Genomic DNA, 115,343 nt, shown 5'->3' with positions numbered 1-115,343 from the left:
AAACGTGTGTTTCTGCGGCTGTTATCTAATGTTATTTCACTGAGTAATTTAAGTTCGTAGTGATCTTTATTCCACTTTTATTACGTGTAAACAATAACTTAAGGATAACGCAATATGCACCTATCAAAAAGGAATGCAGCAAAAAGAGTCTTTACGCTAAGTACCCTTAGCGCATCGTGCTTGATGGCATTCAATAGCTACGCGGCTGTTGACTGTTCAACGTTAAGTGCTTGGGAATCAACGACAGTTTACAATTCTGGAGACCAGGTTGAATACCTAGGAAATGCTTATCAAGCAAACCACTGGACTCAAGCCAATGACCCTGCTCAGACGGCAAGCGAATGGGGACCATGGAAAGAGATTGGCAGTTGTGATGCGACGGGTGGTAATGAACTTCCTAGCGCCACGATTACTTCTCCTACAGCGACAGATACAATTGCGGAAGGCGATGTCGTTCCTCTATCTGCAGATGCGTCAGACATTGATGGAACTGTCACCAAAGTTGAGTTTTTACTGAATGATGCTGTCATCGCTCAGAGCAAATCTGCGCCATATGCTGCCGTTTGGACTGCAATCCAAGGTAACCATAAAATCACGGCTGTCGCTTACGACGATAAAGGTGCGCAGAGTGTTTCGAGTGATGTAAATATTACGGTTACGTCGCTTAATCCAGACAACATTGCGCCAACCGTTGACCTTACTCTGTCTGCACCTTCAGTGGAGTTAGGAAGCGTAGTGACTCTAAGCGCAATGGCTGACGACAGCGATGGAAGCGTCGAGAAAGTAGATTTCTACGTAGCGGGTACGCTAGTTGGCACTGTCGCAACTGCGCCTTACACGCTCGATTACACAACAACTCAATCAGGTAACCTAGCTGTCTACGCGGAGGCGACCGATAACTTAGGCGCGTCAACCAATTCTGCTTCAACTTCTCTTCAAGTAAACAGCGCGCCAACCGTTGCTACATGTCGACCGGATGGTCTTTATCAAACACAAGGCGTTGACGTTCCTTACTGTACGACTTACGACGAAGAAGGCCGTGAATTGATGGGAGCGGATCACCCTCGACGCGTGATTGGTTACTTCACAAGTTGGCGTGCAGGGGATGACCCTCAAGCGGCTTATTTGGTGAAAGACATTCCGTGGGAGCAACTAACTCATATTAACTATGCGTTTGTGGGTATTGGTTTGGACGGTAAGGTCAACCTAGGCGACGTTAACGATCCAAATAACGCTGCAACAGGCAAAGAGTGGGCTGGTGTAGACATCGACCCAACCCTAGGTTTCAAAGGACACTTTGGTGCATTGGCAACATACAAAGAACGCTACGGTGTTAAGACGTTGATTTCTATCGGTGGTTGGGCTGAAACCGGTGGTCACTTTGGCGCTGATGGAAACCGAGTTGCCGATGGTGGTTTCTACACAATGACCACAAATGATGATGGTTCTATTAACCATGCGGGTATCGAGAAATTTGCGGCATCTGCCGTAGAGATGATGCGTACCTATAAATTCGATGGTCTTGATATTGACTACGAATACCCAACCTCAATGGCAGGGGCTGGTAATCCGTATGATAAGGCGTTTATGGAGCCACGTCGTCCGTATCTATGGGCATCATACCAAGAGTTAATGAAAGTACTTCGTGAAAAACTTGATGCAGCTTCAGCTCAAGATGGCATTCACTACATGCTAACCATTGCGGCTCCGTCATCAGGTTACTTGCTACGTGGTATGGAGACATTTGATGTTACTAAGTATCTCGATTACGTAAACATCATGTCTTACGACTTGCACGGTGCTTGGAATGATCATGTTGGTCACAATGCGGCTCTGTTTGATACAGGTGAAGATTCAGAGTTAGCACAGTGGAACGTATACGGCACTGCAGCGTATGGTGGTATTGGTTACCTGAATACCGATTGGGCTTATCACTACTTCCGCGGTTCAATGCCAGCAGGGCGCATTAACATAGGTGTTCCTTACTATACTCGCGGTTGGCAAGGTGTCACCGGCGGAACAAATGGTCTATGGGGCCGCGCAGCGCTTCCTGATCAAACCCAGTGTGCAGAAGGTACAGGTGAGGGCGAAAAGAACAACTGTGGTAACGGTGCTATGGGCATCGACAATATGTGGCATGACCTAGACCCTAACGGTAACGAAATGGGCGCGGGTTCAGGGCCAATGTGGCACGCGAAAAACCTTGAAAATGGTATTTGGGGTAGCTACAGCGACGCCTATAAGCTAGATCCTGTGAATGATCCGACGGATCGACTCGTTGGTACGTATCAGCGTAACTATGACAGTGTGGCGGTAGCGCCATGGCTATGGAACGCAGAGAAGAGCGTATTCCTATCGACAGAAGATGAAGCCTCTGTCAGCGTCAAAGCGGATTACGTTATCGACAAAGAGATTGGCGGTATCATGTTCTGGGAACTAGCAGGTGACTATAACTGTTATGAACTCGATGCTAATGGTCAGCGCACTAATGTCGATGTCAGCGAACAGTCTTGTAAATCAGGTACTGGTGAATACCATATGGGTAATACCATGACGAAAGCTATCTACGATAAGTTTAAGTCTGCAACCCCTTATGGCAATAAGATCGCGACAGGTGCAATCCCGTCCGAAGCTGTTGATATCTCCGTTTCAATCGGCGGTTTTAAAGTTGGCGATCAAAACTATCCAATTAACCCGAAAGTGACGTTCACTAACAACAGTGGTCAAGCGATCCCAGGTGGTACAGAATTCCAGTTTGATATTCCTGTTTCAGCCCCTGACAACGCAAAAGATCAGTCAGGTGGTGGCCTCAAAGTTATCGCTTCTGGTCATACAAAAGCAAACAACATTGGTGGGCTAGAAGGGCCAATGCACCGCGTTGCGTTCAGCTTACCAAGTTGGAAAGATCTACCTGCTGGTGGCACTTACGAGTTAGACATGGTGTATTACCTACCAATCTCTGGTCCTGCTAACTACACGGTGAATATTAATGGAGTAGATTACGCATTTAAGTTCGAACAACCAGACTTACCTTTAGCGGATTTATCAGCAGGTAATGGCGGTGGTACAGGTGGTAACGGAGGAGACACTGGCGGAAACACAGGCTCTGGAACCGTTACAGCCTGGGAACCAGGTGTTACTCAAGCAACAAACGGTGACACATACAGCTATAACGGCAAATGTTTCGTTGCTAAGAACAACCCAGGCACTTGGGAGTCTCCGACGCAATCAAACTGGTTCTGGGATGAAGTTCCTTGTCCACAGTAGTTAAAATGATAGTCAAACACTAATAAAAAGGCCTTGGGAATATCCAAGGCCTTTTTCTATTTATTCTGATGACGCTTAAGCAATTGAGTCATTTTCAGTCATCGACAGGATAGAGACTTTATCGCGTCCTAAAGATTTTGATTCATAGAGTGCAATATCAGCGCGTTTATAGGTTTCATCTTGGTGCGAACAAATTTCGGTAAGCCCGGCACTGACAGTGATGTTTAAGTCGCTTTCGATATTAACCGCTACGCGAATTCGGTTTAAGACCATTTCGGCTTCTCTAAGATCGGTATGAGGCAGAATAAGTGCAAACTCTTCGCCACCGATTCGAGCTACAAGATCGGTCTCTCTTAACTGCTTCTCTAGAGACTTCGCGACTTGCCTAATAACGGCGTCTCCCTTGTCGTGACCATATCGATCATTGACTCGTTTAAAGTGGTCAATGTCTATTAGTGCCAGCACTGAAACTGCGTGGTTTTTATAGCGTTTAGCTCGAGCTGAGTGGGCCTGCATTTCGGAATCGAATTTGCGACGATTCCAAAGTGACGTCATGGAATCTTTTTCACTTAAAGCGCGTAGGCGATTTTCGAGCTCTTTACGGTGAGAAATATCAACGAATGACGCAACATAAAACTGAATCGTATCGCTATTGTGTTTTACTGTTTGGATACGTAGTATCTGAGTGATAAGTGAGCCATCTCTGCGTTTATTGATGACTTCACCTTCCCATAGACCGGTATTTTCTAGCTGCTTCCACATCTTTAAGTAGAACTCTTGTGAGTGCTTACCGGATGAAAATAGTGAAGGCTTATGTCCTTTGACGTCTGCTAATTCGAAACCACTGACGCGAGTAAATTCTTCATTAACTTGGATAATTCGATTATTCCTATCGGTAATGATCATTGCCGACATGCCGTTCATCGCAGCACGAGCAATTTTACTGTCTAGACTGTTTTTCTCGTGGTTATAGTTCCATGTAACGAAGGTAAAGGTTAGTAGGAATAATATGATCAGAATAAAAGTTGCTTGCTGATATAGCACCTTTTTTTCATCTTGCGTGAACGCATTTGCTTCAGAAAAATCTGTTTTGAGAAAAAGAATCATATTGCTGATTTTATCAACGTTATCTATCTGAGTTTTAGTGTAAGAAAGCCAACCGTCCTGATCTTTTACTGTTCCTGAGTCACTTTGTTGAATGCTAGTCCAAAGCGCTGGGTATTGCTTGGCTATGTTCATTTCCTGATTTTCGTAGACCAAATGCCCCATAATGTCGCTGCCTTTTGGCGTCATTAAGTAATAGCCTTCTTGAGTGGCTATTTTCGGTAAATTGACAGCGCGATTCTTATAAGCAAGTTTGTTGTATATTCTGACGATATCTAAATTGGCAACAAAATAGCCCAAGCGTTCACCATCAAATGAAATAGGGTAGATGACTCGATAGGTAGGTGTTAACGGGTAGACCAGATCACCATTTTCTTGTTCTAAATCGATGCCAAACGTACCGACCTCGCGGTCTCCTAAGTTTCTAGCGTACTCAAAATAGTCTCTATCACTCTTATTTTGTAAATGCTCTGCTTCAACAAGCTCGATGAAGTTGTTACCACTATTAATACGAACAACCTCATTACCATCGATATCAATGAACCTAAGTTGCGAGTAATACCCTTGAGTGCGTGCAATAAGTACCCAGAAATCCTGCAGGGCTTCCAAATTGTCTTCTGATGGGTTGGTCACAGCTTGCAACAGTATGTTGTTGTGAGAAAGGTAGCGTAATGACGCAGACATTTTGTCTAACGAAGACTGTAACTCAACCTTTGAATACTCGAGTTTATTGCGGCTCTGCTGCTCAATATTGGATTCGGTTTTAAGTTCAATTAAGGAGAGTTGATTGAAAAAGTATAAAAAGGGCACGAACGCCAATACGCTAAATACGGCGATAGATTGAAGAACAAATTTGGAACTGCGTTGGCGCATTATATCGATGTAAACTTCAAATTAATCAGTAGCCGACGACTATACAGGTATTTTATACCATTTACTGTGAGCCTTGTTGAGTATATAGCTATTGAGTATGTCATCTCCTATGTACACATAGCAATCTGTTGCTATGTGTGTAAACGGATAAAAAAAGCACCTGCAGTAGGTGCTTTTATCTTGGGGGTTATGAATTACAGTGCTGATGCAGCCACTTCATTCGTTTTTGCCTTACTTTTAAGGAATGCGTAGCTGAAGCCTGTTACCGCCGTGCCGGCTGCAATAGCAACTAGATACATGAAGACAGGGGTAATTGCATTTGGAATTAGCAATACAAACAAGCCGCCGTGAGGTGCCATAAGTTTTGCGCCAAACAACATAGACAGTGCACCTGTTAACGCGCCGCCCGCCATACATGCAGGAATTACGCGCATAGGATCTTTAGCTGCGAATGGGATAGCACCTTCAGAGATGAAGCATAGGCCTAGAACAAATGATGCTTTACCTGCTTCTTGCTCACTTTTCTCAAACTTGCTCTTTGCAATGAATGTCGCTAGACCCATACCAAGGGCAGGAACCATACCCGCAGCCATGATTGCAGCCATCGGTGCGTAAGTTTGCGATGCCAATAGGCCAACACCAAACGCGTATGCCGCTTTGTTTACAGGGCCACCTAAGTCAAAACACATCATTGCGCCAAGCAATAGACCTAAAAGAACAGCGCTGTCAGAACCCATGTTGTTTAAGAAGTCTGTCAATGCGTTCATTACGCCAGATACAGGGCCACCAACAATATAGATCATCACTAAACCAGTGAATAGCGTGGCAACAAAAGGAATGATCAGGATTGGTTTCAGCGCTTCCATTGATTGCGGTAGCGACACTTTATCCGCTAGGAACTTCGCGGCATAACCCGCAATAAAGCCTGCTGCGATACCACCTAAGAAACCTGCACCAGTAGAACTTGCAAGCATACCGCCGACTAAGCCAGGAGCAAGACCCGGGCGGTCAGCAATTGAGAATGCAATGTAACCAGCAAGAACCGGAATCATCAGTGCGAACGCAGAACCACCACCAATCGTCATGAGCGCTGCCGCTAATGTGCCTTCTTCTTTAAAGGCTTCAATGCCGAACACGAAAGAGAGGGCGATGATCAGGCCGCCAGCAACTACGACGGGTAGCATGTGAGAAACACCGGTCATTAGATGTTTATACGCACCTTTCTTTTCATCCGTGTTATTTGAAGCTGTTGCGCCACTGTGTTTATATTCAGTAGCTTTAGAGAAAGCATTGTCCATCTCTTCAGATGTTTTTTTAAGTGCCGGACCCGTTTTGGTGCGATACATTAGCTTTCCATCAAAGCGGTCAAGGGGCACTTCAATATCTGCTGCAATGATCACAAGATCTGCATCAGCGATTTCTTGGTCAGTCAGCTGGTTTTTAGCGCCAACTGAACCGCGGGTTTCAACTTTAATTTGATGACCGCGTTTCTTGCCTTCTTCTTCAAGTGCTTCTGCAGCCATGAACGTGTGTGCTACCCCTGTAGGGCAGGCGGTAATCGCGACAATTTTCTTCTGTTCGCTAGTGCCTTGAGCTTGAGTCGACTCAATTTGCACTTCTGATTTTTGTAGCAGGTTGGCATGTTCAACTGCGTGTTGTAAAAAGGCCTTTGAATCAGCCGCTACTTTTTCTATTGAAGCCGCATACACTTTTTTACCGACGAAACGACTAGTATCGATCGTTTTGTCTGCCGCAATAATAACAACATCGGCTTGGTCGATCTCTTCAGCACTAAGGACTGCAGAGTCCATGACTGATGATTGACACTCAATTTTCGCGTCCCAGCTTAGTGATTTAGCCGCTTGTTCTAATAGACCTGCAGCTAAGATGCTATTGGCTACGCCACTAGGGCACGCAGTAATGATTGCTAATTTCATAATGGTAACCTTTGTTCCTTAGTTCTCGATATGAGTTGTTGCTAAGTCAAGTGCTTGAACTTGTGTCTTGCTCTTGATCTCATCCAGCTCTTGTTGGCTGGTTAAGCCCACGCCAACTTGACTAACAGCAAGCGCTGATAGTGCAGTGGCGAAGCGAATTAATGATTCTTTTGGTAACGCTTGCATGTGGCCCCAGCAAAGCCCTGCAACTAATGTGTCTCCCGCACCAACAGTACTCACGACTTTCATTTTCGGTGGCTGAGCTGAAATCCATTCGCCTTCATGAAGCCACATGACGCCATCTTTACCCATCGATACGACGATGTTATCGATACCTTTGCTGCTTAAGCTTTGCGCTGCTGATTTACACTCGTCTGCCGTTGAAAGTTTGGTGCCGATGAAGTCACTAAGTTCTTCGTCATTGGGTTTAATTAGCCATGGCTGTGCATCGATGCCCGCACGCAGCGCAGCTTTGCTACTATCAAACAGCACTTTCTTGCCGCGTTTACGTAACTCGGAAATCCAAGACGCACACAGCTCAGGAGATACGCCCCCCGGAAGGCTACCTGCAAAGACAAAAAACTCATGATCTTCAGCCAGTGCGTACAAAGTCTCTTCAAAGCGTGCAATATCATTCTGTGACACGGTCACGCCAGGGAAGTTGATATCCGTTACTTGTTCATTCTTCTCGACCAGTTTGACATTGATGCGCGTCGCACCTGCAACTTCGACAAAACGGTCCGTTACACCAATCTGGGCAAATAACTGATGGAATAGCTCTGGGTTTTCTTTTCCCAAAAAGCCAGTGACCGTAACATTTGCACCTAACTCACTGAGTACCTTTGCAACATTGACGCCTTTACCCGCTGCGTGGAGATTACTCGAAGAAACCAAATTAACTGCACCAGCGCGTAACATCTCGATAGAGCCTGTTAAATCGAGTGCCGGATTGAGTGTTACTGTCACAACTTTATTTGTTTTAGTCATGAGATACCCTTAGCTTTCGCCTAAGCCAGATGCGATGGCAACACCGATCGACTCAAGTGCCATTGCAGCATCTTCGCCATCAGCACTGAACTGAAGTTGATGCCCATGTTTGACACCCAATGCGATTACTTTCATCAAGCTTTTTGCGTTCACTTCTTTGCCATCACCATCTAGGTTGGCAACACGGATATTGGATTCGAATTTCTTCGCTTCTGCTACCAGCATTGCGCCTGGTCTAGCGTGTAAACCATGAGCGTTCTTAATCGTAAATACCGCAGTCTTTTCGTCATTTTCTTTGGTTGTCGAGCTTACTGTTTCACCGTTTAACAGAGCAATAACTTGCTCTGTTGATGCGTTAATTAGAGTTTCTTGTTTGTTCTCAAAAACGATTGATGACAGGTTTTGCAGAATTGAACTGTGCGAGCTATTACACGCAGCAAATGCAATCAAAGCACGAACAGGTGTGTCTTGTAGTGAACAATCATTAGCGGTAGAGACAAATGAAACGCCTGTACGAGTTACATCTTTGTCACTGCCTACTAGCCATAACCCTTTGCCTAGATGAGTCGGTGTTTTAGCGACGATATCAGCGACAAAAGCGCTACCAGCACAGCCTGTGTTTTTTAGTAATCCAGATGCTACTGCGCTCATTTGAACCATATCGCTTGCTGGAAAGTTGAGTTGAACAAGCGAAGCATCAAGTTCGGCTTCAAGTTGCGTTTCACCAAGTAGTAGGGCGGCGATTTCATTCTCATACTTAGCTGTTTTAAGCGCTTGTTCTACACCGTCCGCAGACAAAACTTTGGTCAATTGTTTCAAAATACCTAGGTGCTCGTCTGACTTAGCCGCAATACCGATTGCAACGTAAACGATATTACCGTTACCCCAGTCAACACCATTAGGGTAGTGATGAACTGCCACACCCGTTTGTTTAACTAAAGGTCTCGTTTCAATTGTCCCGTGAGGAATGGCAATGCCGTTGCCTAAAAAAGTCGAGTTTTGCTTTTCGCGATTCAGCATTCCTTCTACATAGCCTTCATCGACCAGTTCGTTAGTGGTAAGGCTACGCGCAACGTTACGAATTGCGTCGTATTTGTCATTTGCAGCTTGTGCAAGCGTAATATCGCTAGTGGACAACTTAAGCATGGTGGCTTCTCCAGCTTTGTAAAAACATACTAATTACACGGTCAGTAATCAGCTTCGAACTCATTTACTGAACATAACTGAATCGATTCAGCAAAAAGGAAATAAATTAAGGATTCAGCAATCACCTAAACAACAGGGTTCCTGTCGGGCGGAAAGAAGAAACAAATAGGTGATTCTTGTCACTCTATTAGTCTTGCTGAATCCTTTCAGCTTTTATACTGAATCGTTTCAGCTTATAATTCAACTTCGTCAAAGATCGTAAGTGGCGGATTATGATCCAGCGCACAATAAAGAGGTTTGTGATATGACACTCGATGAAATAGCCCAATTAGCGGGGGTTTCAAAAACTACAGCGAGTTACGTGATTAATGGTAAAGCGCAAAAATACCGTATAAGTGAAAAGACTCAGCGCAAGGTAATGGCCGTAGTAGAAGAGCACAATTACCGTCCGGATCTTGCCGCAAGCACACTGAGAGCAGGGCATAGCCGTTCCTTTGGGCTAATCATTCCCGATTTAGAAAACACCAGTTACGCACGCTTAGCCAAACTACTAGAGCAAAACTCACGTTCAGCCGGTTATCAAATATTGATTGCCTGTTCTGATGATGATCCGGAAACGGAGAAAAATGTGGTGCGTGCATTGGTCAGTCGCAAAGTGGATGCTTTATTCGTAGCAAGCGTGATCCCAGAGGCAAGCGACTATTACGTAAACCTTCAAAATAGTGGTACTCCAGTGATTGCTCTCGACCGTCCTTTAGATGATGAGCACTTTTGCTGCGTTATCAGTGAAGATTTTGGTGGTGCATTTGAACTGACTTCATCCGTTATAAGTGACAATGTCACATCAATTGGACTTATTGGTGCATTGCCAGAGCTAAACATCTCAAAGGAGCGTGAACTTGGCTTCGCTTCTGCTGCAAAGAACCGCGCAATTACGTCAATAATCGGCTATGGCGATCACTTTAACCGCAGTGAAGGCAAGCGCGTACTCGATCAATGGGTGGCAAATGATACCGTTCCTGATGCTATTGTCACCACCTCTTACACGCTACTAGAAGGGGTGCTTGATGTGCTTCTGGAACGCCCTGAGCTGGCTGGAAAAATAAAAATTGCCACGTTCGGTGATAATCGCCTGCTAGATTTTCTGCCGATGAAAATCAACTCATTGCCTCAGCAGTTTGAGCTTATCGCCGACAGTGCAATGGCGCTCGCGCTCAATGCGGCGTCGAAACGATACCAAACGGGCGTTGAGCTTATCCCACGAAAAATCGTCGTTCGTTAATTCAACCTAATAACAATAAGGCCCTGACTAATGCTAGTCAGGGCCTTATTCTATTTAGGTAAGCTATATGGCTTATGTATCGCGGTCATATATCGGCAAAACTTGTCCTCCCAATATATGCGAACGTGTCCAATCTTTCGATAAGGGGGCTACTCGACTATGAGCAGCCGAAATGGTTTAGTATTGGAAACGAACTGACATAGTAACTTGAGGGCCGTATAAACCGTTGTTACGAGTTTCTGCAGAAAGCGATAGTTGCTCTGTCGAATGGAATCGAACACCTGCGTGGAAAACAGAAGAGTCGTCGTTACGACCAAGTCGCCCCGTAGCTTCTACTTGATTCGTCAGCCAAGCTCTTAAACCAATGTTGAATTCTGCTTGAGTATTGCTGTCTCCACCGGCTTCTTCCGTAAGCTTCACTTGGTGGATAAGTAGCTGACCATATACGTCTACAAATTGGTTTACTGGGCCATTAAAACCAATACCGCCCGCTAAGTCGTAATCGCTGTCAAACTGGCTGTCTACACGTACGATGAAGTGGGAGTTATCGGTAAAGAGTGTACTAAATTCTACCCCAGTCATTTCTGGACCAATGGCGGTACGCACTTCAAGGTAGTTGTAGTTAAAATTGTTTGCTTGAACATTTCCGCTGATGCCTGCGATCGCTAAGGCACTGGCCAAGATAATTTTTTTCAAAAGTAGTCTCCGACTAACATTAAAATGTAGTTATAAAAATGGCTTGCAATAAGCAAGCCAATAATAACTTAATCGAAAGACTAATTCAGGCGATTTATAATACTTGGATACGATCTACTTCAATTTCCGGTGTGTTTCCGCCTTCGTATTCACCAAATAGACGTACGTTAGTCGTATGATCAATAGGTTGAGTCATGTGAATATCGTCGTCTAGTTCAACTTGAATCTCGCCTTTACCGTCGGAAAAGATAAACGTATCGCCTTTTAATTGACGCACAAGTACACCTTCAACCACGACGTTCTTCTCAGTAAACATGCTTGTATCTTTAAGTAATGAATCTACTGTTACCACTTCAACAGGCCCCGTATATTGGATCGCTGATTGATGGTTTCTGTCGTCGTCTTTTGCCATCGCCAATGTTGGAGCTAGGATGATGGTTGCAGCAGTCGCTAAAATTACTTTTTTCATTGAGGTTCCCTCTGTTTTATTCGGTAGTGTTTGTTTCGATGGAGCTATTAAAACAGAGTGAAGTTGAATCGATACTGAGCACAAGGTTCATATTCGATTCATCTTGTTGAGTCATTGCTATAAAAGCCGCTATTATGGCAAGCAGAACAAATGTTTATTGAGTTTGAAACGGAATGCAGTCGACGTTAAAAGCATTAATGGTGCAGGGCACTACTTCTGATGCTGGAAAAAGTGTGTTAGTGGCAGGATTATGCCGTGTGTTAGCGCGAAAGGGGGTAAATGTCGCCCCCTTTAAACCACAAAATATGGCGCTCAATAGTGCAGTCACGGCGGATGGTGGTGAAATAGGCCGAGCTCAAGCCGTTCAAGCTCTAGCGTGCGACATTGAGTCAAGTGTTCACATGAATCCAGTGTTGCTTAAACCCCATACAGACATGGGCGCGCAAGTAATCTTTCAAGGAAAGGCGACTACAACCGTAGATGCTATTGGCTACCAATCGTATAAGAAAGTCGCTCTTCCTGTCGTTATGGAATCTTTTTCGATCTTACAGCAGCAATATGACACGGTATTGATTGAAGGAGCAGGGAGCCCAGCAGAAATAAACCTGCGCGAAAATGATATCGCCAACATGGGATTTGCTGAAGAGGCTGATGTTCCCGTGATAATCGTGGCAGATATCGACCGAGGCGGCGTATTTGCCCATCTGTACGGTACCTTAGCACTTCTATCGGAAAGTGAGCAACAGCGCGTGAAAGGCTTCGTTATAAATCGTTTTAGGGGCGATATATCACTTTTACAACCGGGACTCGATTGGCTAGAAGAAAAAACAGGCAAGCCTGTTATTGGCGTCCTACCATACCTTCATGGTTTTGATCTCGAAGCTGAGGATGCGATTAACGCGGAGCAGCTTAACGGCGAAGAGACCAAGCTAAGGGTTGCGGTTCCTGTATTTCCAAGAATCAGTAATCACACTGATTTTGATTCACTGCGAGTTAATCCAGATATCGATTTGCAGTATGTCGGTAATGGTGAACGCATCAAAAATGTCGATTTAATCATACTCCCGGGTTCTAAAGCGGTCCGAAGCGATTTGGACTATCTTCGCAGTCAACAATGGGATCAAGATATTCAGCGTCACTTGCGCTACGGCGGTAAAGTTATGGGCATCTGTGGTGGATATCAAATGTTGGGGCAGGCGATTCATGATCCACAGGGAATTGAAGGCGACGCCGGCTCAACGACCGGACTTGGCTATTTGGAAGCGGAAACCGAACTCAAACCTAATAAAACACTGACTACTGTCACAGGTCAACTTAATCTAAATGGCTCAGATATCCCGGTTCGCGGCTATGAAATCCATGCAGGTATCACCGAGGTGAAATCAAAGGCGCCTGTTTATTTGCAGTCTGGACAAGCGGACGGGGCAATTAGTGACTGCAATCAAGTGTTTGGTACCTACTTACATGGTATCTTCGACGTTCCCGCTGCGGTTAATGATATTTGCCGCTGGGCAGGCGCTGATAACATCGCTCAGATTGATCATCAAACCAATCAACAACAAGCCATTGACCGCATAGCAGATGCAATTGAAAGCCATCTCAAACTCGATGTTCTTTGGCCACAGTTAAAAGACTAAATGAAAATAACCAAATTTCGCCATATTATTGGTACGGCAGCGCTGCTATTTTGCGCATCATTATCTGCGCAAGAGCAACTTCGAATTTATGCAGCGTCATCGATGACAAATGCTGTTAATGAATTGGTCGATGTTTATGAAAGCAGTAACAAGGTAAAAGTGACCACTGTATATGGTGGTACCTCTTCGTTAGCTAGACAGGTAGAGCAAGGTGCGCCGGTTGATGTGTTTATCGCTGCAAATACGAAATGGATGAATTACTTGGTCGACAAAGACCTCATCTCAGGTGACAACGTCACTAACATAGCAACCAATGAGCTTGTTGTTATCGCACCCGAAGCACTAGAGCTTGATGTTACTAGCGAGAATTCTTGGTCATCGGCATTAAACGGCCAACGTTTGGCAATTGGACAGACTAATGCGGTTCCAGCCGGTATTTATGCAAAGCAATCACTAGAGTCACTGAATGTTTGGTCACAGCTTAAGCATCAGTTAGCCCCAACAAAGAACGTTAGGATTGCATTAACGCTAGTTGAGCGTAAAGAAACGCCACTTGGTATCGTTTACCAGACAGATGCCTTATCCAGTTCCAATGTCCAAGTTGTCGCTAGCCTTCCTGAAACAAGCCATGACGCCATTATTTACCCAATGGCCATGATGAACAGTGAACCAACAACGGTGGACTTTACCCAATTTGTTCATTCCAAAGCGGGGCAAGAGATACTGAAAAAGTACGGATTTAATCAAGGTACGCAATAACCAATGGAAATATTGACCGAGTACGAATATCAAGCAGTGATACTTAGCTTAAAGGTAGCCTTTTATGCGATTGTTTGGCTTATCCCCTTAGGAGTAGGATTAGCTTGGCTGTTGGCTCGTAAGGAGTTTTACGGAAAAAGCTTCATCGATAGCTTGATTCATTTGCCTCTCGTGCTTCCTCCTGTCGTTGTCGGCTATTTGTTACTTATTTCAATGGGACGCCAAGGGTTTCTTGGTGAATGGCTTTACCAATACTTCGGGGTTGTATTCTCATTCAGTTGGAAAGGAGCGGTATTAGCCTGCATTGTGGTGGCATTGCCGTTAATGGTGCGCTCAATTCGCTTGAGCTTAGAGTCGGTTGATACAAAGTTAGAGCAAGCCGCGGCGACCCTTGGCGCATCTCCCATTAAGATCTTTTTCACGATTACGTTACCATTGACTGTGCCGGGAATTATCACTGGTACCATGCTGGCTTTTGCCCGTAGTCTAGGCGAATTTGGTGCAACTATTAGCTTTGTCTCTAACATCCCTGGTGAGACTCAGACAATTCCACTCGCAATGTACAACTTTATTGAAACACCGGGCTCTGAAGCAGAAGCGATGCGCCTTTGTATTATCTCGATCGTGATCGCTTTAGCTTCTTTGATTGCTTCCGAACAATTGAGTCGTGTTACGGCTCGTCGTTTAGGAGGAGCTAAATGAGTCACTTAACCATTCAATATCAACAGCGCCTCGGTGAGCTTGATTTTGATATTGACCTTCAACTTCCAGAGAAAGGAATCACTGCCGTATTTGGTCGCTCAGGAGCAGGCAAAACGTCGTTAATCAACGTCATCGCCGGATTAAGCAAACCGAGTTCTGGCCTGATCCAAATAAACAACGCCACGCTTTATGATTCTGAGCGAAAGGTCGATATCCCAACGTTTAAGCGTAACGTCGGATACGTATTTCAAGATGCACGGTTATTTCCTCATTACAAGGTTAAACGCAATTTGACCTACGGGGTGAAAGTTCACGATGAGCAGCATTTCGAGCAAATTACCGACTTATTGGCCTTAAAGCCACTCCTTGAACGCTATCCAAATCAGTTATCTGGCGGGGAAAAGCAACGCGTTGCCATTGGCCGAGCGCTACTGTCTAAGCCCGACATTCTTTTAATGGATGAACCGTTAGCTTCTTTGGACTTGCCGCGTAAGAGAGAAGTGATGCCATTTCTTGAACAACTGGCGCTGCAGGTCGAAATCCCCATTGTTTATGTGTCTCATAGCTTAAATGAGGTTCTAAGACTGGCTGACCATTTAGTTATCATTGAAAAAGGTAAAGTGGCGATAGCAGGGCCTATAGAGCAAGTATGGGCATCGAAAGCTATGCGCCCTTGGCAATCTTTTTCTGAGCAAAGTACGCTGTTTGAAGGCAAACTGATTCGTCATAACGAAGAGTATGCTCTATCTCAAATAGAGTTAGCCAAAAACATTACGCTTTGGGTACAAAAAATTGATGGTGATATTGATTCCTCAGTGCGACTACAAGTTAGGGCCAACGACGTATCATTGATGTTAGAAGAGCCAAAGCAGACGTCTATACGAAACATTCTTAAGGGTACGATTAGCCAAATAGAGACTCAATCTCATGGCCATGAAAGACAGAGCGTTTCAGTACAAATAGAACTGGCTGACAGCTGTCATTTGAATGCCACAGTGACAGCTTGGGCGAAAGATGAATTGCAACTCACACCGGGTATGAGCGTTTATGTTCAGATCAAAGGGGTGAGTGTCACCCAGAAAGATATTGTGTTATCCCATTAAAAAACGCCGCATATAGCGGCGTTTTCTTTATTTGCATCAGATTACTTAGCAAATACGTCCGTGAAGTCACGCTTAAGAATTGGGTCGCGTCGTGCTTTTTTAATTTGTTTCACCATGTCTTTAACACAGTTATGTAAAACTTGGTCAAGCAGCTGAGCGCGGTACTCTTCTTTTTGCTCTTCAGTCATGTCTTGTGGAAGATTCAGTGTTGGGAACTCTTCCATCACATTTAAGCCTGCAAAAGCTTGGCTTACTGAGATAAGTGCGTGAAATTGTTCGAAGTTGTCTAGAACGTTTTGAGCGCTATTTGGTAGCTCGTTCCAAGCTTCACGAACAGCTTCTTCGGAAACATCATGGATTGACGTCACCATGTAGTGCATTGCTTCTGGTACTCCGTCAAACTCAATAACTTGACGCAGTTCTGCAGAAACTTCTGCCAAATCTACTTTCGGTTGTTCTGATTGATTAACGTCAGACATGTTTATCTTCTCTTGTATGTGTATATGACGGCGTTATCGTAAAAAATTGGCGCCAAATGTCAACCTTGGATGGAGGATTATGTAATTGTGTAGTATTTTTAGTCTAAGCACGTGATTTCTTATTAGTTTTAATCAAATGCCTATTTCTTATTTGTAACTCTTTTTATCAAACCTTGGAGCAATTAGAGTGGATGTACGCGGTTCTTCTATGAAGATACTCCTGGTTGATGATGTTCAAATGGAACGTATTCAACTGGCAATTCGATTAAAGCAGCTTGGGCACACCGTTGAAATGGCCGATTCTGGCCGTCGGGCGCTTGAGCTCTATCGTGATTTTGAGCCTGAGTTAATACTACTCGATGTCTCAATGCCAGATATGAATGGTTTTGAAGTTTCTACGCAAATTCGTAAGCAATACCCAGAGTGGGTGCCGATTATTTTCTTAAGTAGTCACGATGAACCTTCGATGATCGCTAATGCAATCGAAGCAGGGGGCGATGATTACTTAATAAAACCCGTCAACAAGATTGTACTTAATTCCAAATTAATCGCGATGCAAAGAATTGCTTTCATGCGTCGAGAGCTTAAGCAAAAGTCAGCAGCACTGGCCAAAGCCAACCAAGAGCTTGAACAACTCGCACAAGAGGACGGCTTAACTAAGGTTAAAAACCGCCGATTTGTCGATCAAAAGTTACAAGAGATGATTCTGCTTCACGGGCGTCATGAATTGCCACTCAGTGTGATACTCCTCGATGTGGATAAATTTAAGCTGTTTAACGACAATTATGGCCACATTGAAGGGGACAAGTGCTTAATTTTATTAGCTGAGCTCTTAACCAATTTATTTGTGCGAAGTGGTGAAGTCGTTGGCCGATACGGCGGCGAAGAATTTGTGATTATTCTCGGCTATACCGATCAGGAAAAAGCGATCAAAGATGCTTCGCGTATACAGTCTGCGTTAACTGAAGCGAATATCCCTCACGAGTACAGCGAAGTGGCTGATATGGTGACAGTGTCACAAGGTGTATTCACAACTATCCCAAGTGGCAAAGAGAGCATTGAACAAATTTATGAGCTTGTCGATAAGCAGCTCTACCAAGCGAAACAGGCTGGCCGGAACCAATATATTAGCGTTCACCAATAGTCATCAGTGATTGTTTTGAAGCCAATTTTCAAGTAACTTACTCTAATTGCGAATGAATTTGGAATATTGATTAGATGGTAACGTTTAAATCTTGCCGTTATCTAGGCTTGTCGTTAGCGTGCTTTTCACCGATTGCTTTAGCCAAAGGCAACCCTCACTTCCAAGACTACTTAGAACAGGCTTTTTCCGCAGCCATTGTTTTGACTGACAGTGATGTATTCACTGTTGGGGTTCATGACTTTGACCCAAATGATTGGTTTAATCTCGATAATGAAGATATCGGCTCTCAAGAGTCGGTTCAGTTGCGCCAGCAAATCGCGGTCTCAACACTCCCATTTACGATAGACCTAAGCGATGAGAATGCGGTTCACAAGCATCAAATATTCACTCGTTTTTCAATTCTTGGTTCACGCCAGGACTTTGAGATAAGGCCATCCGACGCGGAAGACTTCCAACACGAGATCATCCTCGGGGCATTTACCGCTTATCGCTTCCGTTACCAGCTATCAGAACATTGGGCTCTGACACCAGGTATCGGTATGCACCTGCAGTATTTCAATAATAATCACGAGTATCGAAGTGACTTTTCTAACGAGAATGTAAAACCCGCTTTAGACAAGGTCATTTTCAATACTGACGCGTGGGCAGCATCTATTGAGCCTCACGCCGAGCTTAGATACGACAAACCGACAAATTGGGGTAGTTGGAATGTCACGTCTTCATACCATTACTTCTATGGCAAAGGGTGGGGTGAAGCCAACTACGGTGACGTAGGCAACCCTGAGGGCTGGTATATGGCCAACGGAATCGAAGCTTACTATAACGTCAGTAAATTAGGCCGTTCTGTGCAGTCGGTCTACAGTAGCTTTAGACGTATCGACATTGGTGGAGACACCAGTACACCGCTGGGTACACCGTATTACTATGAGGGTTCGATAGGATGGTTAATGACGCCGCCGTTTGAGTCTGACTGGATTGATAATGTGGGTATCGGACTGAATATTAACTACGGCAGTAATCTAAAAGGGGGCAGTATCGTCTTGTTCTTTAACCAAGTCGATTAAGCAATACAAACTTTATTGCGACCTGCTTTCTTCGCTTTGTACAGGGCATCATCGGCAGACTTCATTACTTCAGAAACCTTTGATGTCTCACTACTATCCGCTACCCCAATACTGATGGTGACATTCACAGTATCGCTGGCCTTTTTAGCACCACGTTTCTTACTCCCTTGCTTGTCGTCTTTAGGGCGGGCATCTTGGTTTCGTAGCACCATATCGTAATTTTCGATTGATGCACGTAGTAGCTCTAAGTGATCTTGCGCTTCATCGGCATACTTTCCTTTAAAGAGCACAGTGAACTCTTCACCGCCGTAACGGTAAATTCTTGCACGCCCGCCAATGTGCGACATCTTCGATGCAACAAGCTTAAGAACTTCATCGCCAGTATCGTGCCCGTATGTATCGTTAAACGATTTGAAATGGTCAATATCGAGCATAGCAATCGTATAACGGCGGCCTAAGTGCTTTAGATCAGATTCAAGAGCAAGACGGCCCGGAATCTCGGTTAGAGAGTCAGTAAAAGCAAGCTCATAACTGGCGGATAGCAAATAAACCAACAGCAACACACCAGCCAGTGAGAACATAGTGCTGGATATGTGAGGAATGTGGAAAAAGACAAACGTTGTTGATGCGAGAAGGGTAGCCGAGTAGATAACCACATCGACGATACGATTTTTGCTCAACACGCAGATCGCGAACAGCAATACCATAGCCAGAGAGTAAACCACTAAGATAAACGGCAGCTTAGAGACTTCAGGCAGAACAAATAGGAAGGTTTCATCGATATTATCAAAGCCGCCATCATAAAAGTGGCTGAGAATGAGGTAACACCAAAACACAAACAGTGACAGTGTAACTAAGTAGATGCCAAATGAGCGCGAAAACAGTGTCGAATCTCGATAAGTAAAGACAAAAAGCAGTGCAATCGGCAGAAGCGCCGCAAGAAGTGACAGTTCTAATATCGTCGTACCTGAAGAGAGCGGTGACTGTAATCGATTTTGAATGACCCAATACGAAAGTGCTAGTGCACAAGCAACCATAGCTATCCGGCTCTGCTTAAATGCATTGGCCAACACAATGGTAATGGCGAATAGAACGAAGGGAAGCTTTGAAACAATCCCCAAATTAGACTGAGTCAACAGAATCACGTTGTTCATGCCAAAAGCAATAAACGTCAACAGTAGAAGAGGTAACGCAACACGGAACCAATTAGTTGTGACGATGGAAAACGACATGAAACCTAGCCTAAGACGAATGAATTATTGATTGAATGCTTGTTAAGAATACTTTTATTTGATGAATTTCCAAGCTTTTTACTAAACTTATCTATGAAAAGTGCGGGCATGGATAAATTGCGGACAAAAGTTGATGATAGAGTGTGCAATCTATAGTATCAATTGAACGTTTTAACCATACTGTATAATCAGCGCATTATCTTAGAAGGAGCTAAGCCATATGCAAATAAGTGTAGATGTGCATAACTATATGGAAACTCTCGTAGGGCAAGTACTCGCTAAGCCGGAATTTGTCGATCACTTCGATCATGAGCAACTTGCCGATCTCGCTTGTCTAGCACTCAGCCAACTTCGCCCAGTGTATATACGGCATGATATCGATTTTTTATCCGCGTTACCTGAAGAACGCTTAGTTACGTTGAAAACTTATTCTCAGGTGGCAGTAGACGCTGCAGTAGGCATGATAGTCGATGATCGCCGCAAGCAACGTAAGGATGAAGTTCCCGTTATCTTTAGTAAACAAAGATTTGATGATGACATTGAGCTAGAATGGTTTGAAAAACCAATCTTGAAGAAAGAAAAGTAAATTCGAGGAGTCGTTAGTGGGACTGTTTTCACGCTTGTTTGGGGGCTCGAAAGAGCAACCGAAAGTTGAAGTTGAGCCGGTGGAATACAAAGGCTATCTAATCTATCAAGAAGCTTTGTCAGAAGGCGGGCAGTATCGAATCGCAGGGCGCATTACAAAACAATTTGGCGATGAAACAAAAACACATCGCTTTATTCGTTCAGACGTACTTCCCAGCGAAAGCGATGCAAATGAGTTTATGCTCAAAAAAGCGCAAATGTTCGTTGATCAAATGGGTGACAATATTTTTCAATAGATCCGTACCAATTTGATAAACATCATAAATTTAAGAGCCATTAGTCGTTATGCTGATGGCTCTTTTGTTTATGTAATGAACGTAATTCTTTGTTTTTATGATGAATTATTGCTCCTGGTTAGACCTCTTACAACTTATGTAATTCGTTGTTGAAAAACTAATTAAACAGCATGCAGACTCATTACCAATGGTTATATGTAATGATATTTTGTGTTTTTCTTACAAAATGCTTGAAGTATCTCTAACCGTTGGATAAAAACAGAACAATCATTGTTGCGAATAGTCAAGGAATAGCTAATGCAAATTGGTGTGCCAAAAGAAATACTCGCCGGAGAAACGCGAGTGGCTGCGTCGCCAAAATCGGTTGAGCAGTTATTAAAATTAGGCTTCGACGTTGTCGTCGAAACAGGAGCTGGGGAACTAGCGAGTTTCGACAACTCAGCATTTGAAGCGTCGGGGGCAAAGATTGTTACGACTGAAGAAGTCTGGCAATCCGATCTTATCTTAAAAGTGAATGCACCTTTGTATTCTGAAGAGAGCAATGAAATCGCTCTGCTTAAAGAAGGTGCGAGTCTTATCAGCTTCATCTGGCCAGCCCAAAACCCAGAGTTAATGGAGCAGCTTTCTAGTAAGAACATTAACGTCATGGCGATGGACGCTGTGCCGCGTATTTCGCGTGCGCAAGCTCTAGATGCATTATCATCAATGGCGAACATCGCGGGTTACCGTGCGGTCGTTGAAGCGGCTCATGAGTTCGGTCGATTCTTTACAGGTCAAATTACGGCTGCAGGTAAAGTGCCACCAGCGAAAGTACTCGTTGCGGGTGCTGGTGTTGCCGGTCTTGCTGCTATCGGTGCGGCGGGTAGCCTAGGCGCTATCGTGCGCGCATTCGACGTACGTCCTGAAGTAAAAGAGCAAGTTCAATCGATGGGCGCAGAATTCTTAGAAGTCGACTTCAAAGAAGATTCTGGCTCTGGTGACGGCTACGCGAAAGAGATGTCTGATGAATTCAACAAAAAAGCGGCTGAGCTATACGCACAGCAAGCAGAAGATGTTGATATCATCATCACCACCGCGCTTATTCCAGGCCGACCTGCTCCTAAGCTAATTACCAAAGAAATGGTAGATAGTATGAAAGCGGGCAGCGTGATTGTTGACCTTGCGGCCGCCAATGGTGGTAACTGTGAATACACAGTCGCAGATCAAGTCATCACAACAGCCAATGGCGTTAAGATTGTTGGTTACACCGACATGGTTGGTCGCTTACCGACTCAGTCTTCTCAGCTATACGCGACGAACATTGTTAACCTGCTAAAACTGCTAGCCAAAGAAAAAGATGGCAACATCAACATCGACTTTGAAGATGTCGTTCTACGCGGCGTAACAGTCGTTAAAGAAGGTGAGGTTACTTGGCCAGCACCACCAATCCAAGTATCAGCTCAACCAGAGCAAAAGCCTGCAGCGCAACCAGTTAAACCTGAGCCAAAACTTGAAGAGCCTGTATCTCCAGTCAAGAAGATCGCAGCTCTTGCCATCGGTCTAAGTGCTTTCGGTTGGGTAGCGTCTGTTGCTCCTGCTGCGTTCTTATCGCACTTCACCGTATTCGTACTTGCGTGTGTTGTAGGCTACTACGTCGTTTGGAACGTAACGCATGCATTGCATACACCTCTAATGTCGGTAACGAACGCTATCTCAGGCATCATCGTCGTAGGTGCATTACTGCAAATAGGACAAGGGAATGGGGTTGTATCGTTCTTATCTTTCATCGCCGTGCTTATAGCAAGTATCAACATTTTCGGTGGTTTCACCGTGACCAAGCGTATGCTTGAAATGTTCCGTAAAGACTAAGGAGTAACAGGGAATGTCTGCAGGATTAGTACAAGCAGCTTATATTGTTGCTGCATTATTCTTTATTTTGAGCTTGGCAGGATTGTCTAAGCAAGAGTCAGCAAGATCGGGTAACTACTACGGTATTGCTGGTATGACTATCGCGTTGATCGCAACGATCTTTGGCCCAGAGTCAGAAGGACTTGTTTGGATCATCATCGCTATGGTGATCGGTGGTGGTATCGGTATCCATTATGCTAAGAAAGTTGAAATGACAGAAATGCCAGAGCTTGTGGCGATTCTACACAGCTTTGTTGGTATGGCAGCGGTACTTGTTGGTTACAACAGCTACATTGACGCGCCAGTTATTGCTTCTTTGAACCCTCAAGAAGCGCACGCGGCACACGTGATTCACTTAGTGGAAGTATTCCTAGGCGTATTCATTGGTGCGGTAACATTTACAGGTTCTGTTGTTGCATTTGGTAAGCTACGTGGCGTGATCTCATCATCACCACTAAACCTTCCTCATAAACATAAGCTGAACCTTGCGGCTATCGTCGTTTCAACGCTACTAATGATCTACTTCGTCAAAGCTGACGGTAGCATGTTCGCGCTTATCGTAATGACGCTTATCGCCTTTGCATTTGGCTACCACTTGGTTGCTTCAATCGGTGGTGCGGATATGCCGGTGGTTGTATCAATGCTTAACTCATACTCTGGTTGGGCAGCAGCTGCAGCAGGTTTCATGCTAGCAAACGACCTACTGATCGTTACAGGTGCATTAGTCGGCTCTTCAGGTGCGATTCTGTCTTACATTATGTGTAAGGCGATGAACCGCTCGTTCGTTAGCGTAATCGCAGGTGGCTTTGGTCAAGAAGTGATTATTTCTGATGACGTAGAGCATGGTGAGCACCGCGAAACATTCGCTGAAGATGTTGCTGACATGCTGAAAGGTTCAAAATCTGTAATCATCACTCCGGGATACGGCATGGCAGTAGCGCAAGCTCAGTACCCAGTACATGAAATTACAGAGAAGCTGCGCGCACAAGGCATTGACGTTCGCTTTGGTATTCACCCAGTTGCGGGCCGTCTACCTGGTCACATGAACGTACTACTTGCTGAAGCAAAAGTCCCTTACGATATCGTACTAGAAATGGACGAAATCAATGATGACTTTGGCGAAACGGATACGGTTCTTGTTATCGGTGCCAACGACACGGTAAACCCAGCGGCGCTTGAAGATCCAAACAGCCCAATCGCAGGTATGCCGGTGCTTGAAGTTTGGAATGCGAAAAACGTTATCGTCTTTAAGCGTTCAATGAATACTGGCTACGCTGGCGTTCAAAACCCGCTGTTCTTTAAAGAAAACACGCATATGCTATTTGGCGATGCGAAAGAGAGCGTAGACGCGATTTCTAAAGCGCTATAACGCAGCCTTCCTAACTAAGAAGCCAGCTATAACAGCTGGCTTCTTTTCATTTATCGGTATTATTTCTGACATTGATATCACATTTCAGTTTTATCTTTTTGCGATAATGTTTTACTCTAAATCTAACTCACTGATTTATTGAATTTTTACATTGATTAAAACGACGATTAAAACACTGTCAATTTCGTTGGTACTGCTAAGTGGTAACGCATATTCAGAGTCATTACCCGAGCGTATTGACCAATTCGTCGAGCTTTTTGATCAAGAAAAAGCGACTGCATCTTATGATATCCGCAGTCTACAAACAGATTACCCGACGCGCCTACTGACCCCTGAGTCCATGTTGCCTCAGACTTCTGCGTATCCTTTGAAAGATATCCAGAGGCTTTATCAACTCGCCAAGAACTGTACTGGTAAATTACCCCTAAGCCCACTAATTACAGAACCGCTGGTATATACACGCGCAATGTGTAAGGGTAATAGGCTGACAAACAAGTGGTTCACGCGTAGTGCATTAATACACCCAGGCGGGGGGACTTATGCGAGTCGCTATGTTGACGTTTATCCAGATAGAAAAGATGAACTTCAGCAATACATGCATATTAAAGAACGTTCATTAGCGCCAGATTCTACCTTGCTAGGGCGTTTACAGCGCATGGATGAAGACGCGATCATCGCGCTGATTTCTGGCTCAAGCATGTTCATTGAACGTAATGAGCTTTGGTTGAGACAAAGCGACAACTACTTAATTTTCCCAGAGTATATCTGGAGACGAAATGTCGAAACGGCAGGGCTGTCGTTTACTCTTCGTGAGGAGTCGAGCAGCTGTTTCGTGCGTCGAGGCAACCTTTGTTGGGATGCTAAAGATCATTCCGATCTACTACGCATGAGCATGGTCGCTCTTGTTATCGCTAACATTTTATTGGTGCTTGGTTGGTCAGTGTACCGTTGGAACACCAAGCGACAAGAGATGAAAAGTCGCATGCTCATCTTGCAAATTCTTACGCATGAGCTTCGAACGCCAATTGCGAGCTTATCGTTAACGGTAGAAGGCTTTAGACGCGAGTTTGAGCAGCTACCTGAAACGGTTTATGATGAGTTTCGACGTTTATGTGAAGACTCTAGACGCTTAAGGCAATTAGCTGAAGCGAGTAAAGACTACTTGCAATCAGACAATAAGCCGCTAGCAACTGATTGGGTTCCATCAGTTAAAGAGTGGCTTGAGTTTAAAATTGAAGAAGAATTTAATAGTAATATCGAAGTCGTTATCAATGAAGATATCGCGGCCAAACTTAATGTATATTGGTTAGGTACGTGTATAGACAATTTAATACGTAATGCTGTTAAGTACGGCGTTGCGCCTGTGGTGCTTGATGTCACCACATCTAAGCAAAAGATTACGGTTAAAGTGATTGACCAAGGTGAGCTGTCTTCAAAAGATTGGCGTCAGCTCAGAAAACCTTTTGTAAGTAAAAGCGGCCTTGGCTTAGGCTTAACCATCGTTGAATCAATGGTCGGACGAATGGGCGGTAAAATGTCATTAGTTGGTCCACCGACAACGTTTATTTTGGAGATACCCTGTGAAACAGACACTGCTTCTTGTTGAAGACGACAAAAACTTAGCTGATGGACTTCTAGTAAGTTTGGAGCAAGCGGGATACGAATGCTTCCACTCAGAAACCATCGCTGATGTTGCTCAGTACTGGGACAAGGCAGACTTAGTGATTCTTGACCGTCAGTTACCTGATGGTGATTCAGTGACACACTTACCTGAATGGAAGAACATCAAAGAAGTGCCTGTCATTCTACTAACGGCTTTAGTTACCGTTAAAGACAAAGTTATGGGCTTAGACGCTGGTGCGAATGATTACCTAACCAAACCTTTTGCTGAAGCAGAACTATTTGCTCGTATTCGTGCACAACTTCGTGCGCCAGAAGGCGATGCCGCTGATGACAGCAAAGTAATCACTGAACACCTAGTTATTGATAAAGCAACTCGTGAAGTTCAGTACAAAGACGAAGCGATCACGCTAACTCGTACTGAGTTCGATCTGCTGCTATTCCTAGCAAGCAACCTTGGACGAGTATTCACACGTGACGAGCTACTTGACCACGTTTGGGGCTACAACCACTTCCCAACAACACGTACTGTAGATACACACGTACTACAGCTGCGTCAGAAGTTACCTGGCCTAGAGATCGAAACACTTCGTGGCGTTGGCTACAAAATGAAAGCTTAATGGTTAGAACAGCAACATTGATCGGTGCACTGGTATTAAGTGCACCTCTTTCAGCCGCGCAAATACCTTGGTTTGAAAGTAACTCGCCTTTAACACAAGCGCACAAGCATCTGCTTGATGGCGACTTGCCTGGTATGTTCACCTCATTAGTCGAAGTTTGGCAACTTGAGAAGAACGAAAGCATTGTTCCACACCTCAACGACCTATTTTTGCAATCTCTTGAAGTGGACTGCGGAAAAGGGCTAGACAACAAGTCACTCCCAGATTGGATCAATACCGTTTTGGTTCGTCGCACAGAAATTCAAAGCCCAGGCAGAGACTCTTACCGCGCAATCGTTGAGGTAGGGTCAAGCAAGGAGTTAAAAGAGATTTCTCTCACGCGTTGGGTATCAAAAGTACTCTCCACTGATACAACGGTTACAGAAACGCCAAACGAAGACGACGGTAAATTCACTCGTTACGTCAAACGCTACAACTTAAACAGTCGCGTTAAAATGGGGCTTTACCGTATCGACATTACTGCTGCTGATGAAACATCATGGAGCTCATGGCTATTACTTGGTGAGCCAAAGGCAAAAGTGTCTGTACGCTGGAACTCAAAAGCGCAGTGGAAAGTAGAAAAGAACGCATTACTCAATCGACACTGTCCATTACCTAAGTTAGAAACGGCCGTTTATGACTATGTGGATGGGACTTATAGCCAAGTGTGGGGAGAGAGCTACGACTCCGACTATCCGACCGCTTTAGGTAACGTGCCAATTGAGCCAGGACGATATGTTCTTGCTGTATCAATGAAACATCAACGCTGGCAAGGGCCAATTATTGTAGAGCAATCCCAAATAATTAGTAAAACGTATGATGTTTCAGTGGATGAATAGCTCAAGTTAATTCACAATATGTCGATATAAACACATGGAATAGAAAAAGTTTATACCGATATGGAAAATAAATTAAAGCTCTTATCGTTGTCTATTATGTTTGCTGCTTCATCCGCGTCCGCAGCAAACTATGCAATTGAAGCCCGTGGCGATGCAATGGGTGGTGTTGGCGTTGTTTCAGCAAACTTTCTGACCGCTCCTTTTTATAACCCAGCACTGACTGCTATTTACCGTCGTAATGACGATGTTGGCATGATCACACCAAGCTTCGGTTTATCATATAGCGATGAGCATATGATGGTTGATGATCTCGATAAGGCTGCAGGCCTAATTGATCAGGCGATCGCTGGCGACTATTCAAATGTCGCTGAACTTGAAGGCACCCTAGATGCACTAAGTGGCGATATCGCCAAGCTAGAGTTTGGTGGTGTTGTCGCGTTTGCTATTCCGAACCGCTATGTTGCTGCAAACGTCTTTGGCAAAGCCTACGCAGAATCTTTCGCCCAAACTGATATTTATGATGGCGCTAACAGCGGAATTGATCCGGCTTTAAACCCAGCAATCAACGCTGAGTTAAGTGCGGTCAACGCTGTAGGTGTAGGGGTAACTGAAGTAGGTATTTCACTAGCAAAATACCAGACATTTCTTGGCCAACACATTTCATTTGGTATTACACCTAAGATACAACGTATCTATACCTACGTTTACTCAGCGAACCTAAACAATTACGATATTAAAGATGTACGCGATAATGGCACTGGCGAAACCATGTTCAATATGGACGCAGGTTTCTTATGGTTCCATGGACCATTACGCGTTGGCTTCTCTGCTACCAATCTTATCTCTCGTGATATACAAACCATTGAACTTGCGGGTTCAACTGTTACATCAAGTATCGATGGTTCACAAAGCCGCACATTTGATCCTGTATCTTATGCATACCAAATGCGTCCACTTTACACAGTCGGTGTTGGCCTAGTTGCCGACTACGCAACTATAAGTGTTGATTACGATCTTAATGAAGAAGAGCGCTACACCAATTTTGATGACAACACTCAAATGCTTCGCGTCGGTGGTGAAATCGACATTATGCGTCAGTTAAAGCTGCGCGCAGGTTGGAAACGTAACCTAGCTTATGATGATCTAGACGATACCGTAACAGCAGGTATTGGTTTATCGCCGTTGAATCTGTTCCAGTTAGATATCGGTGCGAGCTACACCAATGAAAACTCTATGGGTGCTTACGTAAACTTCTTAACCAGTTACTAAGCAACGGGGTAGGTGATACTAGCCTAATCGTGCAATTCGTAATATAGTCGGCTCCTAAATGTTAGGAGCCTTTTTTATGTTTGACGATTTACCGCCACTCTCACACGAAGAACAACAGAAAGCCGTAGAGCGAATCCAGCAGCTCATGGCAGAGGGCATGAGTACAGCCCAAGCAATCAAAGTTGTTGCTGAGCAGATTAGGGCAGAAGCTGCAAAACAATAACTGACCACACATCATTAAAAAGAGCAGGGCACTGCTCTTTTTTTATGCCTAAATTTTAATACGCACTATAACAGAACAAAATATCGCTCTTAGGTGACACACTCCAACCGCTACCTTCCTAACACCTCTCATAACCAATGAAACATCCATTTGTAATAAAACTGAAAGTCAGATCAAACAAACCGGCAATCACCACAAAGAAACTAATTATCAATAACTTACAAAAGCACAAAACACTTCCCATAACGCCCTTAAAAGTTACTTTGTAATTAAATTACACATCTGTAAGTTTCCGGTGTAAGCACTTACTGTCAGCCAGTGTAATACTCTGCGTGGTTATGGCGTAACTAAACTGGATCGTTTAACAGACGTGTAATTAGAAACTAAGAAGTGTAAAATAAAAAAAGCCCACATATCCATGTGGGCAAATGAATCGTCAAAAAATAATCATATAAGTGTTAATCAAAGTTTTCGTTGGGCTTCAATCGAAAACTCATGTTAACTTTATCACCCCCCCGCGACACTGTAATAGCAAGAAGATGCTAGAAAACAGCGACTCTGCGCAAAGAGGGTGAAATGTTGAAGAATCGAAATCTAGAGGCTGAATTAAACAAACTTAAGCGCAACGTGAGTAACTATCTTTCGACACTAAGTAACTTACAGCAATAAAAAAGGTTGGTAACAACAATCTTACGAGCTTATTCATAGCGATTTTTATCTTTCATAAATTTAACGGCCTGTGATTCGTATCTTGGTTTAACTGCATTCGTAACCTGAACATGGTGGGAGTGATGTGCTAACCTATTGATTATTCGTTTTCATAATCCAGGGTTAGGAATAGACATGGTTACTAATAAGTGCAAAACACTGGCACTTGCAGCCTTAGTTTTCGCTGCGCCAATCTCGGTATCTGCTCAAACTCAAGCTGTATTGGCTGAATCCATCGCGCTACCGACATTGAGCGTCTTAAGCGGTAAACAGCTGAAGTTATCTTTGGCGGGTGTAGAGTGTGGTCAAAATGAATATTTCACTGATAAAGCTAACGTCAGCATTCTAGCGAATGGAACACCACTCGAGTTTTCCCGTACGTGTCATGATTCAGTCTTAGCATTTGTGCCAATTAACCGTAGTGAAAACGATCTATTTGTTGAGATCTTATTAAAAGGTCGAAACCTGAATTTGCGTTACATGGCGGGGGCTAGGTCATATGCGTATAACGATTGGCAATTAGCGCCGGTTAAAGAAGCGCTGAGATAGGTGACAGTGTCACCACGCTACCATCATAGTCGGGCTAGGTTTATAGAGCATATGATATTGCATAGCTAACTTTAATTCTTCACTTTTAAATTCACGGCTTTCATAAAACAACTCCGCACTTTTCAAATTTAATCGGATCGAGGGGTTTCTGATCCGTTGGCTTTATCGATCGTGACATTTTCAATCATGTCTGGAGCAAAACGTTCGGTAAAACCGGCAATAAACGCAAAAACCATTAATGCCATTGAGTTATTGTTGAATGTAGCAAGTGCAAGCTCAGACTCTGCAAGCATGATCGTAAAAATACCGAAAGTAATACCCACCCATATTCTTGATAGAGCATCGACAACTAAACCTCTAGAACTCGTAAGCGGGTCAAGAGCAATACTATTATTGCGTTGTAAGACAGATACGAAGCTACCGGCCAATGCAGCAAAGGAAGCATGAAAATATGTTTGTGGTATTTCAACAAGGGAAAATACGATGGTAATGAACAAAACCATAAAGCATGCGGATGACGCTGTATAAAATAGAAATTTAGCTCTTAGGTTTGCTAAGATTTGATTATTCAAAAATTTATATACGTCTTCGAAAAAACTATCTACGTCTTTTATTGTTAACTGTAGAGTGTCTGAGTGATGTAAAGCAAACACCTTTGTAAATGCTTCTGATATATGGTCAGCAGAAAGCTTGTGTTCTTTTGAAGGGAGAAGCTGAACACAATAATTATATAAAGACCTTGCTCTATATAGGGCGTGCGATATTTCAGGAGTGATGGCAATACCTTCTGCTGTGTGGACAGAAAGGTAACCTTGTGCATCTCTAGTTACCAAAAAATCAGAGTCTTTAACCAACACTGTTATATCTGCTTGATTTGCGCCTTGAATTTTTTCCTTAATGTCATCAAATATTTTACTAAGCTCGTCTTTTGTTAAATGTTCTGCTTGGAACCCTATTATAAACGCTTGTTCCAACGCTAGAATGTGCGAATAGCGTTCTGAAGGTATTATAATTGTATGGGTTAAAGGCTCAATTAATTTATATCTAGTTTGAGCGTACTCTTGAATAGCAGTATAAGCTACATTAGATTTCCAAAATAATCCGCCATTTTCTGTCTTTGCAATGATGTAGTTTTCGGATGAAGCAGCAACATATTGTATTGTTTGACCAGCTATTTCGTCACCAGGTTTATATTCGTTAAATTGCTTATACTCGTATTGATGAAAATTGGGGGGGCTGACAACATTATCTTCGTCGTTAATCGCCGTATTCATTTTTGACTACCTTCAATAAGAACATGTGCACATAGTAGCACTTAATGGGTAGTATTCGAAAGAGGCAACTAATCGCTCAATTCGTTTATCACAATGTCTTAAATAACTTTGATTATCAGTCATAGTCAGTAACATCATTCAAACCAATCATGGTGAGAGCCGTCTTCACCTAAGCAGTCTCGGCGATAACGAGGTTGATAGATTCGAGGTTTTCGCTTGGAATGTGGAACCCAAAGACCATCAGCGATCATCCATTGACGTAGAGTCTCTTTAGATACAGCGAGATTGTGTTGTTCTGAGAGTTTCTCGAGAGCGAGCGTTGGTGAGAAATCAGAATAGTACTTGTGAATGATCTTTAGTATTTCAGCTTTAAAATCTTCAGAGTAACACCGGTTGCTAGGACGACCACGAGCAGCGTGTGCGAGACTTTGAGCTCCTAAAGTGGAGAATCGATTGAGTAAGCGCCGGATATGACGAACAGACACATTTACATCAACTTGACGTAAACGCTTTTCACGGACGTCAGACAGAACCTTAAATCGATAAATATCTTTTTCACTCATCGTAATCAACATCGGTTAAAGCCTCAAAAGCAAACAATATTGTTAATCTTAAGAGGACATTTTAAAGTGGCTAAAACCGGACATTACTAAATTGCACCTACACCATTTACTACGCATTATGTATATTATGTTAAATATAATGCCGAATTAAAAGAGCACAACGAAGTGCTCTGATTCTACTAACCTGCTTTGCGCTCTATATGCTGTCTCATTCAACATAATCGCATTTTACATAAAATACCTAATAACTAGTTTGATAATCAGAGATTAGCAAACCTGTTCTTAGGGTTAGCCACCGGCTAATTTTACTGTGTGGCCTTTCTTTTCAAGGTGCGCTTTGATCTTGTCACGTGCGTCGCCCTGAATTTCAATTGTGCCATCTTTTACTGAGCCACCACAGCCACAAACTTTTTTAAGCTCTGCTGCCAGCAGCTTTAAAGGTGCGTCATCCAAATCTAAACCAGTTACGATAGAAACGCCTTTACCTTTGCGTCCTTTCGTTTGGCGAATGATACGAACGATTCCGTCGCCTTTTTCACGCTGTGGCTTTTCTTCTTCAGGCTTGATTCGACCTATATCAGTACTATATACAAGAGTCATAAGTGTTATTTCTTCTGTTGCTGTTCGGCTTTTTGCTTAGCCAGCAAGTATGCCTCTATATGCTTCTGTATAGCAAGTTTTCCGCCCTTAATTAGACGACCGTTGAAGAAACAGTACCAACTGTTCACGTCACCGGTGTCATTTTTGAGCGTATAACCGTTAAAGTTTTCCTGTACAGGGCTTCCTGTTGGCGTTTTCTTTTCAGCCAACGAGCTAAACTCTTTAGGGTCGATGATGGTAGCCGTATCGCAGAACCAATCGATACTCTTTTTCACAGCAGCCATGCTGCCTGACAGCACATGGTTCTTGATTTGAACTTGCCAAACTTCCGTTGAATTTCCAGCAGTTTTGAGGACAAAGCCTCTGTAAGTAGCAGCAGCCATAATGATTATTATCGTTGTAGTAGATTAGTTTAATAATAATTGTAAATTGCTCATTATCAAGTATATTTATCATAACTTTATTGGTTATAGTGCGTATAAATGAAGAAAATCGTTCGCGTCATCACATGCAAAGACGAAAGAAATCAATTTGCTGCTACATTTTCCAATCCTATCGAATTGGAAGATATCAACTCTCTAACGGATAATTCCTACTCTCATAACTCACTGTTAGCTATGAGAAAAGATTGGAATCTGTTCACTGAGTTTTGTCAAAGCAAGCATGTACGCCCTATTCCTGCCTCTTCGACCGCTGTTCGTTTATTTTTGGAACGCGAAGCTCAGAAAAGAAAATACGCGACCATTAAGCGTTACGGGGTAACTATTGGTTTAATCCATAGAATTCTGGGGATTGCCGACCCTACTAGCACCCAAGCTATTCAAACCCTTATGGCGCGGCTAAGGCTTGAGAAAAAACACGATGCAACCTCAGTTCAACCTTTTACTATCAAGCATTTAAAGATGTTTACTCAACGCTTTGAATCTTCCACTAAGTTAAAAGACAAGCGAGACCTCGCGATCTACTACATCATGTTCGAGTGCATGTTGAAACGTGGAGAGCTTAAAGTGCTATCCCATCAAGATGTCATCGGTGATCGCGCCGCCAAACAACTTTCCGTAGGCTCTGCAACCTACTCATTATCTGAATCTGCTAGCCTTTTCTTGGCCAAATGGATTGAGTCGAAAGCCTATTCCTCTGGGCCTCTTTTTACAGCCATCGATAAGCACGGTGTTACGAGTAATAGCCCATTAGATGACTCTTCTATCTTTCGTATATTACGTAACGCGAGTAGCAAGCTTGGCTTAGATGTTCAGTTTTCCGGTCAATCACTACGAGTTGGTGCAGTTGAGAACCTTGCTAAACAGGGAAAAAAAGTAAGGGAGATCCAGCAATTAGGTCGCTGGCAAAGTGCTGCTATGCCTTATCACTATCTCGGTAATAAGGCACAGGCAGAAGAAGAAAAGATTGTCTTTAAATCAATTAAGCCTTGGACTTAAATTGATGTTTTTACACAGTTAGCGAGGAATTCAGCAAAACTGTGTCCGTTGTTCTCAAGCATTTTAGGGAACATCGAAATCGGCGTCATTCCTGGGAACGTATTCACTTCATTCAAGTAGATCTCACCGCTAGGCGTCAAGAAGAAATCGATTCGAGATAAATGACGAAGACGCATTTGCGTAAAGACTTTCTCTGAGCTGCTACGAATCACTGCTAGCTGATCTTCGTTCAAGTCAGTCGCGACCACTTTAGTTGTAGAGTGACTTGTTGTGCTGTATTTCTCTTCATAAGAATAGAACGCATCTTCCGGTGCAATCACTTCACCCGGTGCCGTGATATGAAGCTGACCATCAATTTCATACGCAGCGACTTCAAGCTCACGAGGTTTAACCGCTTGCTCAACAAGGACTTGGTCTGAATAACCAAATGCGTTATCTAGCGCTGCTTGTAGTTGCGACAGTTCCGTTACCTTGTAACAACCCACTGAAGAACCTTGACGTGCAGCTTTGACGAAGACACTTCCCCATTTTTCAAAAGCTTGCGCGCTTAGTTCATAAGCTTGTTGGCTATTCTCAGAAAGGAAAATGTAAGGCGTATTCGGAATGCCTAACGCGTCATACCATAACTTAGATGTGATCTTGTTAAAGCTGTTTGTACTCGCTTCAGGGCCACAACCTAAATAAGGAATACCCGATAGCTCTAGCATCGACTGAATGTCGCCAGTCTCACCAGGGAAACCATGAATACAAGGAACGACAAAGTCTAGCTTTATCTGCTGAGAGTCGGTATTCAATGTACCCGAGTTGGTATCTAGGTATGCAAGGTCACCACTGTCGGTGTACCACCCATCTGTTTTCATCTCTACGCGTACAACGTTAAAGTCAAACGTCTGCTCTAGCTGAGATTGAAGGAAGTTTGCAGAAACGAGTGATACTTCATGTTCAGATGAACCACCACCGCAAAGAAGAAGAATTGTCGTATTAGTCATTAATCGATCTTTCCGTGACACAACAGAGGGATTAGAAAAACATGATAATCAAAAGCGCATACAGTTACACGATTTTCGCAAAGAATTTCTGAATTTGGCTTCTGAGTGCTTACAATTTAGACGTAAAAAAAGGGGCGAGAGCCCCTTCTTATAAAAATGGTATTAATTCAACTTGTTCAAAGTTGGGTATTGAGAGTTCTTGATAGCATCAATGCTCTTCACAAAAGGTTTCAAAGATTGGAATTCACTTGGAAGTTCACCGATCGCCTTTTTAGCATCTGTGCGAGTTGCGTAGTCACCGTAAAGTACTGAGTACCATTTAGTACCGTTCACAACTTTATAGTTTTCCCAGATAGGTTGGTTATCACGTGGCAATTTACGTGCAAACTGATCAACCTTAGTTTGTGAACCGACAGCAACCACTTGGATAGTGAAACCGTAACGAGGGTTCATCGCTTTCTGCTTAGCGGTAGGCGGAATAATCGCTACAGCTGGTTTCGCTTTAGCCTGCGTCTTCACAGCCTGTTTTTCTGGAGTAGACATATTGACAACTGCAACGTTGTCTTCTGAAATGCCGTTGGTCATTCCCTGCTGTGATACAACTGGTTGTTCAACCTTAGCTGTTTTGTAATCCTCACGATAGCTTTCCGAGCTTACATCGGTGACATAATCACTCGACACACATGCAGAAAGCACCACTGATAAGCCAACAATCGCAATTTTTTTCATGAAATTTTAAATGCCTTAACTAGAAATTACTGTAAATCATGCCGTTAGAAAGGAAGAGAATCAACCCAACATTCTAATTATATATCAATACACTGTGACGCATGGCACAAACTTAACCAGCACCGGAGTGATCTGATTAAAACAACATCAAAATCGATGAGTATTTACCAGTTAGGTTCGCTAGGATGAGTGTTGTCGCTGTATTGGGAGCATGAGATGAGCAACTTGAACCAACTCTTTAAACCTCGTTCTGTCGCCGTTATTGGTGCATCGACCAAACCGATGCGAGCCGGCAATATCGTAATGAAGAATTTGCTTCATGGTGGCTTCGAAGGTGCAATCATGCCCGTCACGCCAAAATACTCATCGGTGTGTGGTGTGCTCGCCTATCCTTCTGTTGATCAATTGCCGATCGTTCCCGATGTCGTCATTTTGTGTACTCATGCGAAATACAATCAGGCTCTATTTCAACAACTCGCTGACAAGCAGGTAAAATCGGTTATTGTCCTCTCTGCCGATATGCATTTATCCAATGATGATGGCGAAAGTATTCAGTCTGCCTGTCTTCGAATCGCGAAACAAAGTGGCATGCGAATACTTGGCCCGAACAGTTTGGGCTTGGTTCTACCTTGGGTGAATTTCAACGCCTCATTCTCTCCTGTTACCGCAGAAAAAGGCAAAATCGCCTTTATTTCTCAATCAGCGGCAATGTGTACGACAATTCTTGATTGGGCCAATGACAAAAACATCGGCTTTTCAGCGTTTATCTCATTAGGTAATGCTCTAGACATCGATTTCGCTGATCTTCTAGATCATTTAAGTACCGACACTCATACCGAAGCAATCCTACTTTATGTTGATACGATCAAAGACGCACGACGCTTTATGTCTGCCGCGCGTGCTGCGTCTCGTAACCGCCGTATTTTGGTGCTGAAAGGTGGCAGAACGTCTGCTGGGCGACTTGCCGCTAAAGCGCACACCGGTGGCGACGACACACTCGATATCATCTACGACTCTGCGATTCGCCGTACGGGTATGCTGCGCGTAAACAACTCTCATGAGCTATTTGCAGCGGTAGAAACTCTGACGCACTCGGTCCCTTTGCGTGGTGAGAAACTTGCCATCATTACCAACGGTGGTGGCCCTGCAATCATGGCCGTCGACACACTGCTTGAACGTGGCGGAAAATTAGCAGAGCTATCTGATGAGACGTTGGATAAGCTGACTTCGCTTTTGCCCACCAGCTGGAGTCACAACAACCCTATTGATATGGTCGGCGATGCGGATCAGTCACGCTATGTAAATACACTCAACGCACTGATGGATACTGATTGCGCTGATGCCATTTTGATCATGCACAGCCCTTCTGCTGTCGCGCATTCAGAGTTAACAGCCAAAGCGGTGGTTGATGCGATTAAAGCGCACCCACGCCACAAGCGCTTTAACTTTCTAACCAACTGGTCTGGTGAACTCACCGCGAAACCTGCCCGAGATATTTTCACTCAAGCCGGTATTCCAACCTATCGAACGCCTGAAAGTGCCGTGGTCGCCTTCATGCACCTTGTCGAGTACAGACGTAACCAAAAACAACTGATGGAAACACCAACCACAGCAGAGCCAGTACACATCGCAGAGTTAAAAGAAGCGAATAATTGGATAGAAGAAAAGTTACTGGATAAAAACACAGTATCACTAGATACTCATCAAATTGGCCCATTTTTACGCTGTTTCAACTTTGAAGTGCTGCCGACTTGGATTGCATCAGATTCAAGTGAAGCAGTTCACGTCGCGGAGCAAATCGGCTATCCGGTTGCGGTGAAGCTGCGTTCCCCTGACATTGCTCATAAGTCAGATGTACAAGGCGTGATGCTTAACTTAAGAAACAGTACCGAAGTTGCAAGCGCCTCAGATGCGATACTCGATCGTACTAAGCTCTCCTATCCTTCTGCGAACATACATGGCCTGTTGGTGCAAGGGATGGCAAAGCTTGCCGGTGGTGAAGAAATACGTATCAAGGTCAAACATGACGATACGTTTGGTCCAGTGATCTTGCTTGGTCAAGGCGGCTCTGAGTGGGATGAATCTCTCGATGCCGCCTCTGCTCTTCCTCCACTCAATATGGCCCTAGCGCGTTACCTTATCGTTAGAGCGATAAAAAATGGCAAGATTCGCCCACAGAAACTGCCTGAACCAATGGATATTCATGGTCTGTCAGAGTTACTTGTTCGAATCTCGCAAATGGTTGTTGATTGCCCTCAAGTACATGAACTGGATATTCATCCAGTACTCGCCAATGGATCCAATTTCACCATTATCGATGCAGATTTAGTATTGAAACGATATGAGGGGGATGCGCAACAAAGATTGGCGATTCGCCCTTACCCTGTAGAGTACGAAGAGCTTATTGAGCTCAAAGACGGTGAACAGGTGTTGCTGCGCCCAATTCTTCCTGAAGATGAGCCTCACCATGCGGACTTTATTCATAATGTCTCAAAAGAAGATCTCTATAAGCGCTTCTTTACCGATGTTGGCGAGTTCAACCATGAAGCACTGGCAAATTTGACTCAAATAGATTATGACAGGGAAATGGCATTCGTCGCCGTGAGCCAGTCTCGTCCTGGTTCACCCATCATTGGCGTATCACGTGCATTGATCAATCCAGAAAACACCGATGCCGAGTTTGCTATTTTGATCCGTTCTGATCTTAAGGGAAACGGCTTGGGTAAGGTGCTGATGAATAAGATAATTCAATACTGTCGTCACAAAGGCACATTACAAATGTCGGGGATGACAATGCCAACTAACCGAGGCATGTTAATGTTGGCTCAAAAGCTAGGATTCGAGTTAGATGTTCAGTTTGAAGATGGCGTTGCAGATATGCGTCTTTGCTTAACGGAATAGATTAAGGGGAGCCATTGAGCTCCCCTTATTGATTATACTTTTGATTGCTTCTTCCAATGCTTCATCAAGTACTGAATACACCAAGATTTCGCTTCCCCAATTTTATTACGTTTCCACACTAGTATGATATCGATTGGCTGAGGTTTGGTCCCTTCAATTTGTTTGATCACCCCTTCTTCAATGAGCTCTTGCGCCAATTCCTTTGGTAAGGTGCCAATCCCTAACCCCAACTTAAGTGCATCCACTTTGGCTGAAAAGTTTGTCACAGTAAGTCGTGGCTGACGCTGGGTGATGTTAACCGTTAGCGCAGGTTGCTCTCTCGCCGTATCTGCGATGGCAACGATTCGATATTTTTCGCGCGCCTGCTCATCAAACTCACCCACACGCTTATGTACATAATGGTCGACCGCTGCGACCCAAATCATTTCCATTGTGCCAATGGTTTCGGCTTTCACATCTTGGGGTAACGTATCGATCCTCGGGGCAACAAGTAAGTCAGCGCGACCGTTATTCAACGATTCCCAACAGCCAGCGAGTATTTCTTCCTGAAGCTTTATACGTGTCGAACTCACATTGCCGAGCTCAGCAACTAAGCCAAAGAAGTTTTTAACCGGAATGATGCCATCAAACGCAAGCGTAATATCAAGCTCCCAACCATTGGCCAATACGCTCGCATCATTCACCAGCTTTTCCGTCGCGGCAAGAATGTCTCTTCCTCGCTCAAGTATAAGTCGCCCTGCTTCGGTAAAGTTCGCTTTGTGCCCGGAGCGGTCAAATATCATGATATCGAGGTCTTGTTCGAGCTTTTGAATTTGATAGCTCAACGACGAAGGTGCCCGGTCTAATTCATTGGCTGCCGCTGCGAAGCTGCCTCTCCTTTCGATCGCATCTAATATATGAAGTGCTTCTAATGTTATTGGACTCTGCACAACTGCTTTCCTTATCTATACCCACTGTAAGTAGCGTGACACAAATCACACATTACACGTATTAATTGAACCTTTACAAATGTTAAATAAATTCATATATCACTGTAATTTAAAAGATTTTCTCGTTATTAAGACAAGTTTGACGTACGAAAACCACCAAAAACACCAATGCGAACAATAGTAATTATCATTTAGATCCAATAAGATTCGTATCGCTCAACGAAAACCTATATGGATAAAAGGTAATAACCATAATGTATAAAAAATCTCTACTGTCAGCTTCAATCGTTTTCGCGCTGACGTCAACTGCCTCCGCCGAAGAATATGCCCTATTTGACGAAGTTGTGGTATCTGCAACACGTACAGAGCAAAACAAAGAAGACGTAGCTGCGTCTATTGATTCATTTTCCTCCGAAGATATCGACAACTCTCTTTCAAACGATTTAAAAGATGTTCTTCTCAATACCCCTGGGGTTGATGCGACGACTTCTGGTCGCTTCGGTATTTCAGGCTTCAATATCCGTGGTATGGATGGTGACCGAGTTAAAGTCGTTATAGATGGTGTTCAACAAGTTACCCCATACAACTCAGGCGGTGGCACTCAGGCAATTTACCCGAACACAATAGAAGTCGATACCCTTCAAGCGATTGAAATTAACAAGGGTGCCTCATCGACCCTTTATGGTTCAAATGCGTTGGGCGGTGTGGTTGTTCTTAAAACTAAAGATCCTGAAGACTTCCTTGTAACTGACGGAGATGAATCTCGCTTCGGTATTAAGTCATCATACTCATCAAGCGATGAACAGTTTAAAAACACCTTAACTTGGGCTATGCGACGTGGCGATCTTGAAACCATTCTTATCGGAACCTATGCGCAAGGTCATGAAACAGAAGCTTATGGTGATGGTGCTGACGTCGAAGGTGAAGATCGCGGAATTTCAAACCCTGCTGATAAAGACATGAGCAATATCCTTGCAAAAGTCTATTACCAATTGAACGAACAAAACCGTATCGGCTTAACCTACGAGCGCAACAACCAGAACTTTGAAGAAAATAAGCTAAGTGGTAATTACACATCTAGCCACCCTATGTTTGGCGACATTGTTACGTACGACAATTCAACTTCTGACGATGAAACGTTACGTGAAAAAATCGGCATCAGTTACGAGCTGCTTGGCAATAACGTTGCTTTCGATAGCATGGCGCTTAATCTGAATTTCCAAACAACTGAAAGCACTAACGAGAACTACGCTTTAGTCACTGACCATCTCGGCATGATTGGTTACAGCGGCGAGCGTACACGAACACGTTACGCTGAAGACGAAACTGTCCAGTTCGATGCGCAGTTCGATAAAGTCGTTGCCTTAAGTAACTCAACTCATGAGCTCACTTATGGCTTGAACTACGTAAATACTGATTTCTCACTAAACAATGTCGATTACTTCCACGACAATGGTACTTCTTCACCAGGCGCGACAAATGTTCCAGACGCGAAGATGGATCAATGGGGTGTATTTGCGCAAAACAACATTTTCCTACTTGATGAACGGTTAGTTCTTAACGTAGGCCTGCGTTATGACGCTTATGAGGCCAACCCATCGACAGATGATGGATTCTCGACAATGCATAAGGTAAACGAAGACGATGCATTCACTGGTAAGGTTGGTGCGGTTTATCACTTTAATGATCAATTGAGTACCTTCGCTCAAATTGGTCAAGGCTTCAAAGCACCTACCGTAGAGCAATTGTATTACGAGTACGATAAAGGTTCTGACTTTACACCAAACTCAGATCTTGAAGCAGAGAAAAGCACATCTTACGAAATCGGCTTCCGTGGCAAAAACGAGTTCGCTCAATTTGAGCTAGTTGGCTTCTTCAACGACTACAAAGGCTTTATTTCAACAGAACAACTACCTGAAAAGACTCCAGGCAAAGAGCACTTCACATTGGTTAACCTCGATGAAGTAGAAATCAAAGGTGTTGAATTTAGTAATGTATTGCTACTCGATCAGATGTTTAGCGCGCCTGAAGGTACATACACTACGTTCTCTATTGCGTACGCTGAAGGGGAAGATAAGAAAACCAGTGAGAAACTGACCTCTGTAGCACCTTTAACATCTGTTATTAGCCTTGGTTATGACAACTTTGAACACAAATTTGGTGGCTTGGCTACTTTGAAGTTGGTAGCAAGCAAAACGGATTGGCCAACAGAAACTTATGATTATGAAGATTCTTCGGGTTATGGCGTTGTTGATATCACAGCATATTATCAACCAATGACAGATCTTACGTTACGAGCAGGCCTGTTTAACGCGTTCGATAAGAAGTATTGGCAGTATGACAACTTTACGGTCGATTCTAGCGCTAGCACAGCTTCATATAATGATCGTTACTCTGAGCCGGGCCGTAACTGGGGTGTTAGCTTAGATTACCAATTCTAATTTCCATATAGTAAACAAAAGCCAGCTCAATGCTGGCTTTTTTACGTTTATGGGTATAACCAATTGATTATTAACCCATAAAAAACAAAAAAGCTCCCATTTAAGGAGCTTTAATCACTAACATTTGCTAAAAAGATTATAAAAAATGGAGCAAATGTGAGAATTACTTAGCGCTAGCCATCTCTTTCTTTACCATAACAGCAGCTGCAACGATAAAAGTGATGATCAGACCTAGTTCCATTGTGTACCTCTGAGATATATTTGGAAAAACCGAAGATTAACTGCGGATATTCTAACAGTTTTAAATAACATTGATAGCTCTTAACAAGGTTTTTACGTATTTTATCGATTCAGATCAAAATTAACGTTGAGTGCTCTGTTATTTACACTTTCTGTATCCTTTTTAATCAGCAGGTTTGCCAAAATAATATTCTAGAACGCCACTATTTCATGGTCACTTTTCCACCGATTATCTTGTAAGCAGGCGTTCCCCTAACTAGCGTGTCGCGCGCAAATTCTCCACCACACTCGGGGCAAAAACAGGGCGTTTTCGTGAAATCTTCGACAATACGCTCTTTAAAACACTTAACTAGAGCGCCCTTGCCTCCCTTGCGATACTTAAACAATTGCGCTTTACACTTTGCACAGTAGATATTGACCGTTTTACTTGGCTGCTTCTTATTTGGTTTTGCCACTACTCAGTACCGTCGTCCTTTTCAAGAAGCTGAGGCTTAACCCACACCTTGCTAAAATCAAACCAACCCAGTGCATTACACTTTGCATTTTGTAATGAGCCACATTGATCTTTACTTACCCCAAGCCAGCAGTGAAACATCGGGATCAACTGCATTTTTTCAGCTAACGACTTACCCAGTGCTTTTGAAGGAAACGCTGCGTTTGGCGTCGCTTGCCAGTCTCTGACTAGCTGTGCCCAATAATCAAAGTCTTCTTCTTTACTTAGCGCAGCAATATCACTGTAGTTAAGTAGCCAGCCTGCTAATGCGTCATCGCGATTGGTTGAAATTCCCATTGGCTTTAACCATATATCGATAGCAGACGTCTCTTCGACAGTTTGATCATAAGTAATCAGATTGACGCCTAACCCATCTTGCTTAAGCAATGACTCAATACACTTAACCAGTGTTGGGAACATTGGGTGTTGTCCGTGGTAGGCAATCGTCACCGTGCGATATGACGGCGGTGATGTGTAGCCTTGTTTGGTATGGTGATACCAACCCGGCTTTAAACCATGAGCAGGTAACACGCCGAGCTCGGCCAATTTATCTTGTGGAAGCTGCTGGAACAGATTCAGCGTGGTGAGTTTTTGGCTAAAGTAGTTTGCCCAATCATTTGTAGCGGCCAAGCCATCCTTTCGGTTGAGCATCAATAAGGTACAACCTGGGTCCAACTCAACTTCATCGGAAAACTCAGCCGTCTCAGGTCGAACAGGGTTTGCTAGGCTTGGAAACACCATTGATGAATGCGCTTCATCAATCACCCAAACCTCTACTCGATCGAGTAATGGCCTAAATCCAAAGTATCCATCAAACGCTTGTAAAACCAAACGTTTTTGATCGTTTTGCACAATACGATAAGGCCCAGTACCGATTGGCAACTCATCAAAGTTATCCGCTCTACTTTCTAGCGGTAAGGTAATTTTTGCGCATGACTCCGACAATAAAAGAGGCAATTTATAGTCTGCTCGATCCAAATGAACATCAACGATCAAATGGCCCGGAGACTCAACCCGTTCAATGTGTGAAAACAGCGTCTTTTGCTTTAATGCGACCAAGCAATCGAGAATGTTTTCAACCGTCAGGAGGTCACCGTTATGGAATCGTACACTCGGACGAATGTAAAAGCGCCAATGAGTAGAGCTGACCATTTCCCATGTATGAGCAAGATCTGCTTGTAACTGCTCTTGTTCATCAATACGTGTTAATCCACTAAAAATTTGCTGAGCGATATGCAGCTCAGAACGCCTCATTTGATCAAAAGGGTTTAGGTTTGATAGCGGTCGATAGTATGGTAGGCGTACAACTTGCTGTCCCTCTTGATGGACAATACCAAGATATTTTTCAACGACTTGAGCGAGTTTGGCACTATCGTGGTCGAGCACCTTTAATGCTTGGCCGATTTTGCCTTCTTCCAAATAGCGTTTTGCCAAATTCTCACTAACGTCAGCTCGGCTTCTTTTAAAGTTGAGTTGGGAAAGCTTGCCGCGCCCAGGAGCAGGATGCCACTCTAGCCACCCTTCTTCTTCCATTTTATTGAGTACGATTCGTGCATTTCGACGGGTACAAAATAGGATTTCGGTAATTTCTTCTAGTTGAACACCGGAGTCTTGTCCTTTGTAATGTTCAAATAGCGTTTCAAACTGAACTCTTAGGCGGGGGCTACTCATAAAGAGGAAATCTCATTAACATTGGTCTGTTAATGAGTTTCCCCATTTGTGTAGATAGGATCAAGTGCTAATTGGATTATTGAATCGCAATGCTTGTTTCTTGTGCGATTTGTTGAAGCTGATCTTCGCTATCTAGCTTAATCGACCATTTTGTCTCGCTACCGTTTGCAGCTATCACATTCGCGCCGCGTCCAATTAAAGTAATTGCATCGACTTGAGATTGAAGCGTCACCATCGACGCAGATTCAAGTTTCACCACAATTTCATGCGGCGTAACAATCACCTTTCCGGCACTAAAATCAATAACCATTACTCCGCCTCTTTACGTCGGGTAGTCGACTTTTTGTTTTTTACCGCGATGGTTAATCGGCTGGTACAGACGAGTCTTTCGCGATCATCGGTAATATTGATTTGCCAGACTTGAGTAGAAACACCTAAGTGAATCGGTTTGGCAGTCCCAATCACGTGGCCACTACGCATAGAGCGAACATGGTTAGCATTGATATCTAGGCCTACACAATAACTGCCTTCCGCCACACAAAAGTTTGCCGCAACCGAGCCCAATGTTTCCGCTAATACCACAGAAGCCCCGCCGTGTAACATGCCCAATGGCTGGTGGGTAAACGAGCAAACTGGCATGGTCGCCGAAATATAGTCATCACCAAATTCGGTATAAATAATGTTGAGGTGCTCTATCAATGTATTTTTTGAGGTTTTATTTAGCACTTCTAGGTCAATCGGGCGTTTCCAAATACTCATCTATATTTCCAATCGAGACTACAGTTAACAAGGATTGTAACCTAATGTTATGATTTACCTAATTAGATTCTTACGTTTGCTATAGGGAACTCAATGCAAAAGTGGCTAAAGCTATCAACCGTCGTTACAACACTTGCTATTGCGGCATGTAGCGCCTCTCCAACCGGACGTAATCAGTTATTGCTATTTTCTGATAATGATATGAGTAGCTTGGGTGCACAGTCTTTTGATCAAATGAAGAAAGATCAGAAAGGCAGCACAGATGCGAAGACAAACGCGTACGTACAGTGTGTTACACAGGCCATCACTCAGCATGTTCCTGCACAAGCGGGATTTAAACAGTGGGAAGTGGTGGTATTTGATAGCGAGCAAGTTAACGCTTTTGCCCTGCCCGGCGGAAAGATTGGCGTTTATACGGGGTTATTAGACGTTGCAGTTAACCAAGACCAGCTCGCAACCGTGATCGGCCACGAAATCGCACACGTACTTGCAGACCACAGTAACGAGCGTTTATCCCAGTCTCAAATTGCCAACGCGGGTCTGCAAATTACTAATCTCGCTTTGGGTTCGTCAGAGTATTCTCAGTACACAGGCGTTACTATGGCGGCGCTAGGCTTAGGCGTGCAATATGGCGTATTAATGCCTTATGGGCGCACGCAGGAATCTGAAGCAGATATTGTCGGATTAGAATTGATGGCAAAATCAGGCTTTGATCCTAACCAAAGTGTCGATTTGTGGAAGAACATGGCTAAAGCGTCAGGTGGCCAACAACCACCAGAATTGCTCTCTACGCACCCTTCTCACAGTACGCGTATAGAAGATTTAAAAGCGAAGATCCAAAGCTTGCCAAACTACAACGCTAAACGGCCAAATTGTTCATAAGTAAAAGGGAGCATCATGCTCCCTTTTTAATATCTGTTATGTACCTAAAATTAGTAAAGGTAGCTGCAGTAATTGATCGCCAGTAGAGGCAAAGAACCAAATAATGCCAATCAATGATGCCACCAAACCGACATACCACACCGCCGAGATAATTTGTCCGTATCTATCAAGCGGTAGTAAATGGCTATTATGACGACCGCGCCATTCAATGACGATCTCTAGCATACCCATAATCAATAAGAATCCAAATAAGGTCAGGCCTAACGAGTAACTAAGCACCACTCCACCAGCCGCAGCCGCAGTACACAGAATGATTCCTGCAACGCTGTTCATTGAAAAGCTGATACTTTTAAGCACATGACCGCCATCAAGCGGCAGAATCGGTAGTAGATTAAACAGGTTTAAGAAAGCGTTAAATACCGCTAATCCCGCGAAAAACATCTCACCAGTAATTAGGTAGACGATCAAAAGAATCACCGACAGGATCAAGCCAAACATTGGACCCATAATCGAGATAACAACATCTTGCCAACGTGTGTTGATCTTCTCATCACTCAGCGCTAATCCACCAAGAAATGGGACTAAGTAGATACCTTTGGTTTTCATACCAAAGTACTTCATCGCCTTAACATGGCCATATTCGTGAAATACCAAACAAGCAATCAGCGCGAGAGCAAATTGAAATGAAAACAGCCATGAATAAGCAGCTAAACTCGCTGAAGCCAACACCACTTTAATTAACTTGGCACTCTTTAGCGCCTTCATACCTAACGAGAGTAAACCAATTAGGCTAAAACGTTTTTCAGGTGTCGGTGGCGTGAACGGAACCTGCTTCTCAATATCTTTAGTATCACGGCTCCCCTGTTGGATAGTTTCACCGTTCACCGATGCATGGTAATCAATAGTAAAAGGTTGCCAGATTAGGGTGGTTTCAAGTTTACAAACCAGCTCTTGCTCTCCATTCATCAAAGTGAACTGATGATGCGAGTTATCGCCGCGCTCTGAATTGGCATCAAGCTGTGAGACCAACTGGTTGTTCCAAAACAGTTGCTGCCAACCCGCCATAGAGCCTTCTAGACGAAGTGGCTTACCTAAAAATTCAATCGAGAGAAGTTCCAACGCTCGTAACCTATTAATTTGCTATAAAGACGCCGTTGATTATGCCTATCCTGACTAATGAGGTAAAGAAAATGCTAACAATGTGACAATGTCACACAGATTAAGCCATTGATGGAGCTTATTTTGTTTACCTTTAGTATTCAAAAGTCAGAGTAAAGCAATTTTATATCAGTTAAACCTTTGCTATTCGGTATACCCCTTTCTTTTCGATGGATAAAGTGCATAATAGCCGCGTAATTAACACCTAACTATATGTGAGTCCATTATGTCTTCTGAAGCTACTATGCTAGAACGCTGCCAATCAAAATGTGAATTATGTGCTGCTGATGCACCATTAACCGCTTATGCCGTTCCTCCGCACAGCCACGTGACAGTAGATTACGCCATCATGGTATGTGACAAGTGTCTAGGTGAAATCGAAGAGCCAAAAGACATCAACCACTGGCGTTGTCTAAGTGACAGCATGTGGAGCCAAGTTCCTGCTGTTCAAGTAACGGCATGGCGCCAACTAACTCGTCTAAACACTGAAAGCTGGGCGCAAGACGCGCTAGACATGATGTACATGGAAGAAGATCAAATGAACTGGGCAATGACGGGGATGTCAGCTGATGACAAACCATTCGATTGCAACGGCGTTGAACTTAAAAAAGGTGACGACGTAACGGTTATCAAAGACCTACCAGTTAAAGGTACTAACCAAGTAATCAAGCAAGGCACTGTTATCCGTGGCATCAGCATCGGTGACGATCCTAAGCTTGTTTCTGGTAAAGCGAACGGCGGCCAATCTATGTACGTAATCGCAGAATACTGCCGTAAGAAGTAATCACAAGTTACTTTCGACAGATATTAGAAAGGCGCTCAGTTGAGCGCCTTTTTTGTTTAGTCGACGTAAGCAAATCTTGCGTTGAAATGCCTTAACACAGGCGGTTCATAAGTGAATCTCACGCCTTTGATGCTCCCTACGTTCTCTTTTACAATTCTAAACGCCTCAATAATGTAGTCCATATGTGACTGAGTGTAGGTAGCTCGCGGTATGGTAATTCGTAAAAGTTCCGCGGGACAAGGTAACTGCTCCCCTGTTTTATGATCACGACCAAGTAGCAACGAACCAATTTCCGGCGTCCGGATACCTGCAACAAGGTAAAGCTCATTGGCCAAGGCTACCCCAGGGAATTGCTCTGGCGGAATATGCGGTAGCAACTTACCGGCATTGACGAATGCGGCGTGCCCACCTGGCTGCTGGCACTCAACGCCGATCCCTCTAAGTCCCTCAACAAGGTAACGAACCTGCCCAATACGGTATTCTAACCACTCTTGCCTCATCGCTTCGTAAAGACCAACGGCGAGCCTTTCCATAGCGCCACCTTCAAGACCGCCATAAGTTGGAAAGCCCTCTAAAACGACACAGAGGTTTTGGCAATCTCTGAATACATCAAAATATTCGTGGTTTCTAAAACTGAGTATTCCACCAATAGGCACCATGGCGTCCTTTTTGGCAGACATCGAAAACAAGTCACCATATTGAAACATTTCTTTGGTGATCTCTTCAATCGAGTGATATTCATAGCCAAGCTCACGTTGCTGAATGAAGTAGGCGTTTTCAGCAAACCTTGCGCAATCTATGACCACTGGGATCTCGTGTTCACGCGCTATCGCATACACCTGTTGCATGTTTGCCATTGAGACTGGCTGACCACCGATTGAATTACAAGTAATCGTCATAACAATATATGGAATATGCTCTGCGCCCACTGATTCTATGGTGGTTTGAAGCATATCGAGATCCAAATCCCCTTTAAAACACGCCAGTTTGTTGGTATCAAACGCGTCATCTATTGGCGCATTTACAATATTGCAGCCATTTATCTGGGAGTGCGCCTGAGTTGTGTCGAAGAAAAAATTAGAAATAACCGTCATCTTACTCCGTTCTAGACCGTAGTTTTTTTCTCTGAAGTCAATCAATGTTGGCACATAGAGCTGCTCTGCTCCGCGACCTTGGTGAGTAGGAATGGTCAGCTTGTAATCAAAGATGTCTTCTACCGCGCTTTCAAGTTTTCGGAAGCTTTTGCTACCGCTGTACGCATCATCTCCTTTTAGCATCGCTGCTTGCATTGACTGCGTGACGGCGCCTGTACCACTGTCTGTTAAGCAGTCTATATACACATCCTTACTGTCTAATAACAAAGTATTTAATCCTGATTCGTTAAGGGCACGCTCACGCTCTAGTGGGGAGATTCGATCAATAGGCTCTATGACTCGAATACGAAATGGCTCTGGTGGATGTATGGTAATACGGGATTTCACTGCTGAAATTCGTTGTTCTCTATTCATTGTTTTTTCCATCACTGTTAATTGCAAAGGTGTATCGAAACACTATTAAGACAAAGAGTTACGATACCGGGTGCTTGGAGCGACACTACCCAGCGCGTCGTTTAGGATGGTATTGAACAACACTCATATGAATTAATAATTTATGCGTTATTTATTGTCGTCGAACCTTCCGAATGCATTAATTATTGATATTTTACTTTCTAAGTGCAGTTGGCGCGGATAACAATAATTAGGCAGGAAAGAGATATAGCTTGGTTCCATAACACTAGCCACGGAAAAAGGTACCTTGCTTACTCTATTACTTTTCGGCGTGTGACTTCCTGCATTAGCGCCGTGTCTTGACCACACTCCCCCGTGTGGTCTTTTTTTAACTCCTTGTCATGAAGAAACACCAAATATAGGTAGTAAAGAAGTAAAAGAGAGCACATGAATAAAAATACTCCCGAGCCCAAAAAAAAGTATTCCCATAAGGGTCCAATTCCCGCCTCTTACCTTGTAATCGGTTTGTTGTAGCGACCTCGCTCGCTTATCTCTTACTTTAAACACCAGTAATGTTGGAATGATACAAGTCCAAAAGGCAGCAGCAGATGCAGCAACAGATAAAGCAGATAAAAAGCCGTGTGGAACCAACAAAGACAAAAATAAAGGTGGAAGAAATGTGACAGCCAGTGTTTTTCCCCTTCCTATTTTACTATTATCAAAACTGAATAGATCTGCGATATAGTCAAACACCCCCATCCCAACACCAATAAAACTTGATAAAATCGCAGCCGCCGTGAAGGAAGAAATAATATCTTTAGTATCACTGTGAATATATTGAGAAAGTACTGAAAGTAGGATATCTACATCTCCTCCATGGGACACAACATACTGAAAGCTCTGTCTTGGCATATTACCAAATACAGCAACTAGCCATAACACATACATGACTAGAGCAATTGCAGTTCCCAGGATAATCGCAGATTGTGCCTTATGTTCACTTTGATAAATATCACGCAGTGTTGATACGCTATGATGATAGCCGAAGGAGGCTAATGCAATCGGAAAAAGAAATAGCGAATAAAACGCTTTCTCAGATACATTAGTATTGGTATTGAATAGATTATGTACTTGAATTTCGGGAAGAAGACCACTTAAAATAATGATAAAGCTAACAAACACAAATATTATTAGTAAAACTGAAATTCGGCTTACTAAAAGTGGCGAGTACCAAACGAATAACGAACATATTGCGACAAATAATATGGATGCCCATTGATGATCCAATCTGGTAAACTCTTGAATGATTAGGCCTGAAGACGTCGTATAGGCATAAAGTAATGTTCCGCCAACAAAATATACAGAAAGATTGGTAATAACGGCCACCTTGCTGCCCAATAAATCTTTTGTAATTGAAGCAATTGAAATGCGTATTTTATAAGTTTGTAATACTTCCAATATACAACACCCACTCGCAGACATAGCTAACATAGCGATACACAGTAGAAGAGTAGACCATACAGTCCAACCTCCTGCCCCTGATGTTGGCAAAGCTAACATACCCGCACCGACACAAATACATGCAACTATGCTTGCCCCTCCAAATACTGATGGAGACGCACGTTCTTTATCATCCTTGCTTATATTTGTTACTCGTTCTGAAATTGTTGTCTTAGAGAGATTGCTGCTCATTTTGCGCCCCCTGATTACTAGGTAAGTAAAAACACAAGTATCTTTTAATTCAAAATATCAAACCAGAAAAATATGATAATTTACGCAATTAGCTTGAACAACGTAGAGTATCTAACGTTTTTCCCCACTCTATATTCATTAGATTGACTTAGTTAAGTTTCATAAGCAACTCAATTTAAAAGAGATACTTCGTTTGAAAACAAGAATTCTCATGAAAAAATATGGATTAATAAGTATAATTTATTTAACATTTTCTTTATAAACATTAACTTATTACCCAGGTTTCAAGTTCGGGGCTTTTCCCGTGAACCGCTTGCTCCCGTAACCCACTCTAAGTGTCAGGTGCACAAATGGAAATATCAAAAAAAACACCAAAAATAAATGACGATGGAACTTCAAAGTCACATGTTAAAACTTCAAAGTCACATGTTAAAATTGGTAATTGCGTTTTAGTCAAAGATGATTCGACTTCGGAAGTTCGCCTTCCAAGCGGGAAATCCATGCCTTTGACACACCCGGAAAGTGCGATTTTGCTTTGCCTATATCAAAGCGTTGGGAATGTGGTTACAAAGCATGACTTACTCGTCGCTGGCTGGGGACGTCCCGACATAATCGGCCCAAACTCTCTTCCTGTTGCCATGACCAACATTCGAAAAGTATTAAATTTAGCTGAAATTGAAATAATCAATATACCTAGGGTGGGATACAAGCTAGAAGTGCCAGTAAAAGAAAATAAATCCCCCACTACTGCCGAACACCGCTCTAAACCCTTTATGATTGGTAATATTCACGAAGTTATTTCATTCACATTATCGATCACTGTGATTATTTTCATCAGCGTAATATTGATTTTCACCTCTATCGCATGGGTGGGAGTTGAATGTAAAAATGTTGATGACGCTTCATTTTGCTACAACGAAAGAAATCAACTGGAAGTACTCTCCTCCATAGACAGTGTCGTACCGGGTGACGGTAGAAAATTGTATTTTAATAAGTCTGGCGAGTGGGTAGAGGTAAAGCAATATGATTAGAACATTGAGAATATCAGCTTTAGCGATATCACTTATCATAATTGCGTTATTTTCATATGGAGCAACAATTGGGTATATTAGTAATTATGAAATAGTCATCACACATGAAAATCGTAAAGCCCAAATTTTCGCCTACCGAGGACGGGTTACAGCGTTGCACACTAATTATAACGAGGATGAGGAAATAGTATCTCAGTGGCGAATCTCATCTTGGCAGTTATTATTTGGACATCAGTGGATAAGAATATTTGAAAGCCGCGAGCAACTTTTTGGTGTTGTGTCAGATGACAAAGTCACACAAGAAAACTTACTCAGCCAACATTTATGGTTTAGGTTCAGTAGGATCGAAAGATTCGGTGATACAATTTATATATGGGATAACCATCCTGTACCAACACTTTACGAAGGAAAGATAAAAGGCAAGCTTCTCTTACTCAAATAATACTGCCTAGCACAAGAGCTAGGCAGTAAACGATTTATATTATTTCATCTTCTAGTTTCTTGAAGTGTAAATCATCTATCCATATCTTAGCGTCATTCCCATGATTTGTGTATATAATTTGCACATCATTGTTATCTTGCTCAAGGGGCAGTGGTATTGAAACAAACTCCTCTTCAATACTGGCGTTATAAAAAGGATAAGATTGTCCATTTACGTTGAAGTATATTGAATCCCATCCATTAGCGTTATCTACCATAATATCAAGTTGTAGCTTACCTGGCGGTAAATCCCTGATCGATATTACGCTTTCTTCGCCTACATTAATTTTAGGGTTAGTCAATGACGATACACCTTCACTAAATATATCTTCATCAATTTCCCAATTGGCCCCATATGCCAATATATCGAGCTTAGCGTTGCCTAATACTTTTGAGTAATAGCTAGGGGCGTCACTAGCATAGTCGAATTTAATGAATGATAATAACTCCAATTCCGGTGTTAGAATTGGCATGGAGACTACATCAGCGATAACGCGCTGATCATTGGTATTTTCCCAGGTTACATCAACGTAACACTCTTGGTTAGGTGCTAGCCATTCTGGGCAGGTGTTTCGAGTAATGTTACCTTCGTGTACTTGTGGACTGCCAAGTTGAACTGCTGAATCGCGGTAATTTTTGTAGTCTAACCTTTCACCATGGCGACTTTGGCTCATGAGTTTCAAATCATAATAGTCCTGTGTGTACGAAATTCCATGTTGTAAGTATTCAATGTCTTCTAGGTGATAAGGTATACTAGCATAAACACCATACGCATCAGGCTGCGCACAACCTTCACCCCAACTAACGATACCTACTTGCTTGTCTGCCTCCTCACCCGCTGTTGCGAGCAGTGGGCCACCACTATCACCATAGCAAGAGTCCTTTTTGCCCTCCTTGAAGCCTGCACAAATTGATTCATTACCTATTTTTGAGTATTGGCCGCCAACTGCTTTACATACTTCAAGATCGACATAAGGTACGTTTACATAATTAAGAATGTGGTCTGGTTTGGAGCCTTGTTCGTCCAACGCAGTCAATTCTTGCTCATGTCGTTCGTCAAGTTCATTATCCCCCCAACCCATTGTCGTAGTTAACTCCCCAGGCTTGACTAGAGCAAATTCTTCGGGGTTCATCAGCTCAATGAATGGGTACTTAGAAGGTTTTGTCAGCTCTAGAACGGCATAGTCATAAAGTTCCATAACTTGAACATATTCTCCAGAGCCATCATCATAGTATTCTCCAATTGGTTTCGACGTAGGAAAAAAGATATTCTTCACATCTATACGTTCACCATCTTTTGCTTCTAGATCATATGCGCCAACTTGGACGCTTAGGCCTTTAGCAGTGCTATAATCAATACAATGAAGCGCAGTGAGCACATATCGTGGATGAATTAACGTAGCGCCACAGATTCCGCGGTCGTTCGACGACGCGTTTCTTGGCAATAGTCGCCCCATAAATGGAAACTGGCCGGGTTTGGCTTTGATGCCGCCAATGACATCTGTCTCAGGAGACGATCTCCCTTCCGCGTTAATCTCATCGGCTACATTGGCCGTACTATAAAATAGCGCGCAGACCGACAAAGATAAAAGCACCGAGCTAGTAGCAACAATGACTGTATATTTATTTTCTGTCTCCGTATGTTTCATTATATACCCTTACATTTAGGATGTTTGAGTATTCATTTATGTGACAGCACTGCTATGTTTACTAATTATTAATCGATTATTATGCTTTAAATATATCACTGAATAGTGTCGTATTTTTGTAAATTACCATCTTTATCAAGTAATAACAAAGGCGCTCAATTGGGCGCCTTTGTTGTTATTGCTTGATAACTCGAGCTTGTTATTTAACCAACAGAAGTCGACCAGTTAGTGACGGAACTTGAACCGCTCCATTAGCAGACTGAATGCTAATACTCTCACCCGTCATCAGATCGACAAACTCTGACGCTGATTTGATACGTGATAAATCCACATCGAGCGTACGTAGGCTTTCACTCGAATTAAGAACGTAGATAACTTGCTGCTCACCATCAACTTTAAGATCGGCATAGAGCGTATCATCTAGCCAAAGGTTTCTTCTTTCACCGTTGAATAACGCTGAATGCTCACTGCGAACCTTCATCAATTTAGCGACGTATTGCTTAAGATCGCTTCGCTCATGGCTAAGAGTTGTAGACGTAACGCCTTCAACTTTCGCACTTGAACGTGCAACGTGGTCATCACAAAGCCCTTGGCTGACACAATCTGACGTTACTTTAGCGTCAAAGTTTTCAACTTCATCACCAATTTCCTCACCGTAGTAGAAGGTAATTGGGCCAGAATATGCAGCTAAGAAACTGTATGCGGCTTTATGGCGTTGGAAGTAATCGCCTAATCCACCACGTTGAATCAAGTCACCAAAGCGAACTAAATCGTGGTTACCAATCATTAAGTTTGGCATCGCATGATACGGCGCTTTTGTTCTAGAGTTCCATTGTGCATCGAGTGCCCGAGCATTGCCCTTGGCGCCCGACTCTTCCACAGCAAGCGCCTGAACTAAGCCGTAACGAAGCGGGAAGTTAAATGCAGATGAAAGCCCTGGTTTAGCGTCGCTGCCATAGACAGTGCGTGTAATTTCATCAGCACTACTCCATGCTTCACCGACCATGTAACCGAGTGTGCCCCACGCCTTACCGGCTAGAACATTTTCCATCGATGCTGCTTCTACTGCCGTGCGCATACGACTCCAGCTATCTAAGGGAACTTGGTACGCTTGGTCCAATCTCCATCCATCAATTTCATACTCTTTAATCCAGTATGTGGCCACTTCAGTGAAGAAGGCTTCACTATCTGCATTTGGATAGATGACATATTGGCCTGGGTAACCTGACTCTTTTCTTAAACTAGGCACTTTGCCTGTTGGTGAAGGCTTGGCACCATTGATGTTGGTATGACCAAATACACCGTCTAAGAACACATAAAGTCCTTTTGCGTGAGCTGTATCAATCAGCTCTTTTAACTTCTCGTTGGTTCCAAATTTAGGGTCAACGTTAAAGAAGTCACAAGCAAAGTAGCCTGTCGCATCGAGTTTGTCGTCTCCTCCTTGTCCGGCACATGAATCAAACACCGGTGTTAGCCAAAGCGCATTCATATTGAGGCTCTTGATATAGTCGAGGCTATTAATGATCCCTTGAAGATCCCCTTTATGATGTGAGTTGCCATAACCTACGCCGTAGTCGTGGTTTGAGTCACCATCAACAAAGGACTCAACCATGACTTGATAGATACGTAAATCACAAGCCGTATTGGTATCACTGTAGCAACCGTAATCTAGCCCTGTATCTTCCACCGCAACTTGTAGAGATGACTGGTCTTTGGCATTTAAACTAAAGTCATAAACACCTTGCTCGATGACGGTAACTTTAATGTTTCCATTACCCGCATCTTCAAGCGTGACCGAACCATCTGCTTGAGTGAAGGCACCAAAGCCAAGGTCTACCGCGCTCCAATCTGCAGACGCCAATTTGAACTCATACACACCAGGGGTTAAGTATCCATTAAATGTGTAGATACCCTCACCTTGGTAGTGCATTTCATTGCTAGTATTCCACCCGTTCATTGACCCACGAACATAGAGCTGGGTACTTCCATATGGCGCAACATCAACAGGTTTGTTGTCAACAACTAGGCCTTCACCCTGTTCACCAGCTTGTGGTAGTACAAATACCGCCGCAGTCAGTGGTGGAACCGTAAAGGTTTCATTGGCAAAGCTAGCTTGCTTAACTATGTCATCAGTCGAGTTTTGAAGCGCGCTATGCAGCTCAAAACCTTGTGCGCCGCTAATCTTGATGCTTTGCTCTGAGGTATTGGCATTGATCAACACAAGAATCGCATCGTTGTTGTGATCTAAGTCCGCGCCGACTGAAACTCCATCGTTCACAGACATTGCAATCAGACCCGGCAGTGCGTTGCTTCCGGTATTATGGAAACGAACTCGATCGACCACTTCTTGCTCTGATACCAGCTTAAGTAGTGGCGTTGACGCGCGTACTTGCAGCAATGCTTTAAATGCACTGTCTGTCCATTCGATATCCTGTGCAGAAGCGACCGTGTTTGGATTGCTAATCACGGATTGAATCGCACTCCAGTTAGCTTGATCTTTGTCTGCGCGCGGTAAGCCGATATTCCAGTTATTGGTTTGTTTGCTGAAATCGACTTTGTTGTACCAGTCACCACTGTCGTAGCTATCGCGTTCCATTGATTTAGAGCGAAGTAGCTCTGAGCCCATATGCAGGAATGGTACGCCTTGGCCTAACATCACCGTTGATAGCCCAACAATCTGCATTCGAGCACGTTGCTCAGAGGTCATATCAGCCGAGGCTTTGTACTGGTTAAAGTCCCACAACGTTTGGTTGTCGTGCTTAGATACATAGTTGATCGACTCTTGTGGATCGAGAGTATACGCAGCGCCTTGACCACCATACTGATAGTCTTTGCCATATACCACGCTGCCACTGTAAGTCTCTAACGGGTAGTTTTGCAGGTTGCCTGTCATACCGTAACGAATCAAATCCATTTTCGATTTCAGACCTTCATCGAATCGGTCTCCGGCATTAGCAAATCCTGGGGTTTGGAGCAGTGCATCGCCACTATCGAATGGCCCACCACGGACTCCATCGCGAAGTCTATCGTTATAAGTACCAATCCCCGTACCTGCCATCGGCCATTGTGTCGCGTTTTCACCACGCTGACCGTTAGCAACCTCACCGAAGTTCCAGCCTTCACCGTAGAACCAAGTGTCTGGATCTACTTGCTTCGCTTTGTCGTAGATATGCAGCATGCTTGACTTCATTAAGTGGCCCATCAAATCAAAACGGAAGCCATCTATCTTGTAGTCTTGCGCCCACATCATGACGCTGTCAGCCACTAACTTCTCAAACATGCGGTTTTCAGAAGCCGTATTATCACAACACGTTGAGTTCTCTACTACACCTGTCATTGGGTTTAAACGGTGGTAGTAGCCCGGAACGGTTTTATCGAGTACTGACTTATCATAAAGACCCGATGAATAAGTGTGGTTGTACACCACGTCTTGAACGACTCGGAAACCCATATCGTGGAGCTTCTTAACCATTTGACGATATTCACGAATTCGATCAGTACCGTCTTTCGATACCGCATAGCTACCTTCCGGCACGCTGTAGTGGAACGGATCGTAACCCCAGTTGAAACCATCTAACGGTCGAATATCCGCCAGTAAAGCCTGAGCTTCACCAGTATTTGGATCGGTTTGTTCAAGAAGCGATAGAATTGTCGCACTATGGCTTGTTCCATCTTCACACAGTTTCGCTTTCGGATTGACGGAACACAACTTACCGACCGTATCATTAAGATTCACGGTTTTAGACTCATGCTCAGGTACAGAGGCTAAGTCATAGCTTGGCAGTAAATGAATCGTGGTTAAGCCTGAATCTTTTAATGACTTAAGCTGCTTAACACTGTCACGTTCATCTTCTAAGAATGCAGTATACTTGCCGTTTCTCTCTGCGGTACCAAGCTGGTCACTCGCACTAAAATCACGAATATGTAACTCATATATGATGTGATCTGCTGGGTTCTGTAGTTCTGGGATATCGTGACTATCCCAACCGTTTGGCTTAGTATGCGCCGAGTTTAAGTCCACAAGCTGCGAATGTAAGCTATCGGTGCTGAGAGACAGTGAGTAAGGGTCTGTGCTCATCATCCATTCAACATGATCCGTTTTTGGATGGTAAGCTTTGACGCGGTAGCGATAGAATATGTTCTCTAGCGCTGCACTTCCTTGATAGCTCCAAACACCTGTATCTGAGTTTGGTGTCATCTTAATCGGCGACTCTTGAACAAGTGCTTTGTCATTATCGTATAGATAAAGCTCTACATCTTGAGCGGTTGGTGCCCAAAGTGCGAAGTTTGCTGTATCAGGCTCAATCCAACTACCGAGCTTCGCTTCGTCAGCATCGTTCGGACCACTGGTGTACAGGACATCAATCACACCCGGGATTTGAACGCGTGTTGCAACAAGGGGTTGGCCTTGTTCATCGAGTGCAACGGCAATTAGCTGCTGTTTTAGTAGTGCCTTTGCTTCCTCGCCTGTTACCGCCAAGTCAAATTGGACTCTACCTTTTAGATGTGGAAATTTAGCATTATCAACAATGCCCGCTAACGCAAGTTCACGCTTAGTAAACTGCTCCGGTTTACTAATATCTCCTGCACCTGCCGACGTTGACCAAAGTTGGTAAGATTTTGCTTGTGAGTGATCAAACCAAGCGAAACTATTAAGATCTAACCAATGTGCCGCTGCTCCAGATAGCTCGACAAGAGTTTGTTCATCAGGTGAGTATTTAAGCGTTGAACTGCCATGCCTGGTGTAGAGTGTATTGCCTTTAGTGAACTCAAGTTTTAGGTCGTCACCACCCAGCGCTTTGTCGTTACCTTTATGCACGATAAAGTTCATGCAAGCGCCGTGAGCTTCTTTAAGTGCTACTGTATATTTTGCGCCATATTCAGGGTGAATGTCCTGCCAGATAAGTGGGTTGCCCCAATCTACGCCATCTAATGCGCCATCGCTAACTGCGTCACAGCTGGCGTTGTTCCATAGGTGTAAGCCCCAATCCGCGTAGTTGCCATCATCACGCTTATAGTAGATAACGGCTTCTTGGTACGTTGGTGCCGGTTCGGTCGAGGTGTTATCTGGGCTCTTAGGATTTGGATCGATCGAGTCAGGAATGCCATCTCCATCGTCATCACTAGAAGCAAAATCTCCTAATCCATCACCATTGGTGTCAGTACTTTCGAACTTATCTTTTGGAAAAGCATCGCTGGCGTTTGGCGCCCCATCACCGTCGAGGTCTTGATCTTCTGAATCCGCAATTCCATCTCCGTCATAGTCGCTTGGCTTACTTTCAGCCGAGTATGGATCGCTACCTAAGCGCTCTTCATCGGCGTTGCTCCAACCATCGCCGTCGATATCAGAGTCTAAGCTGTCTGGAATCTTATCGCCATCAAGGTCGTTTGGCTGACTTTCTGAGTCATAAGGATCCGTACCTAAGCTAAATTCTACGCTATCGGCAAAGCCGTCGTTGTCATCGTCTAAATCACGATGATCGCCAATGCCATCTTTGTCACTATCGGCAGACTCTTGTATATCTGTTGGGAACAAGTCCACTGAGTCGGCAACGCCATCACCGTCGGTATCTTTTGCGACAACAGGCTGGCCGCTGCCATCAATCATCAAGGTCACACCTTCTAGACGGCGGTTACCCTGTTTTTTCTCTTGGCCTAAGGCCTTTGTGCCGCGCTCCACCGTTTCTAAAAGGTTTTCTAAAGTGTGTTCTTCAATGTTATCAGGTAAAACTTGGCTCAACGCCTTTGCGGTTCTCGCAACTAAGCTTTGGCCATTTTCAATATAATCTGCGTCCAAATCCAGCTTGGGCTGTTTTAGCTGACGTCTAAGCTTAGCTGTTGCTCTTTTTTCACTCTGACCATCCTTCATCTGAAGTGAAACATACGTAGAGAGTGGCGTGATGTAGCTATGCTCTGCCGGTGCTAGCATCAAGTAATCTCTTGTGGCTGTAACGCCAGGAATGTCACTATCTATTGAAATACCGCGCGTAACATGGGCGATAAGGTGGACGTTGCGGTCTTGTTTAGATAAACCGCTAATATCGATCGCAGCGTATCCGGTTTCATCTGTCGTCGCTGACGGTTCATGGTCATCCAGTTTATAGTTGCCATTAACGTCGAGCCACACTTCGGCGTTTTCGAGGTAGCCATCCATCACCTGTACTTCTAGTTGATCATTACAACCTGCTAGAAGCCCGAGCGATGCCATGGCTATGCTGAGTTTGGTTAGCTTGATGTTCATTGTTATATCCATTCTAAATTCACGTCGTGAGGTTGAACTCTTTGAAATAAAGTCAAAAATCCTCAAGTTGACGTTATATGTGGATATCAAAATAACACCTCATCCTATGCAAAGTGATCCATGGGCGTAGATCAAAAGGAGTAGATTCAGTTTTGGATTTAAGCTCACATTGAAGAGGATGAATTAGATCAGTACATTACACAGCTATGGCAAAAAAAGTGAGTTATACAACACTTTGTAGCAGTAGAGCGATGACGAGCTGTAGGATTACAACAAAGTGCCTCAATTATGAGAAACATGATCTTGTGCCATGTCTGTTATCGAATTCCCATCGTAAGCCAATGCACTTTTCATTTCCTACAAGCATAAAAAAACGCCAGCTATTCCTAGCTGGCGTTTTTGAAATCTGCTCGTTCGAATTAACGATATAGACCGATATCTTTCTGCATGTGACCAGACAAATCATTTGCGTAGTACGCACGTGGTTCGCTGTTGTCAGTGAAAAGAATATCTAATAAGTGTGCAATCAATCCTTTGAAAGAAACCGCGTAGGTTTTTTTATCCATAGAGATAGGTGCGTCGATAGTACCCATTTGCATTGCTTGTGCCATGATTGCCTCTCTATAAACTGGTGTAATTCGTTTTGTTGAGGCAATAATAGGCAATATTTATTTGCACAAAAAATGACTATTTTTGGTTTTTCGAATTACTTTTTCTAATGAAACAATGCGTTAACAGTGCAATTTTCCAATTATGCACAAAAGGCTCACTCAGGCGCATAACCAACTACAATAAATGAATTACTATTTTCCCCATCGCGATAACCCCTGCTTTAGATCACAAATGTTTTACAAACATTCGCAATCGAAAGCAGGAAGTCACTCGCAAGATAATTAGTTTATTTATCAACAGTTACTGTTGTTTCTTGCAAACCATTTTTTTGCTTAATGATTGAAGCAATCACCGCCACTGTCATCGTCGCCAATAGCACAAGTAATGATACTGCTGTTGGGATTTCCCATGCTGAACCTACTAACATCATCTTGATACCAATAAATATCATAATGAACGATAGCGCAGGTTTGAGGTAGATAAACTTATCCATCATACCCTGAAGTACAAAGTACAGAGAACGCAAACCAAGCAAAGCAAATACGTTTGCAGCCAAGACTAAGAACGGCTCTCTTGTTACTGCAAAGATCGCTGGAATAGAGTCAAGAGCAAACATCACGTCCATAAACGCGATCACCGCAATCACGATGAACATTGGCGTCGCGATGCGCTTACCCTGTTCAACGATCGTCAACGCATTACCTGCGTAGCTATCGGAAACCGGAACAAGTTTACGAATAATGCGCTCAGGCAGTGGATTGATTTCGTCTTCGCCTTTGTCACGTGCTAACTGGATACCCGTCCAAATCAAGAACGAAGCGAATAGGTAAAGAATCCAGTGATACTGAGCAAGGAGCTGAGCGCCGACCGCAATCATGATTGCACGTAACACTAGCGCACCAATCACACCCCATAGCAACGCTCTTGGACGTAAATGCTCTGGTACTGCATATTGATGGAAAATAATCGCAAACACGAACAAGTTATCTACGCTCAGTGATTTCTCAAGCAGATAGCCGGTAATAAACGATAGTGTCGCTTTTTCTGCTGTGTATTCACTGCCAGGTGCGTACACATCCCAGAATAGGTAAATAGTAGCGGCAAACAAAAACGCGAGTGCAAACCAAAATAGACTCCATACAGCGGCTTTCTTGATGGTTATCTTTCCACCACGAGTTTGCCAAATGTCCAGAGCGACCAGAGTAAGCGTCAATAAACCGAAACTGAAGTAAGTAATTGGGGTCATGTATCCTCCAAAGGCGGAGGGATCGAGGAACTAAAGATGTGTGACGATCCCTACCGCAAACAAACTCATTACCCAGCGGTTAAGCTAGGTAACATTGATTGCGTTGGTCTCGTCGAAATATGCCTAACTGAGTGATTCAGTGTACATACTTATACTTACCGGATAGAACGACGTCTAACGAGATGACGATAAGTAAACCAGAGGCGACTACTCCCCAAACAAGGCGGATTTTATGCCTGAAAATTGAATTCGTCTATAAGAAAAATCAAAAAGGAGCAAAAAAATGCTCCTTTTACTCAACACTATTGGCTTGGTTGTTTCAACCCTATACGCCACCAATAGGAACAAAGTAGACAAGTGCAGACCATACGCCAATCCAACTAACAACGACCGCTACATCAATCCAATCTCGACTCCACATAATACCCCCTGAGTATTATTCATACATAGCATGAACCCAGAGATTATTTAGCAACCTTTATGCCATTGCCTTTTTTGTTCGCTGCGCTGGTCGCGGTTAAGTACACCTGGCATTTTGCTAAGTAGCTCAATAAAACAATCAGCCATGGAAACAATTGTGATTAACCCTTCCCCTTGCATGTTTAGAATCGCTTCATAGCCTTCTTTGCCCTTCATGGTATAAGCCGACGATGTCCCTGTATAAATTTTATTTGATTCAACAGGTTGCCAAACGCCTTGTGCATCACGAATTTCCATCTGTTGCACTCGATTGCCAGCTTCAGCTTCGTAGACGTACTTAAAACGAAGGTTATTTGTGTATGGATAAGAACCGTCCCCAGTACCATTGACGCCATTGTTCAAAGCATTATTAATCGCGCCTTCGATGATAAGAGGCAAGAATTCTCCCTTGATCTTATATACACCAATGGGAACGGCAAATGGCAGCAGCTTTCCGGCAACGTCTGCCACCGAAACATCACCGGCATTAAGTGAGTTCCTAACGCCACCCGCATTATGAATGGCGAAATCGACCTTATGACCTAACTGCGTCATTTTATAGGTAAAGGATTCCGCGACTAGCGGCGCTAGTTGACTAGGCCCTTGCTGATCAGGCACGCGAACATGACGCAGTTTTTGGTTGGCACTCGCGATGATCTCTTTTTGCAGTATCCGTACTCGCGAAATGTATTTTTCTTCAAGAATCGATTGAAGCGCGCGATCTTTTTTACATACCACCACATTCGGATGGTTATCGATAAAGTTTCGTGCCAGTTGATACGGCGTTTCACTGTGTGTTTGACTCATGCTGGCGTCGATAAACAGGCGTCGCCCAAGTAGCAACTCGTTTTTGCCATTGAACGTAGCCACAGAACCATCTTGATTAAACTCAATATCGCAGTGACCAAGACTCAAAGCGTGGTAACCAGCTTGTACCACATAGGTATTGTTGACTCTTACACCGTACTCATCGTCTTTAATTAACCCTAGACTGCTAAAGTCACCCTGTAACCTATGACTGTGTCCACCAACAATCACGCTAATACCATCAACATGATTAGCGAGATCTAGGTCAGCGTCATAGCCCATATGGCTTAACAAGATAATCTTATTGATACCCGCTGCTTGTATCTGTTCCACAGTCAGCTTCGCCGTTTCAATCGCATTGATGAAAGGTGTATCGATATCTGGATTAGAGATATCAGCCATTTTGTCTAGGGCTAAAGAGAATATCGCCACCTTGTCACCATCAACCGATTTCTCAATCCAATTGGCGGCCTTAGTTGCGCTGTTATAGGCGATAACACTCGGGTTATCAGCAAGGCGAATCGATTTGGATGTTAACTCATTTGAAAGATCCCAGTTACCCGCAAGCAGTGGGAATTCGATTTGTTGGGCAAACTGAGCAACGGGTTCGTTACCCATATCGAGTTCATGATTACCTAGTGCCATAGCATCAATCTTGAGGCTATTGAGCAAGGTCGCATTGGCTTCACCTTTAAACAGGGAGAAGTAAAGCGTGCCTTGAAAGCAGTCACCGGCATGCAAAAATAGGAGTTCTGTACTTTGTGATTGAGCTTGTTGGCGTAATTGTTCTACGCGTGTCGCGATACGCGCAAAGCCACCAGCACTGACAAATGGAGAGAGTTTTTCTCCGTTTACATCAATGGTGAGTTGCAGCGACGTAGGTTCAAAGTATGAGTGTGTGTCATTAATGTGCGCTATTCTTAGCTTTGTCGTTTTGTTCTTTTTATCTGTCATATTCATCTCTCTTTTCACTCACATCCTACCGCAACCAATGTGACAGATTCATTATATTTCACATTTATATTAAACATGACGTTTCATATACATTGATATCTTTGAGCAAAATCACTCACTTATTGACAATACCCTATCCAGTATTGATGCGAGTTTGTGAGCTAAATGTCTGCTATAACAGGAAAATTCTATTATGCTTAATATAGAAATGACGTAATGGAGTGATTCAATGAAGCTTGAGCGAATCGAAATATCTGGTTTTCGCGGAATCAAACGTTTATCTATTGCCTTTGATGAGCTCACTACTTTGATCGGTGAGAACACTTGGGGTAAATCATCACTATTGGATGCGCTTTCTGTCGCACTCCCACCTGAAGGTGACCCTTACAACTTCGAAATGGCGGACTTTCATGTCGACTATTCCGTCTCGCACCCACAAACTCAGCACTTACAAATCGTATTGAGCCTGATTTCTACCGACAAAAATGAAATCCATTCAGGCCGATACAGAAGAATCAAACCTATCTGGGTTCAAGATGGAAATGGTGTAAATCGGATTATTTACCGGTTAAGTGCGTCAAGAGATGGCTACGATATCGTAACTCGCTATTCATTTCTTGATTTGGAAGGTATCCCTTTACCTCTCCACCATTCAGAAAAACTCGCTCAAGAGTTGATGTCGTTACATCCGGTTATTCGCTTAAAAGACTCTCGCCGCTTTGAACGACCAATCAATAACACTAAAGATGTTAATGCACGAGTTGAGAAACGAATCGATAACACTTGCCGGCGTTTGATGGCGATCCCGGGACATGTCAATAAGGGGGAAATGAGAAGCAGCTTGAGCTCAATGAATGCTTTGGTCGAGCACTATTTCTCATTTAAGCCCAACGTTCGTAGTAATCTGCGTAAACAGCGCGATGGGATCTTTTTCAATGCCTCACCCGGTAGTAAGAGTATTTCTGAGGTTGTCGAAGAAACCAAAGATAAACAGACGCGGCTATTGTTTATGGGGCTACTCAACGCATACTTGCAAGCCAAAGGTCCCACTACATTAAGGCGATGTGCCCGCCCGCTATTGATCATTGAAGATCCCGAAGGACGTTTGCACCCTACTCACTTGGCGCGCGCGTGGGGCCTACTGCAGTTATTACCTATGCAGAAGATTTTAACCACCAACAGTGGCGATCTATTAGGTCAAGTTCCACTGCATAGTATTCGTCGCTTAGTTAGGCAGTCCGATCGCACTATTACCACCTATTTATCAGACCAAGGATTAGGCCGAGACGAGTTTCGTCGAATTGGCTTTCATATTCGCTTTCATCGTCCAGGCGCGCTATTTGCTCGCTGTTGGCTATTGGTTGAAGGTGAAACCGAAGTTTGGCTGTTCAATGAGCTTGCTAATCAGTGTGGCTATAACCTTGCAGCAGAAGGTGTGCAAATCATCGAGTTCGCTCAGTCCGGACTGAAATCTTTGATTAAAGTGGCTAAAGCGTTTGGCATTGATTGGCACGTAGTGACGGATGGCGATGCAGCAGGTAAGAAATATGCAGCAGCGGTGAAGGCCCAATTGGATAACGATCAACAAAGACATCGCCTAACTGAGCTGCCTGACAGAGATATCGAGCACTATCTCTATAACAATGGCTTCGAGGAATTCTTTAAAAACATGCTTAAGATTCCTCTCGACCATCCTATTCCGGCGAAAAAGGTCGTCACTCGTGTTCTGAAGAAGTTTGCTAAACCCGACTTAGCGTTGGCGATTGTTTCTCACTGTGAGAAGCAAGGTGTGGAAGGGATTCCTTTACTGTTACGTTGGACGCTAAAACGAGTCGTTACTATGGCGAACGGTAACACATAAAAAAGCGGCATCGAATTTATCGATGCCGCGTATCAAAAATCGGTGATACAAATCAATCGGGGGTAGTCCAAGCTGCCCTTTTCAAAAACAGCTGAGACTTATCTAAGGTCACTACCGTGTCTGTAGACTTGCATTAACCTGAGATTGCTTTGACTTTTGATGTAACCACAGTCCACTCGCCTTCATTAGGTAACCAAAAATGCCACCTAAAATTAGTGATGGAACCACAAGCTTCCAGTTACCATCGGCAGCAAATGTCGCGCAAGATCCGATAAACGTACCTGGGATATAAGCAAGCCACGACTGTTTCGCCTGAATACACATAAAGAATGCAACAACAGCGGTGATGACATAGCCTAGGATTTCAAGTGAAACGAATTGCGAACCATGAATGATCACCATCGCCCAGAAAACACCGCTCATATTGGTTATCAAACTTACTGATAGGCCTTTAAAGCCATCGTTAGATGATGCAAAGTAGCTTGTGCAGCCTAAAAACCCAGCCCACGATAGTAGTCCAAGTGTCACAGCTATCCAGCCCCAAAGCCCAGATAAAATGCCAGTAGTCAGGGAGATTGCGAATAAAGTGCTCATTACGCCTCGCTCAGTGTGTGGTTTCACACATCAAAAGTACAAGTAGGCATCTTAGAGAAACTCCGCTCGCAATCACACATTACAGATCACACTTTAAAGTCTAATTTATACATTCATTTCACAAAACCTGTGATGCAATCGATATTTCAACAGAAATAGGTAATAACAAAATCACCAATCAGAGCACAGATGGCTTGCCCTTCATCATCCTTGCGCCTTCTCTTTTGATACATTCCACAAGCGGATTTTCAACCATATCGGCACGCCAGATGAAAGAGAGCGTTCTTTCCATTTTCAATTCAGGCACATTTAACGCAACTAAATGACCACTTTCAATAAAGCGTTCAACGTCAAGGTAAGGCAAACAAGTGATGTACTGGCCATGCTCAACCATACTACGAAGTACTGGAACGTGTTCGTATTCTCGCCATACATCAAGATCTTCAATTAAGTGATGAATTGAGCTGTCGAATATCATCCGTGTACCACTCCCGTGCTCACGTAATACCCATTTAGCTTGTTCTAGTTGGGCTAGGCCGACCGTTTCTTGCTTTGCAAATGGATGATGGGCTGCCGCGACAACGGTCAAATGGTCTCGGCACCACACCTCTTGGTGAAGTCGATTGTCATCGCAACGACCTTCGATGATACCGAGGTCATATTTATAATCTAAAACCCCTTCAATCACACTGTCTGTACTTTTTACCTTTAGTGAGATTCGCATTTCTGGAAATGAGTTATCAATAATACTGATAAGGTCTGGGACAAGATGTTCTGCGGGAGTCTGGCTAGCCCCTAGCTTAAGGTGACCGCTAAGCAAATGCTGCTCGTAAAAGCCCATTTCAATCTGCTGGGCATCTTGTAATAAGCGTTTGGCCTTAGGTCTTAACCACATGCCCCAATGCGTTAACGCCATCTGTTTACCTTGGCGTTCGAATAAAGGTCGCCCAAGCATCTTTTCTAATTGAGCTAACGACATACTTGTCGCTGATTGAGTTAAAGCTAACTTATCGGCGGCAAGGCTGACACTTCCAGTATCCGCAACAGCATCAAACACGGTCAGCTGCTTTAATGAGTATCGCATAGGACTCCTATCCTTGTGTATTGCATGAGTTTTACACCATTAAAAACTCTACTAGTTACATATCCATCATCAATGATACGCAAGCCGTTTCATTCTACCTGCTCCCACCCCTATATCAATATTTTTGATAAGGATTTTAAAAATTATCAATTTTACCTCTACCTCCACCCTACATATTCTGAATGGGCAGTCACGAAACGTAACTGCACTTTTAAGGAGATTACTTATGACGTTTACATTCGGGAGTGCGTATGACACCGGCTCAAACGAATAACCAATACTTTTCGCCAATGGAAATGATGGCTGAAGCTGAGAAGTTCGCATTAAGCAAAGCGAAAAAAAGCAGCGGTATGACATTAAGCTTGGCGATCATGGCAGGTGCTTTTATCGGCTTAGCTTTCTTGTTCTATATAACCGTGACTACAGGTAGTACCGACGCTGGCTGGGGGCTTAGCCGCTTAGCCGGAGGACTTGCCTTTAGTATGGGCTTAATACTTATCGTCATTTGCGGCGGTGAACTATTTACTAGCTCAGTACTTTCAAGCATCTCTTGGGCAAACAAACAGATTAGCTTTGGCAAGATGCTTTCAATCTGGGGCAAGGTCTACATCGGTAACTTTATCGGTGCCATGTTGCTACTAACTATTGTTGCAGCGGCAGGTTTATACCAGATGGATCATGGCCAATGGGGTTTGAATGCTCTCAATATCGCACAGCACAAGCTTCATCACACCCCTCTGCAAGCATTTGCTTTAGGTGTGCTATGTAACTTACTGGTTTGTTTGGCAATTTGGCTAACATTTAGCAGCGCGAATGCCCTAACGAAAGCAGCAATGACGATTATGCCTGTAGCAATGTTTGTTTCCAGTGGCTTCGAGCACTGCGTGGCGAATATGTTTATGGTTCCACTTGGCATCGTTATTCAAAACTTCGCGCCTGATTCATTCTGGCAGCAAGTTGGCGTTAATGCAGCGCAATACTCAGACCTAAATATTCAGCAATTCCTGTTTGCGAACTTAATCCCGGTGACCTTCGGCAACATCGTTGGTGGCGCAGTGTTAGTTGGTCTTGCCAACTGGGGGATCTACCGCAGACCACAACTTAAAGCAGCGAATGTTCGCACTATTACAAAGACAACTCAGATTAACTCGGCTAAGGAAATCACCATGAACAACAACATCACAGCTAAACATGTAATGAACACTACCCCTCTAACTCTACGTGCAGAGATGCTTACTCCTGTTGCTATTGATTCTTTACTAGAGCATCACCAAATCAGCGCGCCAGTTTGTGATATCGAAGGCCGCTTAGTTGGGTTCTTCTCAGCACATGACGTTATGGTTGACCTTTGGTGCCAAGATTACCTTCCAGCTAAAGATCAGAAAATCGTCGACATTATGGCTCGTGAGGTGGTTGCAATTGACGTGGACGATAAGCTTGTTGATATCGCAGAATTTCTTTGCATTGATAAAGAGCAGCTTTATCCAACGACCAGCATGGGCATTGCAACTCAGCTCACCACTCTATCGCTTGAAGAACGTGCAAAAGCAATGAAAGTAAGTAAACCGCATGTACTACCAGTCCTAGACAATGGAAAGCTTGTTGGTGTGATTACAAGGGAAAATGTTTTGGAAGCACTACGCCCTATTTATGGCGAGCGTATGAATATCGTAGAAACCCAGCGTGAACTCGAAACTGCATAATAATAAAAAACACTAACAACGCTGTGGCTCAGAATTTGGTCCGGAAATAAGTCGCTTGACCAAACCGCCCCCAACCTAGGTTGGGGGCATTTTTGTTTTTACTTCTTGATGCCTTCGACATGCAGTTCCATGTCAACATAGTTTGAAGTGCCCATTACAGCGATATCAAAATCAGCAAGCTCTAGACGAGTTGTACCGATAAAGCCAGCACGCTCACCACCCCAAGGGTCTTGACCAGCACCGATAAACGTTGCGTCAATTGTGATAGGCTTAGTTACACCGTGTAGGTTTAGATCACCATTAACTTCTAGTTTGCCTTCACCTTTGTCGACAACACTTGTGCTTGTGAAGGTCGCAGTTGAGAACTTAGACGCATCAATAAAGTCTGAGCTACGAATATGTTTGTCACGCTCTGCATGGTTTGAATCTAGACTTGTAGTGTCTACATTCACCGTTACTTTTGATGCTGATACGTTTGCTGGATCGTACGAAAACTCACCATCAAATGTATTGAAACGACCTTTGATAAAGCTGTAGCCCAAGTGACTTACTTTAAAGTTCACTGAAGCATGAGCGCCTTTTGTGTCGATCATGTAATCCGCCGCGCTTGCACCAAATGGTAATGCCATTACCATTGCTAATCCGGTAGCAAATAACGTTTTTTTCATTTTGAAGCTCCTATCATCTTGCGTAGCGTGTTGTCTTTATTAATAAAGTGGTGTTTCAAAGCTGCTATAGCGTGGACGGCAGCAATAAGAATCAGCGCCCAAGCAGCATAAAAATGAATCTGTCCAGCCATATCAGCCTGCCCTTCGAATAGAGCACCTAGGCCAGGAATAGTGAACCAGTTGAAGACATCGATTCCTCGACCATCTTCTGTTGAAATCAAGTAGCCGGAAATAGGCAGTACGAGCAAAATGACGTACATGACTAAATGAGCCAATTTAGCACCAACGACTTCGTAGCTCGCCCCTTCCACCCTTGGTGACGGTGTAACAAACTTCCAAACCAATCTAATCACGGTCACTGCAGCTAACAGTAGACCAATAGATTTATGCCAATGCGGCGCCGTTCGGTACCATTCACTGTAGTACGAAAGATCAACCATCCACAAACCGACCGCAAACATACCAATGACGACAATTGCCGACAGCCAATGAATGGCGCGCGCAAGTGCATTGTAGTTTTTTACTTCTGATTCCATTTGTATGCCCTAGTGGTTAAATGACTCTTGTTATTATTTAGAGTACATATCTCTTTTTCGTTGCAACAGATTATTTACCATTCTTTACATTAGTGAAATATTCTCCGCTCGATGAAGTCGTTCAAAAAATTTGAAGAAACTTTTTCGGTATGTCAAAAGTCACTTGGTTGCTCTATTTCATACAGTTCATCAGCAATATCGACAATCTTACGCTGCATGATCGTCTCTGCGTCCGCCAACCCTTGATTATAAAAGGCTGGACCAAATTTATTCGTAATAAATTCCAGTAAAAAATCAGCATCAAATTGACCAATTTCCACATCGAGCTCATCTTCTAAATAGCCTTGTAGCGCCTTAGCCATTGCCTGTTTTTGTTGTGATGTAAATTCAATCTTCGACATAAACCCCTAAGGCTCCTCATGTTTTAGTCGATTAAGTGTAACTAAAGTTATCATACGCGTGTTACGCTAGTTGCGCATATTGCTCATTATGGAGAGATGGATCTTGTTATTGGATGTGCTAGTTCAGAGTGTCAATGAATTTCAGGCTGACTGCATGGCGTTGTGTGAAAAGCACTACCCTACAATTCACAATAAAGGAATGAGCGAACATCATTTAGGATTAGCGTTTGCGCGCAGGCTATCAAGAACCTTGAATGAGTTTGGGCACGATTATGACTATAAGCCCCTAGATACCCCTCAAGCATCTGATCTTCCTCATCACTATCGTGTCAGCTCTGATATTGGCACTGTTTGGATCTTAACTTCACACCTTGTTAGTGCTGGGCCTTCATGCCGAAAGAAGCTGTTTAAGACAGTTGCACAATGGCAAGAAGAGTATGGCTTTGCGGTTCAGCCCAATGATCTCTTATTGCTACTCACCGATCACTGGATTACGCGCAGTAAACAGAGTCGAGAGCTCCTTCATTGGTGGACGGGAGAACTCCCTGATGAAATCGATGAGTACCGCGTTCAAGGGATCTCATTGTATGAAAGTGAATCCCAACTGGCGTTGTCACTTGAAGAGCATTTCAAATTGAGCCCGTACTTCGTAAAATTCACGCACCCGCTAAAACGAGCAACGGACCGCCAACTGGTTCGAAAATACATCCAACTGTACTCTGTCGTTCAACTGAGCTGATAGGCTTTGGCTACCTGTATTTGTAATTGGTCGCCATTTTCTTAGCACAGTCCTCATATTGCTATTGTAGAACCACTTACCTTCTAGGGAGGTTGAGAGACTCCTCCCGAAAAGAGACTGTGACACCCTTCACTACTATCATTTCAAATTGTAACAGATAAAATCTTACGGCTTAGCTTGTTTCTAACAATATAACTATCAAGGTAGTTGTTTGATTTTTGTATGGTATTGATAAAACTTTACGTCAGTTCAGTTATTGCTAAGATTAAAGATGACGCAAATATTGACAAAATCACGTCATTGTCAATATTATGTCAAAAGTTTGCTTTATGGCATTCTGAAAAGTGCATTAGTTAATTGAGGTCGGAAGTAAATATGATTCTCTCTACACAGCAACAGTTTGTTGACTGTCTTTCTATCAATGAGCATTTCCAATATGTCGGCCAATACAAGGAACTGACTCTACATAGCGTTTTTCAGCCCATCTTTAACCCAGACAACCAAATCATTGGTGTTGAGGCTCTAGTTCGTATCCAGCATGCTCAGAATGGTTGCGTTAGACCAGACGTTTTTTTCCATTCAGACGAGACTTGCTTTGATGACAAGATCAATGTCGAGCGATTAAGTCGTGTTATCCATATCCGCAACTTCGCAAGATCTAAGCTGCGCCATCTAAAGCTCTTTTTGAATGTGTTGCCTTCTGCAGGTGAATATTTAGCGTTAGAAAACATTGATACTAGCTTGCTTGCCCAGCGCCTTAGAGCTCTAGGTATTAGCAACAACCAACTTGTGATGGAAGTTGTAGAACTGGAAGCAGACAATGAGCAAAGCCTTGCTAACGCGATGAAAAAGTTGAACGACAGTCAGTTCAATATCGCAGTCGATGATTTCGGTATTGATGCATCAAACCGTGAACGTGTTGAAAGGCTCAAACCCAATATTTTAAAAATCGATCGCTCGCTAATGCTCTCTTATATGGATGGCGACCAGTTCGCTTTACTTTCCGGATTGAAACTTGCGCAGAAGCTAGGCTCTCTCATCGTCGTTGAAGGCATTGAAACAGAAGAGCAGTTAACGGCAATGCGCTCACTCAATGTCGATATGTACCAAGGATATCACTTAGCCATGCCAGAGCCTCTGGAAGCGGTTTACCGTGAGGAGTGCAATGATCTCGCTTCACTTGGTAACCCTGCCTCTATTTATATCGGTTCGTCTCGATGAGTCGACTGTAGATCGAGATTTGATCTAGCTAAAACTTTCTAGCCCTCCATCAGCATTATATTTAACATCTGTAAAACCATATAAATACAAGATGTTTCACTAGATTTAATACCTAACTCATTTTATTGCTCTAGATCATCGGAACCTCAACTTAGCCTCGTCGGACAGCATAGAATTCTGTACATTCTTTGAAATAGTTTGAAACAGTTTCTTTATAATTTTCAATAGTTGAGGATATTTCTATGCTGGAACTCTTAATCGGGTTAGCAGTGACGGTTGCCGTTGGCTACTTCATTGTTAAGGGCTACAAACCAGCCGGTGTTCTACTCACGGCAGGTGTGCTACTTCTAATTTTAACGGGTCTCATTGGACATACCGTTCTCCCTTCAAAAGTAGCCTCAACCGGTAACCTTTTTACTGACGCGCTAGAATACGTCAAATACATGCTGCAGTACCGTGGTGGCGGTCTAGGTATGCAAATCATGTTACTTTGTGGTTTCGCTTCTTACATGACTCACATTGGCGCAAACAATGTTGTTGTTAAACAGTTTTCTAAGCCTCTATCTGTTATTAAGTCGCCTTACGTTCTGTTAGTGGCTGCCTATATTGTTGCATGTCTTATGTCTCTGGCTGTGAGCTCAGCAACGGGCCTAGGTGTACTCTTGATGGCAACACTATTCCCTATGATGACTGCAATGGGTATCTCTCGCCCAGCAGCGGTAGCGGTATGTGCTTCACCTGCTGCAATCATCCTTTCACCAACCTCCGGTGACGTTGTGATCGCGGCAGAGAAATCAGGCTTAGATTTAGATGTATTTGCGGTACAAACGGTATTGCCAGTTTCTATCTGCGCGATCATCGTAATGGCCGTTGCTGCCTTCTTCTGGAACAAGTACCTAGATAAGAAAGACAATTCACCAATGGAGCGTGTCGACGTTTCTGAGATTGAAGTAAACGCACCTGCTTTCTATGCAGTACTGCCTTTTCTTCCAATCATCGGGGTATTTCTATTCAACGGTCGCACTATTCCAGGCCTGAAACTCGATATCTACACCATTGTAGTGCTATCAATCTTCATTGGCGCCCTAACCGACTTTGTTGTTAAGCGTTTTGATGGAGAAAAGACGCTCGCAGATCTCGAATCATGCTACCAAGGCATGGCTGACGCATTTAAAGGTGTGGTCATGCTATTAGTCGCTGCGGGTGTGTTTGCGCAAGGTCTAATGTCTATTGGCGCGATCGATAACCTACTTCACCTTGCGGAAACCGCTGGTGCTGGTGGTATCGCTCTAATGCTTATCCTAACAGGTCTAACAGTTGCTGCCGCGATTGCGACAGGTTCAGGTAACGCGCCTTTCTATGCCTTTGTTGAGCTAGCGCCTTCTCTGGCAGCTAAGATGGGCCTAAACCCGGCATTCCTTATTATTCCGATGCTTCAAGCGTCTAACTTGGGTCGTACGATTTCGCCAGTATCTGGCGTTGTGGTTGCGACTTCCGGTATGGGTAAAATTAGCCCGTTTGAAGTCGTAAAACGTACCTCAGTGCCGGTTGTATGTGGTTTGATTACGGTTATCTTCGGTACCTTAGTACTGGTACCAATGACCGCTTAATTGATACTTTTCATACAGAAAGGGGGAGCTCATTTGAGCTCCCCCTTTTTCGTTTATCGCTACTTGAGCACGTTATTTCATTTCACCATAACGCTCAAGGTACAGCACTGTCGCTGCAGTACGCGATGGCACTTGAAGCTTCTTCAGCAAGCTTTTCATGTGAACCTTTACGGTCGACTCAGAAATGAACAAGGTATCCGCGATTTGTTTGTTTCTAAGACCTTTCGCAACCTCTTTCAAGATCTGCATTTCACGATCAGTTAGCTCGTCAAACACACTGCTGCTGTTTTCTCTTTCAGCCAAGTAAGTTGCCACCTCTTGACTGTACGCCTTGTTACCGCGTAACGAATCTTTCAGCAAATCGATCAATTCATCAGGCTCAGTATCTTTAAGCAAGTAACCATCTGCGCCTGCTTTAACGATCGCTTCGATATCTGCTGGGCTATCTGAAACCGTTAGGATAACGATAGTTGCATCACATTCATCGGCACGTAAAGCGTTAAGTGTGTCTAGGCCAGACATCCCCTTCATATTCAAATCAAGGAGAATTAGATCTGGTTTGTGCTCATGGTTTTGGGCAACGGCATCCGTACCATTGCTTGCTTCTGCAACGACTTCAAATTCATCTTCGAAACTCAACAGTTGGTTGATACCACGTCGCATTAATGGATGGTCATCGACCAATAACACTCTACACTTTGTCAATGTTTGAATCCTTAATTTTTGGGTACTTTAAATAGACCTCACAGCCCTGCATTTCATTCGCTGTGATGGTTAGCTTGCCGCTAAGCCTTGAGGCACGCTCTTGCATAATACTCAGTCCGTAATGGTTGGCTTTTTCTAGTTTCGTATCGAAGCCAATCCCATCATCTTTTACCAAGACTTGGATGTGAGTTTCTGTTTCGTCGCACTCTATTTTTATATGTTTTGCCTGCGCATGCTTGATTGCATTAGTTGCCGCTTCACGTATCAACTGCAATAAGTGTACTTGTTGGTTTGTCTCTAGTTCAATAGAGGACAATTGGTTATTGAGCTCAATCTCAGCATCGGTCTGATCAGATAGCTGTTCCGTCATGCTTTGAAGAGCGGTACCAAAGCTGCCTTCTTGAATAGATAACCTGAAGGTCGTCAGTAGCTCACGCAACTGCGTGTAAGCCGCAGACAACCCTGTATCTAGCTCAGCCAACACTGGTGAAGTTTTCTCTAGTGCCGGTGAATCCGGTAGTTTGCTCATACCTCTCTTCAATAAAGAGACTTGTATCTTCAAGTATGACAACGCTTGCGCTAATGAGTCATGGAGCTCGCGGGCGATAGTGGCACGCTCTTCCATAACGAGTAACTGTTCTGCTTGGCGCTGAGCCTGATTGTAATATACCGCACGCGATAAGATCTGCACAAAGTTGTCAATCAATGCTTGATCTGGACACGGTAAAGAGACCTTCCAATATAGCGTACCAAGCTCTAGACCATCTAAAACGAGTTTCTGACTACTGCAACTCTTCTTGCAGTTTCTGCATGCCTCGCCTTCAGAGATCAAAATAGGTTTTTCGCCTACTTCATTGATTTCTAATCTAGCTGCTGAAATGCCTTCTAAGCTAACAATATGCTTTAAGATTGCTGAAAAGTTATCTTGCGTAATCCTCGAAACCGTAAGCTCTTGTGAGGATTGATATAAAACGCGCAAAGAATCGTTAGCATTTTGCAGTTTTAAGGTTTTCTCGTTAACGGCCTTTTCTAGACCTCGGTATAGGTTACCTAAATCACGAGCCATATTGTTGAACGCTTTGGCTAACACGCCCATCTCATTCTCGCTAGAGATATTGAGCTGGACATCAAATGAGCGCGCTTGAATTTGCTCACTTGCTAAAACTAACGAGTTCAAAGGCGTCACAACATGTTTTCGCGTGTAGTGCACAACAAAAATACTGATTAAGAGTACAAAACCTAGCCCTAAACCACCAACCCAAGCAAGTGAGATCAGCTTCGTTTCCGAAAAGTCTTGCAGTTTAAACACAAACGCATCGATCTGATTAACAAACCCTTCGACCAGCTGCAAATAGCGCTCTCTATCGTCGCCTTTTAGAACCAGTTTTAGCTCATGCCAACGAGTGATCAAACTGTAGTAATCGTGGGTTATGTCCACAGGCACCACCCAATGTTGCAGTGCTTTCATTGAAGGTGAATAAATCGAGTGCTCAAACATCACAATATGAGACTCATAATCGTGTGATTCAGACTGAATATCGTAAGCCAGGCGGTAGCTTTGCATACGCATTGAGCCCGCAACGTTAACGGCTTCTGCATCGTTTAGGCTAGAAGCCAACATAAAAATCGCAAAGCTAGTTGTCGCCACCGAAAGTAACAGGATGCATATCATTGCCTTAGCAATGGTCGTTGTAACTGAGCTTTTCACATTCTTTAACATGTGATTTTTTAACACCTTCACACTAATTTATTGTTTACATACTAAGTTTATAATCAATTAGCGCGACAATATGTGATCACTTCGCTGTAAGTTTATTGATCTAAAACAACTTTCATCGGCAATTACCCCCTAGGGGGTATTTATCGAAATATTTCAAAAACTACAATTTATATATGGATAAATGAAAGGTTATGAACAATGATTTATCCAGAATTACAATAGCTAACAAGTTTAGGTGAGATAGTGGTAGACCTATCCAAAAGACGCTTTTTTTCAAAACGTACAGTTGACGATAATACTATTCGTTTACCGTGGCTTGCAAACAGCACTCAATTCACCGAATTGTGTACTCGCTGTGGTAAGTGTGCTGAAAACTGCGAAACGAACATCATCATTAATGGTGACGGCGGTTTTCCTCAGGTCGACTTCTCACGTGGTGAATGTACTTTTTGTTACGGATGCGCGCAGGTGTGTCCGGAGTCGTTATTTGAACCTGAACAAAATAATCCGTGGGATGCGAAAGCAAGCATTACTGACGGATGTTTAGCAAAGCAAAATGTCGAATGCCGAAGCTGTGGCGATATGTGCGAAACCATGGCAATCCAGTTTAAGTTGGAAATAGGTAAAGTCGCACAACCCAATTTAGACCTTGATGAATGTACAGGTTGTGGAGCATGCGTTGCAGTGTGCCCTACTTCATCCATCAATGTGAGCAAATTAGTATAAAACGGAAGTAAACAATGTCACTGAATGAAGTGCATATTTCTAGCTTAGTCGTTCATTGTGCCCCAGAGCACTTGGATACGATCAAGTCACAGATTAATGAGATTGATAACGCAGAGATCTACGGTGATAGCCCACAAGGTAAAATCGTCGTGGTAATGGAAACAGAAAATCAAGGTTTCATTACTGACAATATCGAAGCAATCAACAACTTACCAAACGTTTTGAGCACGGTTTTGGTTTATCACCAAATCGAAACAGAGCTTGATGAAAACGAATCAAAAAATAAAAACACTGGAACTCAACATTCCCAAACCGAGGGTGAAGTATGAAGATGACAAGACGAGCGTTTGTGAAAGCAAACGCGGCAGCATCAGCAGCAGCGGTTGCAGGTATTACATTACCAGCTTCAGCTACTAACCTGATCGCTAGCTCAGACCAAACTAAAATCACATGGGATAAAGCGCCTTGTCGTTTCTGTGGTACCGGTTGTTCTGTTCTTGTAGGTACGCAAAACGGCAAAGTTGTTGCGACTCAAGGTGACCCTGAGTCACCAGTAAACAAAGGCCTAAACTGTATTAAAGGTTACTTCCTTTCTAAGATCATGTATGGCCAAGACCGTCTAACTCAGCCACTTCTTCGTATGAAAGATGGCAAGTATGATAAAGACGGCGACTTCGCTCCTGTTTCATGGGATGTTGCTTTCGACACAATGGCTGAAAAATGGAAAGAAGCTCTTAAGAAGCAAGGTCCGACAGGCGTTGGTATGTTTGGTTCTGGTCAGTGGACAGTAATGGAAGGTTACGCTGCGGCTAAAATGATGAAAGCCGGTTTCCGTTCAAACAATATCGACCCTAACGCTCGTCACTGTATGGCATCAGCGGTAGGCGCATTCATGCGTACTTTCGGTATCGATGAGCCTATGGGTTGTTACGATGACTTCGAAGCTGCGGATTCTTTCGTGCTTTGGGGTTCGAACATGGCAGAAATGCACCCTGTTCTATGGACTCGTATTACTGACCGTCGTCTTAGCCACCCACACGTTAAAGTAAACGTACTGTCTACTTACTACCACCGTTCTTTCGAGCTAGCAGACAAAGGCTACATTTTCGAGCCACAGACAGACCTTGCAATTGCAAACTTCATCGCTAACTACATCATCGAAAACGATGCTGTAAACTGGGATTTCGTTAATAAGCACACGAACTTCAAGCAAGCGACAACCGACATCGGTTACGGCCTGCGTGACGATGATCCGCTACAAAAAGCAGCTGCTAACCCTAACTCGGGTAAAATGTCTTCTATCTCATTTGAGGAATACAAGAAGTCAGTCGCACCTTACACAGTAGAAAAAGCATCTGAGATGTCTGGTGTTTCTGAAGAGCAACTTATTGAGCTTGCTAAGCAATACGCTGATCCAGATACAAAAGTAATGTCACTATGGACTATGGGTATGAACCAACATACTCGTGGTGTATGGATGAACAGCCTTGTGTACAACATCCACCTACTAACAGGTAAGATTGCGACTCCGGGTAACAGCCCATTCTCACTAACAGGCCAGCCTTCAGCATGTGGTACTGCACGTGAAGTTGGTACGTTCGCACACCGTCTACCTGCAGATATGGTTGTTGCTAACCCTAAACACCGTAAGATTGCCGAAGGTATTTGGAATATTCCTGATGGTGTTATCCCACCAAAACCGGGTTACCACGCGGTTCTTCAAGACCGTATGCTAAAAGACGGCAAGCTTAACGCTTACTGGGTAATGTGTAACAACAACATGCAAGCCGGTCCAAACATCAACGGTGAACGTCTACCGGGTTACCGTAACCCAGAAAACTTCATTGTATGTTCTGACCCGTACCCAACAGCAACAGCGCAAGCAGCTGACCTAGTTCTACCTACAGCAATGTGGATCGAAAAAGAAGGTGCTTACGGTAACGCTGAGCGTCGTACTCAAGCTTGGTATCAACAAGTTGAAACGGTTGGCGAAGCGAAGTCTGACTTATGGCAGGTTATGGAGTTCTCTAAACGCTTCAAGATGGAAGAAGTTTGGACTGAAGAGCAACTTGCTGCGGCGCCTCAATATCGCGGTAAAACTATGTATGACATGCTATTTGCTAACGGCGTGATCAACAAGTTCCCTATCGAAGAATCTCGTGAGCTAAACGACGATGCGCACCACTTCGGTTATTACGTTCAAAAAGGCCTATTCGAAGAGTACGCTGAATTTGGTCGCGGTCATGGCCACGACTTAGCCCCTTACGATGTTTACCACGAAGTACGTGGCCTACGCTGGCCTGTTGTTGATGGTAAAGAAACATTATGGCGCTATAAAGAAGGCTCAGATCCATATGCGAAAGCTGGCTCTGGTTGGGACTTCTACGGTAAACCAGATGGTAAGGCTCTTATTATCTCGGCTCCATATGAAGCGCCACCAGAAGCACCTGATGCTGAATTCGATATGTGGCTATGTACTGGCCGTGTTCTTGAGCACTGGCACACAGGTACTATGACTCGTCGCGTACCTGAGCTTTACAAAGCCGTTCCTGATGCTGTTTGTTATATGCACCCAGCAGATGCGAAAGCACGTGGCGTTCGCCGTGGTGACGAAGTACTGATGGCTAACAAACGTGGTGAAGTACGTGTTCGTGTTGAAACACGCGGCCGTAACCGCCCACCTCAAGGCTTGGTATTCGTACCGTTCTTTGACGCACGCATTCTTATTAACAAGCTAATTCTTGACGCGACTGACCCACTGTCTAAACAGACAGACTTCAAGAAGTGTCCAGTTAAGATCACTAAGATCGCTTAAATATGAATGCTCTGACTGCTCTTTTTTAGAGCAGTCAGAATCAAGAATTTGGCCATTAGGCGGAGAATTAATAATGAAAAATTTTCTAATTGCACTGTTATCTGTTGGTGCTCTTATCAGCGGCGCGGCCGTTGCTGAAATCGAAAACCCAGGCGGTATCGGTGGTCTTGAGTCTTTACGTGGTGCAAGCGAGTTAGAAACAACGCGCGCTGCAGACGACTTTAAAAAGTTCCCACGTGAACAAGTACTAGACAGCAGCTTTGTATATCAGCCACCACTGATCCCGCACAACATTCGTAGCTACGAAGTGTCTCTAAATGCGAATAAATGTCTAGCATGTCACAGCTGGAAAAACGCAAAAGAGATGGGTGCAACTAAAATCAGTGTGACTCACTATGTAAACCGCGAAGATGCTGTACTTGCTGACGTATCACCTCGCCGTTACTTCTGTCTTCAGTGTCACGTTCCTCAAGCAAACGCGAAACCGCTTGTAGAAAATGAATACAAGAGTGTAGATGCGCTTAAATAAGCACACGTGAGTAAATAAGAGGCTACCTATGAAATTATTGAAAGCGTTTTGGAAGAGACTAGCTAGTCCGAGTAAAGCTGCCGTTGGTGTGGTTTTATTTATGGGCTTTGCCGGTGGTCTTCTATTCTGGGGCGCATTTAACACAGGTATGGAAGCAACCAACACAGAAGAATTCTGTTCTGGTTGTCACGCACCTATCGTCGAAGAGATCCAAGAAACGATTCACTACTCTAACCGTTCTGGTGTTCGTGCAATTTGTTCAGATTGTCACGTTCCCCATGAGTGGACAGATAAAATCGTACGTAAAGTACAGGCGTCTAAAGAGCTTTATGCGCACTTTATCGCTAAGACCATCGACACCCCTGAGAAATTTCAGGAGCGTCGCGCTCACTTAGCTGAACGTGAATGGTCTCGCTTGAAGAAGAATGACTCTCTCGAGTGTCGTAACTGTCACCAATTCGAATACATGGATTTCTCAGAGCAAAGCACACGTAGCGCGAAGCAACACTCTACTGCCCTAGCATCTGGTGAAAAGACTTGTGTAGATTGCCACAAAGGTATCGCACACAAACTACCTGACATGCATGGCATCGAAGGCTGGCAATAAGGAGCACTGAATTATGAGTACATTAGAATCTGTAATTTGGCATGTCCTAGGCTATGGCGCTATGCCCTTCATTATCTTATCAGGCTTTGCAGTAGTCGCGGCTATCTCCGTATGGCTACTATCGCTAGGTAAAGATAAAGAGGTTTAATCGACTTTACTTGAGTCATTAACACTTTAACGCTTATTCAATTTTGCCTATTTTGTATCAAGCGTAAATAAAAAAGCCACCGTGTATACGGTGGCTTTTTTTTATTCATTGGCTTTAGACTTAAGCTTCTGGATAACCTTGAGGGTTGTTTGACTGCCAGCGCCAAGTATCAGCGGTCATTTCTTCTAATGAGCGCTTAGCTTGCCACTCAAGTTCATTCATCGCCTTAGCAGGGTTTGCCCAACACTCGGCAATATCACCTGGGCGACGCTCTACAATCTTATAAGGAACCTGTTTTCCAGACGCAAGTTCAAATGCTTTAACCATTTCAAGAACACTTGAGCCATTGCCCGTGCCTAAATTGTAGATATGCAAACCATCTTTACGCCCTACTTTCTTTAGCGCAGCAATGTGACCATCAGACAAATCCATCACATGGATATAGTCACGCACACCAGTGCCATCAGGCGTTGGGTAATCATTACCAAAAACAGACAGAAACTCACGGCGACCGACGGCAACTTGCGAAACGAACGGCATTAAGTTATTTGGAATACCCTGAGGATCTTCACCGAGCTCACCGCTTGGGTGAGAGCCAACCGGGTTGAAGTAACGCAATAGCGTGATGCTCCAATCAGGGTTTGCTTTCTGAAAGTCAGTTAAGCACTCTTCTACCATGAGTTTGCTACGACCGTATGGATTCGTGGCACTGGTTGGAAAATCTTCCGTAATAGGCACAGATGCTGGATCGCCATATACTGTCGCTGACGATGAGAAAACCAACGACTTCACGCCCACTTCACGCATCGCATCGACAAGAACTAACGTACCATTTACGTTGTTGTCGTAGTATTCAAGCGGCTTCTCAACCGACTCACCGACCGCTTTTAGGCCTGCGAAATGAATCACAGCATCAATGTGATGGGTTTCTAGCGCGTCTTTTAGTCGATCTTTGTCACGGATATCGCCTTCAATAAAATGCGGCCTAACGCCAGAGACTTTCTCGATGCGCTCAAGCACTGAAGATTTACTGTTGTACAAGTTATCGAAAATAACAGGCTTCATCCCTGCTTCAATCATCTGAATACAGGTATGGCTACCGATATAACCCATACCACCGGTTACTAGAACATTCATATTGCTAACCTTTTGAAATCACTGACCGTATAATAAAGAAGTGTTACTACAAAACATAGGCCATATTTGCATCAAAGGACAAAATTAACCCTGATTGATGACATATCGACCTTTACCACTACTTTTCGCTTGATACATGGCAGTGTCCGCGGCTTTAAGCCACTGGTCTAAATTCTCACTCAAGTTAGCAGAATAATGAACGCCAATACTCGCACCAACCCTCAGTACTCGCCCTCTATAGACGATATCGCGCTGGATGGCATCTATTAGCTGCTCAGCAATCGAAGAGATATTGGTCACGGTTGTTTTGGTAACAAGTACGACAAACTCATCGCCAGAAAGCCGTGCAACTAAGTCATGACTGGTAAACGTTGATAACAGACGCTCAGCAACTTGTTTTAACACCTCATCCCCGGCGTCATGGCCATACGTATCATTGACGCCTTTAAAGCCATCTAGATCAAGGTACAAGAGTGCTACGCCATCATTGGTATCACGTTCAATCGTTAACGTTTCATCCAGTACTCGATATAGCTTGGCACGATTGGCCAACCCGGTTAAGGAGTCATGGTGCGCTAGGTACTCTAGCCTTTCCATCTCTTTGAGATTAGAGAGATCTGAAAGGATATAAACGTAATCGTAATTATCAACCCCTTCGCTACTCACAATGCGCGACACTTTAACGAACATAGGTACCTTATGCCCGTCACGGTGTTTTTCCCAAATCTCACCTTGCCATTGGCCGTACTCCTCAACAGACTCTTTGATGGTTGGCATTAATGAGTAAAACTGCTGCCACTCAAAGGAGTTTTCAGGCTTCTTACCAAGTAAGGATTCTTGGGTATAGCCCAGAAGACGTGTGACCGCCGGGTTAACCATAGTGATCACGTCGTTATCATCCGTCACAATAAGGCCATCTTGGCTGTTCTCGAACACACCCGCAGCCAAACGCTGACGCCTTAATGCTGCTTCGACTTCGGTGATATCTTGAATCGCAAACAGAACCTGACCAACCTTACTTAGCTGAGTGGAACTGATGTTAAGCAATTGATGATGTTTAAACACATCCATGACCCAAACTTGCTTATCGGTAAACTCCAAATGGCGATTAATCGCGTCAGAAATCACCGAGGACTCGCCCTCATTGATGATATCGACAAGTTTTGTTCCCTTCAGGTAAGCTGAGGTACAGCGGAACACATCGCATGCTGCTGGGTTAAAGTGAATGATCTCACCACGAGAATTCACAACAATCAGAGCGTGTTTAACCGTCTCTACCACTTCATTCGCAAACGACTTTTCTTCCTCAAGCTTATCTAGCGTAAAAGCAACCTGCTGCTCACGTTGCTTCAATCGGTCTAGCATGGTATTGAAGGCTTTGACTAGGGCACCAATTTCATCATTCGCCGCCGGCAATATATTCAGTGCTGTCTGTTTACGGTCGATAAAGGAACGCATGCCAACATTCAAGTTATACACTGGGCCCAGAATGTATTTCTGAACCGTCATGTACAGAACTAAGCCTGCTGCTGCGAGTAATAGGAAAAAGACTAGGCTATTGAGTAACGCATTCGTATATAGACTATCGAAAGATGCTTTCGAAATGGTCACCCTTAGATTGGCAATCACTTCTTTTTCTAGCTCTACTGGAACAAGTAAGAAGATATATTCGCTACCAATGGAGTAGCTATTCAAGGCGATTTCTTCTCGCTGACGCTCAGTTGGTACAGGTGCGACAGAACCATCGCGTTCATACATCGCAAATAGCTGACCATCAGAGGTATAGAGCTTGACTCGATACACTTCATCATCTGCTGAGAACGCATCGAGCACTTCTGTTGCACTCAAGCTATCACTGAATAAGATCGCAGCCTGTAGGTTATAGGCGACCCCTTTTGCCAATACGCCAACTCGATTAATCAAGTTCTCTTTCTGAGTTTCGAAAGCGTTAAAGAACGCATAGCTTTGTGAAACAACAAAAATCATCCCAGTAAACACGATGATCGGTACGATCAATTTGCTCTTCAAAGAGAGGTTGGTTAGGAGCTTCATTGTTTACCCCCTTCAATCTCTGCAACACGTAAAAAGTTAGACGACAGTTGGTAACCCGAAATGTTTTTCAAGTTCACCTTAGGTTTGATTTTTCCTTGTTTTTCGACCAGCTCTATTGCGCCGCCACTATTCGTGAACTGCTCCATACCACCGATAGTCACAGTCCCTTTTGGAAGGCCCGCTAACAAGTTCAAATTACTGCGTTCACTGATGTAGAGTACATCGCAGTCCGCATCAGTAATATTTAGTGGTTTATTCCGGACTTGTTTGCCACGAGTAATTTGTACTAGGATTTTTTGGATTTCAGAGTCATCAGCAACACAAATATTTATCCTGTTCATCTCTAACTCTTGATCCCACTGGATGAAGGTTGCTATACGATACAGATAAACCGCTTTTACTTGTTCAGGGGTATACTTTGACCATGCTGGCGTTGATACACCAAACACAACAAGTAAAATCAATGTTCTCGCCCACAGGTGATTAATAAGCATGGCTCACCCTCAGCGCGATACTTTGTTCTTGTTTATAGCGGCCGTACGCTTCCTCGTAGTAACCTTCACCTTCGCCCAGGTTTTTAACTAGCAATTCGACTAGCGGCGATGCGGGTGTGTGTTGCCAGCCTAAACGCACATCTAGAGCAAGGAAGTTATCAAGTTCGGATTGGTTACCATAATCTATTGATTGACCTCTTAGCACCATATCTAACTCAACCTGATCAGTAATACTCCATAAACTCTGCATAGAAGCAATATGTTGTGAATCGATAGAGAAATAATCAACACTACTGCCATTACTGTTGCCGGAAGGCTGCCAATCTTGATCGAGTGTTAGGTAACTATAGGCGCCGTACAAGCCAAATGTATCGGTAATTATCCAATGAGCCGCGACTTCGACACCGAACGAATCAACAACATAATCCGAGCTAGATTGATAGACATCGATTTGATAGTAATCGGGATGAATCCCAATAAATTCCTGCCCAACGATATTGTCATACTGACTAAAATAGATCGTACCATCGAGCTCAAAATCACTCGTTACATGACGGTAGCCAAGCTCATATGTAAGTACACTTTCTATCTGTTCAGATTCATTTGGTAAAGACAGTGAGTAGAAATATTCATACTTATTTGAGTCCGAGGTGCAATCCTCTCCAGTTGGGCAATAAGTCCCTGTCGAAATAAATGATGAATTGGTATCCATATAGGATGGCGCTATTGCACTACGACCAATACCCGCCCAAATACTGTTAGTAGCGTCAATGCTGTAAATTGCGCGCGCTTGTGGCGATAGCTCTACCTGATCGTTTTGTTCGAAATATTATTCTGCTTTAGCACCAATAATCGTTGTCAGCTGAGAGGTCCAAGACGCGGTATGCTGAAGAAAGCCGTTAACGATACTGTCTGACGCAGAATCTATATTGTAGAGACGAATATAGTAGTGCGAATCATCAAAGTCATAGCCTTCTAATTGATGATAGAAATCAAGGTGAATAAAGCGGTAACCACCACCATAAGTAATAGTATGTTGATCATTCAATGCAGTGATAAAGTTAGCTTCAGCATCAACGGTGAGGTACTTTCCGGGCGCATCATAAGCTGAGTCATGGTTTTGTTGAAACCAGAGGCGATAGTTGCTGTCAGTATCGGAAGAAAGCTGAACAGACTTATCGTACTGGGCATAGTACGAGTAGCTATCAATCTCTTCCGTTTCAGAGCGAATATCGGTGTAATAGCCATTGTCATAGCTGACCTTAAAGACGTTTTCGTCAAAACTCGCTTGTTCGCCACCAACTCTTAAGCTCCAATCATCCACTTTTTCAAACACCATCCCTGCAACATGAGTGTTCCATCGTGTGGGATCTTTAATTGGATCGCGCTTAATTGACTTGTACTTATAGAATGCACGAGCATAAACATCATCGGATAGCGCAAAGCCTTGTCTAACGCCTAAGTTATACCCGCCGTATTGCTCATAAGTTGCCGTAACTAAACCACCCTGAGTTTTATCTGCAGACTTAGTGACAATATTTATCACACCATTTTCCGCGTTACCGCCCCAAATAGTGCCTGCAGGCCCTCGAAGCACTTCAATGCGTTCAATGTCCTCAAGTAGATAGTCTATTTCAGCCCAATAAACACCACCGTAAACGGGGCTGTATAAACTACGACCGTCTTGTAGGACGAGCATCTTATTGAACAGACCACCGTGAAAACCTCGACTAGAAACTGTTGGCTCAGCGGCTGAAAAGTGACTCACTCGTAAACCGGGAATGAGTGCTAAGGCTTCAGCAATGGTTTTCGCCCCGCTACGCTTGATTCGTTCTCCCTCAAGCACATACACAGCAGCAGGGATATCCGTCAGCTTTTGCGAAAACTTTGAAGCAGTCTCCATCGTTACATCGAGCATAGAAAGTTCTTCTAAACTCATAGACATAAGATCTGTAAGCTCGTCATTTGCGTATGCTGATTAGCAACAAACCGCGACAATTGACGATAAAAGCGTTCTTTTGAGCATAGATGAGCCTAATATATTAGATAACGCTATTATTTCATCTATCATTACCAATTTACATACGGAACGGCATCTTTTTACCATTTGTTAACCAAACAATGAATCTGATCACTGTTTGTATTCCACAGATGAAAGATGTTACTAAGTACCTCTTACATCGGAGCAATGCTTGATGAGAAAAAGCACAACATATTTAAACTGTGATATGGGCGAAAGCTACGGCTCATGGAAAATGGGGAACGACCCAGCCGTTATGCCGCATATCGATATGGCAAATATAGCATGTGGATTTCACGCCTCCGACCCCATCATAATGAGTAATACAATCCGACTCGCTGTCGCTCACGATGTAAAAATTGGCGCTCACCCGAGTTATCCAGACCTACAAGGCTTTGGCCGTCGTAGTATTTCAATGGCTCCAGAAGAAATTACCGCGATGATCATCTATCAAATCGGGGCTCTTAAAGCTTTATGTGAAAGTCATAATACTGAAGTGACGTACATCAAGCCTCACGGAGCGCTCTACAACGATATGCAGACCGACCTCGCCGTTTTCGAAGCTGTGGTTGATGCGACCTCAAGCTTCGGTCTTCCTCTTATGACACTCGCGGTTACCGATAACCAAGCATTGCTCGATATTGCTGATAAGTACAATGTCCCTCTTCTATTCGAAGCTTTTGCTGATCGACGCTATCAAGCTAACGGGTTACTCGCACCTCGCAGCCTACCAGACGCAGTCATTCATAAGCGAGATGACTTACTCAGTCAGGTGCAGCAAATTATTCGTTATAAAAAAGTTCGTACTATTGATGGTTTTTTAATACCGCTTGAAGCCGACACAATCTGTGTTCATGGAGATAACGACGAAAGTATTTCACTCATTCAAGATATCCGTAATCTGATCAAAGCTGAAGAAGGTTCTGAATGAATATAGAAACATCCATCGATCCGGTAGCCGAGTGCTCCATCTTAATCAAATTCAACAGCGAACCGAATGATCACCTCTCTTGGGTCATTGGCCAAATTAGCCAAACCCTCAGTAATCAGCTCGGCCCATGGGTGATGAACGTTACGCCATCTTTTACGACTATCTTGATTGATTATCTCCCGCACCGTATTTCCATCTTTGAATTCGTTCCCTACTTGGAACACCTCGTCACCGAAGCACTAAAAGGGATGCCTGAGCATCATAGCTCTAACATGATTGAGCTGCCGATTTACTACGACTTGTCGGTCGGCCCTGACTTAGAACTATATCGACAGCAAGGACTCGATATAGACAGTGTTATTGATGCTCACCACAGCCAAGTTTATACCGTCGGTGCGATAGGTTTTACTGCAGGGTTTGCGTTTTTGACTGATGTCGATGAACGTATCCGTCAACCCCGTAAAGCCAGCCCGAGAGTAATGCTACCCAAAGGCAGTGTTGGTATTGCCAATAATCAAACGGCAATTTATCCGTGCGAAAGCCCCGGTGGTTGGAACATTATCGGTAACTGCCCAGTAGATTTGTATCATCCAGACGCTTCGCCGATTTCACCTTTCTCAATTGGTTCCCAAGTCAAGTTCTACCCTATCGATCTAGAGGAATTTACACAGTTAGGCGGAACGATATCGGAGGGTTGGCAATGAACAAATCCTATTGCATTGAAGTGATCAAACCGGGCCAACAGACATTGATTCAAGACTTTGGACGTTTTGGTTATTCCCATTTTGGTATTACTCAAGGCGGCCCAGTAGACGATTACGCTTATAGTTGGGCTAATCATTTACTTGGCAATTCGATCAATGCGGCTTCACTAGAGATCACTCTAGGGCAAGCGGAGTTTCTCTGTCACGCTTCTTGCGAAATGGCCATTGCAGGAGGAGACCTCAACGCTCGCCTAGACGGTGAGCCTATCGAGAACTGGTCAACATTCCGCGCACTTAAAGGGCAAAGACTCACCTTCGGGTTACCTAAAAATGGGTTACGCGCATACGTAGCCATTAAAGGCGGTTTTTGCATTCCTCAACAACTCGGAAGTGTAGCGACTGTCACTCGCGACAAATTGGGCGGTATTAGCGGAGGTCACCCTCTTGCTCTTGGTGACGTACTCAGTTTTGTACCGCACCAGATTTCATCACAAACGAAACAAATGACATTCCGCTATAAACCAGACTACGACCTGCCTATTGAGTTGCGTCTAATCGAAGGTTATCAAGTCGATGACTTCAACCGTGATCAAGTTGATTTGCTTTACAAGATTGAGTTCGAAGTCAGCCAACTGATTAATCGTATGGGTTACAGGCTAACGAATGGCAGGATTAAAGTACCGAACAAAGAGTACTTAAGTGAAGGTATAGCGTTAGGTTCAGTGCAAATCCCACCTAATGGTGAGCCAATCATTTTGCTCAATGATCGGCAGACCATCGGCGGCTATCCAAAAGTGGGCTGTGTGGCCAGAATTGACTTGCCAAGATTGGCGCAAGCTAAACCAGGCCAGAAGGTACGCTTTGTGAAAGGAGACTTGCTAGGACTACAGGACGTTTGGTCGCAGTGGGCACGCTTCTTCGGCTACTAAAGATAAGAGGTGGTGAATGCCACCTCTATTGTTGTACGCCGTAATAACGTGCAAGCCCTTCTGGGTAACCCCTTTCCATCGCAAGTTGAACGGCTTTGCGTTCTACGTCTTGATTTGTCAGCGCCATACTTACCGGATGAAGCTGCTCAATGGATTTTGAACCATATTCATACAACCCCCAGGTATCAACAAGCTTGATTGCGGCTTCCAACGCTGACGACCCTTTTACCACTTCAACGCGCGCGTAATGTTCGCCTTCAAAGGTCACGTCGGCTGCACGCAAAGTATCATCTTTACCGGGAATTTGCTGGGCACCAAATAATGGCGTGCCATATTCATGTGCGCTTGCGTATGCAGGAACAAAACGAGCCATATGATTGATAGCACGTCGACTGCGATCAATGATCACATCATCATTCCAGCCTTTCTTGATTTTTTTTATTAAACGATTAGGTAGCAAAGGCTGTGAAGATTGCCCCTGCGTTGCGACTAGACCGTCATCAAACAAGGTAATGTCTTTCGTCATACCGTGCAGCTGAAAGATACCATTCGGATAAGGCGTTAACTGCGCCATGCCATTTGGTGTTCCTCTTGGGCCGTGGAAGATCACTTCTGGCCACAGTTCATCACATGAATCCCATTGCGTTACGTAAGCAGCTTTAAATTCAACTAAACGTTCACGGGGCTTGTTGGCTAAATCATCGATTGCGCCTGTTTCATAGCCACATGCATTGACTAGGTAATCAACCTCAGTGATTTTGCGTTCGCCATTACTGGCTAGGTACTCAATCTTCCAACCATTCGGTTCCTCTTCGACGCCAACCACTTCTGTGTTGGTTAACAACTGACAGTTGCTCATCTTCTCTAGTGCAAGCGTGGCAGAAGCAGCAATACGAAAAACGCTCCATCCATGCTCTTGAACCGCCACTATGGGAAACTTGAGGCCTTCGAGGTCAGTATGCTTGGCAAATGGAATCATCCACTCATCAATCGTTTGAGGGTTAACTGGCTGAGACTTAGCCGCCAACGCTTCTAGCTCTTCTTTGCTATAAAAACGATAGTAGTCGTTGGGTTCACCTAGAACTTTGTTTGCACTATCGAGTTTAACTAACTCACCGTAGCACTGTTGAATCGTAATTAGCCGTTCGTAAAGCTCTTCGGGACTGCCGCCATCGCTATAAGGAACAGCAATGACAGTTGGTCGATGATTAATCGTATTTGGATATAGACGAACAGTTTCGATAGATTGCTTTAGCAGCTCAATACACTGCTCCGTATCAATCTCTCTGTATAAATTTCCACCAGCATGTAAATGACAGATGGGAGGTCCGCTAACTAGGCCTGCCCCTTTCTCAATCAAAGTGACGTTTAGGCCAAGCTCAGCTAGGTGTACTGCGGCTGTTGCACCAGCTATACCACCACCGATAATGGCGATTTTAGTGTGCATCGAGTTGTCGTTATGAGGTTGCATTTATGTCGCTAATCCTTTCATTCTCAGCACATTTTACTGTTTATGTACGACGAATAAAATCACATTTTTTGCAGGGTGAAATGAGACAATTTCACAACGAAAAAAATCAAAAAAAAACTTGACTGATAAATTGAGAATTTTGAATAAATCACCACTGTGAATAACAGAACTCGCCAACGCTTTTATAAACTGGGGCTTGCCGACGATTGAAGTTATCTACAGGCCTAGTTATCCAAAACTTTATCCACTGTTTTTGTGGATAACTGAACATCTAGGCCTGTGAGTAATTAGCTAAACGCTTTATTTACAGGGGTTAACAGCCGTTTTATAAGACTGTTCACAACTAAAGCAAGTGTGAAAAACGTGCCACTAGGTAAGGCAATCCAGAGCAATTGATGGAGGTTTGGCGATAAGTCAAACCCATACGACATAATGGCACCTACAACCAACTCTGAGCCAATTATTGCAATAAAACTCGCCACCAGTGCCATCAATCCATATTCTGCCCATATAGTTTGTTGTACGCGCTTTCTGCTCGCACCTAGGGTCCGATATAACTGTATCTCGTCTTGTCTTTGACCCAAACTCAATCGTAAGAGAGTAAATATCAACAATAAGCCCGACACCACACCGATTGCAGCCAACAGGGTGATTGACCAAACTATCTGAGACAGTAGCTGCTGAATCTTCTCTCCCATTACTCTGATATCCATCAGGCTCACCGTTGGGTGCTGCCTAGAGAGTGAGTTAAGCACTTGGTCGTTACTTTCCTCCACTCTGAAGCTCACTAAGTAGGTCGCTGGAATCTCTGCAAGTACATCAGGCGTAAAGATGAAGTAGAAGTTAGGCTTCATGTCCCGCCATTCGACGCTTCTGATCGAATTGACGCTTGCCGTCACCTCTCGACTGTTGATAACAAAGCTAAGCTCATCACCCAATTTTAAGCCTAAATCACGTGCGACATCCGACTCAACGGATACCCCACCTTGTTTGCTCCAATCCCCACTAATGATTTCATTATGATTTGGATTAGCATCAGCAAAGGTAAAGTTGATCTCTCGCCTTAGAACGTCAGAACCCTCTTCTCCTTGAGCCTGTGATTTCGCATCTTGTCCATTGATATTGACCAAACGGCCCCTAACAATTGGGTAAGCTTCTGAACGCGTCATAGCGTTGTCATCAAGCACCTTTAAATACGCATCTATCTCATAAGGCGCAATATTGAGTGCAAAAGCATTTGGCGCATCTACAGGTAAAGTGCGTTGCCAGTCAGTCAGTAGATCTGTTCTTACCAGCCACATTGTTGATAGCAACATTAAAGATAACGCCAACGCACCAAACTGGACGCCAGTAGCCGAGACCGAGCGGTTGATTCGACTTAAAGCTAACTTAAATGCTGTATTTAGCGGTACCTTCGCCAACAATCGAGTAATCACAACGCTAATTACCGCTAACAAAATAAATAGCGCGACCATGCCACCAAGAACAATCCAAACAAACAGGTTGTCATAATAGGTGATCAACATAGGGATAACTGGCACAAGGATTAACGCATAACGTCCCAGTCCAACTTGAGGCGACTCACCCTCTTGCATCACGTTAACAGCACTGACATTAACCAAGCCGATCAGTGGAATTCCTAGTGCTGGCACAGCGATTAATATGCTAGTACTGATAGCAATCAAGGCAGGATTGATACCGTAGCTCGGTAACGGGTTAGGTAACAAGTCGGCTAATGGGATCCTCAACAGAAACTCTAGGCCGATACCAAGTGCAATTCCAACCACAACCGCTGTTGCTAATAAGATAGTAACTTGGGTTATCAGCCAACGAATCACCCAAGCTTTACTCGCGCCAAGGCTTTTTAACATTGCTATTGTCTTGCGTCTTGTTGCGACATAATGCTGGCAGGTCAACACCAGTGTAGTCGCTGCCATTATGACAACGATGGCCACGGTTAAGGATAGATATTGTTCGGTACGTTGGAAGACTTCATTGGTGCGGCTGGCACTGTTTTGATCACGCCAACGGTCGCTTGGCGTAAGCTCAACCTGTTGCTTCAACTGCTCAATAACGTCACTATCCCCATTAAGGAAGACGCTATATCGAACTCGGCTACCCAGTTGAACCGCACCCGTTTTGTCCAAATCAGCAGAGTGAATAAACGCAGATGGCATTTGCTGAAATGGGTTAAAGCTCAAACCTGGCTCTTCTAAAATACGTCCTGTAACGACAAAATCTGCATCGCCCACCGTGACAGCGTCACCAATCGTAACATCAAGTTGGTTAAACAGACGTTCATCAAGCCATAGCTCGCCAGGCTTCACTTGACCAAACTCAGACTGAGCATCGCTAAGTCTAAGTTCTCCCTGAAGCGGGTACTGCTCGTCAACGGCTTTAACGGTAATCAGTTTCATCGCATTGTCGCTAAAGACCATCGTAGCGAAGCGAGTTTGTGTCGTATGGGTTAACGAATAAGATTCAATGAGTTTTTCAAAAGACTGGTCAATTGGATTTGCTGACACGTAAACCGTATCAGCCGTCAGCGCTTCTTTCCCTTGCTTTACGACCACCTGCTCCATACGTTCAGCCAGTGCGCTCAATGCAAAAATACACGCAATAATCAGCACAAGAGCAATGGTAACTGGCCAGAGCTGACCCTGCTTAATCTCACTGAGGCTCCAGCGTACAAAACGTTTGTTTAATTCTGCCTTTCCTTGAACAGCCATTATGACTCCTCCAATTGTCCAGCTTTCATTGTGAATATACGATCACAACGCTGAGCCAAGTTTTGGTCGTGAGTCACAAGTACTAGAGTCGTTCCATGCTGTTTATTTAAATCGAACAACAGTTTGATGACGTTGCTTGCAGTCTGCTGGTCTAAGTTCCCCGTCGGTTCGTCTGCAAACAAAATTTTAGGTTCGATCATAAACGCTCGGGCTAAAGCGACTCGTTGCTGTTCGCCCCCGGAGAGCTGAGACGGTGAATGGTTAACTCGATGTTCCAGACCAACTGAAGTGAGGAGCTCTATCGCCCTTTGCTTATTTTCCGCTTCACCTTTCAATAGGCAAGGCAATGTCACGTTATCTAACGCACTTAAACTTGGGATGAGTAGAAAGCTTTGAAATACGAAACCAACTGACTCACTTCGTATGGCCGCTCTCGCTTCGTCATCTAGGGTATGCAGTTGCTGCCCCAGTAGGTCAACTTCACCTTTTGACGGCGTATCTAGCCCTGCAAGAAGCGTCATCAGTGTCGACTTGCCCGCACCGGACGTTCCAACGATCGCAACACTCTCACCAGATTTTATGTCTAGGCTCACATTATCAAGGATTGTTAATTGTTCCTGATTAGTAGAGACTACTTTAGATAATGATTCTGCTTTAATTACGGATGTTTGCATGTTTCGACGACTTTCCTTTCTAGTTTTAATTCTTGTTCTAAATCCTGCATACAGTAAGACGTTAATGGTATTCGGGGACAGCTTAAGCGCCGGATACCAAATGCCAATCGCTGAAGCGTGGCCTTCTTTATTACCTGCTGACCTAAAGAGCAAAGGTCAAACAGTGACTGTAGTGAACGCGAGTATTTCTGGCGATACCACTGGCAATGGTTTGGCTCGCCTGCCTAACCTTCTTGAGCAACATCAACCAGACTATGTTTTGATCGAACTCGGGGCCAACGACGGTTTACGTGGCTTTCCACCTGGGCTAGTTCAAAACAATCTAACACAGATCATACGTTTGATTAGAGAATCCGGTGCAAATCCACTGCTAATGCAAATTCACGTTTTGCCTAACTATGGCAAACGTTACACAGAAGCATTCTCTGCAGTCTATCCTGCCGTCTCTCAATCCCTTGATATACCACTATTACCGTTTTTTCTTGAAGGCGTGATCATAAAACCAGAATGGATGATGGATGATGGCCTTCACCCTAAGCCTCAAGCACAAGCGTGGATATCGAACTTTGTAGCTGAGCAGCTAATTAATCACCTCTAATTGCCCTAGCTCAATAAACTTTACAAAGCTTTACGCTAACTTAATTCGTACGCTTTCTTTTAAAGGAATAACTATGATTATCAAATCGGTAATAGATGGAGTTGTCGCTCGTACCGCGCACCCACTCGGGTGTAAAGAAGCAGTACGCCAGCAGATAGAATATGCTGAATCATCTCAACAAATTGTCGATGGCCCTATGCGTGTTCTTATTATTGGTGGCTCATCAGGGTTTGGCTTGGCTTCACGTATTGCCCTGACTTTCGGCGGTTCCAAAGCGGATACCATCAGTGTCTCATTTGAAAAAGGCCCTTCTGAAAAGGGTGTGGGTACTGCAGGTTATTATAACAATCACTACTTTAAAAAGTTTGCTGAGCAGGCAGGTCGCACCGCGATCAACATTCAAGGTGATGCGTTCTCGCCAGAAACCAAAGCTCAAGTCGTTGAGGCGATAGAGACCTACTTCGAGGGCGAAGTCGACCTCATCGTGTATAGTCTCGCTAGCGGTATTCGCCATGACTCCGGCAACGTGTGGCGCTCAGTGATCAAACCTATTGGCGAGCCTGTTTCAGGGTCCACGCTAGTGCTTGAAAATGATCAGTGGCAAGACTCAACGCTAACACCCGCGTCAGCAGAAGAAGTGGATGCAACAGTCAAAGTCATGGGCGGTGAAGACTGGGAGGCGTGGATTGACGCACTTATCAATTCCGAATCTATTGGTTCCGGATGTAAAACTATCGCCTTTTCTTATATTGGTCCTTGCGCCACTCACCCAATCTACCTTGAAGGGACATTGGGGGCAGCGAAAGCCGATTTGCATCAAACCAGTCACTCACTCAATCTTAAGCTCGCGAATTTTGACGGCGGCGCTTACGCGACAGTGTGTAAGGCGTTAGTCACCAAGGCAAGTGCTTATATTCCTGGGTTTAGTCCTTATATCGCCGCCCTCTTCAAGGTGATGAAAGAGCAAGGTACCCATGAGGGTTGCATTGAGCAGATGCAACGCCTTTTCACTACCAAGCTATACAACGTAGACCATGTTCCTGTTGATAATGAACGCCTGATTCGTATCGATAACTTTGAACTTGATCCAGAAACGCAAAAGGAAGTAACTGCATTGCTGGCTCAACTCAACGAGTCCAACTTTATGCAATTAGCTGATTACGAAGGATTTAAGAGAGAATTCTTGAATCTGAATGGATTCGGCTTTGACAACGTTGACTACACTAAGAAAGTTGATATTGATAACTATATAAGTAAAAGCTTATGATTTAAAAAGATGTCTTATTTTTGATACAAACATTACACAAAGACCCCTATGCTCTGCTTAGGGGTTTTTTTTATCGATTTGGTCATGCATCCTTAACCTAACCCACACGATAAGTGGATTCATTATAATGATACCGACTATTATTAGATTAATGAGAGCACGGAAAGCCCTTATTGACAAAATAGTGCATAGGGATTTTGTATGTCCAAACTGAACACAAGTAACATGGTCGTTCCTGACGAGTTAGCTTCAGGATGGCAAGAAATTGTAAATCTATTAGCGGAAATCACCTCTGTTCCCGCAGCTTTGATTATGCGCGTTCATCAGGATCATATTGAAGTATTTTCAGCCAACAATAACCGCAAACACCCCTACAGTATTGGCGATACCGAAACATTGGGCCACGGTCTCTATTGCGAAACTGTGATTAACAAAAACCGCCAACTGTTAGTGCCGAATGCGGCAGTTGATGAAGAATGGTGCAACAATCCTGATATGCGCTTTGGACTTCTCGCTTACTGCGGATTGCCACTCCAATGGCCAAACGGGGATCCATTTGGCACCATTTGTGTGCTTGATGATAAAGAAAACCATTTTTCTACCACTTACCAGCAGCTCCTTAACGCGTTTAAAGTCTCGGTCGAAGCGCAGTTGAAAACCGTATACCAAAACCATCACTTGCAACAGCTAAACTCTGAACTTGAGTCTAGAGTGACGACGCGTACCCAAGATTTGGTTGATTTGAACTACTCACTCAACTTAGAAATTGATAAACGCAGAGCAGCTGAACGAACCATTCGTTACCAAAAGAGACATGATCTCGGTACTGGTTTTCTTAACCGTATCGCGCTTGAACAACACACCAACCAAATGCTTGCTACGTTAACGCCCCATTCAAAACATAAGGTTGGCGTGATACATATCGGGTTTACTAATGGCCGCCGAATCCAAGCTAAACATGGTTACGCGATGTGGGAAAACATTCTCATCGAGTTCAAACAGCGACTGACCTCCCAAAGTAACTATAAACTGATTACCGCTCGCCCTCGCTCTACGGATTTAGTGTTTGTATTTGAGAGTCATAACCTAGACGAAGACATCAATCTGTTATGCAGAGAATTAGTAGAAGTCAGCCAGTCAGCTTTCTACCTTGATGGAGAGCACCTCCACTTGCATAGCTATATTGGGATAGCCAGCTCGGATGATACGTTGAACTCTAAAACCTTGCTCAAATACGCAGTGGGCGCGATGCAATCCTGCAAAGACTCAGGACATAAGTTTAGTTTCCACTGCCAACATATCTCTGATACGCAAAAGAACATCAATCAGCTAGAGAGCTATCTACTCCAAGCGGTACGTAATGATGATTTATTACTCTACTTCCAGCCAAAGGTATCTCCAAAAACACATAAATGGATTGGTGCAGAGGCTTTAATTCGCTGGCGCCACCCTATCCTTGGTGACATTTCAAACGAGACCTTGATTCATTTAGCTGAGCAAAATGGTCTTATCTTTGAAGTTGGCAGTTTCGTCTTACGCTCTGCAATTCAAAAAGCGGCAGAATGGCGAGGAAAAGTTCAAGACTTTAAAGTGAGTATCAATGTCTCTGCAGTTCAACTGCAAACCCCTCAATTTACCACTCAGATAGAAGATCTATTGGCAGCCTATCAATTGCCCGGCTCCTACATAGAGCTAGAGATCACTGAAAGCGGATTAATTGCTGATGAGGTCGTAGCTAAGAACACCTTGCAGTCATTAAGCGAGCTAGGAGTGACGCTGTCACTTGATGACTTCGGTACTGGCTACGCGTCATTCAACTATCTGAAGAAGTTTCCTTTCGATGCCATCAAAGTTGACCGCAGTTTCGTTCAACAACTCGACACCAGCGAAGAAGATAAAGAGATTGTGCGTTCAATAATCAGTATCGCCAAGAAGCTCGATCTTGAAGTCACGGTTGAGGGTATTGAAAATCTCGACCATGAGGCGTTTATCCTCAGCGAAGGCTGCGATGTCGGCCAAGGCTATCTTTATGGTAAGCCAATGCCTTGCGATGAATTTGAGAACAGTTTGATCAATCAAAACTACCGACCGGAACATTATTCCTACTCTTCTTGATAGATCATCAGTAAGGCCTTTACTCTCAGGCGTGCGATTCCTATAATCCACGCCTTTCCTGTTCTCAATCAGTGATACCTCTTTATGGACCAACTTACCGCCACCTTAAAAAAGATCGAAAAACAAAACTATCGTGCATATCAGCAAATCAAAGGCCAATACGATTTCACTGATTACACCTTTTATATCGATTATGTACAAGGCGACCCATATGCCTCTGCATCGCGCGTAAGAGCGGTAAGACCTTGGTCTGTTACTGGTCTTGCTTGGTTACGTGATCAATCTGATGCTTATCAGATCGCTGCACGCGACTTTATTGCTCGCAGTTTTGCAGAGTTCGCCAAGCAGGAACAGAGCATTGGTATCGCATTAACGGGTCAAACGGTACTCGATAGCACAGCAGTATTGTTCACAGATCAAGGTATTGAACTACGTTTTAGAATTAACCTTCCTGCTGACGGTCGTTCAGTGCTGGGTAAAAAGACCGACAATATCCTAACTTTCCATCTGCCTAAATTTATTCGCCGCGCGACATTAGAGCGTGAGTTGGACAAAGAAGCACTGATTAAACATTGTCAAATCATCGAAGACCAAGTGGCAATGCGTGAACAGCTTGAAGAGAAAGGTTTGGTTGCTTTCGTCGGTAACGGCTCAGTTCTTCCACGTATCGCAGGTAACTGTGATTTGCCGATGAAAAATGCGGTTGCCTTCAATGCGCCTAATTCGCTTGAAGTGACATTGACGACACCTAACCAAGGTGAAATCTCTGGTCTTGGCATTCCAAAAGGCATCACATTGATCGTTGGTGGTGGTTTCCATGGTAAATCAACCCTGCTAAATGCTGTTGAACGCTCTATCTACAACCATATTCCAGGTGATGGCCGCGAATGGATCGTCACTAATAACGAAGCAATAAAGATACGTGCGGAAGATGGACGTTGTGTTCATAACTTGAACTTATCGAACTACATTAACCACCTACCGATGGGCAAAAATACCGCCGACTTTTCAACTCAAGATGCTTCAGGCTCAACGTCTCAAGCGGCTTGGCTACAAGAGTCTATTGAAGCTGGCGCGCAAGCAATGCTGATTGATGAGGATACGTCTGCGACTAACTTTATGATTCGTGATGAACGTATGCAGGCTTTGGTATCTAAAGGTGATGAGCCAATTACTCCTCTAGTCGATCGTATTGGCCAGTTAAGAGACGAGCTCAATGTCTCAACCATTATCGTTATGGGCGGGTCTGGTGACTATTTAGATGTCGCTGATACGGTTATTCAGATGCACGATTACCAAGCCGTAGACGTGACAGAAAAAGCTAAGCAAGTAATCGCTCAGCACCCTACCCAGCGTACTAACGAAAGCGAATCACTATTAGAGACATTTCCTCCACGTCAATTAAACTGCGCATCACTGCAAAAAATATTGGTGGAAGGCAAATTCCGTATTTCTGCTAAAGGCAAAGATTCGCTGCGTTTTGGTAAAGAGTTCGCTGACCTAAGCGCGCTTGAGCAGTTAGAATCAACCAGTGAATTGCAGGCGATTGGCTGGGTTTGGTTCCAGTTGGCACAACACGCTGGTTGGGCAAAGAACCCAGCTAAAGAGATTTCGAAGCAACTGGAAGGTGATTGGTCGAGCATAATGCCTAACCAAGGCGACCTTGCTAAGCCGCGCACATTAGATGTCATAGCCGCACTAAACCGCATGCGTAAGTCGCAGTTCAAAGCATCTCATTAACAATTGAGTCATTTTTGATGTATAAAAGCGCCTAATGTGGCGCTTTTATTTTTTTGTATGATGATGAGTTTTACCCTTTCCACCGAACGTTTCCTATTAAGAAACTTTACCAAAGCCGATGCGGCTCACTATGTTAATCAATGCCAAGACCCTAAGTATCAGCGGTTTTATAGCGATGAGGATTGCTCTGAGGAAAAATCGCTTCATTTGGCTGAGCTTTTCAGACAACAAGCATTAGAAACCCCTCGTACTCAGTACCACTTAGCCATCGTTGATAAAGAAACCGGGCAATATATTGGTATCGCTGCATTAAGAGTGGAAGCGGACAAGCAAGCGTCTATAGGGTGCGGTTTAGTGAGAGGCTATCAAGGAAAAAAAGCCAGTGAAGAAGCGATGAGTGCTCTACTCTCTTACGGCTTTAATCACCTAGATATTCATCGAGCGTACGCGGAAACGTTAAGTAAAAACAAAGCAGCTATTCGACTTTGCCAGCGCTTAGGTATGCGTATTGAAGCTCAGTTCATACAAAACAGATACTTTAAAGAATGCTGGTGGGATAGCACCGTACTAGCGATTTTGCGTAATGAATGGTTAAACAGAGACTAGTGTCTTAGTACATGCCAAGCTTCACACAGGATTCTAAATTGTTCACTGTTGCCTGATTGACGATCTGGGTGCCACTTAAGCGCTAATCTACGCCACGTTTTTCTAATTTCCGTTTGGCTCGCGTCATGTGGCAATTTAAACAGGCTTAGCGCTTTTGCCCTATCCATATCTTTGCTATTTGTACTACCAACAAACTCGCGATAGCGTGTCCAGAACTCGTTCAGTAAACGTTTCACTTCCCCCTCTTCCGCTTCATAGTTAAGCCAATCAAGATAGTAATCGCGCAATGGGTCATTGTGGTCAACTTCATGGCCAAACACCTGTTGACTTGGCATTAGGACTATATCCATCGCCTGTACTTGCAACCAGTTATCCGGATATAGGGTTTCTTGGAGTTGATAAAGCGCGTTCATAATTAGGAAATTTCGCTTGAATAAGTCCTTCTCAGGTCTAGCGTCAAGCAATGGCATGATTTCAATTTCGGTCAAATGAGAAGCGAGCGTATGTACCTTCCAGCCACTCGATTGCTTTCTCAACACCTCAAGTATTGGCCAGAGTAACGGATTCTCCATGTACTGCTGAAACTGCGCAGCGACGCCTGATTGCTGTGACATATGATTAACTAATTATTGAACGTACTTTAATTGAAATTCAGGAGTGGTCGTTTGTCGAGTATAGAAAGCACAAACAGACACATTTTCGACATTTTTGAGAGTTCACTCCCTAACTTCCAGCTTTTGAGTGAGTCGTCGCTTAGTAACAAAGTTGAAATTTAGGCTTTGCTCATCTAAACCTTAATTATAGTTTTCAATCGTTCCTCGCCGTGATGTTGCGTTGATTAGCCAAGGACCCGATCTTACTTATGGAATCCGATACGTACTGTTTCGCGCCCTCCGACAAACCAATCGAAGCCCCATTGCAATCATATTGGGAAATCCTCGTCGTTGACGACGAGAAAGATGTTCATGATGTCACCAACCTTGTGCTTGGCAAAATGAATTTCTTGGCCACAAACTCCACTTCACTCACGCGTACTCTGCAAAAGAAGCAAAGCTAAAATTTAAAGAAGGGCCTCAATATGCCGTCATTCTTCTTGATGTGGTGATGGAAACTCGACAAGCAGGATTGGAATTAGCAAGGTGGATCCGTGACGAATTTGGCGACAAACACTGCCGAATCATTTTGCGAACAGGTCAACCCGGTGATGCACCTGAAGAGAAAGTCATATTGAACTACGACATCAATGACTATAAAACTAAAACGGAGCTCACCTCCACACGCTTGCTCACCACTATCTATTCAGCTATCCGCTCATACAGTGACATCATCACGATTGAGCACACTAGAGATGGCCTAAAAACCATTATCGAATCCACATCGAATATTCTAACCGACGATACCAGTGGCACATGGCTCAAAGGGATACTTCAACAGATCGTCGCTCTGCTCAAACTGGATGACGCCCATGCGCTACATTTTGGCGCTTCACAAATCGATGGTGATTGGACTATCGCCACCTCAAGCGATGAGAACAAGGTAACGATTGGGCACGAACTCACTAACTATATCGATGCCTCACACCTATCAAGTTTTACTCAATCATCTGAGCTTATTGAGATTTCACCTACCAAGTTTGCCTTACCTATTGAAGTGCATAATAAACACGGCGTCATCATCATTAATTGCAGCAAGCATGTTATTGAACAGCGCAAAGAACTGATCGAATTGATGGTTAAAAACGCCTCCATTGCCTACGAGAAACTCTATATTCTCAATGACATGCTAGAGACTCAAAAAGAGATTGCTTATCGTCTAGGCGAGGTGGTCGAAACTCGCTCTAAAGAGTCCGGTAGTCACGTAAAAAGACTCTCGTTACTCTCACACCTTCTGGCGTTAGAAGCAGGCTTAGGGGAAAAGATGGCAGAGAGAATCAAACTCGCCTCTCCACTCCACGATATCGGAAAGATCGCCATTCCCGACAACATACTTCACAAGCCAGGTAAGTTGACCGAGGAAGAGTGGGAAATAATGAAAACTCATGCCTCCATCGGTGGTGACATCCTGTCCGGCTCTCACCTTGATATTTTAAAAGTTGCCGCCGTTATTGCGTCAAGTCATCACGAGAAATGGGACGGCAGTGGCTACCCTAGAGGCCTTTCTGGGTTGGATATACCCATTGAGGGCCGAATTACCGCCATCATCGACGTATTTGATGCGCTCGCCTCCAAGCGCAGTTACAAAGAGCCTTGGAGCCATGCTCAAATCATCGAGCATTTTCAACAGCAAAATGGCTTACACTTCGATCCAGAGCTGTGCGACGTATTTCTTGGAATATACGAAAAATGCGTGGCCCTTCGGAATTCTTACCCTGATTAACTAAGAGCACATTATGCTTGCTTCTCTTGTTCGTAACACGACTGCACTAATCCTCATCGCCAGCCTGATCTTCCCTGTCACAAGTATCGCAAAGCAACAATTTAGAGAAGATACCAGTGCACAAACTGCTACTGGCAAACTCAAGGCGGGTTCGCATGTTAAGGTCTACCTACCTAACCTTCCCTACATTGCAAGTTCGCACTCAATCAACGGGGCACTCTTTCGCCCAGCAAATAATGAGTTGGGTTGGGAGTATGACATGGCAGTAAGTCATGAGATCATTAATCCGACCCTATACGAGTTTACCTTAAGACAAGGGGTGAGGTTTCAAGATGGAACACCTTTCGATGCAGACGCCGTACTACTTAACATGGAATACTTCGTTAAAGAACCTTACACGTTCACCAAGCTCCATCGCATACTAACCAAGGTAGAGAAAGTCTCTCAACACAAAGTACGCTTTCATCTAAGCGAAGATTACGGTTTATTACTCTACGATGCTATATGGTTGCAGTTTTACACAGAAGCCTACCTCAAAAAGCATGGCTGGAACGGAAAACCATTCTGTCCTAATCTCGCGGAAGCTGGCCCTTATGGTTTAGGTCCTTACATCTTAAAAGAGGGATACATTGAGGGAAATCGTCGCAGTGACGTTGCGGTACTGGAAAGAAACCCCTATTACTGGGACCCTGACGCAGCGAAGGTTGAAAAGTTCACCCTGTATATGGGGATGACACAGCAAGAAGCGAAGGATAAGGCGCTGCATGCAGAGGGAGACATCGATATTACACCGGTGTTATTTTCCGATGAACTAGAAGCGATATTTGCTCCATACTCCAAGACCAGTCGACTTCAATCCACCAATACCTACATCGCGCGATTTAACTTATTCACCGGTAACCCAATATTCCAAGAGCGTGAAGTTCGTGAAATCATCAATAACCTTATCGACCAAAACTCACTCGTATCACTTTCAATGAATGGTGAAGGCAGGCCAACCTATGCCTCCATTCCCGAACAGTTTTATGGCATGAGCGAAGCATTGGAGCAAATCGAAGCACATCAACCAAGCTCTACAGAATCAAACCAAGAGGCAATGCGGGAACGCTTGAATGAATACAAAGTTCAGTACGGATATCAAGAAACCCAAAAGATTCCACTGCGCTTTTTAGCTCAAGAAAGCATGCGTTATATGCTCAACGACATTAAGTTCTATCTAGAGAAGTTCGACTTTGACGTGCAATTGATCATCGCCGATTCAGAATCTGCGATGTTCGCTAGTGCCATAGGTGCACGCAGTCAATCCAACGATATCGATTTTGACCTTGTCCTATGGCCCAATTTCGATTGGCTGAGAAACCCTTGGGTCTCCTTCTTTATCTTTGATACCAGTTCTGTTTGGTCTACCACTGAGCCTGAGCAAAACCTAGACAAGTTAATTAATGACTTTATTGCTACGCCCTACAACTCTGAAGTGTATATCGAACGATTACGTGATCTCCTCACGCATATTCGACACATGAACTACCAACTCAGTTTGCCAAGTCCTTTTAATATCATCGCCCTAAATAAAGAGATCATATTTCAGCCACGTACCTCTGCCGTTTTCCCTCTGTGGGAAGTTCAAGTCAGTGACTACCATTGGTCTGTAAGAAAGGAGCCAGCCTACCCTGAGGAGCTAAAGGTGCCAATTAAAGTGATGACATCAGGAGAAGAGTAAAATGGGGAGATTCGCAGGAGATAGCCTATCTAAAAAGATACTGGTGCTGTTTATCACAACAACGACGGTACTTGTCTTACAAGGCCTGTACAACATCTACAGCATGAATGACGTCAATACTTCAATTCGACAAGTTCACGACTCGGTCTATTTGGTCAATCAAAACAACCAAGAAATTTCCTATCCGGCATCTGAACTGAGACAACTTACCATGTTTCTGGTTATGGCTCCTGATGCCAAGACCAAGCGTGAGATCATCACTTTAATCAACAAAGATATCGCGCTGATAGATCGAGGTATTGAGCGAGAAATTCAAAACTCTAACTTGGATTCAACAATTCAAAGTTTATCACTACAGATAAGAAGCTCATGGTTGGAGTACCGAGCAACTGTCCTACAAACTTTAGAGTATTCAGAAGAAGGTATTCGAATTGCAGAATTTATGCATATCACCACTGATGCAAAAAATACTTACAACAAGATGATTTCCAACATCGATGCCTATAATAATCATCTCGTCACGCTGAGCGACGATATCTACATTGAAGCTCAAGAAAACTCTAAGTGGGCCTTCTGGGCTGTCATTATTACTACAGTCACGGAAGCGATCATTTTGAAGATCATTCTATTTTATGTCCTGAACCTAGTGAAAAAACGGCTCGACGAACGAAAACAACACGCTCATGAGTTGACGAACAAAAATGAAGAACTACAAAACAACATCAAGCAGCTTCAGTCAGTGCAGAATCAATTGATAGAAGCGGAGAAACAAGCCTCTCTATCAAAACTCGTAGCTGGTGTCGCGCACGAAATTAACACGCCAGTCGGATTGGGCATCACGACGTCTACACACCTAGAAGACTTAACCGATAACATCGAAAAAAAGGTCAAAGCGAGCACATTAACCAGAGTTGACTTAGATGAATTCATCGATCATTCGCGCGATGTCACCCGTATTTTGATCAGTAACCTAACCCGAGCTGCGGATATTATCCAGCGCTTCAAACGTCTCTCATCTGACAACATCCATTCTCTGATTGAAAAACTCAACATTGGGCAAAAAATCAATGACACTATTTTAGCACTTGGCCCAAACATGAAGGGAATAGAAATTAAGTGTGAAAACTTCCAAGATATTGAAGTAAAAACAGATTCTGGTGCTATCTATCATACTATTTCAAACTTGGTATTAAACGCTAAAAACCATGCGTTCGAAAATGTTGAGCACCCTACCGTGACAATAAGAATGGACGATTACAACGACCAGTATGTACGGATTACCGTCGCTGACAATGGTAACGGGATTGATGAAGAAGACCAAAATAAGATATTTGATCCGTTTTTCAGTACCAACCGTGAGAACGGTGGGACGGGATTAGGCTTATCGATTGTCTATAACGTACTTGCTCGAATCGATGGCACGATAGATTGCAAAAGTAAAAAGGGCCAAGGTACGATATTCACTATCGACATCCCCGGCCCTGCAACATTAGTTACCGACTAATCATTAGCGGTTAGATAACGCCAAGCTCTCTTAAACGCTCCATTAGATAGCTATCTGCGGTGTAACGCTCAGATAACACAACTTCAGGTTTTGGGTGCAAGAACAGTGGTAATGAAATACGTGACTGCTCTTGGCGTGCGCCTGTTGGATTAATCACTCGGTGCGTTGTTGATGGGAAGTAACCACCTGATGCTTCTTGAAGCATATCGCCGATGTTAATGATTAAGTTACCAAAGTCACACGGTACATCTAACCACTCACCCTCTTTGCTTAGTACTTGTAGGCCAGGCTCGTTTGCCGCTGGTAGTACCGTAAGAAGGTTAATGTCTTCGTGAGCGGCTGCTCGGATCGCCCCCGGCTCTTCGTCACCAGTCATTGGTGGGTAATGAAGGATACGAAGCAGTGTTTTTTCACTGCCGTTGATCATTTCAGACAGAGCAATAGAGAATTTTTCCTGAACATCTGCAGGAGCATGCGCTTCAACCCAACCTAGCAACTCTTCCGCGAATGCGTTAGCACGGTTGTAGTAATCTAAGATCTGCTCTTTCAACTCTTCAGGAATCTGACCCCAAGGGTAAACGTGGAAATACTCTTTAATGTCTTTGACAGTATGTCCCTTGGCAACTTCAGAAACATTTGGTGGGAAATAACCATCTTGAGTTTCAACATTAAAGTGAAATTCTTCTTTGCGCTCTGAAGTGAAGAACTTGTACCAATTTTCATAAATTGACTCTACAAGCTCTTTTGGAATTGGGTGATTTTTCAGTACACCGAAGCCCGTTTCACGGAGAGATGTAACAAATAGCTCGGCGGCATTTTCAGCTTGATAATCGACAGTTTCCAGTTTCATGACTTTACTTTCTAATAGTTATGTATGTGAAACGCAGATTGTAAATGTGACATTTTGGTAAAGCAAACGATAAACCGAATACGCGTTTCATTTGCATTAATAGTGTGCAAGATGACGACTTTTCAACAAAATCTGTAATTAGATAAATTGGCGCATTCAAATAATAACGCCCAGTCGCCGTCGACTCAGCAACGCGTGTTTTGCTCAATCCAGGCTAGATAAGGGTTAAAGCCCTCAATAAATGGCACCTGAACCACTTGTGGGACATCATAGCTATGCAGTTCCACAATCACCTGTTCAAGCTCAGCGTAGCAGGCCTTTTTTGTTTTCATTATGAGTAAGGTTTCTTTATCTGTGCACACTTCATCTTTCCAAACATAGTGGCTCTCAATCGGCATCGCTTGAATACACGCGGCTAATCCACGTTTTAATACCTGTTCGATGATTTCTTTACGATTGCTTTCTGTGTTTGTCGTGGTTAATACAATACAAAATTGGCCGCTCATTAGATCCTCTTATTATTTCGAAACCGTCACTGGGTAGTCTTGTTCAATCAATTCTTTCACAAAGCATGAGCCTGAACCTGAATAGGAAACCCAAACTTTTTTCTTTGCTCTGGTTAATGCGACGTAAAACAGTCGTCGTTCTTCAGCATAAGCAAAGGTATCTTTCGATTTCGTCAATGCGTCACTAAGGTGCAGCGCTTTAACCCTTGCTGGGAACTGACCTTCATCCACCCCAACAACAATAACAAAGTCCGCTTCTTTACCTTTACTGGCGTGGCAAGTCATAAAGTCGATCTTCAGCAAGGCGAAGTTTTTCTGCCAATCTGAAAGAAGTTCAGGCTTGTGGTAATGATTTCGTCCCAGCAGCAACACACTTTGAGTTGATTTAGCGCTGCGATTCAGTTGATCAAGAACCTTCTCGACATTATTGCTCGGGATTAAATTAACCGCTTTGGCTTTCTGTTCTTTGTGACTATTGAGTTCTTTCTCTAATTGGGCCGGGTTTTGTTGCACAAAACGATTAGCCACTTCGCCAATTTTACTATTAAAGCGATACGTCGTATCGAGGTAGTGCACCGTTGAATGAGGGAAACGGTCCCCGAAGCCCGTAGTGAGATCAACGTCTGAGCCCGCAAACTGGTAAATTGACTGCCAGTCATCCCCCACCGCGAAAAGCACACAATGTTGACCATCTTTTTGCTGGCATAATGCTTCGACAAGTTGCAGACGCTGCGGGGAAATATCTTGGTACTCATCAATCATGATATAGCGCCACGGGGATTTAAACTTACCACTTTTCACATGCTGAGTGGCTTTCGAAATCATCAAGTTGAAATCGATATGACCCTGCTCTTTGAGCTGTTGTTGCCAAGCCTGATAGCATGGCCACACTAAACCGAGCTCGCTGTTTAAACGCGTATACTCTGAGTTATCCACCAGCAGTTGCTGAAGCTCTTTTTTCGTTAAGCCCATTGTCGCGAGTTGAGAGACTTGCTTTTCAAGCCAAGCAATCAATTTCGGGTTCTCTACATGGCTACCTAACTCTTCATCACCCGCTAGATACGCGATAGGCCATTTAGACAAGTGTTTTTGCCAGCGTTTAAAATTAGTTGGCGTCATCCAATGCTTTTTCAACCAATCAATGCACCAGTTGTGACGCTGATTATCATCAGACACCAGCGGAGACAAAGTTGCACTCTGCCCGTCAACCTGATTTAAGATAGAAAGGCCAAGTTGGTGGAAGGTATTCACTTTGATCCCTTCTGTGCCACTACCAATTTTGTCACTCAATCGCTGGCTCATTTCCGACGCTGCATCTCGACCGAATGCCAACATCAGTATGTCGCTGACTTGCGCTAGATGACTTTGTAATAAGTATGCGACGCGTGCAGTCAATACACTGGTTTTGCCCGAACCGGCACCAGCAAGAATAAGATTGTTATCATCATTTAACAGCACAGCTCGCTTTTGGCTTAGATTTAGAGGTGATGATTCAATCTGAGAGAAAAGAACTTGCCAGTTTTCTAGCTCGTTTGCCATCCACTCATCGTTACGCTGAGGCAATGCGTCATTTTCTTCAACCAACCAAGACTCTATATCTTTCATTCTATTGGGCATACGTAAGCATGCATCCTCAAGATCCATTTCCTTAGAGTTGAAATCGTTGTTCAGATTCGTGCGCCACTCACCAAGTGCTGAATGCGTAAGAAAAGACGGCTGGAAACGAAGAAGGTTTAAGCTCTCTTCCCACTTTGGCAAATGTTCCAATAACTGAACGCACTGCTTCTTATGCCACTGCTGATACGTGGCAACGGCGAAGCGGGCAAATTCACGACATTTAGATAAAGGAAGACCTTGGACTAACCAAGCTTGTTCAGCGCCCTCTTCACTGTATGCGTAAAAGAGTAAACTCCCCCAGACTAAGCCGTTTTTAACTTGTACGCGGCCGCTCCATACGTTGAATGGAATCGTCTCTTGGCGAGTTTCTGAATTTAGAATAAGCGCATCTTGGGTGATTTCAATTTGATTGTATTCGCGTTGGATGAAAAACTGTGCAGTCTTGTTTGCTGTTAGCTGCATTATATCTAAGCCTTTAAATTCCCTTGCAAACATCATAACGCAATTGATTTTGCTTGTGACAAAATAAAGACAAAAATATCGGGCCATTGGACATGAGGTCAATTCGAGTTTAATTGACGATAAATAGTCAAGGCCCCAATTGGGCAAAACTTCATCAAACTCTTCGGTATCTTTATTTGGATCAGGGCGTTACGATAGACAAATCGATACATTGCAGATAAACATCGGTCAAAAGTAGTTTCTAGTGAATTTTATTAGTCAGTTGCGCCACCATTGGGCGAACAAAACCATCAACTATAGCTTTTTGATATTGATTGCCTTGCTTGGAGTTGTTATTCCCGCATGGTACTTTCAATTAAACTCGCTGATCATTCCATTGATCCTCGGTATTATTGCTGCGGCACTGGCAGAAAGCGACGACAGTTTCACTGGTCGACTTAAATCTCAATCTATCACCCTTATCTGTTTTGCCATCGCCTCCCTATCCATTGAGCTGCTGTTTAATACTCCATGGCTGTTCGCATTAGGCCTGTTTATTTCTACGTTTGGCTTCATCATGCTTGGTGCGATTGGTCCGCGCTACGCTAGCATCGCGTTTGGTTCATTACTTATCGCAATTTATGCCATGCTTGGCGCGCATGAAAGTATCAATCTATGGTTTCAACCCTTACTGCTGTTAACTGGTGCAGCGTGGTACTATTTTGTCTCCATGATTTGGCACGCGTTTTGGCCAATGCAACCCGTGCAGCAAAGCCTTGCCAACGTCTTTTTGCAAATGGCTAACTACTTTGACTCTAAAAGTCAGCTGTTTCACCCGGTGAGTAGTATGGTTCCTCAACCTCACCGTATTGCTGAGGCAAAACTCAACGCTGCAACCGTAAATGCTTTGAATTCTTGCAAAGCGACGTTTCTCAGTCGCTCTAAACGCGGTCATGTCGATGGCGCAAGTGACCGTTTTTTGAATATCTACTTTCTTGCCCAAGACATTCATGAGCGTATTAGTTCGACGCACTACCGCTACCAAGATTTAGCACATCACTTCGAACGCTCTGATGTGTTGTTTCGCTTCAAACATCTAATGGAAACACAAGCTCAGTCGTGTAGAGAAATCGCGGAGGCGATTCTGTTAGGTAAGGAGTATCAACATAACGATGACTCGGTTCTAGCCCTGGATGAACTGCAGAACTCACTCCATTACTTACAAGAACAAAACAATCCTCAATGGCGCTTGTTGCTTGGGCAGTTAGGTTATCTATTTAACAACCTCGCGACTGTCGAAAAGCAGCTCAGTAACGTCAACAACCCTGACGCGAACCGACTCGAAGAAGATGTTCTCGATGATACTGAAGCTCACTCGATTAAAGCGATGTGGGCCAAGATAAAATCCAATTTCAGTAAAGATTCAATGCTGTTTAGGCATGCCGTTCGTATGTCGATAGCATTGACGGTCGGCTACGGCATTATTCAACTATTCGATATTGAGCGTGGCTATTGGATTCTGCTTACGACATTGTTCGTATGCCAACCCAACTATAGCGCTACAAGACAAAAGCTTGTCGCCCGTGTTCTCGGCACTTTTGCAGGTCTGCTCATCGGTGTGCCTCTGCTGACGTTCTTCCCGTCACAAGAGAGCCAGCTAGTGTTTATTGTCGTCTCAGGCGTTGCCTTTTTTGCATTCCGCTTAGCAAATTATGGCTATGCGACAGGCTTTATTACGTTACTGGTGCTGTTCTGTTTTAACCAACTTGGTGAAGGCTACGCAGTAGTATTGCCAAGACTCGCCGATACCTTAGTTGGCTGCGCTTTGGCCGTGGCAGCCGTTGCTTTAGTCCTACCTGATTGGCAGTCTAAGCGATTACATAAAGTGATGGCAGACGCCATTGAGGCAAATAAGAATTACCTGGCGCAGATTATTGGCCAATATCGTATCGGTAAAAAGGACAGTTTGTCTTACCGTATCTCACGTCGAAGTGCACACAACCAAGATGCCAACCTGACCAATGCGATTAGCACTATGCTAGCTGAGCCAGGCCGTTATCAGTCCGCTATCGATGAAAGTTATCGCTTCTTAACCCTAAATCATGCCCTGCTTAGCTATGTCTCTGCACTTGGTGCACATAGAACCCAGATTGCTGATGAGTCGACACATAAACTGATCCTAGATGCTCACCGTGTCATCCACCAGCATTTAGACATTCTGTTTGCTCAACTCAACCAGCACTGCGACACTTGTGATACGAGTGATATCGATGACCCAGCGTTAGAGCAACGCTTGGCAGAATGGCGTGATGAGGACGACAGTTCCGTTCGCATGGTGCTGCAGCAGCTTCACCTAATCTATCGCATGTTGCCTGAATTACACTCGTTAGCGAGTAAGTTTGCCGTCAGAGTAAACCATAGCGACCAGAAATAACCAAAGCTCCTTCCTCAGCCGGAATTACGTAACCGATCTATTATCGTTGGTTACGTAATTTGGCCAATTTATAACCACCTCACCTACTCTTTACACGCCCTGACATTATTCGGACAAAATTTGAGCTGTGCCAAATAAAATCAAAGTTAGTTAATTCTTACACAGAAGAATGGATTTTTCTGACATGACAAGCTAACGAGATGTCGGAGGTTTTGGACCATGACTCAACAACAATTCGAACTAATGAAGAAACAGCTTAAAAAGCTATCGACTCAGCAACTGCGCGTACTGAAATGTGAGATCAACAGTGAGTTAGACGCAGATAAGAAAGTCGCTATCACCGACGAAGAACTTAAACTGATTTCGAGCCTGTTTGCATAACCAAACTTGCTGAATCTTATAGCTGCATTTAAGCTATAATTAAGTGGAGGTGTATATGCCAGTCTCTTCCGTCCAATCTGGATATCAAATCGTTGATATGTCATCAAAGATGGCCGAAGAAGCTGCGCTCGAAATACAGCAAACCCAACGTGAACTTTCAATCCCAAAAGACAACACGTACGAATTCAACAAAGTTGAGTTCCACGCAGAACCTCCCCCTTCACACCTTGACACCATCAACAAGCTGAATTCTTCCGAACGTTACTCTCGGGTGGGTACGAATGTCATGCAGCGCGACCAAGATATGATTGGTACATTGCTTGATATTCATGTTTAACACTAAGCTCCAGCTTAAATTGTAGCAATACATTAAACAGTCGTTGTTTTCCCTACCCTATACGTTAGAATGCAAACAAATTTATCGTTTTAATTCGTAATGCCGAAACTCAATCTCTCTACTCGCGATATCACTCAATTTCTACAACCAGAACACTGCACTTCCACTTTAGAACAAAAGCTCAGTCCTAACTTTGCTCGATCGACACTTAGATTAACCCCTAGCCCATATATAACCGAAAAAGCATTAGCTAAACGCTGGGAAAAGATTGGTCAATTCACAGATCAGGACATACTGCTAGACCAACAAACTCTACAAAATGCCTCTCTATACAATAAGAACATTGAGCATTTTATTGGCACAGTTAAAATCCCTGTCGGCCTTGCTGGCCCATTACGTGTGAATGGTTTGCATGCCAAAGATGATTACCTGATCCCGCTTGCTACAACAGAGGCTGCACTTGTCGCTTCGTATAATCGCGGCGCTCAGTTAATTACCGCGGCTGGTGGCGCTAGTGCGATGTTGATCAACGAAGGGGTCACGCGTACACCTGTATTTTTATTCGAATCCTTGATCGATGCTGGTCAGTTCGTTGCCTGGGTAGTAACTCAGTACGATCATTTCAAGCGCATTGCTGAGTCCACAACCTCTCATGGCCAGTTGCATGACATCAATGTCAATATTGAAGGTAATCATGTTTACCTCATCTTTGAATACCGCACTGGCGATGCGTCAGGCCAGAATATGGTCACCATCGCAACCAACGAAGTATTTCATTACATATTAGAGAACTCTCCTCATACTCCTGAGGAAGCCTTCCTAGATGGAAACCTGTCCGGTGACAAGAAAGCCAATTCTCATACACTGCGCCATGTTCGCGGTAAAAAGGTTACCGCTGAAGTTCACATCGAGCGTCACCTTGTGGAAAAGTATCTACACACCACACCGGAAGAGATGTCGCGCTTTGGCCAAGTAACAACGACAGGTGCGGCATTGAGTGGCAGTATTGGCGTCAACGCTCATTACGCTAATGCACTGGCGGCGCTTTACATTGCTTGTGGCCAAGATGCAGCCTGCGTTGCAGAGTCAGCGGTAGGCATTACTCGTATGGAAGTGAGTAAAACAGGTGGGCTCTATGCCTGTGTTACCTTGCCTAACTTGATGGTGGGGACTGTTGGCGGTGGTACAAGCTTACCCTCTCAAAAAGCATGTCTTGAACTAATGAATCTGCACGGTAATGGCAAAGCTAAATCACTCGCAGAAGTGGCCGCTGTATTATGTCTAGCAGGAGAGCTGTCTATTGTTGGCGCTTTTTGTGCGGGACACTTTTCACGCGCCCATCAAAAACTTGCTCGTTAATGGACGAATCAGAAACAACAAAAAGGGCTGTGTAATCACCTGTCTCTTGATCACAAGTCTAGTGAATCAAGAGACTTAGCCAGTTCATACCCTTCAAGGATGGTTTGCAGCCTAAAGCATCCTTGCCATAACGTCTTTATAGAAGCGCGATCCGTTCGCTTAGTATTCTTCCAACCACCTAATCGTGTAATGCCTCTGTAAGCCCATGATATATTAGGTGCTTCTTTAGGTAGCTCTTTTTCTTCAAGCTTTAGCCACATTAGCTTCCATGCTTTTCCTTTTAATACCT

The 115,343-nt window shown here is 43.9% G+C and carries 96 protein-coding genes and 2 pseudogenes; 51 read left to right on the top strand and 47 right to left on the bottom strand.

What is annotated here, in order from left to right; all coding sequences use genetic code 11:
* Positions 1-114: 114 nt before the first annotated feature.
* Positions 115-3,267: a chitinase C-terminal domain-containing protein gene (locus ELS82_RS06310; RefSeq protein WP_134834720.1), complete on the top strand. Its 3,153-nt coding sequence runs from the start codon at positions 115-117 to the stop codon at positions 3,265-3,267.
* Between the two features lie 75 nt (positions 3,268-3,342).
* On the opposite strand, the gene ELS82_RS06305 is transcribed toward ELS82_RS06310, so the two are convergent.
* The 4 genes from ELS82_RS06305 to fruB all read right to left on the bottom strand — a co-directional run bounded on the left by ELS82_RS06305 (position 3,343) and on the right by fruB (position 9,314).
* Positions 3,343-5,244: a sensor domain-containing diguanylate cyclase gene (locus tag ELS82_RS06305; protein ID WP_134834719.1), complete on the bottom strand. Its 1,902-nt coding sequence runs from the start codon at positions 5,242-5,244 to the stop codon at positions 3,343-3,345.
* 194 nt (positions 5,245-5,438) lie between these two features.
* Complete coding sequence (gene fruA, locus ELS82_RS06300) at positions 5,439-7,181, bottom strand: PTS fructose transporter subunit IIBC (RefSeq protein ID WP_134834718.1); 1,743 nt, start codon at positions 7,179-7,181, stop codon at positions 5,439-5,441.
* 18 nt (positions 7,182-7,199) lie between these two features.
* Positions 7,200-8,168, bottom strand: coding sequence for a 1-phosphofructokinase (pfkB, locus tag ELS82_RS06295; protein ID WP_134834717.1), 969 nt, complete (start codon positions 8,166-8,168; stop codon positions 7,200-7,202).
* 9 nt (positions 8,169-8,177) lie between these two features.
* Positions 8,178-9,314, bottom strand: coding sequence for a fused PTS fructose transporter subunit IIA/HPr protein (gene fruB, locus ELS82_RS06290; RefSeq protein ID WP_134834716.1), 1,137 nt, complete (start codon positions 9,312-9,314; stop codon positions 8,178-8,180).
* A gap of 304 nt (positions 9,315-9,618) precedes the next feature.
* On the opposite strand from fruB, the gene cra reads away from it, so the two are divergent.
* Positions 9,619-10,596, top strand: coding sequence for a catabolite repressor/activator (gene cra, locus ELS82_RS06285; protein WP_134834715.1), 978 nt, complete (start codon positions 9,619-9,621; stop codon positions 10,594-10,596).
* A gap of 177 nt (positions 10,597-10,773) precedes the next feature.
* On the opposite strand, the gene ELS82_RS06280 is transcribed toward cra, so the two are convergent.
* Together ELS82_RS06280 and ELS82_RS06275 are read right to left on the bottom strand one after the other, a co-directional pair.
* On the bottom strand, positions 10,774-11,292 hold the full coding sequence (locus tag ELS82_RS06280; RefSeq protein ID WP_134834714.1) for a hypothetical protein: 519 nt from the start codon (positions 11,290-11,292) through the stop codon (positions 10,774-10,776).
* 94 nt (positions 11,293-11,386) lie between these two features.
* On the bottom strand, positions 11,387-11,761 hold the full coding sequence (locus tag ELS82_RS06275) for a YgiW/YdeI family stress tolerance OB fold protein (RefSeq protein WP_134834713.1): 375 nt from the start codon (positions 11,759-11,761) through the stop codon (positions 11,387-11,389).
* A gap of 173 nt (positions 11,762-11,934) precedes the next feature.
* Between ELS82_RS06275 and ELS82_RS06270 the strand changes: the two genes are divergently transcribed.
* From ELS82_RS06270 to modC, 4 genes are read left to right on the top strand one after another with little or no spacing between them, the layout of a single operon-like run.
* Entirely contained in the window at positions 11,935-13,398 is a 1,464-nt protein-coding gene (locus ELS82_RS06270; protein ID WP_167489246.1) for a cobyric acid synthase, read from the top strand.
* The gene (modA, locus tag ELS82_RS06265; RefSeq protein WP_134834712.1) at positions 13,399-14,157 is read left to right on the top strand and encodes a molybdate ABC transporter substrate-binding protein; all 759 of its coding nucleotides are present in this window, start codon (positions 13,399-13,401) and stop codon (positions 14,155-14,157) included. It begins immediately after the preceding gene.
* Positions 14,158-14,160: 3 nt separating this feature from the next.
* On the top strand, positions 14,161-14,859 hold the full coding sequence (modB, locus tag ELS82_RS06260; RefSeq protein ID WP_134834711.1) for a molybdate ABC transporter permease subunit: 699 nt from the start codon (positions 14,161-14,163) through the stop codon (positions 14,857-14,859).
* Positions 14,856-15,962, top strand: coding sequence for a molybdenum ABC transporter ATP-binding protein ModC (gene modC / locus ELS82_RS06255; RefSeq protein ID WP_134834710.1), 1,107 nt, complete (start codon positions 14,856-14,858; stop codon positions 15,960-15,962). The genes modB and modC overlap by 4 nt, the downstream gene beginning before the upstream one ends.
* Before the next feature lie 41 nt (positions 15,963-16,003).
* On the opposite strand, the gene ELS82_RS06250 is transcribed toward modC, so the two are convergent.
* The gene (locus ELS82_RS06250; RefSeq protein ID WP_134834709.1) at positions 16,004-16,441 is read right to left on the bottom strand and encodes a DUF3069 domain-containing protein; all 438 of its coding nucleotides are present in this window, start codon (positions 16,439-16,441) and stop codon (positions 16,004-16,006) included.
* Between the two features lie 208 nt (positions 16,442-16,649).
* Between ELS82_RS06250 and ELS82_RS06245 the strand changes: the two genes are divergently transcribed.
* On the top strand, positions 16,650-17,585 hold the full coding sequence (locus tag ELS82_RS06245) for a GGDEF domain-containing response regulator (RefSeq protein WP_370447450.1): 936 nt from the start codon (positions 16,650-16,652) through the stop codon (positions 17,583-17,585).
* A 74-nt stretch (positions 17,586-17,659) separates the two neighbouring features.
* Positions 17,660-18,649, top strand: coding sequence for a Solitary outer membrane autotransporter beta-barrel domain (locus tag ELS82_RS06240; RefSeq protein WP_134834707.1), 990 nt, complete (start codon positions 17,660-17,662; stop codon positions 18,647-18,649).
* Here the strand turns inward: ELS82_RS06240 and ELS82_RS06235 are convergent.
* The gene (locus ELS82_RS06235) at positions 18,646-19,881 is read right to left on the bottom strand and encodes a GGDEF domain-containing protein (protein ID WP_134834706.1); all 1,236 of its coding nucleotides are present in this window, start codon (positions 19,879-19,881) and stop codon (positions 18,646-18,648) included. The genes ELS82_RS06240 and ELS82_RS06235 overlap by 4 nt on opposite strands.
* A gap of 220 nt (positions 19,882-20,101) precedes the next feature.
* Here ELS82_RS06235 and ELS82_RS06230 point away from each other — a divergent pair, with 220 nt between their 5' ends.
* The 10 genes from ELS82_RS06230 to ELS82_RS06185 all read left to right on the top strand — a co-directional run bounded on the left by ELS82_RS06230 (position 20,102) and on the right by ELS82_RS06185 (position 29,885).
* Positions 20,102-20,467, top strand: coding sequence for a late competence development ComFB family protein (locus ELS82_RS06230; RefSeq protein ID WP_134834705.1), 366 nt, complete (start codon positions 20,102-20,104; stop codon positions 20,465-20,467).
* Positions 20,468-20,483: 16 nt separating this feature from the next.
* Entirely contained in the window at positions 20,484-20,762 is a 279-nt protein-coding gene (locus ELS82_RS06225; RefSeq protein WP_134834704.1) for an HlyU family transcriptional regulator, read from the top strand.
* Positions 20,763-21,059: 297 nt separating this feature from the next.
* Positions 21,060-22,610 carry a Re/Si-specific NAD(P)(+) transhydrogenase subunit alpha gene (gene pntA / locus ELS82_RS06220; RefSeq protein WP_134834703.1) on the top strand — a complete coding sequence of 517 codons (1,551 nt, stop codon included), beginning with the start codon at positions 21,060-21,062 and terminating at the stop codon, positions 22,608-22,610.
* Positions 22,611-22,623: 13 nt separating this feature from the next.
* Entirely contained in the window at positions 22,624-24,018 is a 1,395-nt protein-coding gene (gene pntB, locus ELS82_RS06215; protein WP_134834702.1) for a Re/Si-specific NAD(P)(+) transhydrogenase subunit beta, read from the top strand.
* A gap of 142 nt (positions 24,019-24,160) precedes the next feature.
* The gene (vxrA, locus tag ELS82_RS06210; protein ID WP_370447453.1) at positions 24,161-25,624 is read left to right on the top strand and encodes a sensor histidine kinase VxrA; all 1,464 of its coding nucleotides are present in this window, start codon (positions 24,161-24,163) and stop codon (positions 25,622-25,624) included.
* The gene (gene vxrB, locus ELS82_RS06205) at positions 25,599-26,258 is read left to right on the top strand and encodes a response regulator transcription factor VxrB (protein ID WP_053439160.1); all 660 of its coding nucleotides are present in this window, start codon (positions 25,599-25,601) and stop codon (positions 26,256-26,258) included. Before vxrA ends, vxrB begins: the two co-directional genes overlap by 26 nt.
* Positions 26,258-27,136 carry a DUF2861 family protein gene (locus ELS82_RS06200; RefSeq protein WP_134834700.1) on the top strand — a complete coding sequence of 293 codons (879 nt, stop codon included), beginning with the start codon at positions 26,258-26,260 and terminating at the stop codon, positions 27,134-27,136. Before vxrB ends, ELS82_RS06200 begins: the two co-directional genes overlap by 1 nt.
* Before the next feature lie 60 nt (positions 27,137-27,196).
* Positions 27,197-28,405: a conjugal transfer protein TraF gene (locus tag ELS82_RS06195; RefSeq protein ID WP_134834699.1), complete on the top strand. Its 1,209-nt coding sequence runs from the start codon at positions 27,197-27,199 to the stop codon at positions 28,403-28,405.
* Positions 28,406-28,481: 76 nt separating this feature from the next.
* Positions 28,482-28,628 carry a YoaH family protein gene (locus ELS82_RS06190; protein WP_134834698.1) on the top strand — a complete coding sequence of 49 codons (147 nt, stop codon included), beginning with the start codon at positions 28,482-28,484 and terminating at the stop codon, positions 28,626-28,628.
* 843 nt (positions 28,629-29,471) lie between these two features.
* Positions 29,472-29,885, top strand: coding sequence for a hypothetical protein (locus ELS82_RS06185; RefSeq protein WP_134834697.1), 414 nt, complete (start codon positions 29,472-29,474; stop codon positions 29,883-29,885).
* A gap of 128 nt (positions 29,886-30,013) precedes the next feature.
* Here ELS82_RS06185 and ELS82_RS06180 read toward each other — a convergent pair whose 3' ends face one another.
* The 4 genes from ELS82_RS06180 to ELS82_RS06165 all read right to left on the bottom strand — a co-directional run bounded on the left by ELS82_RS06180 (position 30,014) and on the right by ELS82_RS06165 (position 32,705).
* Positions 30,014-31,159, bottom strand: a complete 1,146-nt coding sequence (locus tag ELS82_RS06180) for a hypothetical protein (protein ID WP_134834696.1) — start codon at positions 31,157-31,159, stop codon at positions 30,014-30,016.
* Between the two features lie 134 nt (positions 31,160-31,293).
* Entirely contained in the window at positions 31,294-31,734 is a 441-nt protein-coding gene (locus tag ELS82_RS06175) for a helix-turn-helix domain-containing protein (protein ID WP_134834695.1), read from the bottom strand.
* A gap of 276 nt (positions 31,735-32,010) precedes the next feature.
* Positions 32,011-32,322 (bottom strand): stress response translation initiation inhibitor YciH, encoded by a 312-nt coding sequence (yciH, locus tag ELS82_RS06170; RefSeq protein ID WP_134834694.1) that lies wholly within the window; start codon positions 32,320-32,322, stop codon positions 32,011-32,013.
* A 5-nt stretch (positions 32,323-32,327) separates the two neighbouring features.
* Positions 32,328-32,705 (bottom strand): DUF3319 domain-containing protein, encoded by a 378-nt coding sequence (locus ELS82_RS06165; RefSeq protein WP_134834693.1) that lies wholly within the window; start codon positions 32,703-32,705, stop codon positions 32,328-32,330.
* A 99-nt stretch (positions 32,706-32,804) separates the two neighbouring features.
* Between ELS82_RS06165 and ELS82_RS06160 the strand changes: the two genes are divergently transcribed.
* On the top strand, positions 32,805-33,761 hold the full coding sequence (locus ELS82_RS06160; RefSeq protein WP_134834692.1) for a tyrosine-type recombinase/integrase: 957 nt from the start codon (positions 32,805-32,807) through the stop codon (positions 33,759-33,761).
* Here ELS82_RS06160 and ELS82_RS06155 read toward each other — a convergent pair.
* Both ELS82_RS06155 and ELS82_RS06150 read right to left on the bottom strand, forming a co-directional pair.
* Complete coding sequence (locus ELS82_RS06155) at positions 33,758-34,750, bottom strand: D-alanine--D-alanine ligase (protein ID WP_134834691.1); 993 nt, start codon at positions 34,748-34,750, stop codon at positions 33,758-33,760. The two genes, ELS82_RS06160 and ELS82_RS06155, sit on opposite strands and share 4 nt — an antisense overlap.
* A gap of 162 nt (positions 34,751-34,912) precedes the next feature.
* Positions 34,913-35,479, bottom strand: coding sequence for an SPOR domain-containing protein (locus tag ELS82_RS06150; RefSeq protein WP_134834690.1), 567 nt, complete (start codon positions 35,477-35,479; stop codon positions 34,913-34,915).
* A 216-nt stretch (positions 35,480-35,695) separates the two neighbouring features.
* Between ELS82_RS06150 and ELS82_RS06145 the strand changes: the two genes are divergently transcribed.
* Entirely contained in the window at positions 35,696-38,380 is a 2,685-nt protein-coding gene (locus ELS82_RS06145) for a bifunctional acetate--CoA ligase family protein/GNAT family N-acetyltransferase (RefSeq protein ID WP_134834689.1), read from the top strand.
* A gap of 32 nt (positions 38,381-38,412) precedes the next feature.
* Here ELS82_RS06145 and ELS82_RS06140 read toward each other — a convergent pair whose 3' ends face one another.
* Complete coding sequence (locus ELS82_RS06140; protein ID WP_134834688.1) at positions 38,413-39,309, bottom strand: LysR family transcriptional regulator; 897 nt, start codon at positions 39,307-39,309, stop codon at positions 38,413-38,415.
* Positions 39,310-39,563: 254 nt separating this feature from the next.
* Here ELS82_RS06140 and ELS82_RS06135 point away from each other — a divergent pair, with 254 nt between their 5' ends.
* Positions 39,564-41,750, top strand: coding sequence for a TonB-dependent hemoglobin/transferrin/lactoferrin family receptor (locus tag ELS82_RS06135; RefSeq protein ID WP_134834687.1), 2,187 nt, complete (start codon positions 39,564-39,566; stop codon positions 41,748-41,750).
* Between the two features lie 443 nt (positions 41,751-42,193).
* On the opposite strand, the gene ELS82_RS06130 is transcribed toward ELS82_RS06135, so the two are convergent.
* The 4 genes from ELS82_RS06130 to ELS82_RS06115 all read right to left on the bottom strand — a co-directional run bounded on the left by ELS82_RS06130 (position 42,194) and on the right by ELS82_RS06115 (position 44,913).
* Positions 42,194-42,445, bottom strand: a complete 252-nt coding sequence (locus tag ELS82_RS06130; protein WP_004411762.1) for a hypothetical protein — start codon at positions 42,443-42,445, stop codon at positions 42,194-42,196.
* Positions 42,445-44,154: an SgrR family transcriptional regulator gene (locus ELS82_RS06125; protein WP_134834686.1), complete on the bottom strand. Its 1,710-nt coding sequence runs from the start codon at positions 44,152-44,154 to the stop codon at positions 42,445-42,447. The genes ELS82_RS06130 and ELS82_RS06125 overlap by 1 nt, the downstream gene beginning before the upstream one ends.
* A gap of 76 nt (positions 44,155-44,230) precedes the next feature.
* Entirely contained in the window at positions 44,231-44,464 is a 234-nt protein-coding gene (locus ELS82_RS06120) for a DUF3389 domain-containing protein (RefSeq protein ID WP_134834685.1), read from the bottom strand.
* Entirely contained in the window at positions 44,464-44,913 is a 450-nt protein-coding gene (locus tag ELS82_RS06115) for a hotdog fold thioesterase (protein ID WP_053439144.1), read from the bottom strand. The genes ELS82_RS06120 and ELS82_RS06115 overlap by 1 nt, the downstream gene beginning before the upstream one ends.
* Before the next feature lie 93 nt (positions 44,914-45,006).
* Between ELS82_RS06115 and ELS82_RS06110 the strand changes: the two genes are divergently transcribed.
* Positions 45,007-45,795: a M48 family metallopeptidase gene (locus ELS82_RS06110; protein WP_134834684.1), complete on the top strand. Its 789-nt coding sequence runs from the start codon at positions 45,007-45,009 to the stop codon at positions 45,793-45,795.
* Positions 45,796-45,831: 36 nt separating this feature from the next.
* On the opposite strand, the gene ELS82_RS06105 is transcribed toward ELS82_RS06110, so the two are convergent.
* Positions 45,832-46,914 carry a site-2 protease family protein gene (locus tag ELS82_RS06105; RefSeq protein ID WP_134834683.1) on the bottom strand — a complete coding sequence of 361 codons (1,083 nt, stop codon included), beginning with the start codon at positions 46,912-46,914 and terminating at the stop codon, positions 45,832-45,834.
* Between the two features lie 265 nt (positions 46,915-47,179).
* Here ELS82_RS06105 and ELS82_RS06100 point away from each other — a divergent pair, with 265 nt between their 5' ends.
* Positions 47,180-47,737 (top strand): PhnA domain-containing protein, encoded by a 558-nt coding sequence (locus ELS82_RS06100; RefSeq protein ID WP_134834682.1) that lies wholly within the window; start codon positions 47,180-47,182, stop codon positions 47,735-47,737.
* Between the two features lie 56 nt (positions 47,738-47,793).
* Here ELS82_RS06100 and ELS82_RS06095 read toward each other — a convergent pair whose 3' ends face one another.
* Together ELS82_RS06095 and ELS82_RS06090 are read right to left on the bottom strand one after the other, a co-directional pair.
* Complete coding sequence (locus ELS82_RS06095) at positions 47,794-49,245, bottom strand: tryptophanase (RefSeq protein ID WP_134834681.1); 1,452 nt, start codon at positions 49,243-49,245, stop codon at positions 47,794-47,796.
* Positions 49,246-49,623: 378 nt separating this feature from the next.
* Complete coding sequence (locus ELS82_RS06090; RefSeq protein ID WP_244230763.1) at positions 49,624-50,916, bottom strand: aromatic amino acid transporter; 1,293 nt, start codon at positions 50,914-50,916, stop codon at positions 49,624-49,626.
* A gap of 350 nt (positions 50,917-51,266) precedes the next feature.
* Here ELS82_RS06090 and ELS82_RS06085 point away from each other — a divergent pair, with 350 nt between their 5' ends.
* Together ELS82_RS06085 and ELS82_RS06080 are read left to right on the top strand one after the other, a co-directional pair.
* Entirely contained in the window at positions 51,267-51,947 is a 681-nt protein-coding gene (locus ELS82_RS06085; RefSeq protein ID WP_134834680.1) for a winged helix-turn-helix domain-containing protein, read from the top strand.
* Complete coding sequence (locus ELS82_RS06080; RefSeq protein WP_134834679.1) at positions 51,940-52,389, top strand: hypothetical protein; 450 nt, start codon at positions 51,940-51,942, stop codon at positions 52,387-52,389. The genes ELS82_RS06085 and ELS82_RS06080 overlap by 8 nt, the downstream gene beginning before the upstream one ends.
* 34 nt (positions 52,390-52,423) lie before the next feature.
* Here ELS82_RS06080 and ELS82_RS06075 read toward each other — a convergent pair whose 3' ends face one another.
* The 5 genes from ELS82_RS06075 to ELS82_RS06055 form a co-directional block, all read right to left on the bottom strand.
* Positions 52,424-54,076 carry a S1 family peptidase gene (locus ELS82_RS06075; protein ID WP_134834678.1) on the bottom strand — a complete coding sequence of 551 codons (1,653 nt, stop codon included), beginning with the start codon at positions 54,074-54,076 and terminating at the stop codon, positions 52,424-52,426.
* A 199-nt stretch (positions 54,077-54,275) separates the two neighbouring features.
* Positions 54,276-60,317 carry a pullulanase-type alpha-1,6-glucosidase gene (pulA, locus tag ELS82_RS06070; protein WP_134834677.1) on the bottom strand — a complete coding sequence of 2,014 codons (6,042 nt, stop codon included), beginning with the start codon at positions 60,315-60,317 and terminating at the stop codon, positions 54,276-54,278.
* A gap of 419 nt (positions 60,318-60,736) precedes the next feature.
* Positions 60,737-60,928, bottom strand: a complete 192-nt coding sequence (locus ELS82_RS06065) for a hypothetical protein (protein WP_134834676.1) — start codon at positions 60,926-60,928, stop codon at positions 60,737-60,739.
* A gap of 287 nt (positions 60,929-61,215) precedes the next feature.
* On the bottom strand, positions 61,216-62,175 hold the full coding sequence (locus tag ELS82_RS06060) for a TerC/Alx family metal homeostasis membrane protein (RefSeq protein WP_134834675.1): 960 nt from the start codon (positions 62,173-62,175) through the stop codon (positions 61,216-61,218).
* 468 nt (positions 62,176-62,643) lie between these two features.
* Positions 62,644-64,395, bottom strand: coding sequence for a bifunctional metallophosphatase/5'-nucleotidase (locus ELS82_RS06055; RefSeq protein WP_134834674.1), 1,752 nt, complete (start codon positions 64,393-64,395; stop codon positions 62,644-62,646).
* Between the two features lie 229 nt (positions 64,396-64,624).
* Here ELS82_RS06055 and ELS82_RS06050 point away from each other — a divergent pair, with 229 nt between their 5' ends.
* Positions 64,625-66,256, top strand: coding sequence for an ATP-dependent endonuclease (locus tag ELS82_RS06050; protein ID WP_134834673.1), 1,632 nt, complete (start codon positions 64,625-64,627; stop codon positions 66,254-66,256).
* A gap of 111 nt (positions 66,257-66,367) precedes the next feature.
* Here ELS82_RS06050 and ELS82_RS06045 read toward each other — a convergent pair whose 3' ends face one another.
* Positions 66,368-66,850, bottom strand: a complete 483-nt coding sequence (locus ELS82_RS06045) for a DUF1097 domain-containing protein (RefSeq protein ID WP_134834672.1) — start codon at positions 66,848-66,850, stop codon at positions 66,368-66,370.
* 178 nt (positions 66,851-67,028) lie between these two features.
* Positions 67,029-67,934, bottom strand: a complete 906-nt coding sequence (locus ELS82_RS06040) for a LysR substrate-binding domain-containing protein (RefSeq protein WP_134834671.1) — start codon at positions 67,932-67,934, stop codon at positions 67,029-67,031.
* A gap of 251 nt (positions 67,935-68,185) precedes the next feature.
* Here ELS82_RS06040 and focA point away from each other — a divergent pair, with 251 nt between their 5' ends.
* The gene (focA, locus tag ELS82_RS06035; RefSeq protein WP_134834670.1) at positions 68,186-69,637 is read left to right on the top strand and encodes a formate transporter FocA; all 1,452 of its coding nucleotides are present in this window, start codon (positions 68,186-68,188) and stop codon (positions 69,635-69,637) included.
* Positions 69,638-69,735: 98 nt separating this feature from the next.
* On the opposite strand, the gene ELS82_RS06030 is transcribed toward focA, so the two are convergent.
* From ELS82_RS06030 to ELS82_RS06020, 3 genes are all read right to left on the bottom strand, one after another.
* Positions 69,736-70,305, bottom strand: coding sequence for a YceI family protein (locus tag ELS82_RS06030; RefSeq protein ID WP_134834669.1), 570 nt, complete (start codon positions 70,303-70,305; stop codon positions 69,736-69,738).
* Positions 70,302-70,841, bottom strand: a complete 540-nt coding sequence (locus tag ELS82_RS06025) for a cytochrome b (protein WP_134834668.1) — start codon at positions 70,839-70,841, stop codon at positions 70,302-70,304. Before ELS82_RS06025 ends, ELS82_RS06030 begins: the two co-directional genes overlap by 4 nt.
* 152 nt (positions 70,842-70,993) lie before the next feature.
* On the bottom strand, positions 70,994-71,242 hold the full coding sequence (locus tag ELS82_RS06020; RefSeq protein WP_134834667.1) for a DUF2164 domain-containing protein: 249 nt from the start codon (positions 71,240-71,242) through the stop codon (positions 70,994-70,996).
* 103 nt (positions 71,243-71,345) lie between these two features.
* Between ELS82_RS06020 and ELS82_RS06015 the strand changes: the two genes are divergently transcribed.
* From ELS82_RS06015 to dcuC, 3 genes are all read left to right on the top strand, one after another.
* Positions 71,346-71,981: a hypothetical protein gene (locus ELS82_RS06015; RefSeq protein WP_134834754.1), complete on the top strand. Its 636-nt coding sequence runs from the start codon at positions 71,346-71,348 to the stop codon at positions 71,979-71,981.
* A gap of 375 nt (positions 71,982-72,356) precedes the next feature.
* The gene (locus tag ELS82_RS06010; RefSeq protein WP_134834666.1) at positions 72,357-73,202 is read left to right on the top strand and encodes an EAL domain-containing protein; all 846 of its coding nucleotides are present in this window, start codon (positions 72,357-72,359) and stop codon (positions 73,200-73,202) included.
* 242 nt (positions 73,203-73,444) lie between these two features.
* Complete coding sequence (gene dcuC, locus ELS82_RS06005; RefSeq protein ID WP_004411725.1) at positions 73,445-74,812, top strand: anaerobic C4-dicarboxylate transporter DcuC; 1,368 nt, start codon at positions 73,445-73,447, stop codon at positions 74,810-74,812.
* A 72-nt stretch (positions 74,813-74,884) separates the two neighbouring features.
* Here dcuC and ELS82_RS06000 read toward each other — a convergent pair whose 3' ends face one another.
* On the bottom strand, positions 74,885-75,517 hold the full coding sequence (locus ELS82_RS06000; protein WP_053439123.1) for a response regulator: 633 nt from the start codon (positions 75,515-75,517) through the stop codon (positions 74,885-74,887).
* Positions 75,504-77,237 (bottom strand): nitrate/nitrite two-component system sensor histidine kinase NarQ, encoded by a 1,734-nt coding sequence (narQ, locus tag ELS82_RS05995; protein ID WP_134834665.1) that lies wholly within the window; start codon positions 77,235-77,237, stop codon positions 75,504-75,506. Before narQ ends, ELS82_RS06000 begins: the two co-directional genes overlap by 14 nt.
* Before the next feature lie 243 nt (positions 77,238-77,480).
* Here narQ and napF point away from each other — a divergent pair, with 243 nt between their 5' ends.
* The 6 genes from napF to ELS82_RS05965 all read left to right on the top strand — a co-directional run bounded on the left by napF (position 77,481) and on the right by ELS82_RS05965 (position 82,062).
* On the top strand, positions 77,481-77,963 hold the full coding sequence (gene napF / locus ELS82_RS05990; protein ID WP_134834664.1) for a ferredoxin-type protein NapF: 483 nt from the start codon (positions 77,481-77,483) through the stop codon (positions 77,961-77,963).
* Between the two features lie 14 nt (positions 77,964-77,977).
* Positions 77,978-78,292 carry a chaperone NapD gene (locus tag ELS82_RS05985; protein WP_134834663.1) on the top strand — a complete coding sequence of 105 codons (315 nt, stop codon included), beginning with the start codon at positions 77,978-77,980 and terminating at the stop codon, positions 78,290-78,292.
* Positions 78,289-80,778, top strand: coding sequence for a periplasmic nitrate reductase subunit alpha (gene napA, locus ELS82_RS05980; protein WP_134834662.1), 2,490 nt, complete (start codon positions 78,289-78,291; stop codon positions 80,776-80,778). Before ELS82_RS05985 ends, napA begins: the two co-directional genes overlap by 4 nt.
* Before the next feature lie 73 nt (positions 80,779-80,851).
* On the top strand, positions 80,852-81,307 hold the full coding sequence (locus ELS82_RS05975) for a nitrate reductase cytochrome c-type subunit (RefSeq protein ID WP_134834661.1): 456 nt from the start codon (positions 80,852-80,854) through the stop codon (positions 81,305-81,307).
* Between the two features lie 28 nt (positions 81,308-81,335).
* Positions 81,336-81,914, top strand: a complete 579-nt coding sequence (locus ELS82_RS05970) for a NapC/NirT family cytochrome c (protein WP_134834660.1) — start codon at positions 81,336-81,338, stop codon at positions 81,912-81,914.
* A gap of 13 nt (positions 81,915-81,927) precedes the next feature.
* Complete coding sequence (locus ELS82_RS05965; protein WP_134834659.1) at positions 81,928-82,062, top strand: TIGR02808 family protein; 135 nt, start codon at positions 81,928-81,930, stop codon at positions 82,060-82,062.
* Positions 82,063-82,182: 120 nt separating this feature from the next.
* Here the strand turns inward: ELS82_RS05965 and galE are convergent, their stop codons facing one another.
* The 5 genes and pseudogenes from galE to ELS82_RS26885 all read right to left on the bottom strand — a co-directional run bounded on the left by galE (position 82,183) and on the right by ELS82_RS26885 (position 87,684).
* Entirely contained in the window at positions 82,183-83,199 is a 1,017-nt protein-coding gene (gene galE / locus ELS82_RS05960; protein WP_134834658.1) for a UDP-glucose 4-epimerase GalE, read from the bottom strand.
* Between the two features lie 84 nt (positions 83,200-83,283).
* Entirely contained in the window at positions 83,284-85,251 is a 1,968-nt protein-coding gene (locus ELS82_RS05955) for a sensor domain-containing diguanylate cyclase (protein ID WP_134834657.1), read from the bottom strand.
* On the bottom strand, positions 85,248-85,745 hold the full coding sequence (locus ELS82_RS05950; RefSeq protein WP_134834656.1) for a YfiR family protein: 498 nt from the start codon (positions 85,743-85,745) through the stop codon (positions 85,248-85,250). The genes ELS82_RS05955 and ELS82_RS05950 overlap by 4 nt, the downstream gene beginning before the upstream one ends.
* A pseudogene (locus ELS82_RS26890) lies at positions 85,735-86,547 on the bottom strand (TonB-dependent receptor domain-containing protein); the annotation flags it as partial. The gene ELS82_RS05950 and the pseudogene ELS82_RS26890, both read right to left, overlap by 11 nt.
* 27 nt (positions 86,548-86,574) lie before the next feature.
* Positions 86,575-87,684 carry a TonB-dependent receptor plug domain-containing protein gene (locus ELS82_RS26885; protein ID WP_244230762.1) on the bottom strand — a complete coding sequence of 370 codons (1,110 nt, stop codon included), beginning with the start codon at positions 87,682-87,684 and terminating at the stop codon, positions 86,575-86,577.
* Positions 87,685-87,940: 256 nt separating this feature from the next.
* Between ELS82_RS26885 and ELS82_RS05940 the strand changes: the two genes are divergently transcribed.
* The 3 genes from ELS82_RS05940 to ELS82_RS05930 are packed head-to-tail and all read left to right on the top strand — an operon-like array spanning position 87,941 to position 90,329.
* Entirely contained in the window at positions 87,941-88,696 is a 756-nt protein-coding gene (locus ELS82_RS05940; RefSeq protein ID WP_134834655.1) for a 5-oxoprolinase subunit PxpA, read from the top strand.
* Positions 88,693-89,400, top strand: a complete 708-nt coding sequence (locus ELS82_RS05935) for a 5-oxoprolinase subunit B family protein (protein ID WP_134834654.1) — start codon at positions 88,693-88,695, stop codon at positions 89,398-89,400. The genes ELS82_RS05940 and ELS82_RS05935 overlap by 4 nt, the downstream gene beginning before the upstream one ends.
* Complete coding sequence (locus tag ELS82_RS05930; protein ID WP_134834653.1) at positions 89,397-90,329, top strand: 5-oxoprolinase subunit C family protein; 933 nt, start codon at positions 89,397-89,399, stop codon at positions 90,327-90,329. Before ELS82_RS05935 ends, ELS82_RS05930 begins: the two co-directional genes overlap by 4 nt.
* A gap of 25 nt (positions 90,330-90,354) precedes the next feature.
* On the opposite strand, the gene ELS82_RS05925 is transcribed toward ELS82_RS05930, so the two are convergent.
* The 3 genes from ELS82_RS05925 to ELS82_RS05915 form a co-directional block, all read right to left on the bottom strand.
* Entirely contained in the window at positions 90,355-91,800 is a 1,446-nt protein-coding gene (locus ELS82_RS05925; protein WP_134834652.1) for an FAD-dependent oxidoreductase, read from the bottom strand.
* A gap of 287 nt (positions 91,801-92,087) precedes the next feature.
* Positions 92,088-94,529 (bottom strand): ABC transporter permease, encoded by a 2,442-nt coding sequence (locus ELS82_RS05920; protein ID WP_134834651.1) that lies wholly within the window; start codon positions 94,527-94,529, stop codon positions 92,088-92,090.
* Positions 94,529-95,203, bottom strand: coding sequence for an ABC transporter ATP-binding protein (locus tag ELS82_RS05915; protein ID WP_134834650.1), 675 nt, complete (start codon positions 95,201-95,203; stop codon positions 94,529-94,531). The genes ELS82_RS05920 and ELS82_RS05915 overlap by 1 nt, the downstream gene beginning before the upstream one ends.
* Here ELS82_RS05915 and tesA point away from each other — a divergent pair.
* The 5 genes from tesA to ELS82_RS05890 all read left to right on the top strand — a co-directional run bounded on the left by tesA (position 95,202) and on the right by ELS82_RS05890 (position 101,529).
* Entirely contained in the window at positions 95,202-95,801 is a 600-nt protein-coding gene (gene tesA / locus ELS82_RS05910) for a multifunctional acyl-CoA thioesterase I/protease I/lysophospholipase L1 (protein ID WP_134834649.1), read from the top strand. The two genes, ELS82_RS05915 and tesA, sit on opposite strands and share 2 nt — an antisense overlap.
* A gap of 73 nt (positions 95,802-95,874) precedes the next feature.
* On the top strand, positions 95,875-97,068 hold the full coding sequence (gene fabV, locus ELS82_RS05905) for an enoyl-ACP reductase FabV (protein WP_134834648.1): 1,194 nt from the start codon (positions 95,875-95,877) through the stop codon (positions 97,066-97,068).
* A gap of 201 nt (positions 97,069-97,269) precedes the next feature.
* On the top strand, positions 97,270-99,183 hold the full coding sequence (locus ELS82_RS05900) for a sensor domain-containing phosphodiesterase (RefSeq protein WP_134834647.1): 1,914 nt from the start codon (positions 97,270-97,272) through the stop codon (positions 99,181-99,183).
* 84 nt (positions 99,184-99,267) lie between these two features.
* A complete protein-coding gene (locus tag ELS82_RS05895; RefSeq protein ID WP_134834646.1) occupies positions 99,268-100,923 on the top strand; it encodes an ABC-ATPase domain-containing protein in 1,656 nt (551 codons plus the stop codon).
* A gap of 63 nt (positions 100,924-100,986) precedes the next feature.
* Positions 100,987-101,529 carry a GNAT family N-acetyltransferase gene (locus ELS82_RS05890; RefSeq protein ID WP_134834753.1) on the top strand — a complete coding sequence of 181 codons (543 nt, stop codon included), beginning with the start codon at positions 100,987-100,989 and terminating at the stop codon, positions 101,527-101,529.
* On the opposite strand, the gene ELS82_RS05885 is transcribed toward ELS82_RS05890, so the two are convergent.
* Entirely contained in the window at positions 101,526-102,143 is a 618-nt protein-coding gene (locus tag ELS82_RS05885) for a DNA-J related domain-containing protein (RefSeq protein WP_134834645.1), read from the bottom strand. The two genes, ELS82_RS05890 and ELS82_RS05885, sit on opposite strands and share 4 nt — an antisense overlap.
* Positions 102,144-102,633: 490 nt before the next feature.
* Between ELS82_RS05885 and ELS82_RS05880 the strand changes: the two genes are divergently transcribed.
* Genes ELS82_RS05880 through ELS82_RS05870 form a run of 3 tightly spaced genes read left to right on the top strand, consistent with a single transcriptional unit; the run spans position 102,634 to position 107,129 of the window.
* Positions 102,634-103,905 (top strand): HD domain-containing phosphohydrolase, encoded by a 1,272-nt coding sequence (locus ELS82_RS05880; RefSeq protein ID WP_244230761.1) that lies wholly within the window; start codon positions 102,634-102,636, stop codon positions 103,903-103,905.
* Between the two features lie 13 nt (positions 103,906-103,918).
* Positions 103,919-105,625: an ABC transporter substrate-binding protein gene (locus tag ELS82_RS05875; protein WP_134834644.1), complete on the top strand. Its 1,707-nt coding sequence runs from the start codon at positions 103,919-103,921 to the stop codon at positions 105,623-105,625.
* A gap of 1 nt (position 105,626) precedes the next feature.
* Entirely contained in the window at positions 105,627-107,129 is a 1,503-nt protein-coding gene (locus ELS82_RS05870) for a sensor histidine kinase (protein ID WP_134834643.1), read from the top strand.
* Positions 107,130-107,139: 10 nt separating this feature from the next.
* Here ELS82_RS05870 and ELS82_RS05865 read toward each other — a convergent pair whose 3' ends face one another.
* The 3 genes from ELS82_RS05865 to helD all read right to left on the bottom strand — a co-directional run bounded on the left by ELS82_RS05865 (position 107,140) and on the right by helD (position 110,564).
* Positions 107,140-107,979 (bottom strand): isopenicillin N synthase family dioxygenase, encoded by an 840-nt coding sequence (locus ELS82_RS05865; RefSeq protein WP_134834642.1) that lies wholly within the window; start codon positions 107,977-107,979, stop codon positions 107,140-107,142.
* A gap of 185 nt (positions 107,980-108,164) precedes the next feature.
* Entirely contained in the window at positions 108,165-108,485 is a 321-nt protein-coding gene (gene cutA / locus ELS82_RS05860; RefSeq protein WP_134834641.1) for a divalent-cation tolerance protein CutA, read from the bottom strand.
* A 12-nt stretch (positions 108,486-108,497) separates the two neighbouring features.
* Entirely contained in the window at positions 108,498-110,564 is a 2,067-nt protein-coding gene (gene helD, locus ELS82_RS05855) for a DNA helicase IV (RefSeq protein WP_134834640.1), read from the bottom strand.
* A 244-nt stretch (positions 110,565-110,808) separates the two neighbouring features.
* Between helD and yccS the strand changes: the two genes are divergently transcribed.
* The 4 genes from yccS (at position 110,809) to ELS82_RS05840 (ending at position 115,054) form a co-directional block, all read left to right on the top strand.
* Entirely contained in the window at positions 110,809-112,977 is a 2,169-nt protein-coding gene (yccS, locus tag ELS82_RS05850; RefSeq protein WP_134834639.1) for a YccS family putative transporter, read from the top strand.
* Between the two features lie 219 nt (positions 112,978-113,196).
* The gene (locus tag ELS82_RS26270) at positions 113,197-113,358 is read left to right on the top strand and encodes a hypothetical protein (protein WP_167489243.1); all 162 of its coding nucleotides are present in this window, start codon (positions 113,197-113,199) and stop codon (positions 113,356-113,358) included.
* Positions 113,359-113,413: 55 nt separating this feature from the next.
* Positions 113,414-113,695 (top strand): hypothetical protein, encoded by a 282-nt coding sequence (locus ELS82_RS05845; RefSeq protein WP_134834638.1) that lies wholly within the window; start codon positions 113,414-113,416, stop codon positions 113,693-113,695.
* Positions 113,696-113,794: 99 nt separating this feature from the next.
* The gene (locus ELS82_RS05840; RefSeq protein WP_134834637.1) at positions 113,795-115,054 is read left to right on the top strand and encodes a hydroxymethylglutaryl-CoA reductase; all 1,260 of its coding nucleotides are present in this window, start codon (positions 113,795-113,797) and stop codon (positions 115,052-115,054) included.
* A gap of 50 nt (positions 115,055-115,104) precedes the next feature.
* On the opposite strand, the pseudogene ELS82_RS05835 reads toward ELS82_RS05840, so the two are convergent.
* Positions 115,105-115,343 (bottom strand): annotated as a pseudogene (locus ELS82_RS05835) (IS4 family transposase); the annotation flags it as partial.

Source organism: Vibrio ouci (genome assembly GCF_004551525.1).
GTDB classification, from domain to species: domain Bacteria; phylum Pseudomonadota; class Gammaproteobacteria; order Enterobacterales; family Vibrionaceae; genus Vibrio; species Vibrio ouci.
Note: the sequence above shows the minus strand (reverse complement) of the source record. Positions and strands in the feature narration are given on the sequence as shown.

Bases quoted from the DNA above. Each gene is read 5' to 3' on its own strand.
- ELS82_RS06310 (WP_134834720.1), top strand. From the start codon at position 115: ATGCACCTATCAAAAAGGAATGCAGCAAAAAGAGTCTTTACGCTAAGT.
- ELS82_RS06305 (WP_134834719.1), bottom strand. From the start codon at position 5,244: ATGCGCCAACGCAGTTCCAAATTTGTTCTTCAATCTATCGCCGTATTT.
- fruA (WP_134834718.1), bottom strand. From the start codon at position 7,181: ATGAAATTAGCAATCATTACTGCGTGCCCTAGTGGCGTAGCCAATAGC.
- pfkB (WP_134834717.1), bottom strand. From the start codon at position 8,168: ATGACTAAAACAAATAAAGTTGTGACAGTAACACTCAATCCGGCACTC.
- fruB (WP_134834716.1), bottom strand. From the start codon at position 9,314: ATGCTTAAGTTGTCCACTAGCGATATTACGCTTGCACAAGCTGCAAAT.
- cra (WP_134834715.1), top strand. From the start codon at position 9,619: ATGACACTCGATGAAATAGCCCAATTAGCGGGGGTTTCAAAAACTACA.
- ELS82_RS06275 (WP_134834713.1), bottom strand. From the start codon at position 11,761: ATGAAAAAAGTAATTTTAGCGACTGCTGCAACCATCATCCTAGCTCCA.
- ELS82_RS06270 (WP_167489246.1), top strand. From the start codon at position 11,935: ATGCAGTCGACGTTAAAAGCATTAATGGTGCAGGGCACTACTTCTGAT.
- modA (WP_134834712.1), top strand. From the start codon at position 13,399: ATGAAAATAACCAAATTTCGCCATATTATTGGTACGGCAGCGCTGCTA.
- modB (WP_134834711.1), top strand. From the start codon at position 14,161: ATGGAAATATTGACCGAGTACGAATATCAAGCAGTGATACTTAGCTTA.
- modC (WP_134834710.1), top strand. From the start codon at position 14,856: ATGAGTCACTTAACCATTCAATATCAACAGCGCCTCGGTGAGCTTGAT.
- ELS82_RS06250 (WP_134834709.1), bottom strand. From the start codon at position 16,441: ATGTCTGACGTTAATCAATCAGAACAACCGAAAGTAGATTTGGCAGAA.
- ELS82_RS06245 (WP_370447450.1), top strand. From the start codon at position 16,650: ATGAAGATACTCCTGGTTGATGATGTTCAAATGGAACGTATTCAACTG.
- ELS82_RS06240 (WP_134834707.1), top strand. From the start codon at position 17,660: ATGGTAACGTTTAAATCTTGCCGTTATCTAGGCTTGTCGTTAGCGTGC.
- ELS82_RS06235 (WP_134834706.1), bottom strand. From the start codon at position 19,881: ATGTCGTTTTCCATCGTCACAACTAATTGGTTCCGTGTTGCGTTACCT.
- ELS82_RS06230 (WP_134834705.1), top strand. From the start codon at position 20,102: ATGCAAATAAGTGTAGATGTGCATAACTATATGGAAACTCTCGTAGGG.
- pntA (WP_134834703.1), top strand. From the start codon at position 21,060: ATGCAAATTGGTGTGCCAAAAGAAATACTCGCCGGAGAAACGCGAGTG.
- pntB (WP_134834702.1), top strand. From the start codon at position 22,624: ATGTCTGCAGGATTAGTACAAGCAGCTTATATTGTTGCTGCATTATTC.
- ELS82_RS06200 (WP_134834700.1), top strand. From the start codon at position 26,258: ATGGTTAGAACAGCAACATTGATCGGTGCACTGGTATTAAGTGCACCT.
- ELS82_RS06195 (WP_134834699.1), top strand. From the start codon at position 27,197: ATGGAAAATAAATTAAAGCTCTTATCGTTGTCTATTATGTTTGCTGCT.
- ELS82_RS06190 (WP_134834698.1), top strand. From the start codon at position 28,482: ATGTTTGACGATTTACCGCCACTCTCACACGAAGAACAACAGAAAGCC.
- ELS82_RS06185 (WP_134834697.1), top strand. From the start codon at position 29,472: ATGGTTACTAATAAGTGCAAAACACTGGCACTTGCAGCCTTAGTTTTC.
- ELS82_RS06180 (WP_134834696.1), bottom strand. From the start codon at position 31,159: ATGAATACGGCGATTAACGACGAAGATAATGTTGTCAGCCCCCCCAAT.
- ELS82_RS06175 (WP_134834695.1), bottom strand. From the start codon at position 31,734: ATGTTGATTACGATGAGTGAAAAAGATATTTATCGATTTAAGGTTCTG.
- yciH (WP_134834694.1), bottom strand. From the start codon at position 32,322: ATGACTCTTGTATATAGTACTGATATAGGTCGAATCAAGCCTGAAGAA.
- ELS82_RS06165 (WP_134834693.1), bottom strand. From the start codon at position 32,705: ATGGCTGCTGCTACTTACAGAGGCTTTGTCCTCAAAACTGCTGGAAAT.
- ELS82_RS06160 (WP_134834692.1), top strand. From the start codon at position 32,805: ATGAAGAAAATCGTTCGCGTCATCACATGCAAAGACGAAAGAAATCAA.
- ELS82_RS06155 (WP_134834691.1), bottom strand. From the start codon at position 34,750: ATGACTAATACGACAATTCTTCTTCTTTGCGGTGGTGGTTCATCTGAA.
- ELS82_RS06150 (WP_134834690.1), bottom strand. From the start codon at position 35,479: ATGAAAAAAATTGCGATTGTTGGCTTATCAGTGGTGCTTTCTGCATGT.
- ELS82_RS06145 (WP_134834689.1), top strand. From the start codon at position 35,696: ATGAGCAACTTGAACCAACTCTTTAAACCTCGTTCTGTCGCCGTTATT.
- ELS82_RS06135 (WP_134834687.1), top strand. From the start codon at position 39,564: ATGTATAAAAAATCTCTACTGTCAGCTTCAATCGTTTTCGCGCTGACG.
- ELS82_RS06125 (WP_134834686.1), bottom strand. From the start codon at position 44,154: ATGAGTAGCCCCCGCCTAAGAGTTCAGTTTGAAACGCTATTTGAACAT.
- ELS82_RS06120 (WP_134834685.1), bottom strand. From the start codon at position 44,464: ATGGTTATTGATTTTAGTGCCGGAAAGGTGATTGTTACGCCGCATGAA.
- ELS82_RS06115 (WP_053439144.1), bottom strand. From the start codon at position 44,913: ATGAGTATTTGGAAACGCCCGATTGACCTAGAAGTGCTAAATAAAACC.
- ELS82_RS06110 (WP_134834684.1), top strand. From the start codon at position 45,007: ATGCAAAAGTGGCTAAAGCTATCAACCGTCGTTACAACACTTGCTATT.
- ELS82_RS06100 (WP_134834682.1), top strand. From the start codon at position 47,180: ATGTCTTCTGAAGCTACTATGCTAGAACGCTGCCAATCAAAATGTGAA.
- ELS82_RS06095 (WP_134834681.1), bottom strand. From the start codon at position 49,245: ATGAATAGAGAACAACGAATTTCAGCAGTGAAATCCCGTATTACCATA.
- ELS82_RS06090 (WP_244230763.1), bottom strand. From the start codon at position 50,916: ATGAGCAGCAATCTCTCTAAGACAACAATTTCAGAACGAGTAACAAAT.
- ELS82_RS06085 (WP_134834680.1), top strand. From the start codon at position 51,267: ATGGAAATATCAAAAAAAACACCAAAAATAAATGACGATGGAACTTCA.
- ELS82_RS06080 (WP_134834679.1), top strand. From the start codon at position 51,940: ATGATTAGAACATTGAGAATATCAGCTTTAGCGATATCACTTATCATA.
- ELS82_RS06075 (WP_134834678.1), bottom strand. From the start codon at position 54,076: ATGAAACATACGGAGACAGAAAATAAATATACAGTCATTGTTGCTACT.
- pulA (WP_134834677.1), bottom strand. From the start codon at position 60,317: ATGAACATCAAGCTAACCAAACTCAGCATAGCCATGGCATCGCTCGGG.
- ELS82_RS06065 (WP_134834676.1), bottom strand. From the start codon at position 60,928: ATGGCACAAGCAATGCAAATGGGTACTATCGACGCACCTATCTCTATG.
- ELS82_RS06060 (WP_134834675.1), bottom strand. From the start codon at position 62,175: ATGACCCCAATTACTTACTTCAGTTTCGGTTTATTGACGCTTACTCTG.
- ELS82_RS06055 (WP_134834674.1), bottom strand. From the start codon at position 64,395: ATGACAGATAAAAAGAACAAAACGACAAAGCTAAGAATAGCGCACATT.
- ELS82_RS06050 (WP_134834673.1), top strand. From the start codon at position 64,625: ATGAAGCTTGAGCGAATCGAAATATCTGGTTTTCGCGGAATCAAACGT.
- ELS82_RS06045 (WP_134834672.1), bottom strand. From the start codon at position 66,850: ATGAGCACTTTATTCGCAATCTCCCTGACTACTGGCATTTTATCTGGG.
- ELS82_RS06040 (WP_134834671.1), bottom strand. From the start codon at position 67,934: ATGCGATACTCATTAAAGCAGCTGACCGTGTTTGATGCTGTTGCGGAT.
- focA (WP_134834670.1), top strand. From the start codon at position 68,186: ATGACACCGGCTCAAACGAATAACCAATACTTTTCGCCAATGGAAATG.
- ELS82_RS06030 (WP_134834669.1), bottom strand. From the start codon at position 70,305: ATGAAAAAAACGTTATTTGCTACCGGATTAGCAATGGTAATGGCATTA.
- ELS82_RS06025 (WP_134834668.1), bottom strand. From the start codon at position 70,841: ATGGAATCAGAAGTAAAAAACTACAATGCACTTGCGCGCGCCATTCAT.
- ELS82_RS06020 (WP_134834667.1), bottom strand. From the start codon at position 71,242: ATGTCGAAGATTGAATTTACATCACAACAAAAACAGGCAATGGCTAAG.
- ELS82_RS06010 (WP_134834666.1), top strand. From the start codon at position 72,357: ATGATTCTCTCTACACAGCAACAGTTTGTTGACTGTCTTTCTATCAAT.
- dcuC (WP_004411725.1), top strand. From the start codon at position 73,445: ATGCTGGAACTCTTAATCGGGTTAGCAGTGACGGTTGCCGTTGGCTAC.
- narQ (WP_134834665.1), bottom strand. From the start codon at position 77,237: ATGTTAAAGAATGTGAAAAGCTCAGTTACAACGACCATTGCTAAGGCA.
- ELS82_RS05985 (WP_134834663.1), top strand. From the start codon at position 77,978: ATGTCACTGAATGAAGTGCATATTTCTAGCTTAGTCGTTCATTGTGCC.
- napA (WP_134834662.1), top strand. From the start codon at position 78,289: ATGAAGATGACAAGACGAGCGTTTGTGAAAGCAAACGCGGCAGCATCA.
- ELS82_RS05975 (WP_134834661.1), top strand. From the start codon at position 80,852: ATGAAAAATTTTCTAATTGCACTGTTATCTGTTGGTGCTCTTATCAGC.
- ELS82_RS05970 (WP_134834660.1), top strand. From the start codon at position 81,336: ATGAAATTATTGAAAGCGTTTTGGAAGAGACTAGCTAGTCCGAGTAAA.
- ELS82_RS05965 (WP_134834659.1), top strand. From the start codon at position 81,928: ATGAGTACATTAGAATCTGTAATTTGGCATGTCCTAGGCTATGGCGCT.
- galE (WP_134834658.1), bottom strand. From the start codon at position 83,199: ATGAATGTTCTAGTAACCGGTGGTATGGGTTATATCGGTAGCCATACC.
- ELS82_RS05955 (WP_134834657.1), bottom strand. From the start codon at position 85,251: ATGAAGCTCCTAACCAACCTCTCTTTGAAGAGCAAATTGATCGTACCG.
- ELS82_RS05950 (WP_134834656.1), bottom strand. From the start codon at position 85,745: ATGCTTATTAATCACCTGTGGGCGAGAACATTGATTTTACTTGTTGTG.
- ELS82_RS26885 (WP_244230762.1), bottom strand. From the start codon at position 87,684: ATGAGTTTAGAAGAACTTTCTATGCTCGATGTAACGATGGAGACTGCT.
- ELS82_RS05940 (WP_134834655.1), top strand. From the start codon at position 87,941: ATGAGAAAAAGCACAACATATTTAAACTGTGATATGGGCGAAAGCTAC.
- ELS82_RS05935 (WP_134834654.1), top strand. From the start codon at position 88,693: ATGAATATAGAAACATCCATCGATCCGGTAGCCGAGTGCTCCATCTTA.
- ELS82_RS05930 (WP_134834653.1), top strand. From the start codon at position 89,397: ATGAACAAATCCTATTGCATTGAAGTGATCAAACCGGGCCAACAGACA.
- ELS82_RS05925 (WP_134834652.1), bottom strand. From the start codon at position 91,800: ATGCAACCTCATAACGACAACTCGATGCACACTAAAATCGCCATTATC.
- ELS82_RS05920 (WP_134834651.1), bottom strand. From the start codon at position 94,529: ATGGCTGTTCAAGGAAAGGCAGAATTAAACAAACGTTTTGTACGCTGG.
- tesA (WP_134834649.1), top strand. From the start codon at position 95,202: ATGTTTCGACGACTTTCCTTTCTAGTTTTAATTCTTGTTCTAAATCCT.
- ELS82_RS05915 (WP_134834650.1), bottom strand. From the start codon at position 95,203: ATGCAAACATCCGTAATTAAAGCAGAATCATTATCTAAAGTAGTCTCT.
- fabV (WP_134834648.1), top strand. From the start codon at position 95,875: ATGATTATCAAATCGGTAATAGATGGAGTTGTCGCTCGTACCGCGCAC.
- ELS82_RS05900 (WP_134834647.1), top strand. From the start codon at position 97,270: ATGTCCAAACTGAACACAAGTAACATGGTCGTTCCTGACGAGTTAGCT.
- ELS82_RS05895 (WP_134834646.1), top strand. From the start codon at position 99,268: ATGGACCAACTTACCGCCACCTTAAAAAAGATCGAAAAACAAAACTAT.
- ELS82_RS05890 (WP_134834753.1), top strand. From the start codon at position 100,987: ATGAGTTTTACCCTTTCCACCGAACGTTTCCTATTAAGAAACTTTACC.
- ELS82_RS05885 (WP_134834645.1), bottom strand. From the start codon at position 102,143: ATGTCACAGCAATCAGGCGTCGCTGCGCAGTTTCAGCAGTACATGGAG.
- ELS82_RS05880 (WP_244230761.1), top strand. From the start codon at position 102,634: ATGGAAACTCGACAAGCAGGATTGGAATTAGCAAGGTGGATCCGTGAC.
- ELS82_RS05875 (WP_134834644.1), top strand. From the start codon at position 103,919: ATGCTTGCTTCTCTTGTTCGTAACACGACTGCACTAATCCTCATCGCC.
- ELS82_RS05870 (WP_134834643.1), top strand. From the start codon at position 105,627: ATGGGGAGATTCGCAGGAGATAGCCTATCTAAAAAGATACTGGTGCTG.
- ELS82_RS05865 (WP_134834642.1), bottom strand. From the start codon at position 107,979: ATGAAACTGGAAACTGTCGATTATCAAGCTGAAAATGCCGCCGAGCTA.
- cutA (WP_134834641.1), bottom strand. From the start codon at position 108,485: ATGAGCGGCCAATTTTGTATTGTATTAACCACGACAAACACAGAAAGC.
- helD (WP_134834640.1), bottom strand. From the start codon at position 110,564: ATGCAGCTAACAGCAAACAAGACTGCACAGTTTTTCATCCAACGCGAA.
- ELS82_RS26270 (WP_167489243.1), top strand. From the start codon at position 113,197: ATGACTCAACAACAATTCGAACTAATGAAGAAACAGCTTAAAAAGCTA.
- ELS82_RS05845 (WP_134834638.1), top strand. From the start codon at position 113,414: ATGCCAGTCTCTTCCGTCCAATCTGGATATCAAATCGTTGATATGTCA.
- ELS82_RS05840 (WP_134834637.1), top strand. From the start codon at position 113,795: ATGCCGAAACTCAATCTCTCTACTCGCGATATCACTCAATTTCTACAA.